90 protein-coding genes, 5 tRNA genes and 3 pseudogenes are annotated in these 115,343 nt (G+C 66.1%); 39 read left to right on the top strand and 59 right to left on the bottom strand.

Annotated elements, in window-relative coordinates; genetic code table 11:
* Positions 1 to 553: 553 nt before the first annotated feature.
* From mobA to clpX, 4 genes are all read right to left on the bottom strand, one after another.
* Positions 554 to 1,171, bottom strand: coding sequence for a molybdenum cofactor guanylyltransferase (gene mobA, locus A5775_RS12620; RefSeq protein ID WP_067252486.1), 618 nt, complete (start codon positions 1,169 to 1,171; stop codon positions 554 to 556).
* Between the two features lies 1 nt (position 1,172).
* On the bottom strand, positions 1,173 to 2,273 hold the full coding sequence (locus A5775_RS12615; protein WP_067252484.1) for a 2-oxoacid:ferredoxin oxidoreductase subunit beta: 1,101 nt from the start codon (positions 2,271 to 2,273) through the stop codon (positions 1,173 to 1,175).
* Between the two features lie 49 nt (positions 2,274 to 2,322).
* Positions 2,323 to 4,278: a 2-oxoacid:acceptor oxidoreductase subunit alpha gene (locus A5775_RS12610; protein ID WP_156660682.1), complete on the bottom strand. Its 1,956-nt coding sequence runs from the start codon at positions 4,276 to 4,278 to the stop codon at positions 2,323 to 2,325.
* A gap of 306 nt (positions 4,279 to 4,584) precedes the next feature.
* Positions 4,585 to 5,865, bottom strand: coding sequence for an ATP-dependent Clp protease ATP-binding subunit ClpX (gene clpX / locus A5775_RS12605; protein WP_067252479.1), 1,281 nt, complete (start codon positions 5,863 to 5,865; stop codon positions 4,585 to 4,587).
* A 341-nt stretch (positions 5,866 to 6,206) separates the two neighbouring features.
* Between clpX and mmuM the strand changes: the two genes are divergently transcribed.
* Positions 6,207 to 7,130, top strand: a complete 924-nt coding sequence (gene mmuM / locus A5775_RS12600; RefSeq protein ID WP_231995169.1) for a homocysteine S-methyltransferase — start codon at positions 6,207 to 6,209, stop codon at positions 7,128 to 7,130.
* A gap of 22 nt (positions 7,131 to 7,152) precedes the next feature.
* On the opposite strand, the gene clpP2 is transcribed toward mmuM, so the two are convergent.
* The 4 genes from clpP2 to A5775_RS12580 all read right to left on the bottom strand — a co-directional run bounded on the left by clpP2 (position 7,153) and on the right by A5775_RS12580 (position 10,025).
* Positions 7,153 to 7,788 carry an ATP-dependent CLP protease proteolytic subunit ClpP2 gene (gene clpP2, locus A5775_RS12595; protein WP_067171181.1) on the bottom strand — a complete coding sequence of 212 codons (636 nt, stop codon included), beginning with the start codon at positions 7,786 to 7,788 and terminating at the stop codon, positions 7,153 to 7,155.
* The gene (gene clpP1, locus A5775_RS12590; protein WP_067252476.1) at positions 7,785 to 8,375 is read right to left on the bottom strand and encodes an ATP-dependent CLP protease proteolytic subunit ClpP1; all 591 of its coding nucleotides are present in this window, start codon (positions 8,373 to 8,375) and stop codon (positions 7,785 to 7,787) included. Before clpP1 ends, clpP2 begins: the two co-directional genes overlap by 4 nt.
* A gap of 126 nt (positions 8,376 to 8,501) precedes the next feature.
* Positions 8,502 to 9,881 carry a trigger factor gene (gene tig, locus A5775_RS12585; RefSeq protein WP_067252472.1) on the bottom strand — a complete coding sequence of 460 codons (1,380 nt, stop codon included), beginning with the start codon at positions 9,879 to 9,881 and terminating at the stop codon, positions 8,502 to 8,504.
* Between the two features lie 67 nt (positions 9,882 to 9,948).
* A tRNA-Pro gene (locus A5775_RS12580) sits at positions 9,949 to 10,025 on the bottom strand.
* 147 nt (positions 10,026 to 10,172) lie between these two features.
* On the opposite strand from A5775_RS12580, the gene A5775_RS12575 reads away from it, so the two are divergent.
* Positions 10,173 to 10,243 (top strand) — tRNA-Gly (locus A5775_RS12575).
* Positions 10,244 to 10,275: 32 nt separating this feature from the next.
* Positions 10,276 to 11,466 carry a serine hydrolase domain-containing protein gene (locus tag A5775_RS12570; protein ID WP_067252470.1) on the top strand — a complete coding sequence of 397 codons (1,191 nt, stop codon included), beginning with the start codon at positions 10,276 to 10,278 and terminating at the stop codon, positions 11,464 to 11,466.
* Between the two features lie 417 nt (positions 11,467 to 11,883).
* Here A5775_RS12570 and A5775_RS12565 read toward each other — a convergent pair whose 3' ends face one another.
* The 3 genes from A5775_RS12565 to A5775_RS12555 are packed head-to-tail and all read right to left on the bottom strand — an operon-like array spanning position 11,884 to position 13,857.
* The gene (locus tag A5775_RS12565; RefSeq protein WP_067252468.1) at positions 11,884 to 12,690 is read right to left on the bottom strand and encodes an Fpg/Nei family DNA glycosylase; all 807 of its coding nucleotides are present in this window, start codon (positions 12,688 to 12,690) and stop codon (positions 11,884 to 11,886) included.
* Between the two features lie 18 nt (positions 12,691 to 12,708).
* Positions 12,709 to 13,188: a ribose-5-phosphate isomerase gene (locus tag A5775_RS12560; protein ID WP_067252466.1), complete on the bottom strand. Its 480-nt coding sequence runs from the start codon at positions 13,186 to 13,188 to the stop codon at positions 12,709 to 12,711.
* Between the two features lie 45 nt (positions 13,189 to 13,233).
* Entirely contained in the window at positions 13,234 to 13,857 is a 624-nt protein-coding gene (locus A5775_RS12555; protein ID WP_067252464.1) for a DsbA family protein, read from the bottom strand.
* A gap of 91 nt (positions 13,858 to 13,948) precedes the next feature.
* Between A5775_RS12555 and pepN the strand changes: the two genes are divergently transcribed.
* Positions 13,949 to 16,534, top strand: coding sequence for an aminopeptidase N (pepN, locus tag A5775_RS12550; RefSeq protein ID WP_067252462.1), 2,586 nt, complete (start codon positions 13,949 to 13,951; stop codon positions 16,532 to 16,534).
* A gap of 71 nt (positions 16,535 to 16,605) precedes the next feature.
* Here the strand turns inward: pepN and A5775_RS12545 are convergent, their stop codons facing one another.
* The 3 genes from A5775_RS12545 to A5775_RS12535 all read right to left on the bottom strand — a co-directional run bounded on the left by A5775_RS12545 (position 16,606) and on the right by A5775_RS12535 (position 18,002).
* On the bottom strand, positions 16,606 to 17,073 hold the full coding sequence (locus A5775_RS12545; protein ID WP_067252460.1) for a DUF5130 domain-containing protein: 468 nt from the start codon (positions 17,071 to 17,073) through the stop codon (positions 16,606 to 16,608).
* Positions 17,060 to 17,287, bottom strand: coding sequence for a hypothetical protein (locus tag A5775_RS12540; RefSeq protein WP_067252458.1), 228 nt, complete (start codon positions 17,285 to 17,287; stop codon positions 17,060 to 17,062). Before A5775_RS12540 ends, A5775_RS12545 begins: the two co-directional genes overlap by 14 nt.
* Before the next feature lie 67 nt (positions 17,288 to 17,354).
* Complete coding sequence (locus A5775_RS12535) at positions 17,355 to 18,002, bottom strand: HNH endonuclease (protein WP_067252509.1); 648 nt, start codon at positions 18,000 to 18,002, stop codon at positions 17,355 to 17,357.
* 144 nt (positions 18,003 to 18,146) lie between these two features.
* Here A5775_RS12535 and A5775_RS12530 point away from each other — a divergent pair, with 144 nt between their 5' ends.
* From A5775_RS12530 to A5775_RS12520, 3 genes are all read left to right on the top strand, one after another.
* Complete coding sequence (locus A5775_RS12530) at positions 18,147 to 18,542, top strand: globin (RefSeq protein ID WP_067252454.1); 396 nt, start codon at positions 18,147 to 18,149, stop codon at positions 18,540 to 18,542.
* Positions 18,542 to 20,134, top strand: coding sequence for a glycoside hydrolase family 13 protein (locus A5775_RS12525; RefSeq protein ID WP_369827827.1), 1,593 nt, complete (start codon positions 18,542 to 18,544; stop codon positions 20,132 to 20,134). Before A5775_RS12530 ends, A5775_RS12525 begins: the two co-directional genes overlap by 1 nt.
* Positions 20,135 to 20,222: 88 nt before the next feature.
* Positions 20,223 to 21,239, top strand: a complete 1,017-nt coding sequence (locus A5775_RS12520) for a pyridine nucleotide-disulfide oxidoreductase (protein ID WP_067252508.1) — start codon at positions 20,223 to 20,225, stop codon at positions 21,237 to 21,239.
* A gap of 82 nt (positions 21,240 to 21,321) precedes the next feature.
* Here the strand turns inward: A5775_RS12520 and A5775_RS12515 are convergent, their stop codons facing one another.
* The 10 genes from A5775_RS12515 to A5775_RS12470 form a co-directional block, all read right to left on the bottom strand.
* Positions 21,322 to 21,993, bottom strand: coding sequence for a hypothetical protein (locus A5775_RS12515; protein WP_067252450.1), 672 nt, complete (start codon positions 21,991 to 21,993; stop codon positions 21,322 to 21,324).
* A complete protein-coding gene (locus A5775_RS12510; RefSeq protein WP_067252448.1) occupies positions 21,981 to 22,394 on the bottom strand; it encodes a thioesterase family protein in 414 nt (137 codons plus the stop codon). The genes A5775_RS12515 and A5775_RS12510 overlap by 13 nt, the downstream gene beginning before the upstream one ends.
* Positions 22,391 to 27,229 (bottom strand): NAD-glutamate dehydrogenase, encoded by a 4,839-nt coding sequence (locus A5775_RS12505; RefSeq protein ID WP_067252446.1) that lies wholly within the window; start codon positions 27,227 to 27,229, stop codon positions 22,391 to 22,393. Before A5775_RS12505 ends, A5775_RS12510 begins: the two co-directional genes overlap by 4 nt.
* Before the next feature lie 78 nt (positions 27,230 to 27,307).
* Positions 27,308 to 28,984 (bottom strand): energy-dependent translational throttle protein EttA, encoded by a 1,677-nt coding sequence (ettA, locus tag A5775_RS12500; protein WP_067252443.1) that lies wholly within the window; start codon positions 28,982 to 28,984, stop codon positions 27,308 to 27,310.
* A gap of 78 nt (positions 28,985 to 29,062) precedes the next feature.
* A complete protein-coding gene (locus tag A5775_RS12495) occupies positions 29,063 to 29,545 on the bottom strand; it encodes a single-stranded DNA-binding protein (RefSeq protein WP_067252441.1) in 483 nt (160 codons plus the stop codon).
* 136 nt (positions 29,546 to 29,681) lie between these two features.
* Positions 29,682 to 31,757, bottom strand: a complete 2,076-nt coding sequence (locus A5775_RS12490) for a cytochrome c oxidase assembly protein (protein WP_067252439.1) — start codon at positions 31,755 to 31,757, stop codon at positions 29,682 to 29,684.
* A 28-nt stretch (positions 31,758 to 31,785) separates the two neighbouring features.
* Positions 31,786 to 34,131, bottom strand: a complete 2,346-nt coding sequence (locus tag A5775_RS12485; protein ID WP_067252437.1) for a glycerol-3-phosphate 1-O-acyltransferase — start codon at positions 34,129 to 34,131, stop codon at positions 31,786 to 31,788.
* Positions 34,128 to 35,822 (bottom strand): HAD-IB family hydrolase, encoded by a 1,695-nt coding sequence (locus A5775_RS12480; RefSeq protein WP_369827828.1) that lies wholly within the window; start codon positions 35,820 to 35,822, stop codon positions 34,128 to 34,130. Before A5775_RS12480 ends, A5775_RS12485 begins: the two co-directional genes overlap by 4 nt.
* Positions 35,823 to 35,869: 47 nt before the next feature.
* The gene (locus A5775_RS12475; RefSeq protein WP_156660678.1) at positions 35,870 to 37,339 is read right to left on the bottom strand and encodes a wax ester/triacylglycerol synthase family O-acyltransferase; all 1,470 of its coding nucleotides are present in this window, start codon (positions 37,337 to 37,339) and stop codon (positions 35,870 to 35,872) included.
* 147 nt (positions 37,340 to 37,486) lie between these two features.
* Complete coding sequence (locus A5775_RS12470) at positions 37,487 to 38,734, bottom strand: alpha/beta hydrolase (RefSeq protein ID WP_067252432.1); 1,248 nt, start codon at positions 38,732 to 38,734, stop codon at positions 37,487 to 37,489.
* Between the two features lie 186 nt (positions 38,735 to 38,920).
* Here A5775_RS12470 and A5775_RS12465 point away from each other — a divergent pair.
* Together A5775_RS12465 and A5775_RS25420 are read left to right on the top strand one after the other, a co-directional pair.
* Positions 38,921 to 38,994 (top strand) — tRNA-Arg (locus tag A5775_RS12465).
* Positions 38,995 to 39,425: 431 nt separating this feature from the next.
* Entirely contained in the window at positions 39,426 to 40,076 is a 651-nt protein-coding gene (locus A5775_RS25420; RefSeq protein ID WP_156660677.1) for a hypothetical protein, read from the top strand.
* Positions 40,077 to 40,637: 561 nt separating this feature from the next.
* On the opposite strand, the gene A5775_RS12460 is transcribed toward A5775_RS25420, so the two are convergent.
* Positions 40,638 to 41,816, bottom strand: coding sequence for a hypothetical protein (locus tag A5775_RS12460; protein ID WP_067252431.1), 1,179 nt, complete (start codon positions 41,814 to 41,816; stop codon positions 40,638 to 40,640).
* Positions 41,817 to 42,067: 251 nt separating this feature from the next.
* Here A5775_RS12460 and A5775_RS12455 point away from each other — a divergent pair, with 251 nt between their 5' ends.
* The 9 genes from A5775_RS12455 to A5775_RS25850 all read left to right on the top strand — a co-directional run bounded on the left by A5775_RS12455 (position 42,068) and on the right by A5775_RS25850 (position 50,626).
* A complete protein-coding gene (locus A5775_RS12455; protein WP_067252430.1) occupies positions 42,068 to 42,271 on the top strand; it encodes a hypothetical protein in 204 nt (67 codons plus the stop codon).
* Between the two features lie 1,051 nt (positions 42,272 to 43,322).
* Positions 43,323 to 43,622 carry a hypothetical protein gene (locus A5775_RS12450; RefSeq protein ID WP_067252427.1) on the top strand — a complete coding sequence of 100 codons (300 nt, stop codon included), beginning with the start codon at positions 43,323 to 43,325 and terminating at the stop codon, positions 43,620 to 43,622.
* 246 nt (positions 43,623 to 43,868) lie between these two features.
* Entirely contained in the window at positions 43,869 to 44,180 is a 312-nt protein-coding gene (locus A5775_RS12445; protein ID WP_156660676.1) for a hypothetical protein, read from the top strand.
* Positions 44,177 to 44,644 (top strand): hypothetical protein, encoded by a 468-nt coding sequence (locus A5775_RS25415; RefSeq protein ID WP_156660675.1) that lies wholly within the window; start codon positions 44,177 to 44,179, stop codon positions 44,642 to 44,644. The genes A5775_RS12445 and A5775_RS25415 overlap by 4 nt, the downstream gene beginning before the upstream one ends.
* Positions 44,641 to 44,895: a hypothetical protein gene (locus tag A5775_RS25410; protein WP_156660674.1), complete on the top strand. Its 255-nt coding sequence runs from the start codon at positions 44,641 to 44,643 to the stop codon at positions 44,893 to 44,895. The genes A5775_RS25415 and A5775_RS25410 overlap by 4 nt, the downstream gene beginning before the upstream one ends.
* The gene (locus A5775_RS12440) at positions 44,895 to 47,165 is read left to right on the top strand and encodes a bifunctional DNA primase/polymerase (protein WP_082952994.1); all 2,271 of its coding nucleotides are present in this window, start codon (positions 44,895 to 44,897) and stop codon (positions 47,163 to 47,165) included. The genes A5775_RS25410 and A5775_RS12440 overlap by 1 nt, the downstream gene beginning before the upstream one ends.
* A 282-nt stretch (positions 47,166 to 47,447) precedes the next feature.
* Complete coding sequence (locus tag A5775_RS24880; protein ID WP_082952993.1) at positions 47,448 to 48,296, top strand: HGGxSTG domain-containing protein; 849 nt, start codon at positions 47,448 to 47,450, stop codon at positions 48,294 to 48,296.
* 124 nt (positions 48,297 to 48,420) lie between these two features.
* The gene (locus A5775_RS12430; protein ID WP_231995168.1) at positions 48,421 to 49,101 is read left to right on the top strand and encodes a recombinase family protein; all 681 of its coding nucleotides are present in this window, start codon (positions 48,421 to 48,423) and stop codon (positions 49,099 to 49,101) included.
* Positions 49,102 to 49,267: 166 nt separating this feature from the next.
* Positions 49,268 to 50,626 (top strand): tyrosine-type recombinase/integrase, encoded by a 1,359-nt coding sequence (locus A5775_RS25850; protein ID WP_231995167.1) that lies wholly within the window; start codon positions 49,268 to 49,270, stop codon positions 50,624 to 50,626.
* A gap of 42 nt (positions 50,627 to 50,668) precedes the next feature.
* Here the strand turns inward: A5775_RS25850 and A5775_RS12420 are convergent, their stop codons facing one another.
* Positions 50,669 to 51,673: a hypothetical protein gene (locus A5775_RS12420; RefSeq protein WP_156660673.1), complete on the bottom strand. Its 1,005-nt coding sequence runs from the start codon at positions 51,671 to 51,673 to the stop codon at positions 50,669 to 50,671.
* 613 nt (positions 51,674 to 52,286) lie between these two features.
* Here A5775_RS12420 and A5775_RS24875 point away from each other — a divergent pair.
* Positions 52,287 to 52,698: pseudogene (locus tag A5775_RS24875) on the top strand (leucine zipper domain-containing protein); the annotation flags it as partial.
* Here A5775_RS24875 and A5775_RS24870 read toward each other — a convergent pair.
* From A5775_RS24870 to A5775_RS24860, 3 genes and pseudogenes are all read right to left on the bottom strand, one after another.
* Positions 52,696 to 53,148, bottom strand: a pseudogene (locus tag A5775_RS24870) (relaxase domain-containing protein); the annotation flags it as partial. The pseudogenes A5775_RS24875 and A5775_RS24870 sit on opposite strands and share 3 nt — an antisense overlap.
* A 285-nt stretch (positions 53,149 to 53,433) precedes the next feature.
* Complete coding sequence (locus tag A5775_RS24865; RefSeq protein WP_082952992.1) at positions 53,434 to 54,189, bottom strand: nucleotidyl transferase AbiEii/AbiGii toxin family protein; 756 nt, start codon at positions 54,187 to 54,189, stop codon at positions 53,434 to 53,436.
* Positions 54,179 to 54,835: a type IV toxin-antitoxin system AbiEi family antitoxin gene (locus tag A5775_RS24860; RefSeq protein WP_082952991.1), complete on the bottom strand. Its 657-nt coding sequence runs from the start codon at positions 54,833 to 54,835 to the stop codon at positions 54,179 to 54,181. Before A5775_RS24860 ends, A5775_RS24865 begins: the two co-directional genes overlap by 11 nt.
* Positions 54,836 to 55,287: 452 nt before the next feature.
* Between A5775_RS24860 and A5775_RS12410 the strand changes: the two genes are divergently transcribed.
* On the top strand, positions 55,288 to 56,259 hold the full coding sequence (locus A5775_RS12410; RefSeq protein ID WP_067252416.1) for a threonine/serine dehydratase: 972 nt from the start codon (positions 55,288 to 55,290) through the stop codon (positions 56,257 to 56,259).
* A 377-nt stretch (positions 56,260 to 56,636) separates the two neighbouring features.
* Here A5775_RS12410 and A5775_RS26060 read toward each other — a convergent pair whose 3' ends face one another.
* Positions 56,637 to 56,762 (bottom strand): hypothetical protein, encoded by a 126-nt coding sequence (locus tag A5775_RS26060; protein ID WP_255362114.1) that lies wholly within the window; start codon positions 56,760 to 56,762, stop codon positions 56,637 to 56,639.
* A gap of 759 nt (positions 56,763 to 57,521) precedes the next feature.
* Between A5775_RS26060 and A5775_RS12405 the strand changes: the two genes are divergently transcribed.
* Positions 57,522 to 57,932 (top strand): hypothetical protein, encoded by a 411-nt coding sequence (locus A5775_RS12405; RefSeq protein ID WP_067252411.1) that lies wholly within the window; start codon positions 57,522 to 57,524, stop codon positions 57,930 to 57,932.
* Positions 57,933 to 58,380: 448 nt separating this feature from the next.
* A complete protein-coding gene (locus A5775_RS12400; RefSeq protein ID WP_067252501.1) occupies positions 58,381 to 59,151 on the top strand; it encodes an enoyl-CoA hydratase in 771 nt (256 codons plus the stop codon).
* A 20-nt stretch (positions 59,152 to 59,171) separates the two neighbouring features.
* Here A5775_RS12400 and A5775_RS12395 read toward each other — a convergent pair whose 3' ends face one another.
* The 8 genes from A5775_RS12395 to A5775_RS12360 all read right to left on the bottom strand — a co-directional run bounded on the left by A5775_RS12395 (position 59,172) and on the right by A5775_RS12360 (position 68,827).
* Positions 59,172 to 60,350 (bottom strand): dihydrolipoamide acetyltransferase family protein, encoded by a 1,179-nt coding sequence (locus tag A5775_RS12395; RefSeq protein ID WP_067252409.1) that lies wholly within the window; start codon positions 60,348 to 60,350, stop codon positions 59,172 to 59,174.
* Positions 60,347 to 61,402 carry a 3-methyl-2-oxobutanoate dehydrogenase subunit beta gene (bkdB, locus tag A5775_RS12390; protein ID WP_067252407.1) on the bottom strand — a complete coding sequence of 352 codons (1,056 nt, stop codon included), beginning with the start codon at positions 61,400 to 61,402 and terminating at the stop codon, positions 60,347 to 60,349. Before bkdB ends, A5775_RS12395 begins: the two co-directional genes overlap by 4 nt.
* A 9-nt stretch (positions 61,403 to 61,411) precedes the next feature.
* A complete protein-coding gene (gene pdhA / locus A5775_RS12385) occupies positions 61,412 to 62,494 on the bottom strand; it encodes a pyruvate dehydrogenase (acetyl-transferring) E1 component subunit alpha (RefSeq protein ID WP_197512537.1) in 1,083 nt (360 codons plus the stop codon).
* A 259-nt stretch (positions 62,495 to 62,753) separates the two neighbouring features.
* A complete protein-coding gene (locus A5775_RS12380; protein WP_067252402.1) occupies positions 62,754 to 63,575 on the bottom strand; it encodes a CoA ester lyase in 822 nt (273 codons plus the stop codon).
* Positions 63,572 to 64,090, bottom strand: a complete 519-nt coding sequence (locus A5775_RS12375) for a MaoC family dehydratase (protein ID WP_231995170.1) — start codon at positions 64,088 to 64,090, stop codon at positions 63,572 to 63,574. Before A5775_RS12375 ends, A5775_RS12380 begins: the two co-directional genes overlap by 4 nt.
* The gene (locus tag A5775_RS12370; RefSeq protein WP_067252397.1) at positions 64,072 to 65,238 is read right to left on the bottom strand and encodes an acyl-CoA dehydrogenase family protein; all 1,167 of its coding nucleotides are present in this window, start codon (positions 65,236 to 65,238) and stop codon (positions 64,072 to 64,074) included. The genes A5775_RS12375 and A5775_RS12370 overlap by 19 nt, the downstream gene beginning before the upstream one ends.
* Positions 65,235 to 67,232, bottom strand: a complete 1,998-nt coding sequence (locus tag A5775_RS12365) for an acetyl/propionyl/methylcrotonyl-CoA carboxylase subunit alpha (RefSeq protein WP_067252498.1) — start codon at positions 67,230 to 67,232, stop codon at positions 65,235 to 65,237. Before A5775_RS12365 ends, A5775_RS12370 begins: the two co-directional genes overlap by 4 nt.
* A 5-nt stretch (positions 67,233 to 67,237) precedes the next feature.
* The gene (locus tag A5775_RS12360) at positions 67,238 to 68,827 is read right to left on the bottom strand and encodes a carboxyl transferase domain-containing protein (RefSeq protein WP_067252497.1); all 1,590 of its coding nucleotides are present in this window, start codon (positions 68,825 to 68,827) and stop codon (positions 67,238 to 67,240) included.
* Between the two features lie 196 nt (positions 68,828 to 69,023).
* Between A5775_RS12360 and A5775_RS12355 the strand changes: the two genes are divergently transcribed.
* Positions 69,024 to 69,680 (top strand): TetR/AcrR family transcriptional regulator, encoded by a 657-nt coding sequence (locus A5775_RS12355; RefSeq protein WP_067252396.1) that lies wholly within the window; start codon positions 69,024 to 69,026, stop codon positions 69,678 to 69,680.
* A 64-nt stretch (positions 69,681 to 69,744) separates the two neighbouring features.
* Positions 69,745 to 70,524 carry an MmpS family transport accessory protein gene (locus A5775_RS12350; protein ID WP_082952990.1) on the top strand — a complete coding sequence of 260 codons (780 nt, stop codon included), beginning with the start codon at positions 69,745 to 69,747 and terminating at the stop codon, positions 70,522 to 70,524.
* A 21-nt stretch (positions 70,525 to 70,545) separates the two neighbouring features.
* Here A5775_RS12350 and A5775_RS12345 read toward each other — a convergent pair whose 3' ends face one another.
* Positions 70,546 to 71,892 carry an MFS transporter gene (locus A5775_RS12345; protein WP_067252395.1) on the bottom strand — a complete coding sequence of 449 codons (1,347 nt, stop codon included), beginning with the start codon at positions 71,890 to 71,892 and terminating at the stop codon, positions 70,546 to 70,548.
* Positions 71,893 to 71,960: 68 nt separating this feature from the next.
* On the opposite strand from A5775_RS12345, the gene cmrA reads away from it, so the two are divergent.
* Positions 71,961 to 72,767 carry a mycolate reductase gene (gene cmrA, locus A5775_RS12340; RefSeq protein ID WP_067252393.1) on the top strand — a complete coding sequence of 269 codons (807 nt, stop codon included), beginning with the start codon at positions 71,961 to 71,963 and terminating at the stop codon, positions 72,765 to 72,767.
* Positions 72,768 to 72,874: 107 nt separating this feature from the next.
* Here the strand turns inward: cmrA and A5775_RS12335 are convergent, their stop codons facing one another.
* A complete protein-coding gene (locus A5775_RS12335; RefSeq protein WP_067252391.1) occupies positions 72,875 to 74,431 on the bottom strand; it encodes a helicase HerA-like domain-containing protein in 1,557 nt (518 codons plus the stop codon).
* A 199-nt stretch (positions 74,432 to 74,630) separates the two neighbouring features.
* Here A5775_RS12335 and orn point away from each other — a divergent pair, with 199 nt between their 5' ends.
* The 3 genes from orn to A5775_RS12320 all read left to right on the top strand — a co-directional run bounded on the left by orn (position 74,631) and on the right by A5775_RS12320 (position 75,900).
* The gene (gene orn, locus A5775_RS12330; protein WP_067252389.1) at positions 74,631 to 75,278 is read left to right on the top strand and encodes an oligoribonuclease; all 648 of its coding nucleotides are present in this window, start codon (positions 74,631 to 74,633) and stop codon (positions 75,276 to 75,278) included.
* 48 nt (positions 75,279 to 75,326) lie between these two features.
* A tRNA-His gene (locus tag A5775_RS12325) sits at positions 75,327 to 75,402 on the top strand.
* 159 nt (positions 75,403 to 75,561) lie between these two features.
* On the top strand, positions 75,562 to 75,900 hold the full coding sequence (locus tag A5775_RS12320) for a hypothetical protein (protein ID WP_067252386.1): 339 nt from the start codon (positions 75,562 to 75,564) through the stop codon (positions 75,898 to 75,900).
* Between the two features lie 9 nt (positions 75,901 to 75,909).
* On the opposite strand, the gene A5775_RS12315 is transcribed toward A5775_RS12320, so the two are convergent.
* From A5775_RS12315 to A5775_RS12305, 3 genes are all read right to left on the bottom strand, one after another.
* Entirely contained in the window at positions 75,910 to 77,121 is a 1,212-nt protein-coding gene (locus tag A5775_RS12315) for an Ig-like domain-containing protein (RefSeq protein WP_067252383.1), read from the bottom strand.
* A 155-nt stretch (positions 77,122 to 77,276) separates the two neighbouring features.
* Positions 77,277 to 78,176: a DMT family transporter gene (locus A5775_RS12310; protein WP_067252381.1), complete on the bottom strand. Its 900-nt coding sequence runs from the start codon at positions 78,174 to 78,176 to the stop codon at positions 77,277 to 77,279.
* A 78-nt stretch (positions 78,177 to 78,254) separates the two neighbouring features.
* On the bottom strand, positions 78,255 to 80,621 hold the full coding sequence (locus A5775_RS12305) for an MMPL family transporter (protein WP_067252378.1): 2,367 nt from the start codon (positions 80,619 to 80,621) through the stop codon (positions 78,255 to 78,257).
* A 207-nt stretch (positions 80,622 to 80,828) separates the two neighbouring features.
* Here A5775_RS12305 and A5775_RS12300 point away from each other — a divergent pair, with 207 nt between their 5' ends.
* The 4 genes from A5775_RS12300 (at position 80,829) to A5775_RS12285 (ending at position 84,651) form a co-directional block, all read left to right on the top strand.
* Positions 80,829 to 82,067 carry a GNAT family N-acetyltransferase gene (locus A5775_RS12300; RefSeq protein ID WP_067252375.1) on the top strand — a complete coding sequence of 413 codons (1,239 nt, stop codon included), beginning with the start codon at positions 80,829 to 80,831 and terminating at the stop codon, positions 82,065 to 82,067.
* A 215-nt stretch (positions 82,068 to 82,282) separates the two neighbouring features.
* A tRNA-Lys gene (locus tag A5775_RS12295) sits at positions 82,283 to 82,355 on the top strand.
* Between the two features lie 143 nt (positions 82,356 to 82,498).
* A complete protein-coding gene (locus A5775_RS12290) occupies positions 82,499 to 82,765 on the top strand; it encodes a hypothetical protein (RefSeq protein WP_067252373.1) in 267 nt (88 codons plus the stop codon).
* 146 nt (positions 82,766 to 82,911) lie between these two features.
* The gene (locus tag A5775_RS12285) at positions 82,912 to 84,651 is read left to right on the top strand and encodes a DUF3556 domain-containing protein (RefSeq protein WP_067252370.1); all 1,740 of its coding nucleotides are present in this window, start codon (positions 82,912 to 82,914) and stop codon (positions 84,649 to 84,651) included.
* Here the strand turns inward: A5775_RS12285 and A5775_RS12280 are convergent.
* Complete coding sequence (locus A5775_RS12280; RefSeq protein ID WP_067252494.1) at positions 84,638 to 84,865, bottom strand: DUF3618 domain-containing protein; 228 nt, start codon at positions 84,863 to 84,865, stop codon at positions 84,638 to 84,640. The two genes, A5775_RS12285 and A5775_RS12280, sit on opposite strands and share 14 nt — an antisense overlap.
* A 104-nt stretch (positions 84,866 to 84,969) precedes the next feature.
* On the opposite strand from A5775_RS12280, the gene bcp reads away from it, so the two are divergent.
* The gene (bcp, locus tag A5775_RS12275) at positions 84,970 to 85,443 is read left to right on the top strand and encodes a thioredoxin-dependent thiol peroxidase (protein WP_067252492.1); all 474 of its coding nucleotides are present in this window, start codon (positions 84,970 to 84,972) and stop codon (positions 85,441 to 85,443) included.
* Here the strand turns inward: bcp and A5775_RS12270 are convergent, their stop codons facing one another.
* The 6 genes from A5775_RS12270 to A5775_RS12245 form a co-directional block, all read right to left on the bottom strand.
* Positions 85,444 to 86,814 (bottom strand): cytochrome P450, encoded by a 1,371-nt coding sequence (locus A5775_RS12270; RefSeq protein ID WP_067252368.1) that lies wholly within the window; start codon positions 86,812 to 86,814, stop codon positions 85,444 to 85,446.
* A gap of 92 nt (positions 86,815 to 86,906) precedes the next feature.
* A complete protein-coding gene (locus A5775_RS12265) occupies positions 86,907 to 88,241 on the bottom strand; it encodes a dipeptidase (RefSeq protein WP_067252365.1) in 1,335 nt (444 codons plus the stop codon).
* A 99-nt stretch (positions 88,242 to 88,340) separates the two neighbouring features.
* Positions 88,341 to 88,733 carry a holo-ACP synthase gene (locus A5775_RS12260; protein WP_067252363.1) on the bottom strand — a complete coding sequence of 131 codons (393 nt, stop codon included), beginning with the start codon at positions 88,731 to 88,733 and terminating at the stop codon, positions 88,341 to 88,343.
* A gap of 9 nt (positions 88,734 to 88,742) precedes the next feature.
* Positions 88,743 to 98,012, bottom strand: a complete 9,270-nt coding sequence (locus A5775_RS12255) for a type I polyketide synthase (protein ID WP_067252360.1) — start codon at positions 98,010 to 98,012, stop codon at positions 88,743 to 88,745.
* Positions 98,013 to 98,561: 549 nt separating this feature from the next.
* Positions 98,562 to 99,284: a DUF1906 domain-containing protein gene (locus A5775_RS12250; protein ID WP_067252358.1), complete on the bottom strand. Its 723-nt coding sequence runs from the start codon at positions 99,282 to 99,284 to the stop codon at positions 98,562 to 98,564.
* Positions 99,285 to 99,352: 68 nt separating this feature from the next.
* Positions 99,353 to 99,790: a hypothetical protein gene (locus A5775_RS12245; protein ID WP_067252355.1), complete on the bottom strand. Its 438-nt coding sequence runs from the start codon at positions 99,788 to 99,790 to the stop codon at positions 99,353 to 99,355.
* 98 nt (positions 99,791 to 99,888) lie between these two features.
* On the opposite strand from A5775_RS12245, the gene A5775_RS12240 reads away from it, so the two are divergent.
* On the top strand, positions 99,889 to 100,722 hold the full coding sequence (locus tag A5775_RS12240; protein WP_082952988.1) for a helix-turn-helix domain-containing protein: 834 nt from the start codon (positions 99,889 to 99,891) through the stop codon (positions 100,720 to 100,722).
* A gap of 75 nt (positions 100,723 to 100,797) precedes the next feature.
* Positions 100,798 to 101,943, top strand: a complete 1,146-nt coding sequence (locus tag A5775_RS12235) for an aromatic ring-hydroxylating dioxygenase subunit alpha (RefSeq protein WP_067252352.1) — start codon at positions 100,798 to 100,800, stop codon at positions 101,941 to 101,943.
* Here A5775_RS12235 and A5775_RS12230 read toward each other — a convergent pair.
* The gene (locus tag A5775_RS12230; RefSeq protein ID WP_067252349.1) at positions 101,932 to 103,287 is read right to left on the bottom strand and encodes a lipocalin-like domain-containing protein; all 1,356 of its coding nucleotides are present in this window, start codon (positions 103,285 to 103,287) and stop codon (positions 101,932 to 101,934) included. The genes A5775_RS12235 and A5775_RS12230 overlap by 12 nt on opposite strands.
* A gap of 138 nt (positions 103,288 to 103,425) precedes the next feature.
* On the opposite strand from A5775_RS12230, the gene A5775_RS12225 reads away from it, so the two are divergent.
* The gene (locus A5775_RS12225; RefSeq protein ID WP_067252347.1) at positions 103,426 to 104,892 is read left to right on the top strand and encodes an aldehyde dehydrogenase; all 1,467 of its coding nucleotides are present in this window, start codon (positions 103,426 to 103,428) and stop codon (positions 104,890 to 104,892) included.
* Here the strand turns inward: A5775_RS12225 and A5775_RS12220 are convergent.
* The 6 genes from A5775_RS12220 to A5775_RS12195 are packed head-to-tail and all read right to left on the bottom strand — an operon-like array spanning position 104,887 to position 109,566.
* Entirely contained in the window at positions 104,887 to 105,417 is a 531-nt protein-coding gene (locus A5775_RS12220; protein WP_067252344.1) for a maleylpyruvate isomerase family mycothiol-dependent enzyme, read from the bottom strand. The genes A5775_RS12225 and A5775_RS12220 overlap by 6 nt on opposite strands.
* Complete coding sequence (locus tag A5775_RS12215; protein WP_067252341.1) at positions 105,410 to 105,871, bottom strand: MaoC/PaaZ C-terminal domain-containing protein; 462 nt, start codon at positions 105,869 to 105,871, stop codon at positions 105,410 to 105,412. The genes A5775_RS12220 and A5775_RS12215 overlap by 8 nt, the downstream gene beginning before the upstream one ends.
* Positions 105,868 to 106,398, bottom strand: coding sequence for a MaoC family dehydratase N-terminal domain-containing protein (locus tag A5775_RS12210; RefSeq protein WP_067252338.1), 531 nt, complete (start codon positions 106,396 to 106,398; stop codon positions 105,868 to 105,870). The genes A5775_RS12215 and A5775_RS12210 overlap by 4 nt, the downstream gene beginning before the upstream one ends.
* Before the next feature lie 13 nt (positions 106,399 to 106,411).
* The gene (locus A5775_RS12205; protein WP_067252336.1) at positions 106,412 to 106,837 is read right to left on the bottom strand and encodes a nuclear transport factor 2 family protein; all 426 of its coding nucleotides are present in this window, start codon (positions 106,835 to 106,837) and stop codon (positions 106,412 to 106,414) included.
* Positions 106,838 to 106,873: 36 nt separating this feature from the next.
* Complete coding sequence (locus A5775_RS12200) at positions 106,874 to 108,439, bottom strand: AMP-binding protein (RefSeq protein ID WP_067252333.1); 1,566 nt, start codon at positions 108,437 to 108,439, stop codon at positions 106,874 to 106,876.
* Complete coding sequence (locus A5775_RS12195) at positions 108,439 to 109,566, bottom strand: aromatic ring-hydroxylating dioxygenase subunit alpha (RefSeq protein WP_156660672.1); 1,128 nt, start codon at positions 109,564 to 109,566, stop codon at positions 108,439 to 108,441. The genes A5775_RS12200 and A5775_RS12195 overlap by 1 nt, the downstream gene beginning before the upstream one ends.
* Before the next feature lie 109 nt (positions 109,567 to 109,675).
* Here A5775_RS12195 and A5775_RS12190 point away from each other — a divergent pair, with 109 nt between their 5' ends.
* Positions 109,676 to 110,926, top strand: a complete 1,251-nt coding sequence (locus tag A5775_RS12190; RefSeq protein WP_067252328.1) for a cytochrome P450 — start codon at positions 109,676 to 109,678, stop codon at positions 110,924 to 110,926.
* A gap of 80 nt (positions 110,927 to 111,006) precedes the next feature.
* On the opposite strand, the gene A5775_RS12185 is transcribed toward A5775_RS12190, so the two are convergent.
* Together A5775_RS12185 and A5775_RS12180 are read right to left on the bottom strand one after the other, a co-directional pair.
* Positions 111,007 to 111,201 carry a ferredoxin gene (locus A5775_RS12185; protein WP_067252325.1) on the bottom strand — a complete coding sequence of 65 codons (195 nt, stop codon included), beginning with the start codon at positions 111,199 to 111,201 and terminating at the stop codon, positions 111,007 to 111,009.
* Positions 111,202 to 111,219: 18 nt separating this feature from the next.
* Positions 111,220 to 113,634 (bottom strand): CoA transferase, encoded by a 2,415-nt coding sequence (locus A5775_RS12180; RefSeq protein WP_067252323.1) that lies wholly within the window; start codon positions 113,632 to 113,634, stop codon positions 111,220 to 111,222.
* A gap of 94 nt (positions 113,635 to 113,728) precedes the next feature.
* Here A5775_RS12180 and A5775_RS12175 point away from each other — a divergent pair, with 94 nt between their 5' ends.
* Both A5775_RS12175 and A5775_RS12170 read left to right on the top strand, forming a co-directional pair.
* Positions 113,729 to 114,550: a FadR/GntR family transcriptional regulator gene (locus A5775_RS12175; protein ID WP_067252321.1), complete on the top strand. Its 822-nt coding sequence runs from the start codon at positions 113,729 to 113,731 to the stop codon at positions 114,548 to 114,550.
* A gap of 19 nt (positions 114,551 to 114,569) precedes the next feature.
* Positions 114,570 to 115,280, top strand: a pseudogene (locus A5775_RS12170) (SDR family oxidoreductase); the annotation flags it as partial.
* Positions 115,281 to 115,343 lie beyond the last annotated feature (63 nt).

Raw genomic sequence — 115,343 nt, 5'->3', positions numbered from 1 at the left:
GGGTCGCCACGGCGGGTAGGCCCCAAGAGGTCCCGTTGCGCTGTATTGCCGTTGTCTCACAGCGCTATTCGCTGGCGACAATCATGCCCAACCGCGTTGATCGAACTGGCCGCACGTATTGCCTTTTCCAGCAATGCCTTTAGATGAACCACGCACTGCGACAAATACTTTGGAGAGGATCAGCCAAGCGCCGACGCCGCAGCTGCGCAGGCGCGTGACCGCGAGCCGATCAATGCTCATCCATACCGACGCGCTCGGCCTTCATGCAGTCGAATTAGCCGGACCGGCCACGAATTTCCTTTGTGGCCGGTTCGCGCAAAAGGCCCAAGGCAGCGAGTGAGAGTTCCGAAAGTGGCCTCAAATCGTTGCTGCCCCAGCACATCACGACGCCCTACCCGATCGGCGGAGTCGACCCGGCCCGAATTGATCACGATGGGAGGGTGACGCGGAATTCGATCGAGATTTATGCATTTACCGCGCCGCCCCTTTTATGGACGTGGGCTTTTAGCCAACGAAAGAATTCCAACCGGTCCGATACGGCGCAGTGTTTGGCTCAGGCCTGCAGTTGCGCCAGAGCGCGCAGGTCGCTCTCCGAGTTGACGTTGGCCAGGAACCGCGATTCCGGCAGCACGATCTGCTGGGCGTCGGAGGCGTCGATCAACGCACGCATCGAGCGGGCGCCGGCGGCGACGAGGCCGTCGATTCGCTCAGCCAGATCGGTCCGGTACACCGCGGCGAGGTAGTGGCTGCGACCGTCCCACGGCAGCACGATTTCGGCATCGGTCTCGGTGGCCAGATGCATCAGGTCGTCGATCAAACCCGCTGACAGCAGCGGCATGTCGACGGCGCAGACGAAGGCGAACCGGGCGCCGGCCGTCGCCGCGGCGCGCAGGCCGCCTCCGGTCGCGGGCAGCGGCCCCTGGCCGCGCACTTCGTCGCGCAGCACGCGCGCCTGCACCTCGGGCAGCGGTTGCCCCGGTGCGGCCATCACGAAGACCGGGTCGCAGCGCTGTGCGACTACCCCGACGACGTATTCGAGAAGCGTGGGCGCCCCGCCGGGCCCCGGCAACGTCGCCTTGTCGCGGCCCATCCGCCGCGATTCGCCACCGGCCAGCACGATCCCTGCCAACGGCCCTGTCAGTCCCACTGTGTCGGGCGCCTGCTCTGCCACGTCAGTCGACGGTCCAGGTGTCGCGGCCACGCAACAGCGATTGCAGCGCGGCCGAGTCGAACGGCTTCGCCGACTGCGCCGCCTGGACTTGCGCGCGTGCCGCGTCGTCGTAGGTGGGGCGGCTGATATTGCGGAAGATGCCCAGCACCGTGTGCTCGAGGTTCTGATCCGACAGCCGTGACAGGGCGAAGGCGTAGGCCGAGTTGTCGCTGTGCGCGTCGTGCACCACGATTTCGTCGACGGACACGTCGGCGGTCTTGGCCACCTCCAGGCCGAACCCGGACTTCACCACGCAGTATTCGCCGTTGCCGCCGAACACAATTGGTTCGCCGTGCCGGACGTTGATGACCCGCTCCTCGGCGCCTTCCTTGCGCAGCGCGTCGAAGGAGCCGTCGTTGAAGATGGGGCAGTCCTGCAGGATTTCGACAACGGCGGCGCCGCGGTGCTCGGTGGCGGCGCGCAGCACCTCGGTGAGGCCGTTGCGGTCGGAGTCCAGCGCGCGGCCGACGAAGGTCGCCTCGGCGCCCAAGGCCAACGACACCGGGTTGAACGGGTGGTCCAACGACCCCATCGGGGTCGACTTCGTGACCTTGCCGACCTCCGAGGTGGGCGAGTACTGCCCCTTGGTCAGCCCGTAGATCCGGTTGTTGAACAGCAGGATCGTGATGTTGACATTGCGGCGCAACGCGTGGATCAGGTGGTTGCCCCCGATCGACAATGCGTCGCCGTCACCCGTGACCACCCACACCGACAGATCCTCGCGGGCCAGCGCCAGGCCGGTGGCGATGGCGGGCGCGCGGCCGTGGATCGAGTGAAACCCGTAGGTCTCGAGGTAGTACGGGAACCGGCTCGAGCAGCCGATACCGCTGATGAACACGATGTTCTCGCGGCGCAACCCGAGGTCCGGCAGGAAGTTGCGGATGGTGTTGAGGATGACGTAGTCCCCGCAGCCCGGGCACCAGCGCACCTCCTGGTCGCTGGTGAAGTCCTTGGACTTCTGGGGCTGGTCCTCAGCAGACAGCGTGGGGACCCCGTCGTTCTTGGTCAACTTCGCGGTCACACCGAGGTCTTTGCCCGCCAAATTGCCGATCAGGTCAGTCACGAGCGCCGCTCCTCCTCATCGCTTCGCTCTGCGTTGACGCCGGCGCGAATCATGCGCTGGCCCCAACCGTTGCCGCCGCCATTCTGGCGACCATCGTCTTGTCATTCTCGACTTCGGCCAACGTCCCGCCCAGCGCGGCGCGGATGACGCGGCCGATCTCGTCGGCCAGGAACGCGACACCCTGCACCTTGCTGACCGATTGCACGTCCACCAGGTACTTGCCGCGCAGCACCAACGCCAGTTGGCCCAAGTTCATTTCGGGCGCCACCACCTGCGGGTAGCGCCGCAGCACCTCACCCAGGTTGGCCGGGAAGGGGTTCAGGTAGCGCAAGTGCGCGTGCGCCACCTTGATGCCCTTGCGCCGCGCGCGCCGGCAGGCCTCACCTATCGGCCCATAGGAGCTGCCCCATCCGATCAGCAACAGCTCGGCGTCGCCGGTCGGATCGTCGACCTCGATATCGGGAACGGAGATGCCGTCGATCTTGGCCTGGCGCAACCGAACCATGAGGTCGTGGTTGACCGGCTCGTAGGAGATGTTGCCCGAGCCGTTCGCCGCTTCCAGACCGCCGATGCGGTGCTCGAGCCCGGGAGTGCCGGGAACAGCGAACTGCCGGGCCAGCGTCTCCGGGTCGCGCGCATAAGGCTGGAACGGTTCGTCCGGCTTGGCGAACACGTGGGTGATGCGCGGCAGCGTGCTGACGTCCGGGATGCGCCACGGCTCTGACCCGTTGGCGATTGCTCCGTCGGACAAGACGATCACCGGGGTGTGGTACGAGACCGCGATGCGCGCCGCCTCGAGCGCGGTTTCAAAGCAGTCGGACGGTGACCGGGGGGCGAGGATCGCCACCGGTGACTCGCCGTTGCGGCCGTACAACGCCTGCAGCAGGTCGGCCTGTTCGGTCTTGGTGGGCAACCCGGTCGAGGGCCCGCCGCGCTGAACGTCGACGACGAGCAGCGGCAGTTCGGTCATGACGGCCAGCCCGAGCGCTTCGGACTTGAGCGAAATGCCCGGCCCGGAGGTGGTGGTGACGCCCAGCGCGCCGCCGTACGAGGCGCCGATCGCCGCGCAGATGCCGCCGATTTCGTCCTCGGCCTGGAAGGTGAGGACGTTGAAGTTCTTGTGCTTGGACAGCTCGTGCAGGATGTCGGAGGCCGGAGTGATGGGGTAGCTGCCGAGCAGAACCGGGATGTCCGCCAGCTGACCGGCCGCGACGATGCCGTACGCCAAGGCGGTGTTGCCCGAGATCTGGCGGTACTCGCCCGTCGGCAGGGTCGCCCGGGACACCTCGTAGGTGGTGCCGAACGCCTCGGTCGTCTCGCCGTAGTTCCAGCCGGCCTTCAGCGCCAGCACGTTGGTCTCCGCGACCTCGGGCTTGCGCGCGAACTTCTCCCGGATGAACTTTTCGCTGGTTTCGATCGGCCGCCCGTACATCCACGACAGCAGGCCGAGCGCGAACATGTTCTTGGCGCGCTGACCGTCCTTCTTCGACGCGCCGATGGTCTCGACGGCCCCGAGCGTCAGCGTGGTCATCGCGACGGAATGCACGACATAGTCGGACAACTCGTCGGTCTCGAGCGGGTTGGTTACGTAACCCACCTTGGTCAGGTTGCGCTTGGTGAACTCGTCGGAGTTCGCGATCACCATGCCGCCGCGGGGCAGGTCACCGAGGTTGGCCTTGAGCGCAGCCGGATTCATCGCGACCAGGACATCGGGCCGGTCGCCGGCGGTCAAGATGTCATAGTCGGCGATCTGAATTTGGAAGGATGAGACGCCGGGCAGAGTGCCTGCGGGGGCGCGGATTTCGGCGGGGTAGTTCGGCTGGGTCGCCAAGTCGTTTCCGAAAAGCGCTGCCTCGGTGGTGAACCTGTCGCCGGTGAGCTGCATGCCGTCGCCGGAGTCCCCGGCGAAGCGAATGACGACCTGTTCGAGGCGCTGACGGGCAGATCCGTTCGGGGAAGCCCCGTTCTGTGAGTCTGATCCGGCTCCGCTGCCGTTCAAATCCACGTCTTTGCCCTCCATTTGTTCACCGGACAGACACCACGCGCAAACTAGATTACGCCCGTGAAAGTGACTTTCCGGCCGTCTCCGTTTGATGTCACTGGAAGTATCAATTATGGCACTGATTTCCAGTCGCCATCGCCGTCGCCGAGCCGTCATCTCGGCCGCATCCGCATCCAAAAGACGACGTCAGCGACGTCCTACTGATGAGTAGCACAGCAAACTGTGGCGTTGGTCACGTCGACGCTCGTGGCACCGGCAGCAAACACGCCGGGCGGTCGGCAATCGGCCCCGCCGGGGAGCTGGACGGACTTAGGCGCTCTTGTCGCGACGCTCGGTGCGCGACGGCTTGCGCGGCACGATCGTCGGCAACACGTTGTCCTGCACGGTCTCCTTGGTCACCACGACCTTGGCGACGTCGTCGCGGCTCGGGATGTCATACATCACCGGCAGCAGGACCTCTTCCATGATGGCGCGCAGGCCACGGGCGCCGGTGCCGCGGTGGATCGCCTGATCGGCGATCGCTTCCAAGGCGTCGTCGGTGAACTCGAGCTCCACGCCGTCCATCTCGAAAAGCCGGAGGTACTGCTTGACCAGCGCGTTCTTCGGCTCGGACAGGATCTTGACCAGCGACTCGCGGTCCAGATTGGTGACGGAGGCGACCACCGGCAACCGGCCGATGAACTCGGGGATCAGGCCGAACTTGATCAAGTCTTCGGGCATCACGTCGGCGAAGTGATCGGTGGTGTCGATCTCGGCCTTCGAGCGGACCTCGGCGCCGAAGCCCAGGCCCCGCTTGCCGACGCGCTCGTAAATGATCTTCTCCAGGCCGGCGAACGCCCCGGCCACGATGAACAGCACGTTGGTGGTGTCGATCTGGATGAACTCTTGGTGCGGGTGCTTGCGGCCGCCCTGCGGGGGAACCGACGCCTGGGTGCCCTCCAGGATCTTCAGCAGGGCCTGCTGCACACCCTCGCCGGAGACGTCGCGGGTGATCGACGGGTTCTCGCTCTTGCGGGCGATCTTGTCTACCTCGTCGATGTAGATGATGCCCGTCTCGGCGCGCTTGACGTCGTAGTCGGCGGCCTGGATGAGCTTGAGCAGGATGTTCTCGACGTCCTCGCCGACGTAGCCGGCTTCGGTCAGGGCGGTGGCGTCGGCGATGGCGAACGGGACGTTGAGCATCTTGGCGAGCGTCTGGGCCAGGTAGGTCTTGCCGCATCCGGTCGGTCCGAGCATCAAGATGTTGGACTTGGTCAGCTCGACGGGCTCGTGCCGCGAGTCCCGCCCCTTTTCCCCGGCCTGGATCCGCTTGTAGTGGTTGTAGACCGCGACCGCCAGCGTCCGCTTGGCGGTGTCCTGCCCGATCACATAGCCCTCGAGGAACTCCCGGATCTCGATCGGCTTGGGAAGTTCATCGAGCTTCACGTCGTCGGCGTCGGCGAGTTCCTCTTCGATGATCTCGTTGCAGAGATCGATGCACTCATCGCAGATGTACACACCGGGGCCAGCAATGAGTTTCTTGACCTGCTTCTGGCTCTTCCCGCAGAACGAGCACTTCAGCAGGTCCCCGCCGTCTCCGATGCGTGCCATGGTGCTTCAGCGCCTACTTCCTATTCGCCGTTTGTCTTCCCTGTCCCCGCATGTAGTCACCGACGCTACCCGCTTGATCGGGCCCGCCGCGACCATAAACGCCGAATCGCGCGCATGGTATTTGCGGGAGTTCATTGCCTCTTCCGTATGGAGGAAAGATATAGCCCGACAGTGCCCGTCCCTCGCGAAAGGCGCGCTTTGCGTGTCTTTGGCGTGTCGCAGTCGTAATGCGACTGAGTCCGGCGGCCGCCTGATTCCGCCTCCGGCGGAGGTGCCGACCCAACCCGAACGGTCACCCGAGGCCTGGGCGAACCCCCAAGCAATCACCCTACAGTGGCCACGTGGGTTTGGCCGTGGGTTTTACCTGGCCCAGCGGAACCGTGCTGCTCGATGGCGGGTTGGCCACCGGGCTCGAGGCGCGCGGTCATGACCTGTCCGACCGGTTGTGGTCGGCCAGGCTGCTCGCGGACGCCCCGGATGAGATCGTCGCCGTCCACGCCGCCTACTTTCGCGCCGGTGCCGCGATCGCGACGACGGCGAGCTACCAGGCGTCATTCGAGGGCTTCGCGGCGCGCGGACTGGATCGACACGAGGCCGCCGGGCTATTGCGGCGCAGCGTCGAACTCGCCAAGGCCGCGCGCGCCGAGGCCGGCGCTGCGGGTCTCCTCGTCGCCGCATCGGTCGGACCGTATGGCGCGGCGCTGGCCGATGGCTCGGAGTACCGCGGACGCTACGGGCTGTCGGTCGCGGGGTTGGCGCGATGGCATCGTCCCCGGCTGGAGACCTTGGCGGCCGCCGGTGCCGACGTGCTCGCATGCGAAACCGTGCCCGACGTCGACGAGGCGCAGGCGCTGGTCGAACTGGTGCGCTCGGTCGGGATGCCGGCGTGGCTGAGCTACACCATCGACGGCGCGCGGACCCGTGCCGGGCAACCGCTGGCCGACGCGTTCGCGGTGGCCGCCGGCGTCGACGAGATCGTGGCCGTCGGGGTCAACTGCTGCGCGCCCGACGACGTGCTGCCCGCAATCGCGAGCGCATCGGCGATCGGCAAGCCCGTCATCGTCTACCCGAACAGCGGGGAGCGCTGGGATGCCTTGCGGCACAGGTGGATCGGTCGGCCGCGCTTCAGCGCGGACCTCGCCTCGCAGTGGATCGCGGCCGGGGCCCGCATCGTCGGCGGCTGCTGCCGCGTCGGCCCCGCCGAGATCGCCGCGTTGCGCCGAGCGTGCAATCAGAGCGAAAAATCAGCCGAAAACTCGCCGTGAGTGCACGTTCGGTGAAAAGGGGCTAGGCGGACTGGGCGGAAAGCTTCCGGTATTCCAGCACGGTGTCGATGATCCCGTAGTCCTTGGCCTCTTCGGCGGTCAGGATCTTGTCCCGATCGGTGTCCTTGCGGACCGTCGCGGCGTCCTTGCCGGTGTGGCGGGCCAACGTGGTCTCCATCAGGGTGCGCATCCGCTCGATTTCGGCGGCCTGGATTTCCAGATCGGAGAACTGTCCCTGGATCACACCCTGCAGCGAGGGCTGGTGGATCAGCACCCGGGCGTTGGGCAGCGCCATCCGCTTGCCCGGGGTTCCGGCGGCCAGCAACACCGCGGCCGCCGAGGCGGCCTGGCCCAGGCACACCGTCTGGATGTCGGCCCGCACGTACTGCATGGTGTCGTAGATCGCCATCAGCGAGGTGAACCCGCCACCGGGCGAGTTGATGTACATGGTGATGTCGCGGTCGGGGTCCAGCGACTCGAGCACCAGCAGCTGCGCCATGATGTCGTTCGCCGACGCGTCGTCCACCTGGACGCCGAGGAAGATGATGCGTTCCTCGAACAGCTTGTTGTAGGGATTGGACTCCTTGATCCCAAAGCTGGAGTGCTCGATGAACGACGGCAGGATGTAGCGCGCCTGAGGCTGGGTTTCGGGGTTCATCGGGCTTCTCCATTGCTGATGTGGGCGGCGCGGGTGATGATGTGGTCGACGAAGCCGTATTCGAGGGCTTCCTGCGCGGTGAACCAACGGTCGCGGTCGGAGTCGGCCTCGATGCGTTCGATCGACTGGCCGGTGAATTCAGCGTTGAGCCGGAACATCTCCTTCTTGATGACGTGGAACTGCTCGGCCTGGATGGCGATGTCGGCCGCGCTGCCGGTCACCCCGCCGAGCGGCTGGTGCATCAGGATGCGGGCGTGCGGCAGCGCGTAGCGCTTGCCCTTGGTGCCCGCCGCCAGCAAAAACTCACCCATCGAGGCGGCCATGCCCATCGCGTACGTGGCGATGTCGCACGGCGCCAGCACCATGGTGTCGTAGATCGCCATCCCGGCACTGATCGATCCGCCGGGCGAGTTGATGTACAGCGAAATGTCCTTGGTGGCGTCCTCGGCGGCGAGCAGCAGAATCTGCGCGCACAGCCGATTGGCGATTTCGTCGCTCACCTCCGAACCCAGGAAAATGATGCGCTCGGACAGCAAGCGCTCATAGACGGAGTCCGTGAGGTTGAGACCCTGCGAGTTTGAACGCATGTCAGTCACGACCGGATTACCTGCTTTCTCGAGATCTGTCTTCACCGACACTAACCAACCGAGCCCGCCGTTTCGCGGCCACGCACCCCCGAAACGGGCGCGTTCGCTCACAGCGTCATCGCGCGGTCACTCCTCGGCGTCGGCCTCTTCCAACTCGCCCGCCGACTCGGCTGAGTCGGCCTCCGCGCGCTTGCCGAAGAACTCATCGGTGTCGACGGTGTTTCCAGCGGTGTCGGTGACCGTCGCCGCGCGGATCACCTCGGCGATGGCCAGCGCGCGGCGCACATCGGCGAACATGGACGGCAGCTGGTTGTTCTCCTGAAGGTAGGCCAACAGCTGCTGGGGCTCGATGCCGTACTGGCGGGAAGTCGCCACCAGCCGCTCGGTCAGGTCGTCCTGGCCGACCTGCACCTGCAGTTCGTCGGCCAGCGCGTCGAGCAGCAACTGCCGTTTGACGTCGGTCTCGGCGGCGGTGCGCGTCTCGGTCTCGAACTCCTCGCGAGACTTCCCCTGCTGGGCGAGCACTTCGTCGAGCTTGGAGTCGTCGTGGTCGAGGCTGTGCAGGGCGTTGTGCAATGCGCTGTCGACCTGCGCCTTCACGATCGCTTCGGGCAGCGGGATGTCGACCTGCTCGAGCAAGGTGTCGATGGCGGCGTCGCGAATGCTTTCGGCTTGCTGAGCGCGCTTGGTCTGGCCGACCTGGTCGCGCAGGTTCGACCGCAGCTCGTCGATGGTGTCGAACTCGCTGGCCAATTGAGCGAACTCGTCGTCGGGCTCAGGCAACTCGCGCTGCTTGACCGACTTGACCGTAACGGTCACCTGCGCGTCCTGGCCCGCGTGCTCGCCGGTGGCCAACTGCGCGGTGAACTCCTTGGATTCGTCGACGGACAAACCGACCAGCGCTTCGTCGAGGCCCGCGATGAGCCGGCCGGAGCCGACCTCGTGGGACAGCCCCTGCGCGGCGGCTCCCGGCACCTCTTCGCCGTTGATGGTGGCCGACAAGTCGATGGAGACGAAGTCACCGTCGGCGACCGGCCGCTGCACTCCGGTCAGGGTGCCGAATCGGCTACGCAGAGACTGCAGTTCGGCGTCGACGTCGTCGTCGCTGACCTCGATGGAGTCCACCGAGATGGTCAGGGAACCCGGGTCCGGCAGGGTGAGCTTGGGGCGGATGTCGACCTCGGCCGTGAACGCCAGCTCCTCGCCGTACTCCTTCTTGGTGACCTCGATCTCGGGCTGGCCCAGCGGGTGTACCTCCGACTCGGCGACCGCCTGGCCGTACCGCGCGGGCAGCGCGTCGGTGACGACCTGATCGAGCATCGCCTCCCGGCCGAAACGGGCCTCCAGCAACTTCGCCGGCGCCTTGCCCGGCCGGAAGCCCGGCAGACGCACCTGCCTCGCCAACTCCTTGTAGGCCCGCTGGAAGTCCGGCTCGAGTTCGGAGAAGGGGACCTCCACATTGATGCGCACCCGGGTGGGGCTCAACTGCTCGACGGTGCTCTTCACGGGTGTGCTCCTCGGTGCTCGTTCCTGGTGGTCGGTGGGCCGTGCGCAGCGCACGGGCCGGTCGTGCTGGTCGGGGTGACAGGATTTGAACCTGCGGCCTTCCGCTCCCAAAGCGGATGCGCTACCAAGCTGCGCTACACCCCGCGCTGACCTCGATGATCCTAAGGCCCCGCGAAGCGCGGTCCGTCACAGGCTTGGCAGCGACCTCGCGGAACTCACGGGGTGATCACAAAGCCGCGTCGATTAGATTTGATCTTCGTCGCCAGCTACAGTCACGCTCGACTAATACATGCGGGCGTAGCTCAATGGTAGAGCCCTAGTCTTCCAAACTAGCTACGCGGGTTCGATTCCCGTCGCCCGCTCGGGCTAACCATCTGCTCGATAGAGAGGCGCCATGAGCGACCTGACGACGGACGCGTCGATTCATGGCTCGTGCGCGCCGGACTTCGTCGGGGTTCGCGACGTGTTCGAGCGAAATTTCACTCTCGGCGACGAAGTCGGCGCGGCCGTCGCGGTGTGGGTGGACGGGTCTCTCGTCGTCAATCTGTGGGGTGGCTGGGCCGACGCCGCCCATACGCGGCCATGGCAGCAGAACACCCTGACCACCGTGCTGTCCGGCACGAAGGGCCTGTCGGCCACCTGCGTGCACCAACTGGCCGACCGCGGCGAGCTGGACCTGCAGGCCCCGGTGGCCCACTACTGGCCCGAGTTCGCCCAGGCCGGCAAACAAGACATCACGCTGGCGATGGTGATGAGCCACCGGTCGGGCGTGATCGGGCCCCGCACCCGGATGCGTTGGGAACAGGTCGCCGACTGGGACTACGTCTGCGAACAGCTGGCCGCGGCCGAGCCCTGGTGGGAGCCGGGCACCGCGCAGGGCTATCACATGACCACCTTCGGTTTCATTATGGGTGAGGTGTTCCGCCGGGTGACGGGCCGCACGATCGGCCACTACCTGCGCACCGAGATCGCCGAACCGTTCGGCGCCGACGTCCACATCGGGCTGCCGCTGGCCGCACAACACCGCTGCGCCGAGCGGATCAACAAGCCGCACGCCCGGGACCTGCTGGCCGACGCGAAGGCCCCCGGGTACCCGACCAGCCTGGCCGAGCACCCCAAGGCGGCGCTGTCCATCTCGATGGGGTTCGCCCCCGACGACGAACTCGGCTCACACGATCTGAGCCTGTGGCGCGAACTCGAGTTCCCTGGGACCAACGGGCAGGTGTCGGCGTTGGGGTTGGCGACGTTCTACAACGCGCTCGCCCAGGAGAAGGTGCTCAGTCGCGAGCACATGGACCTGGTGCGCGTCTGTCAGGGTGGGCTGGACACCGATTTGGTGCTGGGGCCGCGGGTCGCCGACCACGGCTGGGGCCTGGGATACATGCTCAACCAGCGGTGCGTCAACGGGCCCAACCCGCGGATCTTCGGCCACGGAGGGTTGGGTGGCTCGTTCGGATTCGTCGACTTGGAGCACCGCATCGGTTACGCGTACGTGGCGAATCACTTCGACCCCACCAAGGCCAACGCGGATCCGCGCAGCCTGGTCCTCAGTAACGAGGTCTACTCCGTGCTGGGTGTCCTCTAGCGACGGCGTCAGTGGCCGCCGCCACCGCCTCCGCCGCCGTGTCCGCCACCGCCGCCGGGTCCGCCCCCGCCAGGCCCACCCGGTCCGCCGGGCCCACCCGGTCCACCGGGTCCACCCAGTCCACCGGGACCGCCGGGTCCCCCCGGGCCGATGTACGGATTAGGTCCGGGCCCACGCCAGTTGTCATGGCAGTGCCCGTTGTCCCAGTTGTCGCCCCAGCCGGGGTCCCAGAAATCCCCAGGGCACCATTGCGGGAACGGGCCGGGCTGCGCCTGCGCGTCGCTCGCGACGCCCAGCCCTGCCAGCCCGAGACCTGCTATTGCGGAAATCGTTGCAGCTGATCGAGCGAGAGTCTTCATGGAGACAGCAATGCCCGCGCAGATTGAACTCAAACCAGAGAATTGGGCGCTTCCGCCGTCATTTCTGGCATGTCGGGCACCAAAAAACGTTGCGGCCCTCCAGCACGGTCGTGCGTATCAGGTCTCCGCACACCCGGCAGGGATCGCCGCTACGCCGGTAGACGTAGGTGCGCGGCCGGTCGGGCCGATACGACGGCGCCCCGTGATCGTGTTCGGGCCGCACCACGATGATCTTGCCCCGGCGCAAACCCACCTTCATCAGGGCCACCAGATCGGTCCAGGCCGCATCGAACTCTGCCTCGCCGATGTCGCGGCCCGGGCGGAATGGGTCGATGCCGTGGCGGAACAGCAACTCGCTGCGATAGACGTTGCCTACGCCGGCCATGACGGTCTGATCCATCAATAGCGCGCCAATAGGCCTGCGAGACTTGGTAATCCGCTTCCACGCCCACGACGGATCGGCATCGCCGCGCAACGGGTCGGGGCCCAGGCGGGCCACCACGTCACTGACCTGTCCTTCGTCGATGACTTCGCACACCGTCGGGCCGCGCAAGTCCGTGCCGTAGTCGGCGCCGATCATGCGCATCCGCACCTGCCCAACCGCCTCGGGAAGCGACCCGTCGTCGGGACGTTCCCATTCGGTGAAGGCGCCGTACAGGCCGAGATGCACGTGCACGATCGGACCGCCGGCGTAGTGGTGAAACAGGTGTTTGCCCCAGACGCTGGTGCGCTGCAGCACCCGGCCGTCGACCACCGCGGCCGAATCAGCGAAGCGGCCCTGCGGACTGGACACCGACACGGGCGCGCCGGCGTAGCGGCGTTGGTGCAGCCGGGCCAGCCGGTGCAGGGTATGCCCTTCGGGCACGCGCAGACCTTTCCGGCGTCAGCCCGGGGCGCCGGGTACCGGCGGGGCTTGGTGGGTGCGTTCGTATTCGGCGAGGATGTCGATACGCCGTTGGTGGCGTTCGGCTTTCGACCATGGCGTGGTCACGAAGGCGTCGACGATGGCCAGCGCCTCCGCCAGGGTGTGCATGCGACCGCCGATCCCGATCAGCTGTGCGTTGTTGTGTTCGCGGGCCAGGGTCGCGGTTTCGACGCTCCAGGCCAGCGCGCATCGGGCACCGGGAACCTTGTTGGCGGCGATCTGCTCGCCGTTGCCCGACCCGCCCAGCACGATGCCCAAGCTGTCCGGGTCGGCCACCGTGCGCGTCGCGGCGGCGATGCAGAACGCCGGGTAGTCGTCGTCGGCGTCGTAGGTGAAGGCGCCGCAGTCGATCGGCTCGTGGCCGGATTTGCCGAGGTGCTCGATGATCTGCTGCTTGAGCTCGAATCCGGCGTGGTCAGAGCCGAGGTAGACGCGCATGCCCGCAATCCTTACACAGCCGCGCGGCGCGTCCGCCCGAGCGGTCTAGTCGAATTCGGGGTTCTCGGTGCGGCTGCGCTTGAGCTCGAAGAAGTGCGGGTAGGACGCGAAGGTCACCGAGGCGTCCCACAGCTTGCCCGCTTCCTCGCCGCGCGGAATCTTGGACAGCACCGGCCCGAAGAACGCCACATCGTTGACGTGGATGGTCGGCGTGCCGACGTCGTCGCCGACCGCGTCCATGCCGGCGTGGTGGCTCTTGCGCAGCGCCTCGTCGTACTCGTCGCTGTTCGCGGCCTCCGCCAACTCGGCCGGCAGGCCCACGTCGGCGAGCGCCAGCTTGATCACGTCCTCGAGTTCCTTGTTGCCCTCGTTGTGGATCCGCGTTCCCATCGCTGTGTACAGCGGAGACAGCACCTCGGCGCCGTGGGCCTGCTCGGCGGCGATCGCCACCCGCACCGGACCGAAGGCCTTGGCCAACCGTTCGCGGTATTCGTCAGGCAGACCCTCGCGGTTTTCGTTGAGCACCGCCAGGCTCATTACGTGAAAGTTCACCTCGATGTCGCGAACCTTTTCCACCTCGAGGATCCAGCGCGAGGTGATCCACGCCCACGGGCACAGTGGGTCGAACCAGAAATCGGCTTTGTTCTTCGCGGGCGCGTTGTCAGGCATGTCCGGTCCTCTCGTCGGTTGGAAGTCTGATCTGCACAACCGTAGGCCTCTCGCTCCTGTTCCCGGTTTGCCCGACCCGTAGGTTGGACACGTGGCACTCCCCAACCTGACCCGCGAACAAGCTGTCGAGCGCGCCTCCCTGATCACCGTCGCCAGCTACCAGATCGACCTCGATCTCACCGACTCCCACGGCGGTCCCGGCGAACGGACCTTCCGCTCGGTCACCACGGTGGTGTTCGACGCGCTCGCCGGCGCCGACACGGTCATCGACATCGCCGCCGACACGGTGCGCGGCGCCACGCTCAACGGCCGCGATCTGGACGTCTCCGGATACGACGAATCCACCGGCATCGCCTTGCGCGGACTGGCCGACCGCAACGTCGTCGTGGTGGACGCCGACTGCCGCTACTCCAACACCGGTGAGGGTCTGCATCGGTTCGTCGACCCGGTCGACAACGAGACCTACCTGTACTCGCAATTCGAAACCGCCGACGCCAAGCGCATGTTCGCCTGCTTCGATCAGCCCGACCTCAAGGCGACCTTCGACGTGCGGGTGATCGCACCCAAGCACTGGAAGGTGATCTCCAACGGCGCGACGGTGTCGGTGATCGACGGCCTGCACACGTTCGCCACCACCCCGCGGATGAGCACCTACCTGATCGCCCTGATCGCCGGCCCGTACGCCGAGTGGAAGGACACCTACACCGACGAACACGGGGAAATCCCGCTGGGCATCTACTGCCGGGCGTCGCTGGCGCAACACATGGACGCCGAGCGGCTTTTCACCCAGACCAAGCAGGGATTTGGCTTCTACCACAAGAACTTTGGGCTGCCCTACGCGTTCGGGAAATACGATCAGCTGTTCGTCCCCGAATTCAATGCCGGCGCAATGGAAAACGCGGGCGCGGTGACCTTCCTGGAGGACTACGTCTTCCGCAGCAAAGTCACCCGGGCCTCCTACGAGCGGCGCGCCGAGACCGTGCTGCACGAGATGGCGCACATGTGGTTCGGCGATCTGGTCACCATGGCCTGGTGGGACGACCTGTGGCTGAACGAGTCGTTTGCGACCTTCGCCTCGGTGCTGTGTCAAAGCGAGGCAACCGAATTCAGGGAGGCCTGGACGACGTTCGCGACCGTCGAGAAGTCGTGGGCCTACCGCCAGGACCAGTTGCCCTCGACCCATCCGATCGCGGCCGACATTCCGGACCTGGCCGCCGTCGAGGTGAACTTCGACGGCATCACCTACGCCAAGGGCGCGTCGGTGCTCAAGCAGCTGGTCGCCTACGTCGGGCTGGAGCACTTCCTGGCCGGGCTGCGCGACTACTTCCGCACCCACGCGTTCGGCAACGCCACATTCGACGATCTGGTCGCCGCGCTGGAGAAGGCGTCCGGACGCGACCTGTCCGACTGGGGTCAGCAGTGGCTGAAGACGACGGGGCTGAACACGCTGCGGCCCGATTTCGACGTCGACGGCCCGGGCGCCGGCGGCAAGTTCACCCGGTTCGCGGTGACCCAAAGCGGCGCCACCCCGGGAGCCGGTGAGACTCGGGTGCACCGGCTGGCGATCGGCATCTACGACGACAACGGAACCGGAAAGCTGGTCCGCGTCCACCGCGAGGAGCTCGACGTCGAGGGCCCTGTGACGGAAGTTCCTGCACTGATTGGGGTTTCGCGAGGCCAACTGGTTCTGGTCAACGACGACGACCTGACGTATTGCTCGTTGCGGCTGGACGCCGAGTCGCTGCGCACCGCGCTGCAGTGCATCGCCGACATCGCTGAGCCGTTGCCGCGCTCGCTTGTCTGGTCGGCGGCCTGGGAGATGACCCGCGAGGCCGAACTACGGGCCCGCGACTTCGTGGCCCTGGTGGCGGGCGGCGTGCACGCCGAAACCGAGGTGGGGGTGGCGCAGCGGCTGTTGCTGCAGGCGCAGACGGCGCTGGCGTCCTACGCGGAGCCCGGCTGGGCGCGCGAGTACGGCTGGCCGCAGTTCGCCGACCGGTTGCTGGAATTGGCGCGCGCCGCGCAGCCCGGCTCGGATCACCAGCTCGCCTTCGTCAACACGTTGTGCTCGTCGGTCCTGTCGAGTCGCCACGTGGTGACGTTGGCGGACCTGCTCGACCGCGACCCCGCGGAGTTGGGATTGCCCGGCCTCGAGATCGACACGGACCTGCGGTGGCGGATCGTCACGGCGCTGGCCACCGCCGGCGAGGTCGACGCCGACGGACCCGCCACACCGTTCATCGACGCCGAGGTGCAGCGCGACCCGACCGCCGCCGGCAAGCGGCACGGCGCGCAGGCCGCGACGGCGCGGCCCCAGCTGCAGGTCAAGGAGGACGCCTGGACCACGGTGGTCGAGGACGACACCCTGGCGAATATCACGGCCCGCGCGATCATCGCGGGCATCGCCCCGCCGGCGCAGCACGACCTGCTCAAGCCGTTCACGGCGCGCTACTTCGAGGCGATCTCGGGCGTGTGGGCGCGTCGATCCAGCGAAGTGGCCCAAACGGTGGTGATCGGCCTGTATCCGCACTGGGACATCAGCGACGACGGCATCGCCGCGGCGGACAGGTTCCTATCCGACCCCGAGGTGCCGGCCGCGCTGCGCCGCCTGGTGCTCGAGGGCCAGGCCGGGGTGAAGCGTTCGCTGCGGGCACGCCATTTCGACGCCGCTGAATAGGGTGCGAGCGTGCGTGTTTAGGCACCGACACGCCGCAGCTGAGGTACAACTGCGGACGCTCGACGAACGGGTCAGGCCGGGGAAATCCCGGCGCTGAGCACGCGGATCGCGCTGACCAGTCCGTCCACCAGATCGCCCCGCTCGAATGCCGAAGAAGCGGCCGCAACGCCCAGCGGCGCGGCCGACTCGGCGCCGCGACCGCGGACCGCGGAACCGTAGACCACCTCGATGACCTTCTGGTCGGGCGAGACCGCCAGCAACACGGCGTTGTCCGGCGTCGGCACGCCAGCCAGGATTTCGCGGGCTCGCGCCGCCGTGTCGCTGCCCAGGTCGCCCAGGTAGATGGCAAAACGCGTCTTGGAAGCCCGTGACCCGAATTTCAGCGCGTCGTCCACCGCGACGAGGTCTTTGGTGGGAAACGGGAAATGCACCGACAATTCGCCGGGCTCGGTGACCCCGGAGACCCGTCCGCTGGTGGTGATCACCCAGCCGTGGGGCAGCTCGGCGGGTTCCCTCGTCGCTACCTCACCACGTGCCACTGGCGCCACCTCCAACTGAGAATTCCGACCGGCCGTGCCCATCGCCGTGGCCGCCGAGGTCTTCACCGACGGCGGCCCACAGGATCGGCGGATGCGTCCACTTCTCGCCCAGCTTGTAGATCGCCGGGTGCGGGCCCTTGTGGGACCAGATCAGCACCGACAGCGCGACCACCAGCAGCAGTGGTATTCCGACGATGATCAGGTGGAGATGCATAGGACTCACGACGCAAACCGTATCCCACCAAGCGATCTACTGGCGCGCCCGGACACCAGAATGTTGCTCAGGCAGCGCCTTCGCCGAGGTATCGGGCCCAGGCCGGGTCCAGCTCCTTGACCGTCGACAGCAGCCGCCAGTGCTGCCCCGTCGGCGGCATCGGTGGCCGGCGCAATGCCCAGCCGAGCTCGCTGAGCAGCTTGTCGCCCTTGCGGTGGTTGCAGGTCGAGCAGCAGGCGACGCAGTTCTCCCAGGAATGGTCACCGCCGCGGCTGCGTGGCACCACGTGGTCCACGGTGTCCGCCTTCGCCCCGCAGTAGGCGCAGCAGAACCGATCCCGGTGCATCAGCGCGGCGCGGGTCATCGGGACGCGCGCCCGGTAGGGGACGCGGACGTAGGACCGCAGCTGGATCACCGACGGCATCACGATCGAACTGGTTGCGGAGTGGATGACCGGGCCGGTCGGGTCGTGGTGCACCACGTCGGCCTTGCCGCAAATCACCATGACGATCGCGCGCCGCATCGGCAGCGCGGTCAGCGGCTCGTAGGTGGAATTCAGCAGCAGCACCCGCCGACGACTCCAGATGGAAGCGCCCTCCGGGCGGCCGGCCGGATGGATTTCAACACTGTGCAGCGATGACACGGGTGTGGGCCCGGTTAACCCTGCCGCGGCTACCTGACTGCGGTGGCTGCGGCGTCTTTTGCCCTGCGCCATAAATCCTCCGCGAACAGTCCACCATGATTCGTCGCCAATCGCACCCCTATGGCTGGTGAAACGCCGTGTCGAGGCGGTGAACAGCAGGAGCTCGGTCGGGCCGCCTCCGATCGCCACCGCGACGATGCCCCACAATGGACGGCGATGGATGAGGTAGCACAGTCCTTTTACGATGCGGTCGGCGGCGCCGAGACTTTCCACGCGATCGTGTCCCGCTTTTACGCCCAGGTTCCCGAGGACGAGATTCTGAGGGAGCTGTATCCGCTGGACGACCTCGACGGCGCCGAAGAGCGCCTGCGGATGTTCCTCGAGCAGTATTGGGGCGGCCCGCGCACCTACTCTGACCGGCGCGGGCATCCCCGGCTGCGGATGCGTCACGTCCCGTTCCGGATCACTCCCCTGGCGCGCGACGCGTGGCTGCGGTGCATGCACACGGCCGTCGCCTCCATCGATTCGACGACGCTCGACGACGAGCACCGCCGCGAGTTGTTGAGCTATCTGGAGATGGCCGCCGACTCGCTCGTCAACTCGTCGTTCTGATGCCCAGCGAACCGAACGGAGCAGCCATGAGCCCGGCAGCGTGGTGGTCGAGTGCGGTGTTCTACCAGGTGTATCCGCGGTCGTTCGCCGACAGCGACGGCGACGGCGTCGGCGATCTGGATGGGCTGACGGCCCGCCTGGATCACCTCGAGCGACTCGGCGTGGACGCGATCTGGCTCAACCCGGTCACGGTCTCCCCGATGGCCGACCACGGCTACGACGTCGCCGATCCGCGCGACATCGACCCGCTGTTCGGCGGGATGGCCGCCATCGAGCGCCTGATCGCCGCGGCGCACCGGCGGGGCATGAAAATCACCATGGACGTGGTGCCCAACCACACCAGTTCGGCCCATCCGTGGTTTCAGGCGGCGCTGGCCGCCGGCCCGGGCACCGATGCCCGGGAACGGTATTTCTTCCGCGACGGCCGCGGCGCGGGTGGGGAGCTGCCGCCCAACAACTGGACCTCGGTCTTCGGCGGGCCGGCGTGGACCCGGGTGGTCGAACCCGACGGCCATCCCGGCCAGTGGTATCTGCATCTGTTCGACACCGAGCAGCCGGACCTGAACTGGGAGCACCCGGACGCCTTCGACGACTTCGAGAAGACGCTGCGCTTCTGGCTGGAACGCGGCGTGGACGGCTTCCGCATCGACGTGGCGCACGGCATGGCCAAGCCGGCCGGGCTGCCGGATTCGCCGGACGTCGAGTCCAAGGTGTTGCAGCACACCGACGACGACCCGCGGTTCAACAACCCGAGCGTGCACGACATCCACCGCGACATCCGCAGGGTGATCAACGACTATCCAGGGGCGGTGACCGTCGGCGAGGTCTGGGTCACCGACAACGCCCGCTGGGCGCAATATCTGCGGCCCGACGAGCTGCACCTCGGGTTCAACTTCCGGCTGACGCGGATCGACTTCGACGCCGTCGAGATCCATGACGCGATCCAGAACTCATTGGCCGCCACCGCGCTGGAAGACGCCATCCCGACCTGGACGCTGTCCAACCACGATGTCGGCCGGGAAGTCACCCGCTACGGCGGTGGCGATCTGGGGCTGCGCCGGGCCCGCGCGATGGCGATGGTGATGCTCGCCCTGCCGGGCGCGGTGTTCATCTACAACGGTGAGGAACTGGGGTTGCCCGACGTGGAGCTGCCCGACGAGGTGTTGCAGGACCCGACGTGGGAACGCTCGGGGCACACCGAGCGTGGCCGCGACAAATGCCGGGTGCCGATTCCGTGGTCGGGCTCCGACCCCCCGTTCGGATTCTCGTCTTCGCCCGACACCTGGTTACCGATGCCGAAAGAATGGGCGGCGCTGACCGTCGAAAAGCAGGGCGCCGACCCCGACTCGACGCTGTCGTTCTTCCGGCGGGCGATCGAATTGCGCAAGCGGCGAGGGGAATTCGACGGCGACGGTGTCGAGTGGCTGGAGGCGTCCGGCGGTGCGGTGATCTTCCGGCGTCCCGGCGGCTTGGTGTGCGCGCTCAACAGCGGCGAACAACCCGTGCCCCTGCCGGCCGGCGAGCTCATCCTGGCGAGCGCGCCACTGCTCGACGGGAAGCTCCCCCCGGACTGCGCGGCGTGGCTGGCCTAGCTCCGCTCGGGGTTGATGGCGTGAGCCCCGGTAGGCGTTTCGCGGCGCACTGCTCTATATGTTGTGCATGACTTCCTACGAGTGGGCAGTGATCGGTGCCGGACCGGCGGGCATCGCCGGGGTGGGGAGGCTGCTGGATCACGGGATCGCGGCCGAAAGAATCGCCTGGATCGATCCTGCGTTCGCCGGCGGAGACATCGGCCAAAAGTGGCGGTCGGTGTCGAGCAACACCCACGTGGGGCTCTTCCTCGAATATCTCCACGGCTCCAAGTCATTTCGGTTCAACGAGGCGCCCCCCATGCCGCTGCGGGAAGTCGACCCCCAGGAGACCTGCGCACTGGGTCTGGTCGCCGAACCCTTGGTGTGGATCACTGGGCATCTTCGCGAGCGGGTCACCACCTTCACGACGACCGCAACCGCGCTGTACCTGGAAAACCGGCGGTGGCGGATCAAGACGGAGCAGGACGACATCGTCTCCACCAACGTGATCCTGGCAGTCGGGGCGGCCGCCAAAAAGCTCTCCCACCCCGGGCTCGATGAGATTCCGGTGGAGGTCGCCCTCGATCCCGAGAAGCTCGCGCGAGAGCCACTGCAGTTCGCGACGATCGCCGTGTTCGGCTCATCGCACTCGGCCATGATCGTGCTGCCGAATCTGTTGCGCCATCCCGTCAAGCGGGTGATCAACTTTTACCAGAGACCACTGAAATACGCTGTGTACTTTGATGATTGGATTTTGTTTGACGATACCGGCCTGAAGGGCCAAGCGGCGGAGTGGGCGCGGGAGAACATCGACGGGGTGCTTCCGGAACGACTGGAGCGGTGCTGGGTGTCGAGCCCGGAGTTCTCCGAGCGACTGGCCCGGTGTGAGCGGGTGGTCTATACCGTCGGCTTCGAACGCAGAAAGCTGCCCGAGACACCGCAGTGGGGCCAGCTGGACTACAACCGCACCAACGGAATCCTTGCCCCCGGCTTGTTCGGGGTGGGCATCGCGTTTCCCCAATACGCGCAAGACCCCTACGGATACGGGCAATTCCGGGTGGGGCTGAAGAAATTCATGGACTATCTGGATGCCGTTCTCCCGCTGTGGTTGCGCTACGGTCCCTGATGCCCACCACCGCCAGACTGTCGGCAGCCGCGCGTTAAATTCAGCCTGATTTCGTGCGTCGAACCGGGCGCGCCGCCCGAGCTCAGCCCAGCAGCAGCGCGGGGTCGCCGCGGCGGCGATACACCGAACCGAACCGAGCGTCCAGGCGCAGCCATGTCGGCGTGATGCGGACCCGGATCAGTTCGTCGGCGTCGACCGCATCGGGTGACTGCGGCAGGAAACCCATCGCGGTCAGCGCGAACACGCAGCGCATGGGCAACCCCACCCGCACGTCGGCGGCGCTGACCTCAATGACCTCCTGGTCGAGCAACGACACCGGTGGGCCCTGAGAACTGCTGTGCTCCTTGGCAAGTCGCGCGCCACTTTGCGCCAGCCCGAGCACCACCCTGGCCGGTATGTCCTCGAGATGGGTGAAGCCGGAATCCGGCGGCAGTGCGCCCCGCCACGCCGAGTCCATCGCGAAGCCGGGATCGACGTGGCCCGAGTCGTCCATCGCGGACAGGCCGCGCGCCAGCGCGTCCGCACCCACGGACAGATCGCCGGGCCGGACCTCGCCCGGCACCACCCTGCTGGCCAGCACGTCGAAACCCGTTGCGACCCAGGCCGCCAGAAGCCCGTCCGATCGGGTGCGCAAGCGGATGATCGCGGCGTCGTCGAGACGCAGCGCGCGATCGACGAACGCGGCCAGATCCGTGCGGTGGGCGTCCCTGAAGTCGGCGCCCAGCCATAGTCCTCGGTCGGCTACCTGATCCACCGCTGCAGATACTCCCGATGTTGTGGCGAAAGGCGCACCAGTCGCTCCTCTTCGATATGGACGGCGGCCAGTTGCGACTCGGCGATGACGGCGGGCTTCGACTCCTGATCCGCGGAGACTGAGCGCACCTCATAGCCCAGCGTGAAGTCGACGGCCCGCAAGCGCTTGGTCCACATGGTCACCTGCAGCGGCGAATCCACCAGCCGCAGCTGGCCTTTGTAGGTCACCTTGACTTCGGCGATGAGCAACCCGATGGTCAAGATGTCGACCTCGAACGCTTCGCGCAGGAACTGGACCCGCGCCTCTTCGAGGATTGTGACCATGGTGGCGTGGTTGATGTGCTGATACATGTCGATGTCCGACCAGCGCACCAGCACGGGCGCGACGAAGCCGATGCTCAACTCGATGAACCTCTTCCGCTCGTGCGGGTCATGCGCCGGATTTGTCGCGCGGCGACGGACAGCGTCGCGAGATCCTTGTCCCCGTTTTCCTGGATCTCCATCAGCGTTCGGCGGGCCCGCTCGACCCTGGACGCGGACAGGTGTTCCCACTCGGCGATCTTCTCTTCACCGCTTTCGTCGGGCTCACCCACGGCGAGCACATCGAAGCACAGCGACCGCAGCGAGGCGTAGATGTCGTCGCGGATTGCCAAGCGCGCCAACGAGTGCCAGCGGTCCCTTCGGGGCAGTTCGGATACCGCGGTCAGAAGACCGTCGGTGCCGAGGCGGTCCATCAGGGCGAAATAGGTGTCGGCGACCTCGGCGGCGTCGATGTCGTTGATGTCGCCGATGTCGATGATGTCGAGCAGGCTGAAGTGGTAGAGGCCCGCGGCCACCGTGTAGGCCAGGTCTTCGGGCGCACCCTGGGAGGCGAATTCCGCGGCCTCCTTTTCCACGATCGCCTTGTCGTCGCCGCGCAGCCATTCCGACATGCGCGGCGTCAGCGCCTTGACCTTGGCGGCGAACCGGTTGATCTCGGCGCCGACCGCCAACGGCTGCGGACGGTAGTTGAGCAGCCAGCGTCCGGCACGGTCGACCAGCCGCCGGGTGTCCAGCGTGAGCCGATCCGACAGGGGGACCGGCAGATTCGCCGCGCGGATGCGCCGCCAGATCTCCCCCACGCCGAAGATGGCGTCGGTGGCGACGTAGGTGCGCACCGCGTCGACCGACCCGACCCCGACGTCCTCGGCGATCCGGAAGGCGTAGCTGATGCCGGCGGCGTCCACCAGATCGTTGATCAGCATGGTGGTGACGATCTCGCGGCGCAGCTGGTGCGTGCGGATCTCCGGAGTGAACCGTTCCCGCAACGGTTTCGGGAAATACAGGGGCAACCGGGACGCGAACACGTCCTGCTCGGTCAGTTCGGTCTCGAGCATCTCCTCCTTGAGCCCCAGCTTCACGTGTGCCATCAGGGTGCACATCTCCGGCGACGTGAGCCCGATGCCCGCCTCGGAGCGCCGCTGGATCTCCTTCTCCGAGGGCAGCGCTTCCAGCTCCCGGTTGATGTCGCGCTCGTCCACCAGGTACTGGATCAGCCTGGCGTGCACCGGCAACAGGCTGGCCGCGTTCGCGCGGCTGGTGCCGATCAGGTCGTTCTGATCCTCGTTGTCGGTGAGCACCAGTTGGGCGACCTCGTCGGTCATCGACTCCAGCAGCGGTTTGCGCTCCTCGGGCTTGACTTTGCCGGCGGTGACCAGGGAGTCGATCAGGATCTTGATGTTGACCTCGTGGTCCGAGCAGTCCACGCCGGCCGAGTTGTCCATCGCGTCGGTGTTGATCCGGCCGCCCGCCAGATCGAACTCGACGCGACCCAACGCGGTCACCCCGAGGTTGCCGCCTTCACCGATCACCTTGGCGCGCACCGCGGAACCGTTGACCCGCACCGGATCGTTGGCGCGGTCACCGACGTCGGCGTCGGATTCGGACTCGGCCTTGATGTAGGTGCCGATCCCGCCGTTGAACAGCAGATCCACCGGCGCCTGCAGGATGGCCTTGATCAGGTTGGGTGGGGACATTTCGCTGACGTCACCGTCGATGCCCAACACATCGCGGACCTGGGGGCTGACCGGAATGGATTTGTGCTCGCGGCTGTACACGCCGCCGCCCTCGCTGATCAGCGACGTGTCGTAGTCGTCCCAGCTGGACCGCGCCAGGTCGAACATCCGTTGGCGTTCCTCCCACGAGGCCGCCGCGTCGGGGTCGGGGTCGAGGAAGATGTGCCGGTGGTCGAAGGCGGCGAGCAGCCGGATGTGCTTGCTCAGCAGCATGCCGTTGCCGAACACGTCGCCGCTCATGTCACCGATGCCGACCACGGTGAAATCCTCGGTCTGGGTGTCGACGTCCATCTCCCGGAAGTGCCGTTTGACGGCCTCCCACGCCCCCTTGGCGGTGATGCCCATGGCCTTGTGGTCGTAGCCGACCGACCCGCCGGACGCGAACGCGTCACCGAGCCAGAATCCGTAGGACTTGGCGACGTCGTTGGCGATGTCGGAGAAGGTGGCGGTGCCCTTGTCCGCCGCCACCACCAGGTACGCGTCGTCGCCGTCGCGCCGTATCACCTCGGGCGGCGGGCTGACGTTTCCGGTGGCGTGGTCGACGTTGTCGGTGACGTCGAGCAGGCCGGAGATGAACAGCTGATAGCAGGCGACGCCCTCGGCGCGGGAGGCGTCGCGGTCGGCGGCGGCGTCCCCGGTGGGCAGCGGTGGGCGCTTGAGGACGAACCCGCCCTTGGCCCCGACCGGCACGATGACGGCGTTCTTGACGGCTTGCGCCTTGACCAGGCCCAGGATCTCGGTGCGGAAGTCGTCTCGGCGGTCCGACCAGCGCAGGCCGCCGCGGGCCACCGGGCCGAACCTCAGGTGCACGCCTTCGATCCGGGGCGAATAGACGAAGATCTCGTATTTGGGGCGCGGCAGCGGCAGCTCGTCGACCAGCTGGGCGTCCAGCTTGATCGCCAGCACGTTGCGGGCGCGCGCCGAACCCTCGCCCGTCACAAAGTAATTGGTCCGCAGCGTGGCCTGCACCAGTGATGCGAAGGCACGCAGGATGCGGTCGGTGTCCAGGCCCACCAGCGCGTCGATGTCGGCGGCGACCACCGCGGCGGCCGCCTGCGCGTCGCGGCCCGTCGAGGAACTCGACGGGTTGGGGTCGAACAGCGCCTCGAAGAGCGCCACCAGCGACCGCGCGGTCGAGGGGTGTTCGTTGAGCACCGATTCGATGTAGGACTGGCTGTAGGGGAAGTTGGCTTGCCGCAAGTACTTTGCGTATGCGCGCAGGAGTACGACCTGTTGCCACCGCAGCCCGGCACGCATCACCAGTTCGTTGAAGCGGTCGATCTCGAGGCGTCCGTGCCAGATTGCGGTGACCGCGTCGGCGAATCGCTCGGCCATCGCGTCACGGTCGGCCTGCGTCGACGCCAACTGGATGGTCGGGTGCGGAGATATCTTGAACTGATAGATCCACACCGGTAGCCCGTCCGACCGGGTGACGGTGAACGGCCGCTCTTCGAGCACCACGACGCCCATGCTCTGCAGCATCGGCAGCAGCTGGCTCAGCGAGGCGGTGCGGCCGCCCAGGAACCAGGTCAGCTGGGCGGATCCGTCCTCGCTTTCGAGGAACACCAGCTTGACCGAATTGTCTTGCAGCTCTTTGATGATCGCGATGTGATCGATAGCATCGGCCGGCGTCACGCCTTGCTTGTAGACCTCGGGAAAGGCGTCCGCGTAGTACTCCGCGTCGGCGTGCCCGACGGAGCCTTCGGCGGCAGCGGCGATCAGCCGGTCGGTCCAAGTGCGCGCCGCTTCGCTCAGCAACGCCTGGATGCGGACCCGGTTGTCCTCGGAGATGTCGACCGGTGTGGCGCCGGGGTCATCGGAAGGCAGGCGGACCATGAAATGCATGAGGGCCCACGGTGATTCGCTGACGCGCGCGGTGAATTCCAGTCGGGTGCCGCCGAATTCGTGGACCAGGATGTCTTCGATCTGCAGCCGCACCGCGGTGGTGTAGCGGTCGCGGGGCAGATACACCAGGCAGGACACGAAGTATTGGAGGCTGTCGGCGCGGAGGAACAGCAACGCGTTTCGTTGCGGCCCCAGATCCACCACCGCTTTGGCCATCGCCAACAACCGTGCGGCGCTCAGCGTGAACAGCTCGGAGCGGGGAACGGTTTGGATGACGTCGAGCAGCAGCTGACCAGGGTGGATCGGGTCGCTGTCGGCCATCGCCAGCGCCTCGCGGACCCGCCGCGAGATCGTGGGGATTTCCAGCACGTCGGCGTTCATGGCGGCGACCGTGAACAGCCCGACAAAGCGATGCTCGAGCAGCCCGCCGTCGACGTATTCACGAACCGCGATGGCGTACGGGTAGGCGCCGTATCGCAGATAGCTGCCTACCACGGATTGCGCCAGGACCAGCAGCCTGTCGTCATCGGTCAGCCGGGGGCGAGACCCGGTGCGGGTGCGCAGCACGCCGAGGCCGGGGGTCCCGTCGCCGGAGACGCGGCCGTCGTGCACGTGGCAGCGCTGGTAGCCGAGCAGCAAGAAGTTGCCGTTGCCCAGCCAGCGCAACAGGGCCGCGACGTCGTCGCGGTCCGGCGCCGAGAAGTGGTCGTGCTCGTTGGCTTCGACCTGGGCGGCCAGGTCGTCCAGGGTGGCGATCAAGGCCGACGCGTCGCTGGCGACCCGTTGAACGTCCGCCAGAACCCTGGGCAACAGCCGGTCGACCTCGGTGAGCCCCTTGCTGTCGACGGAGGGCAGGAGCTGCACGTGTATCCACGCCTCGCCGGTGTATTGCGATGCGCCCTCGGGCTTCGCCTCGACCCTGAGTAGGTCTCCGGCGGCGTTGCGATGCACGTCGAAGACCGGCGTCATGATCGCCGTGTACGGAACGCCGAGGCGGTGCAGCAGCACGGTGACCGAATCCATCAGCATGCCGCCGTGGTCGGTGACCACCTGCAGCGCCGGGCCGAACCCGGCGGGGTCCTCCGCCGGGTAGACGGCGACGCGGCTTTCGCCGTCGGGACGGTGCTGGCCGAGCCGGTAGTGCGCGCCCAGCATGGCCGGGGTGACGATCGCCGCCGGGACCGTCACGACCGGAAGGGTCTCGCCCGCGGATTGGTCGTTATGCGGACCGCGATAGCTCTCCACATAGGCTTTCGAGATCCACTGGGGAATGTCCTGCGGCTGGGTGAAGGTCGTCCACGGCTCGACATCCTGTTCGGGTCCGGGATCGATCGTCATGCCGACTGCTCCCAACTGGCGACGGTTGTCAATGCGCTCAATCGCCCCGTTCCCGCGCGGCGGGGGGCAGAGCCGACACTAGTCGCGCGTCAGCTTGCGGTGGGTCACTCTGTGCGGCCGCGCCGCTTCGGCACCGAGGCGTTCAATCTTGTTTTCCTCGTATGCGCCGAAGTTGCCCTCGAACCAGAACCACTTGGCCTCGTTGTCGTCGTCGCCCTCCCACGCCAGGATGTGCGTGCAGGTGCGGTCCAGGAACCAGCGGTCGTGCGAAATGACCACCGCGCAACCGGGGAATTGCTCGAGGGCGTTCTCCAGCGAGCTCAGGGTTTCGACGTCGAGGTCGTTGGTGGGCTCGTCGAGCAGGATGAGGTTTCCGCCCTGCTTGAGCGTCAGCGCGAGGTTGAGCCTGTTGCGCTCGCCGCCGGAGAGCACGCCCGCCGGCTTCTGCTGGTCTGGCCCCTTGAACCCGAACGCCGACACGTAGGCGCGCGACGGCACCTCGGTCTGGCCGACGATGATGTGATCCAGCCCGTCGGAGACGACCTCCCAGACGTTCTTTTTGGGATCGATACCGGCGCGGGATTGGTCGACGTAGCTCAGCTTGACGGTCTCGCCGACCTTGACCGTGCCGCTGTCCGGCTGCTCGAGACCCACGATGGTTTTGAACAGCGTGGTCTTACCGACCCCATTGGGTCCGATGACCCCGACGATGCCGTTGCGCGGCAGCGTGAACGACAGGTCCTTGATGAGGGTGCGGCCGTCGTAGCCCTTGTCGAGGTGCTCGACCTCGACCACCACATGGCCCAGCCGCGGACCGACCGGGATCTGGATCTCCTCGAAGTCGAGCTTGCGGGTCTTCTCGGCCTCGGCGGCCATCTCCTCGTAGCGCTGCAGCCGCGCCTTGCTCTTGGCCTGGCGCGCCTTGGCTCCCGAGCGCACCCACGCCAACTCCTCGGTCAACCGCTTCTGCAGCTTGGCGTCCTTGCGCCCCTGCACCGCCAGCCGCTCGGCCTTCTTCTCCAGGTACGTGGAGTAGTTGCCCTCGTACGGATACGCGCGGCCGCGGTCGAGTTCCAGGATCCATTCAGCGACGTTGTCGAGGAAATACCGGTCGTGGGTGACCGCCAGGATCGCGCCCGCGTAGGAGGCGAGGTGCGACTCGAGCCACTGCACGCTCTCGGCGTCCAGGTGGTTGGTGGGCTCGTCGAGCAGCAGCAGGTCGGGTTTGGACAACAGCAGCTTGCACAGCGCGACCCGGCGGCGCTCACCACCGGACAGGTTGGTCACCGGTTCGTCGGGCGGCGGGCAGCGCAGCGCGTCCATCGCCTGCTCCAGCTGCGAATCGAGGTCCCACGCGTCGGCGTGATCGAGCTCCTCCTGCAGCCGGCCCATCTCCTCCATCAACTCATCGGAGTAGTCGGTGGCCATCAACTCCGCGACCTCGTTGAAGCGGTCGAGCTTGACCTTGATCTCGCCCAGGCCTTCTTCGACGTTGCCGCGAACGGTCTTCTCCTCGTTCAGCGGCGGCTCCTGCAGGAGGATGCCGACGGTCGCGTCGTTGGCCAGGAAGGCGTCACCGTTGTTCGGCTTGTCCAGGCCCGCCATGATTCGCAAGACGCTCGACTTGCCGGCGCCGTTGGGCCCGACGACACCGATCTTGGCGCCTGGATAGAAGCTCAACGTGACGTCGTCCAGGATCACCTTGTCGCCGTGCGCCTTGCGGACCTTTTTCATCGTGTAGATGAACTCAGCCATGCCGCAGTTATGCCTTTCTGGTTTGCGAAGTGATCTCGCGACCATCCTAGGCATCGCCCGGTGGGGCCGAGCTCGCAGCTAAGCCGACAGCGTCAGCGGCGCTGCGCCGTCGGGCTCGACGCTGCCCTCGGCACCGGTGTTTTCACCCGCGTCATCGGCCGCATCCGCGTGGGATGCGGTGGCGTCGCCGGTAGTCGGACCGGTGTAGCCCGGCTTCTCGATGCGCACGATCGCGCGGGACACATCCGGCCCGACCGAGGTCGCACGCATCTCCAGCGACGAGCGGCGGTTGCCGTCGCGGTCCTCGTACTCGCTGGTGTACACGTGGCCCACCACGATCACCGGTGCGCCTTTGCCCAACGCGGCGCCCACACCGGTGACCAACCTGCCCCAGCAGTTGACGTTGATGAACAGCGAGTTGCCGGGTTCCCAGCCGCCGTCGGCGGTGCGCCGCCGGGAATTGCTGGCGACGCGAAACTTGATGACCTCCTGCGTGCCGACCTGTCGACGCTCGGGGTTGTTGACGATGTGGCCGACGACGGTAAGCGGTGTTTCAAACATGGGCTGATCCCTTTCGATTGCTTTCTGGCTATGGCCGCCAGTAAGCGCGGCGGTACCGACGGCTCCACGGCGCAACGAGCGCCGGCCCACCCCGCCCTGTGGAAGAAACCGCGACTGTGGATCGATCCGACGGCACCTAGTCGGTTGCGGACTCCTCGTGCGGCGTATCACGCAGCGACCCCGGCGCCTCGCGGTGCGCCAGCTGGGCCAGCATCGCGTTGTAGGCCGCGAGCTCGGCGTCATCGTCGCGGTCGGCGGCGCGGTCCAACCGCTTGGCGGTACGCCGATCGCTGCGCGCCCACTGGATGAGCAACGCGAGCATCACGATCACCAGCGGAAGTTCCCCGGCCGCCCAGGCGATACCGCCGCCCAGTCGCTGATCCCCCAGCAGATCGGTGTGCCAGCTCAGGCCCAGCGAGCGGTAATAGTCGGCGCCGAGCACCTTCTTGGTGCCCATCAGCACCACGCCGAAGAACGCGTGCAGCGGCAACGAGGCGAACACCACGGCCACCTTGGCGAGCGGGGGGATCGGTCGCGGCGTCGGGTCCACCCCGATCACCACCCAATAGAACAGGTAGCCGCTCAACAGGAAGTGCAGGTTCATCGCCAAGTGCCCGGCGTGACTGCTCGCGGTGATGTCGAAAAGATTGGACAGGTACAGCCCGTAGAACCCGGCGACAAACAGCACGGTCGCCACCACCGGGTTGGTGAGGAACCGCGAGAAGCGGCTGTGCAGCGCGGTCAACAGCCACTCCCGCATGCCCGGCGGATCGTCGCGCCCGGCCGCGGGCAGCGCCCGCAACGCCAGGGTGACCGGGGCGCCCAGCACCAACAGGATCGGCACCAGCATCGACAGGCACATGTGGACCACCATGTGCATGCTGAACATCGCCGGAACGTAGCGGCCGACACCCGAGGACGTCACGAACAGCAACGCCAGGCAGCCGAGCAGCCAGGAAAAGCTCCGGCCCGGCGGCCAGTTGTCGCCGCGGCGGCGCAGCCGCACCAGGCCCGCCACATACAACGCGGCCAAGACGATGGCCGCGGAGCCGAAGATCAGGTCGAAGCGCCAATCGAACAGGAGGCGCGCCACGGTCGGGGGCCCGTCGAAGCCGTAACCGATCTCGGCCTCGGCGACCGACGGCAGCCGGGCCGGGGGTGGTGGCGGCGCGGTACGGCTCAGCCCGACGGCGATGCCGAAGGTCAGGCCGAAGAGGGCGGCCTCGGTCAGCGCCAGTCGGATCAGCGCGCCGTGTGCCCGCGCCGGGCTCGGATTTGCTTGCAGCGCAGTCACACTCACGCGCCGCTGGCGCCAGCCGACGCCGCCTAACAGGCACAGCGCGACGAACTTGGCGACCACCAGGCGCCCATAGCCGGTGGTGAGCAGGTCGGCCGGCTGCACGCGCACCAGGGCGTTGACCAGTCCGCTCAACGCCATCGCCACCCAACACCACAGCGCGATCGACGAGAAACGCCGCGCCGCCAGACCCGTGTGGGCACCGCCGCGCAGGGCGTGCGCGAGCAGCGCGAGCAGGCCGCCGGCCCACAGGCTGGCGGCGACCAGGTGGATCAGCAGGCCGTTGGTGGCCAGGTCGTGCGAGCCGCCGGCCGACGAATGCCCGGTCAGGCCGAGCGGGATCAGCGTCAGCACCGACGCGGCGAGCAGCACCGGCGTCCACGACCAGCGCAACACCGACAGGCTCGCCAGCGTGATCACCGCGGCCAGAATCGCGGTCCAGCGCCAGGCCGAGGCGGTGGCGATCAGGCTCGCCAACGACCACAGGCGCGCCGGGCTGATGTCGACGACCGCGCGGCCGGACACGTCGGAGATGGTCAGCGGGACCAGCAGGGCGGCACACACCGCCCACACTCCCGACGCCGCCGTCCCCAACCGAAGTGCCCGATAGCCGTCGGCGTCGAGGACGCCGCTGCGTTGGGGCGGCACCAGGAAAGCGGCGAACAGAAACGACCCCACCGCGAGCACCGCCGCGATCTCCCCCGCCGCCCGAACGAACGGCAAGCCCAAGGTGGTCACCGGACCCGGGTCGGGCAGACCGGTCGCGGTCAACGCGCTTGCCAGCGAGAGCGTCCCGATTCCGGCGGCCGTGCAGCCGGCCAGCACGGCCACGCCGGCCAGCACCGGCCCCACCAACGCGCGGCGCTGGGGTGAGGCCGCGGTCGGGGCCTTGCCTGCCGGCGGGGCGACGGTCATACACCCAGGGTATGGGCGGGCATGCCGGCTAGAGAGTTTGGCTGTCCTGACGCGCCTTGAACTCGCGGGTCACGAACTGATCCCGCGCGATCCGACCGACGTAGTTGGAGTCCTGCAGAATGCCGCGCAGCTCGTGCAGGAACGCGGTCCGCCTGTCGGCCAGGTCCGGGGCGGGCGCGATGAGGTCCTGATCGTCGACAACCTGGCGCGCGGTGGCGAACAGCAACGTCGACACCGATTCGCTGCTACGCACCCGGGTCTGCGCCACATACTGTCGACCGACGCCCAACGCCAAGTCCGTCAATTCCTTGTGCCCGATGGCCGCAGGGGCCTCGCGCAATACGTCGGCGACGATCTCGTAGGCCTCGAAGAACACCCGCAACATCGCGTCGGCCATCAGCGGACGCTTGGCGAACAGCAGCGCGTCGATCTCCTCGCCGCCGGCGGCGACGTGGGCTTCCCAATCGTTGTGCCACGCCATTTCCTCGGCGATGTTGTCCCGGAAGGTCGCCGAGTCCGCGAAGTAGAAGTCGAACTTCAGCAGATCGCGCAGCCGCATCGACTGGGCCCAGAACGCCGCCATGCGGTCGCCCTCGGCGTGCCTGGCGTGCGCCAGCGCGAGCTCGACGATCGAGGTCTCCAGAAAGGCGTGAATCACCGAGTTGCGGTAGAACGCCGCGGCGTGCTGCTCTTCGGCCGCGATCCGCCACACCGGCTCCCGCCCGCCGTCCACCCGTGTGATGGGATGCCCGCCGGACAGCGCGTCGACCGCCGCCCGGACCCCGTCGTGCGAGCGCAGCCGCAACGCGCTGGTCGACATCGGATTCTGTTTGCGCTCCAGGTAATCCAGCGAGTCCTGCAGCGTGTGGTGCAGCTGGCCCAACGTCAACGCCGCGCCGCGCGTGGTCAGCAGCAATGCGCACACCAAACCCGTCGCCGTCACCGGTGTCGCCTGCAGTATCCGCCATGCGACTTCGAACGACATCTTCTGCAGCGCAAGCCGTTTGGCGTCCGGGTCCTGCGTCATCGGGCAGTGCGGGGCGCCGAGGTACTGGCGCATCGACACGGCCTCGGGGAATCGGACGTAGATCTTGCCGTAGTTGCGTTCACCCTGCGCCCTGATGAAGTTGTACAACCAGCCGACGCCTTCGGGGGTCTTCTCCCCACCGCGGGCGTAGGCGGCGTACTCGGCGGTCTCGTGCAGCTGGTCGAAGCTGATCGAAACCGGTTGCAGCAGAATGTCTTCACTGCGGCGATCCAGGTAGGCGTCGGCGACATAGGACAGCAGACCGAGCTTGGGCGGCAGCATCTTTCCGGTGCGCGAACGGGTGCCCTCGATGGACCAGCTCAGGTTGAACCGCTTCTCGACGATGTAGCCGACGTATTCGCGCAGCACGTATTTGTAGAGCTGGTCGTTGCCGATGTTGCGGCGGATGAAGATGACACCGGAGCGTCGCAACAGCGGACCCATCGCCCCGAATGACAGGTTGATGCCGGCGAACACGTGCACGGGCGGTAACCGGTTCTCCTGCATCGCCACCGGCACCACCGCGCCGTCGATGTAGGACCGGTGGGAAAACAACAGCACCGCCGGATGGGCGTCCAGACCGGTGCGCATCGCCGCGACCTGATACTCGTCATAGTCGATCTCGGGATCGAACCCGCGGCTGATCATCCTGCCGAGCACCGAGACCAGGTCTACCGACGCCCTGCTCCACCCGGTGGCGAGTTCGTCGAGCATCTTTCCGGCCTCGTCGAGGGTTGCGCCCGGGATCTTGGCCAGACCGGCACGAAACCTGTTGGACGCCAAGATCTCCGGCTTCACCAGCCGCGGCGACTTGTACTGCGGCCCGAGGATTCGGTACTCGACGCGTTCCATCGCCAAGATTGCGCGGCGGATCACGAACTGGGCGAAGTCACTCTTGTCGTCGCCGACGGTGGTGTCGCGCCACTGCCGGCGGAGCTCGGAGACCGTGGCCGATTCGCCGGCCACCACCCGCGCCCGCTGGGGAGCGCCGCGCAGAATGTGTGCTTGCAGGCGTTGGTTGGGGTGGTAGGGGTCCCGGCCGGGCAGCAGCCCGGCCAGCTTCGCGAGTCGCCCGCGGTCCGGCGGGGGCAGCCAGAACACCCGCACCGGCACGATCGAACGGTCTTCTCCCGACTCGAGTTGCTCGGCCAGCGAGGTCATCTCGTCCGGCGGCGCGTCGAGCGCGGGAAGCGTGACCAAGTCGAATCTCGCGCCCGGGTGCCCGGCACGTTGCTGATCCAGCCACGTCGTGACCAGTTCCATCTCGATCGGAGAGGTCATCGACGCCAGTACCAGCGAGTCAGTTCCGGCAAGGATGGCGCTGGTATCTGCCGACGGTTCGGTCACGGATGTCCTCGGGGCGGCGATTCCGGTGATTGATCGCCGACCGTTCCGTCCGGGGCGGGCTGTTGTACCTCACCGTCCTTGAGAGCAACTTCGGATGCGTTCGGATTCGCCTTGGGCGCAGTCTTTTTCGCGCGAGACTTGCTGGCGGTTTTGGCCGGGGTCTTTTTCGCCGCTGCCTTCTTGGCGGTGGCTTTGGTGGAGCGGCTGCGGGCCTTGGCGGCCGCTTTCTTTTCGGCGTAGAGGTCAACCTTCGGCAGTTCGCCGACGGGCCAGTTGGCGAGCGTGTCCAGATACAGCTGGCGCACCTCGCCGATACGCTCGGGCAGCGTGTCAAGTGTCCAGTGCTGCACCGAGATCGGAGGAAACACCGCGACGTCGACGGTGCCCGGGTTGATGACGGCCGAGTTCCTGGCGGCAACGAGTTCGGCGTTGCGGATCACGATCGGGACGATCGGGATGCCCGCGGCCATCGCGAGGCGGAACGGTCCTTTTTTGAAGGGGCCGACCTCGGTGGTGTCTAGCCGCGTCCCTTCCGGAGCCATCAGAATGGAGAGTCCGTTCTTGGCTCTCTCTTCGACCGTGCGCATCGTCTCCAGCGCCGAGGCCGAATCGTCTCGATCGATGAACACTCCGTCCAGCGCCTTACCGAGCAGGGCCATGACCGGGTTCTTCTGTAGTTCCTTCTTGGCCACGGCAACCCAGTTGTCATTCACCAGTGCACCGGCGATGACCGGGTCAACCTGATTGCGGTGGTTGTAGATAAAGACGGCCGGACGTTGCGCGGTCAGATTCTCTTTCCCGACCACATTGAGATGCACCCCGGTGGTCGCGAGCACCGTTTGGGAGAACACGGAGGTAAAGAAATTGGCGCCCCGCCGCCGGCTACCGGTCAGGACACCCATTGCCACCGCGCCCGCCCCGACGGGGACGATCGAGCCGAGTCCGGCAAGCGTGCGCACCTGCCGCCGCAGACCGACCGGGCCGCGGCTGTTGAATCGCAGGATCGGCCAGCCGCGGCGCTTGGCCACCGCGGCCATCTTGCCTTCGGGATTCGTGGGCCGCGGATTGCCGACCAGGTACATCAGCGCGACGTCCTCGTCACCGTCGGCGTAGAAGTAGCTGTCCTTGAGGTCGATGTTGTGCTCGGCCGCAAAGCGTTGCACCGCAGCGGCTTTGCCCGGCCCCCACAAAATCGGCTTCTCGACACCACCGGTGAGCATGCCGTCTTCGTTGGTCTCGAATTTGTTGGTGAGCGTGTTGGGGATCCCGAGGAACCGCGCGACCGGGTTGACCTGGATGGTCAGCGCCGACGAGCTGAGCACCACGGTGTGGCCGCGGGCCATGTGGGCGCGCACCAGCTCGCGCATCTCAGGGTAGATCCGCGACTCGATCCGCTGGACGAACAGCCGCTCGCCGATCTCGTCCAAATCGTCGAGCAGCCGTCCGGTCAGCGCGACGGCGGCCTTGCCGATGAGGTCCTCGAACTCGATACGCCCCAGGGTGTGGCTGAGGCCGGCCTGGACCATGCCGAGCAACTCCCCCACGCCCATGTCACGGCGCAACAGCCGCTCCTGGGTCAGGATGACCGCGGTGAACCCGGCGACCAAGGTGCCGTCCAGGTCGAAGAACGCACCGATCTTCGCCCCGGCGGGGCTGGCCATGATCTCGGCAACCGAGCCGGGCAGCCGCATCTCGGCCCCGCTTTCCGGGGTGCCGTCGGCCCGCTCTTCCGAGGCGCTCACGAGCCCGACGCCGATCGAGACGACACGGCCGGCTCGGTGAACGAGGCCGGCACCGCTCGCGGCGGCGCGTCACCGGCCAGCGCCAGGATTTCGTCGAAGCCGTCCAGCAGGCATTGGGCGAACAACGCGTCGTTGCGCACCGAGGCCCTGTCGTAGCGCACGGTGATGGTGCACCACCCTCCCCGCGAGATCAGCACCACCATCATCGCAACGCCCGGTAGCGGGCCGATACCGTACTGCCGCAAGACTTTTGCACCGGCGAGATAGGTGTCTCCGGGGAAGACCGGGAGATTGCTGGCCTGCACGTCCGAGCCGATCACCGAGCCGGTGAGTCCTTCCAGCACCGCGGTGGGCAAGACGCTGAGCACCGGCGCCATGGAACCGATGATGTTCATCGCGGGCTCGTCGCGGCGCTGGGTCATCTGCGCGCGGATCTTCTTCATCCGGGAGACCGGATCGACGGTGCCGATCGGCGCCGCCAGGTTGACACCGGTGAACCGGTTGCCGCCGGCGTTATCCGCTTCGGCCCGCAGGTTGACCGGCACCGCCATCGGCAGCGTGCTGACCGGCACGCCGAACGCCTCGTGGTAGCGACGCAAGGCGCCACACAGCCCTGCGAGGTACGCGTCGTTGATCGATCCACCGCCGGCCTTTGCGGCCTTGTGCAGGTCGGAGAGCGGGATGTCGATCGCCTCGCTGCGGGTGGTCAGGCTGCGCCGGCGCAGCAGCGGCGACGGCTCGGCGGCCCGGTTGAGCACCCGCATGCCCGACATGGCGTACCCGACGATCCCCGAAACCGCGGCCGAAGGCTCCAGGACCGCCCGCCCGGCCGCCGACACCGCCCCGGACAGCGCACCCAGGACGCCGCCGACCACCGCAAGGGGTAGATGATTAATGCCTTGGCGCATCAGGTCATTCGGCGACAGGTCCTGCGGGATGGGCAGCGGCAGCGTCGGCTTGGCCGGCGGATCGCGCTCGAGGTCATAGATCTCGGCGAACATCTGGACCCCGCCGACACCGTCGGTGACGGCGTGGCTGACATGCAGCAGGGTCGCCGCTTTCCCGTCGGCCAAGCCCTCGACCAGGGTGGCCGTCCACAGCGGCCGCGAGATGTCCATCGGTGACTGCAGGATGACCTCGGCGAGGTCGAATACGTCACGCAGCGTGCCGGGTTCGGACACGCGCACCCGGCGGACATGAAAGTCCAGATTGAAATCGGGGTCGACCACCCAGCGCGGCGCCGCCGTCGGCAGGGTCGGCACGACCACCTTTTGCCGAAGCCGCAGCACCCGCCGGGAGGCGTTTTCGAACCGGGCCCGAAACTGCTGCCAGTCCGGTGTGGCGTCCAACAGCTCGAGCGCCATGATCCCCGACCGGGTGCGGGGATTCGCTTCCCCCCGATGCATCAGATAGTCGACCGGCCCGAGGTCGTCGGACAATCTGATCGCCTCGACGGACTCAGTCATGGCCATCAACCCGACGAACCAACCTTGTCACCGTCGATCACGCCTCCCGCCTTGGATCCGCGAACCCTGATGGTCACCACAACGCTAGCCGGGTTACCGCGCTGGTGAAAGGAGCGACGAGGACTGGAGCGGGCGCTCAGCTGGCCTTCAGCTGGCAGAAGTGGCCGACAGCGGCAACGAATCCAGGACCGAGCTGACGCGCTGCCCGTAGACGACACCCAGGAAATCGGCGACGGCGTCAGCGGCCAGCCGCGACCGGACAGTCGGGGTGATGTCAAAGGCGTGATGCGCGTTGGCGAGTTCGGCGTGGGCCACCGTGGAGGCACCGGCCGCCCGGAGCGCCGCGCAGAAGGCGCGAGCTTGCCCACTGGGAACCAGTTCGTCTTTCTCGCCGTGCAGCACGAAGAAGGGTGGGGCGTCGGGGTGTACATAGGAGATCGGCGACGCGGCGGTGAAGCGCTCGGGCTCGTCGGCGTAGCGAGCCTTCACCACGAACTGCTCCAGGAACGGCAGCATCAGCTCGTGCATGTTCTCGAAGTCGGTGAAGTCGTAGACGCCGTAATAGGGCGCAACGGCCTGGACGCTTGTGTCGGCGTCCTCGAAACCGGGCTGGAAGTCGGGATCGTTCGGGGTGAGCGCCGCCAGGGAGGCCAGGTGCCCGCCCGCCGACCCGCCGGTGATCGCGATGAAGTCAGGGTCGCCGCCGTAATCGGCGATGTTCTCCCGGACCCACGCGATCGCCCGCTTGACGTCGATGAGATGCGCGGGGAAGGCGCTGCGCGGGCTCTTGCTGTAGTCGATCGACACGCAGATCCAGCCGAGTTGGACCATGCGGCTCATCAGCGTGTAAGCCTGCGGGCGCCTGCCGTTCAGCGCCCACGCCCCGCCCGGCACCTGGATCAACACCGGTGCCCGGCACCCGGGCGCCAGGTCGTCGCGCCGCCAGATATCGAGCAGGTTGTCGCGGCCACGGGGGCCGTAGGAAATGTCGGAAGTCTGTGCCGCATACCGGCGGTGCGGTCCGGGCCTGCCCAGCAGGCCACCGCGCGGGGCGCACATCGCCCCCGCCCCGGTCGGATGGCATACCTGCTCACGAAAGCCGGGCCCGAAGGACTCCTCGAGAGCGGCAGTGAGGGTTTGATCGGCGCGCTGCGCAGCCAACGTCTTGCCGACCCGGCCGATCGACGGATGCGCGACTCTCGACAGCGCGTGACCGGTGACGACGTGCGGCGGAAACTCGGTGAAAAGCCAGCCGGCGAAGAAGCCCAGCGCGAGTGGGCCGCCGCGCATCAACAAGGTGCCGGCCTGATAGGCGCCCCTTGCGTCGGCCGCCAGGCGTGAGGCCTGGGCACCAGCCCACGAATAGCCCGAAGTCAGGTCACTGGCCACGCTCATGACAACGTCACCCCCCGACGTCAGGCACACGCCTCGTTGCGGTTAACGGCCGATTGCCGGCCGGTGTTGTACGTGTGTCGAGGTCCATCACGATAACCGATAAACACGGCGCGGGAAGGCTTTTCACGCGCGTGGCGGCGGGAAATCAGGGCGGCGGGCACAGTTGGCTAGACTGACCTGCACATTGCCTCCGTAGCTCAGGTGGATAGAGCAAGGGCCTTCTAATCCCTAGGTCGCACGTTCGAGTCGTGCCGGGGGCACCGATCGAAGCACCATGTCAGGCCCGTTGCCGCAGGCAGGCCGCAGGTTCGCTCAGGCGTTCGAGCACCGCTCTTGTCACCCACTTGTCACCCAGACCGCTGGCTGGCAGCTGACCAGCAACCCGTAAACCGGCCCCAGACGGTGAGGACGCCAAGGACACCTGGCCCCTCACCAGCCGTGCGGGCAGAGGTTTTTTTGCAGCCCGCCAGCAATGTGACAGTTGTTGCATTTAGGCGTTCTAAACAACTGTCGCCGCAGGTCAGACGATTTAAGCACTTTGATGCAGAAAGTTAACACCAGCCAGCAAACTTTGATAGCGACATTCTATGCAGGTCACGCCATTTTATGTTGCATCTAGCTACTAACGGGGTTACTGTGGGCGGCGAGCGCTCAACTCACTTCCAAGTCCATACGGAAAGAGCTGAGCTAGATGTCCATAGAGGAAGACGCCCGTGCTTTCGGGCAGCATTTCAAGCAGGGTGGCTGGCGTCTGGCGTTCCTGGTTGCCCGATCTTGTGATCCGGAGTCCAAAGGTGGCCGTCCGCCGCTGGACGGAAACCGTTCACCGGTGAACGGCACCGGCAAGGTTTCGTTCCGCTCCTTCGCCGAGATGGCCGGAGTGTCACCCGCCACGGTGCATTACCACTACAACGCATGGAAATTGGCGGCTGAAGAAGGGCATTGCGCTCCACCGGTGCAGCTGCTGCCCGATAGCGAAGACGGCGGCAGGGATGACCTTGCCGAGGGTGACGAAGAAGACCGCAAGCTATGGCTGAAGTTCTACCGCCAAGTTCGGGAATCGGGTAATGGCCCTAAGAGCCATGGTGGTCGCGCTGGCCACAGATCGTCCAGCGGGCGCAAGTCTCGCGCAAAGGCCGACTCGGCGGCAGGCCACAGTCAATCGGACTCAACGTCGCGGAGCAATACCGAGCACCCACTGTACGGACTTCTCCTCGACATCAATCGGCTTGCCGATGAATTGAAGTTTGGCAGCGCTACGACATCGCTAGTGGCCGCGGCAAAGAAAGTTGCAAGCAAAGAGCACCGGGCGGCTCTCTGCCGCGTCACTGGCGCGATATAGCCGCGACTGGCCCAACTTGCCTACTCCGTAGGCTCGCACCTTGACAACTCAACAGCCCCTCCCCAGCATCTGCGTGAGTGCCTGTAACACTTAAGCGCCAGGGCGGTTGGCAGACCCTGACGCCCAAGTGCGGCGCGCTGCGGACAAGGCACTCAAACCGCGCGCGGCCAGCTTATAAAGTTGGTTTAGCGGCGCTTCTTTCGCTGACGTGCAGAGCTTTTCGCGCGCCGCCCGACTTTGCCGGAACCCCTCTTTGCCTGCCGTGCGAACCTACGCCGAGCTGCAGCCTGACGCTTGGTCGTCATAGCTACCTACCCATCCCGATTACGCGTTCGCAGTCGGGCGTAGTGCCCCTATATCTCCCGCCTTCAGCCGGCGGCTTACCGCGCACTGCAGCGGGCTCGATTCCCGCTCCCCAGCTGAACTCTGAGGCATCAGGATCGGCATTCGGGTCCAGTGGATAACGGGTGTCGTAGTCGCCCAGGCCGTTTGTGTTGGCACCTGTGTTACTCATCTTGCGAGCCTTCCTTAGGGTGAGCACTCACTAGCTGCACTAGCTCGTTACATCGGGATTGCCGGGGCAACATAGTTGCCGGTGGCCTTGATCTGCATCACCGCAGCAGCGCCACGGTGGCGGGTTCCCACGCCGATGCAGCGCGCCCAAAAGCTGTCCTGCAGAGGGTAACCGGGCCGCAGACCAGGAATGGTGCGCAAGCCCTGGTAGGCCGCGTTGGTGTGCTGCCGAACGCTCACCGCGTTGTTGGGGCTGTTCGCTCCCGACGTGGCCACAACCGCGAAGTACTTGGCGGGAATGTACTGCGTGCGCACAATCCACAGCGGCCCGTATGAGCCGTCAATCTTCAAGCCTTGGTACTGCGCTGGCGCAACCTCGCCGACGATATTCTCCGGCTGCAGGTACGCAGGCGCACCCTGCGACGGGATGAAGTCGTGCTTGGCGATCACCGTGTTGTTGTTGGTCTCGCCCGCCTTGAAGGAGCTGACTTCGTCAGCTTCCTCAGGGTTCATGAATGCGATCAGGCGGCTTCCGGCGTCCATACCGTAACCGTGCTCAGTCACGGTGTTAATCAAGGCTTCCAGGTCTCCGCTGTCGATATCGTCGGCACCGCTCACCAGGTAGTGATTGTGGCTGGCGTCAAAAGTCTTGCCTAGGTAGGGCGGGGGCACCATGCCGTCGTTGGACCACAGCGGGTAGCAGGTGTGGTTGAACTCGTTGGACTGAGGAGCCGGGTTAAACATGCGGTCCATGACCAGGCCATTGCACAACTTGTTGTCGGCTGCCAACGCGTAATTGGTGACCGCGCGAATCTGCTCAGCTGTAGAGTCCCTAAGGAACTTCCACGTGAAGCGGCCGGCTTTGTCGTAATCGACAAGCGTGTTGCCTAGCAAGATAGCGTTGCTCGGTGCTCGCAGGCTTTCCGGCTCACCGTATTCACTAGCAGGCTCGAAAGACTCGTCAGCAATGGACTGCGGCACCGCGTCAGCGGCATTGATGGTGTAGTAGCTCAACAGGCTAGCTACCGCATTGCGTTCGGAATTCCAGGCCGAAAGAACCTGCTGGACCTCTTGCCACAGCGCGTTAACGTCGACGCCGTCAGCGGTGACGTTAACGAGAACGTCGCCTTCACTGTTGTAGCCCAGGCCCTCACCGCCATACGGCAGCAGCTTCAGAAGCGATTGAAGGTCGGGGTCGAATCGGGGTTGTGTGTAGATTGCACTCACGACGAGAGCCTTTCGTTGTCACTGCCTTTGGCAGTTTCGTTGAAAACACCAAGCCCGCAAACGCGGCTACGGGACTGAAAGCTTTCACCGCGTTCGCGTTAGGTGCCGACAACACATGCCGTGACGGCTCCTCACCGCGTGCATGCGATTATACGCGGCGGCGGACGGGCGGCGTCGGCGAATCATGCTGGTGCGCAGTGTGATTCGGCTATACTCAGCAGCGGGCGGTCAGCCCGGGAAGGCGCAATCTAATGACGGCAGTAAAGACCTACCGCGAATTTCTGGACATCAACCAGGCATCTAAATACCTGCAAGACAAGGGGTTTACGTCCTGCACGGTGCAGACAATTCGGTATCTCGCCTACGAGAAGGGGCTATTGCCGCGCCCGGCAGTTCTTGGCCGCAGAGCCTATTGGCGGCGCAGCGACCTCGACAAGCTAATCGAGAAGCTATGAGAGACAATCGCGTTCCACTTGCAAAGGTTCTGTCTGTATCGCTTGAGGGAGAACAGTTGCCGCCGGGGTGCGTGGCGAAAGTAACCGTTCGTTGCCCGCATTGCCAAACGCTGCACACGCACCGCATCTATAGCCACGATAGCGTCAGACCGTCTCGTACGGCTCCGTGCTCAACCGATTCGCGCGTGTGCCGATACCGAATTGACTTGGGTGCGCCTGCACCGCCGAAACGCAATGTGTCCCAACCGCGTCCTGTGTATGCAGCCGGCGAAGTGGTGACCGGCAGGGAGCAACGGGACGACAACGCAATGCATAACTACGAGCCGAACTGGATCGAATGACCTAGACCGCGTTTGCGGTCGAACAAGACATCAGGCCGGATAAGGCCGGGGACTGAAAGAGCGAACCTGTGAGCGAGAAATGCTCACCGCACGCAGGCTCGCAGACTGAAAGGAAATCCATGGAGTACTACGACAACACCCGGGAACGCTTGGCTGCTGTAGCTAGGGCCGTAGGGTGGCCAGAGCCCGACGATTGGACGGTGGCCGAACGGGACCAGATCAACGCTATGGCAAGGGAAGAAGACCGCAACATCGAGCGTTTCCCGGTTGTCCACGCCTGGCGCACCGATAATGGCTCAGGCCTAACGTTTTGGTGCAAGTACTGCAAGAGCCACCACACCCACGGACGGCATAGCGGCCCGTCGTATGCCGAGGCCATAAAGCGATGGGACGCCGAGGACAACTGGGTGTCCCGTGTGGGTGCCGTACTGCCGTTACTCTTCTGGCGGCGTTACCTGCGCAGGTTCCAACAGTGCACCTTCAACCCCAACAAGCCTGGCGGTCGTGGATTCTGTACGTGTCCTATGGGTTCCGGCGACGGCCACCGCGCCACACACTGCGGCTACCGCGAACGGGGCCGTCCCTACTACGAGCACGGCTACATCCTGCACGAGGTAGAACCTAACGACGCTAGGGCAACCACAAAGCCGAAGCGAACGCAGCGAGCAAGATAGCCGCGCGGGTGCTCACCTGACGGGCAGGTTCGCAAAATGTTCGAGGCCCAAATCCTGCGCCTGCACGAGCAAGGACTGACTAGTGCCGTTATCGCAAACCGCGTCGGCTGCTCACCCGGCTATGTCAGAAGCGTTGCGTGGCATCAAGGCTTCCAGGCCAAGCCGATCTATGACCCTGTTGTCGAGCCTGATCCACAGCAGCACCAGGCCGCACTTGCGGCCGCGAGCAAAGCCCTGGCGAAAGCCAACACAAAGGCTAGGCGTGCCGAAGTCGAGGCCAAACGCGCCAAACTCCTACGGAAGCTAGCAGCGGTCGAAACGCAGCTGAAGAGCTAGCAGCCGCTACTAGATCGACGCGCGGTATAAGAGCGTAGGAAAATTCGCCTCACTACAGCCGGTGGATTGCCGTTCAGGCGCGTTGCGGGTGCTGTATTGCACTGTGCCCCAATAGTTTCCGAGGAACTGGCGGCGCAGGCTGCGCGTTGGTCGGCTAAGCTGGGATTTGCTGGCGCGGGCCAGCCAAACGCCGAATTGGCGTTTGGTACATCAAAGAAAGTGCCGACCATGCCCTACATTCACCCTTTGGACTTGGCGGAGTTTAGTACCGCGCAGGTCCACCGATTCATCGTTGACGAGTGTCATTTCCCGGTCACACCCACAAAGGTAGATCTTGCCGCCAATGCGGGTGAGCTTAAGGCCGTTAAGGTTGCCGGCAAGTACAAGTACTCGCGGCGTATGGCTCTGCAGTGGCTGGAAAGCCTAGGAGTGCAGATCGATTGGAAACTCGCCGCAGAGGCGGCGGGCCGAGATGTTGCACGGCGCAGGCGTATCGAACAAGACTTGGCCAGGTACGAGAAGGACGCGAAGGACGCGGACGTAGAGGTGACCTTGTGACACAGTCAAATACGTCCACAGAGCTAACCACCCTTTACGATCTCGTATCTTGTAGTACCTGTAAGGCAAGGCCTGGTCAACCGTGTCACGGCCGCTTTCCTACAGGTAGGGAGCACCATTTACCACGGCAAGACCGTGCGTACCGCGAGTACCTCAAGCTAACGCTTCCGCTCTTTGACCACACTGACAAGCTGGCCTTTGATTACGCTGCAGCGCACAATGTTTCAGAGGACGACGCACTACACGCCACTGGCCTGCTAAGGGCCGAACTGTACCGGCAGGCGCGCAACTTCATGCGTGAAGGCAAAATGGTGCCCCCGACGTTCGAGCAGGTTCGCCAACTCATTGGCGATGAGATGGTTGCCAAAGCTTTCGCGGCAAGTTCGGTGGACCACTACGCAGCGAGAGAACAGATTAACAGCGGTGTGCCTTTAGGCCAGCTGGTGTTAGCAGGGCTGAAATGAACACGGACAAGGACAGAACCACCATGCCGTATCCCTCGCAGCCGGTGTTGTGGTGGCAGCTGATCAATGAAGCTGAAGCAGTGCGCTCCCGATACAACCTTGGCCTTGCGTCTGTTTGGATGTGGATTCACCGCAACAACTACAAGCGGGCCAGGGCCGCACTGGACGAGGTAGTGGAAGTCCTAGTGCCACTACGCCAGAGCGTTAATACGCCGGATAAGGCGAGAGAAATGAAAGACGCTCGTACGTAATGACAACGACGGCCCCGCTCAATCTTGAAGGGACAGAACGGGAGCCGCCATCGAACCTGAAAGTGACTGCAATGGTAGCAGATTCGGCCGAAACACGCGGCGGCGGGGAGGCTGGCGGACGCGTTGTACCGCAGAGTCTTTCGCTTGAACAGTGGCTACAACAGGCAGACGCTAACGCGTTTAACGGCTGGCTCGGACCTATCCCAATCGGAAAGGAACGCAATGGCCGATATAAAGACCCGTGGGTAGCCCACCGCCACGGTTTCAACGGCATAGACGCCGACCCCGATGAATGGGAAGAGCTAGCAGCCGAAGCCTTACGGCGTAGCGCCAACGTTACCAACGGTATTTTATCGCTCGGCGAACGGCTACCCCCCGGCGTCCTAGGTATCGACGTCGACGCGTACGACGGTAAGAACGGCAAGGCGACACTAGAAGACTGGGAGCGACGGTGGGGTCCGCTGCCCCCGACCTACGTCGTCACCGCTCGACGCGACGGGGTATCGGGGATCGGCTTGTACCGGGTACCGGATGACTACTACCCCAAGGAGATCCCAGACAGCGGCGTGGAGTTCCTAGACCGGCATCACCGATACATCGCCGCGCCGCCCAGCTGGCACCACACAGGGAGGCGCTATGCGCTGTACCTCCCAAATGGGAAACGTAGGAAGTCAGGCGAGTTGCCGCCGATAGGCGAGATTCCCCTATTGCCGCAGAGCTACCTGGACGGTTTACCGGCATTAGCAACCGGGGCGGGTGGGGATGACGCAACCGATAGTGAGATAGCCGAATTCGCGGCCCGGTACGATAGCGGCCCGCAACCGGATGCGGTGCTGTGGATCATCGGCAAGACGATCCAGGCCAAAGACTGTGCCAGCACCCGCAACGCCGTCCGAGACGCGCTGTGCTGGGCAGCTCGAGAAGCCAAGGGCAAGCGCTACGGCTGGGACAACGCCGTGGAGCACATCAGGGCTGCCGCCGAGCAAGCCTATGAGGAACGCGGTATGCATCTGGACGAAGACGAGTTCGGCCGGCTGATCTCCTATGCCGTAGGGCAGGTACGAGATACCAACGAGGACGAGCTACACGCCAAATGGGACAGGCCTGACTGGAAACCCGACAGTCCCACCGAAGAAGATGACCCGTTTGACGACTCGGACGCCAAAGAGCGCCGAATCGGGCGAGAGGTTGAGAAGGAGCTAGAGAGGCAGGAAGTTCGGCGTCGTGTCGCTCTACTGCAGGCGCAAAAGTTACTCGATGCGTGCGCTGACCAAAGCCTAGATGGAGTCGCTTTTCTAGAGTCGGGTATTGACGCAGATCCGCTGTGGGGTCGCGGAAGCGATGCGCTTATGGCGCCGGGCCAAGGCTCCATGGTGTTCGGTACAGACGGCGCAGGCAAGAGCTCGCTACTGCAACAGATCGTTTTTGCGCGCCTGGGCCTGGGAGACGGTGAAGTTCTAGGGTTTCCGGTTGAGCAGAGCGACCAACCTATCCTGTACTTAGCTTTGGACCGTCCCGAGCAGATTCGGCGATCCATCGGCCGTATGGTGGATCTCTCGAATGCCGCAGTACGTGAAAGGCTTAAGCGCAAGCTGATTTTCTGGCGCGGTGCGCTGCCCTTCCAATGTGATTCAGATCCAAAAGCTTTCGCCGACTGGCTGATGCAGATTGGCGGAGACGATTTAGGCCTTGTGATCGCAGACAGCGTAAAGGACATGGTGTCCAGCTGTATTGATGACTCAGCCGGTATGGGGTTCAACGACACGGTGCAGCACATCACTACTCGCGGTGTCGAGTTTGCGTGCTGCCACCACAACCGTAAACCCAACGCTACCAACTCCAAGCCCCGCCAGCTGGCGGATGTCTACGGGTCGCGTTGGCTTACAGCCGGTTTAGGCTCCGTGCTCAACATCTGGAAACCAGACGACCAACGGCGAGAGCTGACGCAGCTTAAGACACCGTACGGCAACCCAATTGACCCCGTTGAGTACATAGACGATTACACGCGCGGCCTGTCAACCATGGCGGACAACTGGACCGATGCGGTAGCGGACGCCTTGGCGGCGGTTGGCGAGCGCGGTCTAACGGACGCCGAAGCGGTGTGGGTTGCGTTCCAAGTCAAGCCCAACCAGGGGGCCTACAACTCCTGCCGAAAGAAAATCCAACGCGTACTAACCAATTGGGTAGACGGCCCGAACAGTGCCTACGAGCGCGGCAACGGCACTAGGAACGGTAAGGATTACAGGGTTTGGAGGGTCAAAAGCGTATGACGTCTACAGACGCATTTGGTCGCAAAACGGCACCAGGGGCATTTGCCCAGGTAGACGGCTTGGTCGCGACCATGGTCGCACAGACTTGGTCGGGTTTGGTCGCCCATGGCCGCCAAAGCCAAAGTGCCAGGTCAGGCAATGGTCGCGGCACTTGGTCGCCATTGGCCGGGGGTCTTGGTCGCGCCCCTCTCCTTAAGGGGCGACCGACCAAAGGGCGGCCAAGCAGCCAGGCGGGAGAGAGAAACTCGAAGCTGTCATACAACACGAGAACGGTGAAGGCCAATGTCTGATGAAGACAACATCATTGACGTTGAAGCAGAAGAGATACCAGACGGCGGGGACAATCTGCCCGCTGTGATACCTAGGCGCAGTACTGAAGAGAACGGAACCCCTCGAATTAGCGGAGCTGATGAGACCCATGAAGGCGCGAAATCCGTTAAGGCACGACAACGTGACGATGGCCGAGACTGGCCACACGGGCCATTGCCGGAGCGCCGCTGCAGAGCACACAGCAGCCGTACCGGCGAGCCTTGCAAGAACGCAGCGATCAAGGGAAGCACCGTTTGTCGGTTCCATGGCGGAGCAGCAAAGCAGGTGAAAGCCAATGCCAGAGCGCGTCTAGAAAACGCCGCCGAGCTCATGGCGAAACAGCTACTGGGCATAGCGCTTACGGCCGAAAGCGAAGCGGTCAAGCTCGCGGCCATCAAGGATGCCCTGGACCGAAGCGGACTAAAGCCGCCTTCGGAAGTTGTACTGTCGCAGGGCGAAACGAAGCCTTATGAGGAGCTGTTCGACGGCATCGCCACCGGCAGCCGTGCTGAATCGCGTAGAGCTCGAGGACTTCCCGATACTGACGAGCGTCCAGCCGGCTTCGAAGTTGTAGAGCACGACACACTTGCGCCTCCCGCCACGGCTGCGCAGGCGCATTCGCAGTCCCACCCGCCACGAGAGGCTGAGCCGGACGAAGCCGACCGCGAGGGTGACGCTGAGAGCGGCCAGCGGCCACCCTCACAGCCACGCGCACGGCACATCACCGGTGAGGACGCCGTCTACGCGGCGAACCGGGCCAACCGCGAGATAGGCGCGCTGAAAGCCATCGAGTCACCACACAGGCGGTACAGAAGGCCATGAGGCGCCTGCAGGCACAGTTTGCCCAGGTCAGGCATTGTAGCCACGGTTGTACCGGTCAGCTAGAACTTAAGGCGTAAGGCGCAACCGCTCGGTTACGCCCCACACCAGCAGGGGAGACACAACAATGCCGACTAAGGCAGACACACGAGAACCGGTGCAACCGTTGATGTTTGGCTACACGCGGGTAAGCACAGACGAACAGGCCGACAGGCGTAACGGGCTAGAGGCACAACGCGAAGCCATCGAGGCGGAGGCACTGCGCCGACAGTGGAGCCTTGAGCACTTCGCAGACGAAGGCGTATCCGGCAAGGCCATCGGCCCAAAGCTTGCGGAAGTGTTGCAACTGTTGGCCTCTGGCCAAGGTGACGGTTTGGTGGTTGCCAAGCTGGACCGCTTGAGTCGATCAATCGTCAACGCAGCCAACATCATCGAAGCTGCACAGGCACAAGGATGGTCGCTGGTCATTTTGGACCTGGGCGTGGACCTGACCACTGCGGCAGGCCGGATGATGGCGATGAACCTTGTCAACTTCGCGCAGTACGAACGCGAGTTGATTAGCGAGCGTACGAAGGCCGCTTTGGCCGCAAAGAAGCGCAGAGGCGAGCGCATCGGAAGACCTAGAGTCGCATCGCCTTCGGTGGTGCGGCGCATAGTGCAAGACCGAAACGCCGGCTGGACATACGACGCTATCGCTTCCGCGCTCACAGCATCCAACGTCCTAAGCCCACTAGGCAAGCCGACGTGGCAGCCGTCCACGGTGCGCCGCATCTACGCCAGCGCCACAGTTGAGCAGGTGTCGGCATGAACCGCGAAGCTCGTGACAAACAGCCAAGAGTGGAGCAGGGGCTGGAGCCGCCCGAGCCGCCAGAAGTCACCTGCAAGGGCTACGGCCCGCCGCCGCCAGAGGACGTGGAAGCCTGGTCCTCGGAGCTCACCGAGGAAGACACTTCGCCCTCAGAGAGGACTCAGTAATGGCCTTCGTAAAGCAGCGCGGCAATGCGTGGCAAGTCGTCTGGAAAGAGCCGAAGCGTGATGCCTATGGCGTTGCCACCGGGCAGTATCGCCAGCGCGGTCAGACCTTCACTACCGAAGCACAGGCTAACGCCCATAAGGCCAAGGTTGAGCAGGCACTAGCCGACATGCGCTTGGACCCCGGCGAAGCTCGCGATTTGGCTGCTAAACCACTGGGACACTATGCAACTGAGTTCTTCGACGGTCTTGCCGGCACTATCGACAAGGCCACCGTGGACAAGTACCGCGCGAATTACCTTCTGTACGTAGCGCCAACCCTTGGTCCCCGCCCGGTTGCAAGTATTCGTGTCGCCGACGTCAAGAAGCTGCGTTCGGAGCTGGCCTCCACCACCAGTAAGCGCACCGGCAGACCCCTGTCGGCAGGCACGATCAAACACGCCATGTCGGTGTTGCGGATGATCCTGGATACCGCCGTAGAGAACGAAGCCATTGCCACCAATCCGGCTGCCGTCAAGCTACCCAGCTTGCGCCGCGTGCGGGATTTCCAGGAAGGCAAGCGCTACACCCGCTTGACCGTGGAACAAGTTGCAACCGTTGCGCACTGGATCGGCAGTGAGCAGACCATCACCGTTACCCCCAAGAACCGGGAAGCCTATATCGCCGTCAAGCCCGCTAATCCGGTCTACGCGCTGGCCGTGCTGTTTAGTGTGGCAACCGGAGTACGAGCTAGCGAGCTACAGGGTCTAGAGATTCAAGACCTCACCCTGTCCCACCACGAAGGCACGAGCGGCCTAGTGTCCGTACGGCGGAAGAAGCAACGAAGCGGGGCAGCCGGTGAGTGGAAAGCGGAGCCGCTGAAGACCGAAAACGCCTACCGGGACATACCGATAGACCCGTGGCTGGCAGATGACCTCAGGGGCTATCTGTCCCAGATGCATCAGGACGCCGATAATCCCCGCGCTCCCCTGTTTCCAGGCCGCTTCTCGAAGGCCGGAGCTAAGGCTAGGGCAAGTGCTGAGGGCCAAGCTTCACCGACAACGTCGGCTCAGCGCTTCGATTGGACCCGTCCGATAGACGAGCAGAACGTGTACAAGCGGTTCTGGCTCCCCGCCCTGGATGCTCTCGGACTCCCCCACTCGCGTTGGCACGATCTGCGCCATGGCTTCTCGGTTGCGGCTCTTGCTGCCGAGAACGTGCGAGACGTGTCCCGCTGGCTTGGCCACGCCAAGATCAGCACCACCATGGACATCTACGCGGCGGTGCTTCGCAGCGAGAACGGCGGGAAGGCTAGTCCCAGTACGAGACCGGTACCGCTGCAGGCGAACAACGTAGTGCCCCTAGAGCGGAAGGCGAACTAGCCTGACGAGACTCCGGAAAGCGGCGGGCCTACGTCCCCTATGTCATTCGGGATTCACTAGTTCCGTCGCGGATAAGGGCCAACCTTCTGCATCCACAGTCTCGATAAGGGTGCGCAACCCCTTCAAGTACTCGCTTGCCGCAATGCCTCGTTGAACATAAAGCGCAAGTTCTTCATCGTCGTTAAAGAACCCGTCGGGACCCTTGGCAGAAGGGTTACTAATCCGATTATCGAGCGCTTCTTTGTCCAGATCCATATACCATTTGGCGGCCGCATAGGCTGCGAACATGCTCGGCACAAGCGGTCGCGAGGTAAGTTTCGATTCATGCATTTCAGAAAACTCATCTAGGGGCTTGGCAGACTTAATCATATGTCTACTGATACCAACGTATAGCTCTTGCGGCATCCAACGGAGCCCCAATTCCAGTCGGCGAAGCCTGACATACTGGTCCAACGTATTCCAGCTGAGGGCCGCCTCGGTCCAGGGCATCTGGAACTGCGACTCCATCAGGCCCAACTCGAGGAAGTAATCTACGACCTCGCTCTTGAAGGACGGAAGCCGTTCCGTAACTTTTACTTTCAGCTGCTCATGTTCCTCTGCCGTCGTGTTCCAACGGAAGGGTGGACCCTTTCGACGATTGTGGCCTTGAACGTAATACTGGCGGAAGCACTCGTAGACTTCGTTATGCACCCGTCGGGCTCGCGGCGGCCCCTCCTTTAGGCCACGAATTCTTTCGTCAGTACACAGTTCGTGCACAGCGTCTCGAAATCGATTCCAAGCGAACTCCGTCGTGCGGATTATGCCTGCGGCAGCTGCTTGTTCTTCACGCTCCAGGGCAAAGCTAGCCAGCAGCACGGCAGCGACAGGAGCACCGATGAGGAAACCCGTGAAACCGGCCAAAATGTTTGGGATATACGAGTGACTACGTAGCCATTCAGCCTGCAGCCAATGCACTTGCATTAGATCGAGCCTGCCGATGCTGAACGTTAGAGCGTTCAAATCCACTGCCCAGAGCAGGACGAGTACGGCGATGCCGAAAACAAACATCGTCAGAAGAAACTTGCGTGTTCCGGGCGAGAAGTCTAGCGCGGTTCTGACCGGACGCCACGCCTTAATGTGTGTTCGCCGACGCAAGATGAGATACAGGGCGATGGCGCATAGTAGGACCGCCGCTAGCCGACTGATGGCGGTTGAGTGATCTCGCCAGAGGGCATCAGCCGGCAACACTCCTCAAAACTACCGGGCATGACTGACAAGCGAAGGTCAAAACCAGACTTGCTCTCCGACCGGATCCACATCAGCTAACCCGGCCTGTACTCACCGTGTCACCCGCGCGGGCAAAGTTGCTGGGGTCTCGCACCACCTGGGCAAATGCCGATTGCTCTCCAGTATCGGTTTGCTGGCCTGTAGCAGCGTAGGAACGCTAGGGCATTAGAGCAGCTCCAACGGACCGGGCGAGCAATACAGCCGTTGCTAGAAGCCCGCCAGCAACGCCTGAAAAGTGCTTCTAATCCCTAGGTCGCAGGTTCGAATCCTGCCGGGGGCACGGGGAGAGGTGTATGACGTCGGTTGATGCTTGACATTTCTACTTCGGGTGATGCCTGACGGTGTTTCGGCTGATGGTTGACAGTTACTTCGGTTGATCCTTGACACTCCTTCGATGAAGGAGTTGAGCGTGGCCGAGCAGCGGTATCAGGCCGTGTTGGCGGTGAATCAGTGATGGGTTGTCGATCTCGCAGGTTGCCCAGAAGGTAGGGGTGTCGCGTCAGACGCTGCACTCGTGGTTAGCCCGCTATGAGGCCTCGGGCCTGGAGGGGCTGGTGGATCGGTCGCATCGGCCGACGTCGTGTCCGCATCAGATGCCGGCGGTGGTGGAGGCCGCGTTGTTGGAATTGCGGCGTTCGCGACCGTATTGGGGGCCGCGGCGGCTGGTGTTCGAGCTGGCCAAGCGCCGAATAGGGCCGGTTCCCTCCGAATCGGCGGCCAATCGGGCCTTGGTGCGCGCGGGCATGATCGACCCAAGTCTGCGGGATCGGCGCTCACGCAAGTGGAAACGCTGGGAACGCGGCGCCGGAGTGCTGGTGCAGGTAGGTCATGGCTGCCCCGATCGCACGCTGATGCGCGGCCTGGATCGCTTTCTCGGCGACGTCGTCGGTCAACGCGCGCAGCAGCGACACGCTTTTGGGCGCAGCGAAAGTCAAATCGAACCCGTGCACACTGCCCTTGGTGAACACCCGACCGGCCTGACCGTTGGGTGCCAGGCCGTTATCGAGCCAACGCTGCACGACATCGGTATCAGCGGCGCCCCCTTGTGCGGCGCGTCCATCCAAGCCCACAAGCTCACAGGTGCGGACGGTGTCGCCGGCGCTCAGCCACGTTGGTTCCCGGGTATTGGCCTCCGAGCAGTACTCCCCCAGTCCGCCGTTGACTCGCCGGCTATCCACGCCGGCACGTGAAGCTAGCCGGGCGGTGTCGTTGTAATAGTTGATTCTCCAACGAGATAGCCGAGAAATCGTTACCACCGGCGACCACCCCACGACGTAGGAAGCTGAAACCAGCCGCAGCGGCTGGGATTTGGGGGCGCGTTAAGCGCATCCCAAATCAGTATTGCACCCTTGTGCCAATGTGCCACGCAGGATTTACAGGCGAGTGAGATCGATGGGTCGAGGCTGGGTAGCCTGAATAAGGTTGGGAAATAATGAGATTAGTAGATGACTAGGTGATACTTGGGGAGAGAGATGGGTTTTGGGTGAGACGCATTCGGATACAGGGCATGAGTGTCGGCGCCAGATTCAGCAGATGCCGTTCTACCCACCTCCGCTAATGCGCGCCCAAGCGTCTCGCACTACCTTGATCGCTTCCGCCGCGGTGACTGTGAGCCTCGTTTGACCGGCGAGTTGCGTCCGCCATGCGGCATCAGATGGCGTGCTGTTAAATATGTGATCACTGGGCGGCCGGTTGGTTGGCCCAAACTTTTTAAAGAGATCCAGCGCGACACGATCGATGGCGCCGATCCCGCTCAGCGCCCAGAGATCCCATAGGTCGCGCGGAGCGCTACGATCGGCCCAAGTTGCTGTTTTCGACGCGACGAACGCCGGCAAGGTGGGGACGACCAGCTCTGCCGTGGGGGCATCGCTGTAGCGCTGCTCGAGCGGTCGGCGCTCGGATGGCCAAACGATCCGGTGGCGCGACGACAATAGCTGTATCTTGACGGCCACACCGTCCGCTGTCCGTGCGGTCACGGGAACCGTGTCCGCTACCCGGGCGAACGAGGGCTCAAGCGCCAATCTCCCGTGACTACGAGCCACCGAACGCGGCAGAGCGGCATCCAGTTCCTCTGCGACAACGCTCCGGCTGTCGATCGAGACAAGGTCGACGTCCTCACTAAGCCGACCACTCGGGAGATGGGTCCGCGCTAGGGCAGTGCCCCCGATGAAGTGAATGCGACGGCCGAATCGCTCGCTGAGAAAACCCAATATGTACGAGATGAGATGGTCGCGTTCAACCTGTTCGGGTGCAACTCCGAACTGGTCGGCCACCCGGGCGCGTTCGTCAAGATCCACCGTGAGCTCCAGCCCACACTTCGGCGCGCCGTAGTGATGCCGTGAGCCGCTGATCGAGTGCGTTCGCCTCCATTCGCTTTTTGTCGCTGCGTCCATAGAGCGCCGCTATCGCGGATGGGACCTCTACTTCCGCGTCGCCAAGTGAGGGCCGGTGCGCCAGATCGAGAATTGTCTGCTCGGGTGTCGTAGTAAGAGCTGGCCCAAGCGGCGTCTGTACGCGCTCCACGTCCAGACGAGTCATGTCACGTTTGACGAAGCGCACAACAGAAAAACGGTCAGTAAGAGCGATGGGCCGGTGCTGCTTCGGCACGGCGACGACAGCCGTCGCCAAGGCACGCGGTATGGCTCCCAGAACGCGGGCAGCGCTGATACCCATGAGCGCCGCGCCGTCGGTGCCATAGATTGCCGAGGCGATCCCGGCCGCGGCGGCTTCTAGGTTCGGCAGCCACGGACGCCCAGCCATCTCCTGCGGAACTACGACGTAATAGCCTTCCGCTACGCGATGAAGGACTCCTCGTTCTACCAACCGAGCAAGCTGGGTTCGCGGGTGCGGATAGGCAATCTCAGCATCGCGCGGACGAAAGGTCCGCATAGGTAAGCTTGCCAGGCTGGCTGGCAAAGGCGTGGTTTCGCGCCGCCTCTTCATATCCCTCCTTAAGTATGCATAGCGTACTCTTTAAGAGTACAAAATGCATACTGATGCAGAAGGTGGCGACGTAATACAATCGGTCCAGCTATCCCGAGGCCAGATGCGCAGACCGGCGAACGCCCTACCCGATCCGCGAGCGCGCCAGCCTTCACCGATCGACGTGTCTTAGCGGCTGGTCAAAGACCACTTTGACCGGGCTGCAAGTTTCGCCGCGCGGTGCACGCATTGACCTGCTGCTAGGCGATGGCCGGGTCGACTTGACCGGTCGCGCGGTCACCATCACTCGCGGCGAGCTAGCCATTTGAGCGACGAAGACTGTTTCAGCGCTACGAATCAAGCCTGCCGTCATCGATGGCGACCTCGCGATGGGTTTCGGTCCGCTCGACGCCGCAGAATGAATCCTTCTGGTCTGCCTCGAGTAGCCGCCGACGGCGCTACGCTGCTGTGTCGTGCAGCAGACGCGCCTCGACACTGCTCGAATCCGGGCGGCTCGCCGGATCATCGAGCCGATTTTTCTCGATACTCCGCTGTACCGCTGCGAGGCTCTGCAGCGAAGCCTCGGGTGCGCGGTGAGCATCAAGCTCGAAACAGCGAACCCGGTCCGCAGCTTCAAGGCGCGCGGCGCAGAGGTCGTCGCGAGCATGCTCGCCCACAATGGCTCGTCCGCAGTGGTGTGTGCCAGCGGAGGCAACCTCGGCCAAGCCCTCGCTTGGTCTGGTCGCACCAGGGGCCTCGACGTCACGGTCGTGGCATCCCGGTTTTCACCCCAGGTCAAGCTTGATCGCATGCGTGCACTGGGCGCCAGATTGGAATTAGTCGACGGCGATCACGAGATGGCCCGTGCGCGAGCGGCGGCCATCGCGCGGCGTGATGGCATTCCACTGCTCGAAGACAGCTTGGACATCGAAACTTGTGAGGGCGCGGCGACCATTGGCCTGGAACTGGTTGATGCGGGGTCGTCGTTCGACGCCGTACTGATCGCTCTGGGCGGCGGAGCCCTCGCTACCGGCGTCGGGCATGTGATGAAGCTCTGTGCTCCCGAGGTGGAGGTGATCTGCGTTCAGCCGGCCGGTGCACCGGCGATGACACATTCGTGGCACCAGCGGCACGTTGTTACCACCGAGTCAACTGACACCATTGCAGATGCTGTCGTCGGCCGGTCTCCAATTCCGACGGTCCTGAACGACCTGCTTCTGGTCGCTGACGATGCCGTCTTGGTCCAGGAAGCATCGATCATCGCCGGTATGCGGATGCTTTTCGAAGTCGCTGGCCTCGTCGTCGAACCGTCGGCCGCGCTCGGCATCGCAGCCATCCTCGAAGACCGCGACCGCTTCGCCGACAGGCACGTCGTCACCATCGTGTGCGGCAGCAATGTCGAGATAGACGCGTATCACCGATGGGTCGGCGGCAACGGGCATTGACCTAGTCAATACTGCTTGATCGACCGAAGAGCTTTCACTCGTCCCCTATGGGGCCGCGATGGCTCCCCAGGCTCTACGCGCGGTACTTTCGCTCACGACCTCGGGAATGTGGTCATCGCTTATGCATCGCCAATGTCCGCGACTCAACAGTAATCGGTGGGTTTTCGGCGATGCCGAATCATCGCCAAACCGGTTGTAGCACAAGCGAAAATGAGCGATGTCAAGCAAGCACGAGGTGCGCCGATCGGTAATCCCTAGGTCGCAGGTTCGAATCCTGCCGGGGGCACGGGGAGAGGCAAATCTGCGGGCGGCGCAGGGATCCCTCTATTACGCAGCACCCGACGACGGGTGGCTCCCGCCCCCTACAGCGCTGGTGATCAGCAGCCGACCGGACCGCCGCCCGCCGGGCAGGTGGGTATGTCGATAGGTATGCAGCTCACCGACGTCATTGAGACGGCGAACGCGAGCGCCAGCGCGAACAAGACCTTCTTCCCCCTGGTCATAGCTGGAAAGCGTAAGCCCGGCCGGCATCCCCCGTGGCAATATCCGCAGAACGCAGACAAGCCCTTCAGCAACCGCGAGCCCGGCCCTCGCGCGTCGACGGGTGGCGACGCTCGTTCGTCCTTGCCCAGACGGACCTCGGAGGAACCGTGGGCATGAGCAAAACCTGTTGCGCCACTTGCCGTTGTGACGTCAGCGCGCCGCGACATATTGCCGGACCGCTTCTCGATACCCAGTCAGCGCCGGATCGCACAACATGGCGAGGCCGGTCCGACAGCTGTCGAATCACTCGGCGCGGAACCTGTTAGCCGACCGCCGATCGCTTGACGTTTTGTCCGCCGCAGTGCGCATGGGGTCTCCTCGGGTCAGTGCCGAATGGCGTTGCTCTCGCGAGCCGAGATGAGCTTGCGGCGGCGGCCTTGCTGGTCCCCATGGACCCTTGGCCCGCGCGGTCTCGCCCGGCCTGCGGCGCCCGCTGCGGCCGACGGATCGACGGTCTGCCGCCACGCGCCCAAATGGCGCAGTGGTGCAGGTCACAGCAATATTTACTGCCGAAATCACGGGCGACAAAGCGCACACATAGGACCGGCGGTAATGGTTATTCGGCCGGTCTGCATACCGTGCGATGCCCGGAAGTAGCCAAAGTGACTATCCAAAGTTTGCGGATTCAGTATTCTGGGAGCAGCGTGTCGTGACGAGCAGTCGACGCCCTCGGGGAGATCATTAGTTAGGGCGTCTTCTCTTCGAGGGGTTGGCGATATATGGCGTCGAATGACTGGCAGCCGGTAGTACGTGTCGGGGAGCCGAGGTTCATAGCCGGCGTGGGTAGTCGAATCAAAGTCGAAGTGAAGACGAGGGGCTGGCTGAGCCGAGATTGGCGATGTTACTTCGGATCTCAGGTATCGCAGCAACAACTTGATGCCCGGTACTCCTCCTATCCTTGCTGGGACGAAGTCCAGCGGATCGAGGGCTCCTGCTCGGAGCATGATGCGGAGCGCTACATCGAAATGATCGATGCGGCAATCCATTACGCCAACATCAAGTTGCGGAGCAATGCCCTGCCGAGGGCCATCCTGCAGGGAGCGGGCCTGGATCGCAGGGGGTGCGCGGTGCGTGAACGTCAGGCCGAACTCGATGAGCTAGCTAAGAAGTTGGCGAAACCGGAGTCCTAGTTTTCCGCAACTCCACCGGGGTCTGGGGCGGGCGGGTGACGGCCGCCGCCCCCATCTGCCCCACGGCGGGCAGGTCGTGCGTTTGCCCAGCTCTTTCCGCAATTGGACGGCGAGTCCCAAAAGTTGCACATAACAATTTCATAAACACAGCATTAGTTGTAGATTTCGACTTCCCTCGCGTGCCCGCAAAGATTATGCTCTTTGCGCGCCGTCGGACTGCAGGAACTCCGGTCGCCCATGAATGGCGTTCAACCCGGCGATGTCCAATACGACCGGTCGCCGATGTTTCTTACGGCCGCCCATTCCTGCCTCCCCTGCTAATCGCGCTCGCACCCGACGATGCCGCGGCAGCGACGCGCAGTACCCTTACCTCGCCCGTCACGCCGCCGCCGACGAACCGGTATGTCACGCGGACCCGCAGCCCAACCCAAAGCCGGAGGTGCCCGACATGGCCCAGTCCGATCTCGTCTTACTCGACGTCGACAATCGCGTCGCGCTCATCACCGTCAATGATCCCGACCGGCGTAACGCGGTGACCGCCAAGATGTCGGGGCTGCTGCGCGAGGCCGTCGAGCGGGCTGAGGCCGATCCCGACGTGCATGCCGTGGTGGTCACGGGGGCGGGCAAGGCGTTTTGCGCGGGCGCCGACCTGAGTGCCCTCGGGGCTGCGGGCGGCGGGGCGGCCGAGGCCGGCTTGCAGCAGCTTTATGACGGATTTATGGCGATCGGCAGTTGCCGACTCCCGACCATCGCCGCAGTCAACGGCGCGGCCGTGGGCGCCGGTCTGAACTTGGCCCTGGCGGCCGACGTGCGCATCGCCGGGCCCGCCGCCCTCTTCGATGCGCGATTCCAGAAGCTGGGGCTGCACCCGGGCGGAGGTGCGACCTGGATGCTGCAGCGCGCGGTCGGTCCGCAGGTTGCCCGCGCGGCCCTGCTGTTCGGCATGCGTTTCGACGCCGAAGCCGCAGTGCGGCATGGCCTGGCGCTGCATGTCGCCGACGATCCGGTGGCCGCGGCGCTGGAATTGGCCGCCGGGCCGGCGGCGGCACCGCGCGAGGTGGTGCTGGCGACGAAGGCCACCATGCGCGCGACCGCCAGCCCGGGGTCGCTGGACCATGAGCAACACCAGCAGGCCATGCGCGCCGAGCTTGGGCCGCAGGCCTCCTCGATCGAGTCACCAGAATTCGCACAGCGATTGGCCGCAGCGCAACGCAAGTAGCCGGGCTGTCGACGCGGGGGTTACAAATCCAGCAGGGCGGTGCCGGGTGACTCGATCAGATCCCTTAACTCGCAGACAAATTGGGCCGCCTGCGCGCCGTCGGCGATACGATGGTCGAACACACAGGTCAGCGACATCGTCGGACGCACCACGACCTCGGCGCCGAGGGCCACCGGCCGCGGCTTGATCGCCCCCATCCCGAGGATGGCCGCTTCGGGGTAATTGATCACCGGTACGCCCTCGTCCACACCCAACGCGCCGAAGTTCGACACGGTGAACGTCGAGCCCCGCAGCTCCCCCGGCGTCAGGGTGCCCGCACGCGCACCGGCGATCAATTCGGCTGCGCGAGCAGCCAGTTCGCGCGTCGTCTTGGTGTGGGCGTCGGCGAGTACCGGGACGAGCAGGCCCCGTTCGGTGGCAGCGGCGATCCCCAGGTGCAACCGGTGGTCGACGCGTAGCTGCGGGCCGTGCGGGGAATCGACCCACGTAGAATTCAGAATTTCGTTGTGGCGCAACGCGATCGCCAGCAGCCGCAGCGTCAGGAGGAAGGGCGTAATATTCTGATCCGTCGCGCCGAGCTGGTCGGACAGCCGCACCAACTCGGTGCAGTCCACCTCGACGGTGATCTTCGCCGCCGGAATCTCCTTGTGCGACAGGGCCATTTTCTCCGCCATCCGGGCCTGCACACCGTGAACGGACCGGACGTCGGCTCCGTTCCCGGTCCCGCCGGCAGCCGACAGCACATCCTCGCGGGTGATGACGGAGCCGCTGTGCGGCAACGAGGCCAGGTCGACCATCAATTCTTTGGCCAGTTTGCGCACCGGGGGGGCGGCCAGCGGACGGCCGGTCCGCCGGCTGCTGTCGACGCCGGCATCGGCGCCATAGCCGACCAGGGTGGGCGGCGCCGCCTCGGCCGCCGGTAGGTCGCCGCTGCGCGGTGCCGTGTCGATCTGTACCAGCACTGCCCCCACCTGGAGCACATCGCCCTCGGCGCCGTTCATTTCGATGATCCGCCCGGCGTGCGGGCTGGGGATCTCCACCTCGGCCTTGGCGGTCTCCACCGTGCACAACACCTGGTTGAGCTCGACGTCGTCGCCCACCGCGACGCTCCAGTGCGTCACCGTCACTTCTTCCAGTCCCTCACCGAGGTCGGGGACTCGAAACGGCTTGATCCTCTCCTTCGCGGACGGGCCGGTCATGGCTGATCCAAAGCGCGCTCGACGCAGTCCAGCAGCCGGTCCGGGCCGGGCAACCACCACTTCTCCAACCGGGCCGGCGGGTAGGGGGTGTCGAACCCGCACGCGCGCAGCACCGGTGCCTCGAGCTCGTAGAACATCTCCTCTTGAATGCGGGCGGCCAGCTCGGCTCCATACCCCAGGCTGCGCGGACCCTCGTGCATCACCACGCAGCGCCCGGTCCGGTGGATCGAGGTGGCGACGGTGTCGAAGTCCAGTGGCACCAATGACCGCAGGTCGATGACCTCCAGGCTCCAACCACGCTGGCGCTGCGCCTCTTGGGCGGCACCGACCGCGGTGCCGACCAAGCTGCCGTAGGTCACGACGGTCACGTCGGTGCCCGGCCGGCGCACCATCGCCCGCCCGATCGGCGGTTCGGGGCGGGTGACATCGACCATGCCGCGCCCCTGGTAGCGCCGCTTCGGCTCCAGGAACATCACCGGATCCGGGGAGGCGATCGCGTGGCGCAGCAGCCAATACGCGTCGGCCGGGCTGGACGGCACCACCACCTTCAATCCGGCGGTATGCGCCCAATATGACTCGGTGGAATCCGAATGATGTTCTGCGGCACCGATTCCCCCGAAGGATGGGATGCGGACCGTCACCGGCATGTTGATCTCGCCGCGGGTACGGGTGCGATACTTCGCCAGGTGGCTGACCACCTGGTCGAAGGCCGCGTAGGAAAACCCGTCGAACTGAATCTCGGGCACGGGAACGAAGCCACGCAATGCCAACCCCACCGCGATCCCGACAATGGCGGACTCCGCCAGCGGCGTGTCAAAGCAACGGCTCACACCGAATACCTCGGCCAGTCCCTCGGTCGCCCGGAACACCCCTCCCGCGACCGAGACGTCTTCACCGAACACCAGCACCCGATCATCGGCGGCCATCGCGTCGTGCAGGGCGCGGTTGAGCGCCTGCACCATGGTCAACGACTGCGCACCCAGCGCGACGGTGTCCACTGCCGCGGTGAGTGTTTCGTCGTGGCCGGCCGGGCGATCAGCGAGCTGTGTCATCGATGCCTCTCAATCGCTTCGGTCGAGTTCGGCGCGCAGCTGCTGGCGCTGCGCCTGTAGTCCCGGCGTGATCTCGGCGTACACCGAGGTGAACACCTCGTCGATGTCGAAATCGGGCGCATCGACCACCGCGTCGCGCAATTCGGTGCGCATTCGCTGTGCGCGGCCAATGACGCGTTCCTCCAAGCGTTCTGACCACAGGCCCTGGGTCGCCAAATAGGTGCGGTACCGCGGGATCGGGTCCAGCGCCGCCCAGTGATCGACTTCGCCTTGCGTCCGGTATCGACTGGGGTCATCGGAGGTGGTGTGCGGACCCAGGCGGTAGGTGATCGCCTCGATCAACGTCGGCCCGGCGCCGGCGCGAGCCCGGGCGGCGGCCTCGGCTGTCACGGCGTAGCACGCCAAGACGTCGTTGCCGTCTACCCGGACTCCGGGCATGCCGTAGCCAATCGCCTTGTGTGCCAGCGAGGGTGCGGCGGTCTGTTTGTGGATCGGCGTCGAGATCGCCCACTGGTTGTTCTGCACGAAGAACACACAGGGCGTGGTGAACACGGCGGCGAAGTTCAGCGCCTCGTGCACGTCTCCCGTGCTGGTGGCGCCGTCACCGAGGAAGGCCAGCGTCACCGAATCTTCGCCCAGCCGTTGGGCGGCCATCGCCGCGCCCACCGCATGCAAGGTCTGGGTGCCGATCGGAATGGAGAGCGGCGCGCAGCATTTTTTGGTGAATTCCAGGCCGCCATGCCAGGTGCCGCGCCACACGGCCCCGACATGCCCGGGCGGGATGCCGCGCACCAAAAAGGCGCCCAGCTCCCGATATTGGGGAAACAGCCAGTCGGTTTTGCGCAGGCATGCCGCCGCGCCGATCTGGGCGGCTTCTTGACCGCGGCAGGACGCGAAGAGTCCCAGCTCACCCTGCCGCTTGAGGTTCACGAATTCGGCATCGAGTTCCCGGGTGATCACCATCAGCTCGTAGAGCCAGCTCAGCGTCTCCGCGGGAAGGTCACGGCCGTAACGGCGTTCGGACGTCGGCGCGCCATCGGCGGCGACGAGTTGCACCGGTTCGAGGTCGACAGCCATGGGCGTCTGAGACATCTGCGCCACACCGCCTCCCTCGCTGGGTGCCGCGTGGCCCCACGAGCCACAGCGGGTCACAGCAAACGGTCAGCCGAGACCTACCGCGAGCGGAAGTCGATCGCCAGCTACACGAAAGGCTTCGCTCGCCGCGACACTGGCGTAGTCACCATTATGCCCTCAAATGAGAAGAGACCGCGTTGATTGCGAAGACTGCGGAGCGTGTCGCGGCCGGCCGAGCGGCGCGCTCGGGCGACAAAGCCGCCGTCCGGCGGAACGGTCAGCCGGGGACCGTCTCCCCCGCCCTGCGCAACGTCATTTGCGCGTGCTTGAGCACCGGCGAGTCGACCATCTGCCCTTCGAACGCGAAGACCCCGCGCTCGGTGCGCGCGGCCGCCAGCACCCGTCGCGCCCAGTCCAGCCTGTCCTCGCTGGGGCGATACGCCTCGCGCACCACCGGGATCTGGCTCGGGTGGATGCACACGGTCCCACCGAACCCCAGCGCGACGGCGTCCTCGGCCTCGGCCCGCAAGCCGTCGAGGTCACGGATGTCCAGGTGGACCGCGTCGAGCGCCACCCGGCCGAAGGCGGACGCGTTGAGCAGCGCCGTCGACCGCACGTGGTGGGCGACATCGCGGTACGTCCCGTCGGCCCAACGGCTGGAGCTACCGCCGAGCGTGGCGACCAGGTCCTCCGCACCCCACATCAGCGCCACCGTGCGTTGCGCCGCCGCGATTTCGGTCGCGAACACCGCGCCGCGCGGGGTCTCCAGCAGCGCGATCACGTCGCGCGAGGCCAGCGCTTCCACCTGCGCCGCCGATTCCGTCTTGGACAGCATCACCGTGGTGTAGGCGGTCCCGGCGAGGGCCTCGAGGTCGCGGGGGTACTCGTCGGTGTCGGCCGCGTTGATCCGCACGACGGTGCGCTCGGGGTCCAGCGGCGTGTCCTGCAACGCCTTGCGGGCGGCGGGCTTGTCCGCCTCGGCCACGCCGTCCTCGAGGTCAAGGATCACCACGTCGGCCGCGGCGGCGGCCTTCGCGAAACGTTCGGGACGGTCGGCCGGGCAGAACAGCCATCCCGGACCGGCGGCGTGCAGGTTCACCTGGCCTCCTGGTTGGACGGGCGCTTCTGGACCAACGTGGTGCGGGCGGCGCGGGCGACGACGTCGCCGTGCTGGTTTCGCCCGGTGTGCTCGAGGGTAACGATGCCCTCCCCGGGCCGACTCTTCGATTCCCGCTTGGCCGTACACACGGTCTCGGCGTACAGGGTGTCGCCGTGGAACACGGGCTTGGGAAAGGACACCTCGGAGAAGCCGAGGTTGGCCACGATGGTGCCGAGCGTCAGCTGCGACACCGAGAGCCCGACCACCGTGGAGAGGGTGAACATGGAGTTCACCAGCCGCTCGCCCCGAAACCCCGGCTGCTCTGCAGCCCAGGCCGCATCGAGGTGCAGCGACTGGGTGTTCATGGTCAGCGTGGTGAACAGGACGTTGTCGGCTTCGGTGACCGTGCGGCCGGGCCGGTGCAGGTAGGTGGTGCCGATCTCGAACTCTTCGAACCACAAGCCCCGCTGGATAACTGACTTGCCGCCCTGGTCGCTCACGACAGTCCCAGCGATCGCGCGATGAGCATCAGCTGCACCTCGGTGGTGCCCTCACCGATTTCGAGGATCTTGCTGTCGCGGTAGTGGCGCGCCACCGGATACTCGTTCATGAAGCCATACCCTCCGTGGATCTGGGTTGCGTCGCGGGCGTTGTCCATCGCCGCTTCCGACGCGATCATCTTCGCGATGGCCGCCTCCTTCTTGAAGGGCTTGCCCGCCAACATCTTTGCAGCGGCATCGTAGTACGCCGTGCGGGCGACGTGGGCACGCGCTTCCATTCGCGCGATCTTGAAGCTGATCGCCTGGTAGGAGCCGATCGGCTGGCCGAACGACTGACGCTCTTTGGAATACTTGACGCTCTCGTCGACGCAGCCCTGCGCCGCCCCGGTCGAAAGTGCGGCGATCGCGATGCGGCCCTCGTCCAGGATCGACAGGAAGTTCGCGTAACCCCGCCCGCGCGCGCCCAGGAGGTTCTCCTCGGGGACCCGCGCGTCGGCGAAGCTCAGCGGGTGGGTGTCCGACGCGTTCCAGCCGACCTTGCTGTAGACCGGTTCGACGGTGAATCCCGGTGTGCCGCTGGGCACGATGATCGTCGAGATCTCTTTTTTGTCCGCCCCGACGGTGCCGGTCACGGCGGTGACGGTGACCAGTGAGGTGATGTCGGTGCCCGAGTTGGTGATGAATTGCTTGCTGCCGTTGATCACCCACTCGCCGTTGTCGAGCCGGGCGGTGGTGCGGGTGCCCCCGGCATCGGAGCCGGCGCCGGGTTCGGTGAGCCCGAACCCGGCCAGCGCCCGGCCGGCGGTCAGATCGGGCAGCCACCGCTGCTTTTGCTCCTCGGTGCCGAACCGGTAGATGGGCATCGCGCCCAAGCCCACCCCGGCCTCCAGCGTGATCGCCACCGACTGGTCGACTTTGCCGAGCTCCTCGAGCGCCAGCGACAGCGCGAAGTAGTCGCCGCCCATGCCGCCGTACTCCTCGGGGAACGGCAGCCCGAACAGGCCCATCTCGCCCATCTTGGCGACGACTTCGTACGGGAAGCTGTGCTCCTCATCGTGCTTGGCCGACACCGGGGCGACGACGGTGCGTGCGAATTCGGCGACGGTGTCGCGAAGGTCTTCGTATTCCTTGGGTAAGGTCCCCGCGGTAATGGATGTGGTCATGTCTCGTCCTTGCTTTCTTCTTCCGGGATCAACCGGGCCAGCACCTGATCCACGGTCACCTGATCACCGACGGAGACCAGCACCTCCACCTGCCCCGAAACCGGTGCGGCCAACGAGTGTTCCATCTTCATCGCTTCGACGACGACTACGACGTCGCCTTCGGAAACGGCGGTGCCGGAGGGGGTTTGGACGGCGATCACGCTGCCCGGCATCGGGCTGACGATCTCGGCCTGCTGCGTGCCCGCGGCACGATGGATTTTGTTCTCCTCGGCCTCACGCAGGTGCCAGGTCCCCCGCTCGTCGGCAATCCACAGGTGCCGGTCGGCTTCGGCCCATCGGTAGTCGCGGCGCAGGCCGTCGATCACCGCGCTCATCCGTGTCCGCTCGACGTGCACAGCGGCCGAACAGGTTTCCCCGTCGCCGACCTGCACCAAGGCGGCCTCGGGGAGCCCCCACACCGACACCGTCTCGGTGCGCAGCGGGGTGCGCATGTCGGTGCGCACCGGTGCCGCGCTGCCGCCGACGCGCCACCCCGTGGGCGCCGCCCAGGGGTTGCCGGCGAAGTGGCGTGCCCGGGAGGCCAGGGCGGATTGCCGGTAGAGGCCGGCCGCCGCGAGCACATCATCGGGGGCCGGCAGCGGGGCGAAGTCCGCCAGCCGCTCATCGAGCAGGGCGGTATCGAGGTCGCCGGCGCGCACCCGGTCGTCGGCGAGCAGGAACCGCAGGAATTCGATGTTGGTTTGCACGCCCAGGATTGCGGTTCGGCTCAGCGCCCGGTCGAGTTTCGCCAGCGCCTCGTCGCGGTCGGCCCCGTGGGCGATCACCTTGCTCAGCATCGGGTCGTAGTCGCTGCCGACCAGCGTGCCGGGCAGCAGCGACGAGTCGACCCGCACGCCGTCACCGGAAGGTTCGACGACCTGCAGCACCCGACCGCCGGTAGGCAGGAATCCGCGCGCCGGATCCTCGGCGTACACCCGGGCCTCGATCGCGTGCCCGCGCAATTCGATGTCGTCCTGGGCGAACGTCAGCTTCTCGCCGGCGGCGACCCGCAACTGCCACTCCACCAGGTCCAGCCCGGTGACCGCCTCGGTGACCGGATGCTCGACCTGCAGGCGGGTGTTCATCTCCATGAAGAAGAACTCGTCGGGCCGGTCGGCGGAGACGATGAACTCGACCGTGCCCGCACCGACGTAGTCGACGCTGCGCGCGGTGCTGCAGGCGGCCGCCCCGATGCGCGCGCGCGTCGCCTCGTCGAGCAACGGCGAGGGCGCCTCCTCGATGACCTTCTGATGGCGCCGCTGCAGGCTGCACTCCCGCTCGGCGAGGTGCACGATGTTGCCGTGCGTGTCGGCGAGGATCTGCACCTCGATGTGCCTGGGGCGCAACACAAACCGTTCCAGAAACAGGGTGTCGTCACCGAACGACGAGGCCGCCTCCCGGCGGGCGCTGACCAGTGCCTCGCGCAGCTTGGCCGGTTCGTCCACCAGGCGCATGCCCTTGCCGCCGCCGCCCGCCGACGGCTTGATCAAGACCGGGTATCCGACCTCGTCGGCGGCGGCGACCAGCTCGTCGTCGCTCAGCCCCGGTTTGGCCACACCGGGGACCACCGGGACGTCGAAGGCAGCGACCGCGTTCTTGGCGGTGATCTTGTCGCCCATCACCTGAATCGCCTGCGCGGGTGGCCCCAGGAACACCACCCCGGCCCGCTCGCAGGCGGAGGCGAAATCGGCGTTCTCGGAGAGGAATCCGTACCCCGGGTGGATTGCTTGAGATCCGGTGCGCGCGGCGGCCTCGACAACCTTGTCGATGTTCAGGTAGCTTTCGCGCGCCGCGGCGGGTCCCAGTCGCACCGCTTCGTCGGCCTCGAGGACGTGCCGGGCGCCGGCGTCGGGATCGCTGTAGACGGCGACCGACCGGATGCCCAGCCGGCGCAGCGTCCGGATCACCCGCACCGCGATCTCGCCGCGGTTGGCCACCAATACTGTCTCGAACACTGCACTCACATCCGGAAGACGCCGTAGGAGACGGGTTCCAACGGTGCTTGGGCGCACACCGAAAGGGCAAGCCCGACAAATGTTCTCGTGTCAGCCGGGTCGATGATCCCGTCATCCCACAGCCGGGCCGTCGAGTAGTACGGGTTGCCCTGTTCCTCGTACTGCCCGCGGATGGGCGCCTTGAACGCCTCTTCCTCGTCGGCCGACCATGGTTTGCCCGCCGCGGTGAGCTGCTCACCGCGCACGGTGGCCAGCACGGAGGCGGCCTGTTCGCCGCCCATCACCGAGATCCGGGCGTTGGGCCACATCCACAAGAAGCGCGGCGAGTACGCGCGGCCGCACATCGAATAGTTGCCCGCCCCATAGGATCCGCCGATCACGACGGTCAGTTTGGGCACCCTGGCGCAGGCGACGGCGGTGACCATCTTGGCGCCGTGCTTGGCGATGCCTCCGGCCTCGTAGTCCCGGCCGACCATGAACCCGGCGATGTTCTGCAAGAACAGCAGCGGGATCTTGCGCTTGTCACACAGCTCGATGAAATGCGCGCCCTTCAAAGCGGATTCGCTGAAGAGCACCCCGTTGTTGGCCACGATCCCCACCGGATGGCCGTGGATGTGGGCGAACGCGGTCACCAGGGTCTTGCCGTAGTTGGCCTTGAATTCGCTGAAGTCGCCGCCGTCGACCAACCGCACGATGACCTCGTGCACGTCGTAGGGCACCCGCGGGTCCGGCGGCACCACGTCGTAGAGCTCGGTCTGTGCGCACCGCGGCGCGATCGGGGATCGCACCTCCCACCGGGTGGGCTCACGCGGGCCGAAGGTCGCCGCGATCGCACGAACGATCCGCAACGCGTGCTCGTCGTCGTCGGCGAGGTGGTCGGTGACACCGGAAACTCGCGAATGCAGGTCGCCGCCGCCGAGGTCCTCGGCCGACACGATCTCGCCGGTCGCCGCCTTGACCAGTGGCGGGCCGCCCAAAAAGATCGTGCCCTGCTCGCGCACGATGACGGCCTCATCGCTCATCGCCGGCACGTAGGCGCCGCCGGCCGTGCACGAACCCAGCACCGCGGCCACTTGCGGAATTCCCTTGGCGCTCATGGTCGCCTGGTTGAAGAAGATGCGACCGAAATGCTCCCTGTCGGGAAAGACCTCGTCCTGGCGCGGCAGGAACGCCCCGCCGGAGTCCACCAGGTAGACGCACGGCAGCCGGTTCTGCAGCGCCACCTCCTGCGCACGCAGGTGCTTTTTGACCGTCATCGGGTAATAGGTGCCGCCCTTGACCGTCGCGTCGTTGGCGACGATCACGCACTCGCGCTCCGACACGCGGCCGATCCCGGTGATGATGCCGGCTCCGGGAGATTCGTCGTCGTACATGCCGTCGGCGGCCAGGGGCGAAAGCTCCAAGAACGGGCTGCCGGGGTCGAGCAGGCGGTCCACCCGTTCGCGGGGCAACAGCTTCCCGCGGCTGACGTGGCGTTCCCGCGCGCGCTCGTTGCCGCCGAGCGCCGCAGCGGCCAGCCTGGTGTTCAGCTCGCTGACGAGCCGGCGGTGCTCGTCGGCGAACGACGCCTCGGGAGCCTTCGCTGGCGAGGTCATCACGTTGTCCATCGCCGCAGCAGCCTCCTTGGCATCGGGCGGTCCAGTTTTTGAGTTAATGTTGATTAACTCAGAGGTCTGAGAATACCATTGCCGGCGTTGCCGGTCTAGGGAGGATCGTGCCGGGCGAATAACGCGAGTTAATTGCGAATAACTCGTGCTACGTTGGTGACGATTGATTACACGGAGGTTCGTCATGACAACGTCTGCCTCCGAAGGACAGGCCGGTTCCCCTGACACCCCAAATCGCCGGAGCCAGTTAAAATTCGACCGCCGCTTGCAGCTGTTGTCGGCCGCCGAGCGCCTGTTCGCCGAGCGCGGATTTCTCGCAGTACGCCTCGAAGACATCGGCGCCGCGGCTGGCGTCAGCGGGCCGGCCATCTACCGGCATTTCCCCAACAAGGAGTCGCTCCTGGTCGAGTTGCTGGTGGGCATCAGCACCCGGCTGCTCGCCGGCGCCCGGCAGGTGCGGACCCGCAGCCCTGATGCCGCCTCCGCGCTGGACGGCCTGATCGACTTTCATCTCGACTTCGCCCTGACCGAACCCGACCTGATCCGCATCCAAGATCGCGACCTGGCGTACCTGCCCGGGGCGGCCGAAAAGCAGGTGCGCAAAGCGCAGCGCCAATACGTCGAGGTCTGGGTGGGGGTGCTGCGCGAGCTGAATCCCAAGCTGGCCGAGGCCGACGCCCGGTTGACCGCGCACGCCGTGTTCGGCCTGCTGAACTCGACGCCGCACAGCATGAAATCCCCTGACGCCTCGCGCAGCAAAAGCGTCCGCGCCGCACGATCGCGCGCCGTCATGCGGGCGATGACGATCGCCGCGCTCGCGGCCGGAAACCAGTGCCCCTGAACCGCCCTTCGTCAGGTGAGTAAGCGCTTCACTGCCCCACCCAGGTACCCTTGCAAGCCATGAGGTGGACATGAACGATTCACGTCCTACCGAGCGGTTTGGTCCATCGCTACCGGGGCCGCAGCAGCCGGGGTACGCCCCGCCCGCCGATCCCGCATATGCCGACCAGACGCCGTACGCCCCCACCTACGGCGGGACGATGTCGCCCTGGGCACCCACCGCCAACGAGAACACGACAAAACGGTTGCCGGCCTATTGGCAGCAGGACCTTCCTCCGTCGGACGAACTGCACTCGCAGGGCATGCCTCCGCCGCCGCCGCCCGGGCGGCCGAAATCGCCGCGCTGGCTGTGGATCGCCGCCGGCTCGGCGGTCCTGCTGGTCGTCGCCTTGGTGATTGCGCTGGCGCTCGCGAACGACGCGATCAAGACCCAGACCGCCGTCCCGCCGTTGCCGGCGATGCCGGAGCCGAGCCCGCAGAGCCCGACCCCGTCGGCGCGGAAATCGCCGACCCTCATCCCGGCGCCCATACCCCCGACCAGCGGCCCCGAGTCGCCCACCCCGACGACCGGTCCGGCGGCCATGCAAGACGTCGTCTACACCGTCACGGGCGAAGGTCGCGCGATCAGCATCATGTACGTCGACGCCGGCGACCTCATCCAGACCGAATTCAACGTCGCGCTGCCGTGGAGCAAGCAGGTCAGCCTGGCGAAGTCGGCCGCCCACCCGGCCAACGTCACGATCGTCAACATCGGGCACAGCGTCACCTGCACGGTCACCGTCAACGGGGTTCAGGTGAGCAAGCGCGTCGGCGGAGGGCTGACGATCTGCGACGCCCGGGGCTGAGGCCCTCTCGCCCAGACCCGCTCATGCCGTCGAGGATTCGGTGACCGGTTCGCCGCGCTGCGGAACGCGGACCACAAGCATCGCCAGCAGCCCGGCGATCAGGACCAGGGAGATCCCGCCGAGGCCGGCGCGCACGGCGCCGAAGACGTCGACGAACACCGAGAACAGCCACGGCGCCAGGAACGCCACCGCCCGCCCGGTCATCGTGTAGAGGCCGAAGGCGACGCCTTCCCTGCCGTACTTGGCCATCTGCAGCAACAGGGCACGCGACGACGACTGCGTCGGCCCGATGAACATGCACAGCAGCAGCCCGCACACCCAGAAGGCCACCGGCCCGGACGAGACCATCAACGTCAGTCCCAGGGTGATGATCGCGGCCAGCGAGGCCAGGATGACGGGTTTCGATCCGACCCGGTGGTCGACGAACCCGCCCAGCACCGCGCCCACCGCGGCGACGACGCAGGCCGCCACCCCGAAAATCAGCACGTCCGCCTGGGAGATGCCGTAGACGTTGACGCCGAGCACCGCGCCGAAGGCGAAGATCGCCGCCAGCCCGTCCCGGAACAGCGCGCTGGCGATCAGGAAGTACACCAGGTTGCGGTCGCGGCGCCATTCCGCGGAGACCTCGGTCCACAGCTTGCGGTAACCGCCCAACATGCTGGTGGGCTGATGCGCCTCGGCCGGGTCGCTCAGTCGTTGCGCCACGAACAGCAATGGCAGCGCGAACACCGCCAGCCAGGCCGCGGCCACCAACATAGCCTCGCGGACGTAGAGCCCGTCCTGCAAGGGAATTCGCAGCAGTCCGCGCGTCGCGCCCGGCCCCGAGCCCGACCCGGAGATGAATCCGGTGTAGATCACCAGCAACAGCAGGACGCTGCCGCCATAGCCCGCCGCCCAGCCGAATCCGGATATCCGGCCGGCCGTCTGTGGCGTCGAAAGCTGGCGCAGCATGGCGTTGTACGGGACGCTGGCCAGGTCCCCGCAGGCCGCCGTCGCCCCCAGCAGCACCAGACCCGCCCACAGGTAGCCGGGCCGATCGCGGATGAAGAACATCAAGCAGGTCAGCGTCACGGCCGCGGCGGTCAGCACGCTCAGGGCCACTCGCCTGCGATGCGGGGACTCCACCCACACGCCGACGGCGGGCGCGAGCACCGCGACGGTCAGCCCCGCGATGGCCGCGGCCCGGCCCAGCCAGCTCGCCGGCGTGGTGCTGCCCCCGATGCCCACGCCGACGCTGCTGGTCAGATACACGGCGAAGACGAAGGTGGCCACGATCGCGTTCAGGCCGGTCGAGCCGCAGTCCCAGAGCGCCCACGCCACCACGCGAGATCGCACGGGGGCGGCGGAACGCAACTCCGGCTGACTCATGCCCGGCACTCTAGCGGCGCCTGCGATCACCCGCGGATTGCGATTCGCCGGCTGTCTACGATTGGCGCATGCCGATACCCGCTCCAAGCCCCGAGGCGCGCGCCGTTGTCACCGGAGCTTCGCAGAACATCGGTGAAGCGCTGGCCACCGAACTTGCCGCCCGCGGACACGATCTGATCGTCACCGCGCGACGCGAGGATCTGCTCAAGGGTCTGGCCGCCCGCCTGACCGAGAAGTATCGCGTCACCGTCGAGGTGCGGCCCGCCGATCTGGCCGACCCGGGCGACCGCGCGAAACTGTGCGACGAGCTGGCCGCCCGCCCGATCTCGATCCTGTGCGCCAACGCGGGTACCGCGACGTTCGGTCCGGTGGCCACGCTCGATCCGGCCGGCGAGAAGGCGCAATTGCAGCTGAATGTCCTAGGGGTGCACGATCTTACGTTGGCGGTGTTACTCGGCATGGTCGAGCGCAAGGCCGGAGGCATCCTGATTTCCGGTTCGGCGGCCGGCAATTCGCCGATCCCCTACAACGCCACCTACGCCGCCACCAAGGCGTTCGTGAATACCTTCACCGAATCACTGCGCGGTGAACTGCGCGGGTCCGGCGTGAACGTGACGCTGCTGGCGCCCGGCCCGGTCCGCACCGACCTGCCCGCCGACACCGAAGCGTCGATCGTCGAGCGGCTGGTGCCCGACTTCCTGTGGATCTCGACGGAACACACCGCTCGAGTGTCGCTGGATGCGTTGGGCCGCAACAAGATGCGCGTCGTTCCAGGCCTGACGTCCAAGGCCATGTCGGTGGCGAGCGGCTACGCCCCGCGCGCCATCGTGTCGCCCATCGTGGGCGCGTTCTACAAAAAGCTCGGCGGCGGGTAAGCGCTGGGGCGGCGGGGGCGAGTGCCCTTCGCTCGCGAGCGTAACGTGGCTGCGAGTTGAGGCCCGGATTTTCGCAGCCCGGTTACACTCGCGACGCACCGCCCGCGCTACTTCCGGCGGCGACGGCCGGTGCCGAAAATGCCTTTCACCGCTTCGCGTATCGCCGTGTTGATGCCGCTTTTCACCGTCGGGTTCTGCAGCACTTCCTCCCACATCGACGGACCCCGCGGCTCCACCGGCTCCGGCATCGGCGGGACCGGGTCGTTTGCGGGGACGGGCGGGTAGTCGGACTGGGCTTGCGGCGGCGAGGCGGGCGGGGCCGGTGGGGCCGACGGTTGTGCCGGTTGTTGGACCGTTTCGCCGTATTTCGCCTGCAGCGGGCTGTCTTTCGCCGCAGCCTCGATCGCGTCGTTGCCGATCGACGCCATCAACGAGCGTGGCACCCGCATCCGTGTCCACGCGACCGGGGTGGGCGAGCCTTTCTCGGACAGCACGGTCACGACGGCCTCACCGATCCCCAGCGACGTCAACGCCGACTCCAGGTCGTAGACATCGGTTTTCGGGTAGGTGCGCACCGTCTTGGACAGCGCCTTCTGGTCGTCGGGAGTGAACGCCCGCAGCGCGTGCTGAATCCGCGCGCCCAACTGGGACAGCACGTCGTTGGGCAGATCGGTGGGCAACTGGGTGCAGAAGAACACCCCGACGCCCTTCGAGCGGATCAGTTTCACGGTCTGCTCGACCTGCTCGAGGAAGGCCTTCGACGCATCGGCGAACAACAGGTGCGCCTCGTCGAAGAAGAAGACCAGCTTCGGCTTGTCCACGTCGCCGACCTCGGGCAGGACGGTGAACAGGTCGGCCAGCAACCACATCAGGAAGGTGGAGAAGATGACCGGGCGCAACGACTGGCCGCCGAACTCCAGCAGCGAGATGATGCCGCGGCCCTGGTCGACGCGCAGCAGGTCCTGCGGGTCGAGCTTCGGCTCACCGAAGAACGTGTCGCCGCCCTCGCCCGCCAGGTTCACCAGCGCGCGCAGGATGACGCCCGCTGTTGTGGACGACACTCCGCCAAGGGATTTCAGATCTTCCTTGCCCTCGTCACTGGCCAGGTGGGTGATGGCAGCACGAAGGTTTTCCAGGGTGACCAGCTGGTAATTCTTTCCCTTGGCCCAGTGGAAGATCAGGCCCAGCGTCGACTCTTGAGTAGCATTGAGCCCCAACACCTTTGATAGCAGGACCGGACCGAAACTGGTGACGGTGGCCCGAACCGGCACACCGAGCCCGCCGACACCCAGCGAGAGGAATTCCACCGGGAATCCCGTCCCGGTCCAATTGTCGCCGGTGTCCTTGGCGCGTGCGGCCGTCCTGTCGTTGCCCTCCCCCGGTTTCGACAGCCCGGACAGGTCGCCCTTCACGTCGGCCATCAGCACCGGTACACCCGCGGCGCTGAGCTGTTCGGCGATCAGCTGCAGCGTCTTGGTCTTGCCGGTACCCGTCGCGCCGGCCACCAGGCCGTGCCTGTTCACGGTCGCCAGCGGAATGCGGATCTGCGCCGTCGGGTCGGCGGCGCCGTCGACCACGACGGTGCCCAATTCCAGTGCCTGGCCGTCGACCGCGTACCCATCCGCGATCCGGCTCGCCGGCGTCGCCGCTGAATCGGTGCTCATCGTGCTGCGCCCCTCTTCCCCAGTGATTCGGCATGCAGTTCGACCACGCTCACCCTACTTCTCGGGCGGATTCGGGGGCGAGGCCCAGGGTTGACGCCCGCGCCCGGCTCCGCCGCACTTGCGATCGCCACTAGTCCGATGGTGGCGACCCGCCGCGCCCGGCTCCGCCGCACTTGCGATCGCCACTAGTCTGAGCGCTGTGCGAGACGAATTGGTGTGGATCGACTGCGAGATGACCGGACTCGATCTCGGTTCGGACAAGCTGATCGAGATCGCGGCGCTGGTCACCGACGCCGATCTGAACATCCTCGGCGACGGCGTGGACGTGGTGATCCACGCCGACGACGCCGCCCTCTCGGCGATGGGTGACGTGGTGACCGAAATGCACTCGCGCTCCGGGCTGATCGACGAGGTGCGGGCATCCACCGTCGACCTGGCAACCGCCGAGGCGATGGTGCTCGACTACATCGGCCAACACGTCAAGCAACCCAAGACGGCGCCGCTGGCCGGAAACTCGATCGCCACCGATCGCGCGTTCATCGTGCGCGACATGTCCGCCCTGGACACGTTTCTGCACTACCGCATGATCGATGTGAGTTCGATCAAAGAGCTCTGCCGGCGCTGGTACCCGCGGATCTACTTCGGCCAGCCGGTGAAGGGACTCGCCCACCGCGCGCTGGCCGACATCCATGAATCTATCCGCGAATTGCAGTTCTATCGGCGCACCGCGTTCGTCTCCCCGCCGGGCCCACCTACCAGCGAAATCGAGGCGGTGGTCGCCGCCCTGGACGGCGGAAAAGACGCACCGGGACCAAGCGATTCGGCCAGCGCGCCGCCGAGCCGCTAGTATCAACAGTCGCTGCTCGTGCGGGCCTGCGGCCGGCACACAGCCGTGGTGGGTGTAGTTCAGTTGGTAGAGCGTCAGGTTGTGATCCTGAATGTCGCGGGTTCGAGTCCCGTCACTCACCCCACTGGTCAGGGAGCATCACCGCTCCCTGACCTTTTACGGTGGTAGCGACTCCGCGCACCGCTGTTGCACCCGTGAGTGGAAAGCCTTGAACAGACAACGCCGCGCCTCGCCCACGACGCGAGCAACCAAAGCCGCCGTCGCAGCGCTGGCGCTGTTGCTGATGGGCTGCGGCGGGTCGAGCCACACGGCGACTACGGTCATATCGACGCGGCCGGCGGAAACCAAAACGGTGACGAAGACCGTCACCCCGCCGCCACCGCCGGGACCGAAGACGTCCATCGAGGCCAACGGCACCTACATCGTCAACAAGGAGATCGCGGCGGGCACCTATCGCACCGACGGCGGCAAATACGGCTGCTATTGGGCGAGACTGCGCAGTTTCGACACCAACGACATCATCGACAACAACGTCGGCGACGGCCCTCAGGTGGTTCGGATCATGCCGACCGACACCGCGTTCATGACCCGAAGTTGCGGGAGCTGGCACAAGATCGACTGACCGATCCGGTCAGGTATTGGCGTTGCCCGCCTTCCACTGTGGCCACGGGATGTTCCAGTCGCCCAGCCCCTCGGTGCCCGGCAGCGTCGGCCCCACGGTGTGCACCACCTCGACGATGTCACCGCTTTTGCTGTGGTCGTAGAACCATTCGGCATTGCTGGGACTGACATTCAGGCATCCGTGGCTGGTGTTGGTGTGGCCTTGGGCGCCGACCGACCACGGCGCGGAGTGCACAAAGACTCCGCTATAGGACATCTGGGTGGCCCAGTCGACTTCGGTGCGATATCCGTTGGGCGAGTTGACCGGAACCCCATAGGTCGAGGAATCCATGATCATGTGTTTGAACCGCGCACCAATGATGTAGACGCCGTTGGCCGTTGGCGTGCTGTCCTTGCCCATCGACGTCGGCATGGTCTTGACGACGTCACCGTTGACCCGCACGGTCACCGTCTTCGTGGTGTCGTCGGCGGTCGAAATCACCTCGTCACCAATGATGAAGTGCGTCTTGACGTTGTCCTCACCGAACATCCCGTCGCCCAGATCCACCCCGTAGGTGTTGACAGCCACGTCGATGGCGGTCCCCGGCTTCCAGAAATGTTCTGGGCGCCAACGCACTTCGCGATTGGTGAGCCAGTAGAACGCACCCTCCACCGGCGGGTTCGTGGTGATGGCGATGGCTTTCTGGGCCGCGGCCCGGTCCGCGATGTTCTCGTCGAAGCGGATCGCCACCGGCTCGCCGATGCCCACCACCTCGCCGTCGACCGGGCTGACGTAGGGCATGGTCAGGTGGGCCGGTGAACTGGTCGCGAAGGTCATCTGCTTGTTGGTCGCGCCGCCCAGCCCGGTCGCCTTGACATTCAGCGTGTAGCGCCTGTTGTAGCCGAGCTGCTCGGTGGTGGACCAGCGCAGCGCGTCGGGGCTCAGCTTCCCGCTGATCGACCTGCCGTTTTCGTTGACCATGGTGACCGACGCAAGCACGCCGTTGGCGACGCTCACCGTCACCGGTGCATCGACCGTCACGCCGACGGCGCCGTCAGTCACCGACGAGGTGAGCTTGGGGACCAGCAGGTCGGCGAACGGGGTGCCCTTGTCGAAGATGACCTTCGCCGGCGCGGCTGTGTGGTCGCCACCGCAGGCGACCGCAAACACAGCAACCGTGACGACCGCGGCTGCCAGCCACGATCGGCGTACCCGCAAAGGCGTCATCCAGCGACCTTCCATTCAATTCTTGAAGTCGGTCACCGCTGACCTAGCTGCAGGCATTCTAAAGGGTTTTGCCGGCTCCACACGCCCACACCGGCCCGGGCGGCCGATCGGTGTCTCCGCCGCAATGAGTTCGTCACTCAGGCAAGGTCAGCGGCGTCACGGTAGGCCCACTACGCAGGCTGGCCGGCTTCCTCGTGACGCCGCGCCTCGACCCTGTCGCGGGTCGCGCCGGCCTCGACGCGGGCGAGTTTGATGATGGCCGCGGTCATCACCACCGCGGCCGCCGCCAACGCGATCAACCCGGCGCGACCGGTGTTCAGCGTCTCGCCCAGGACGACGACGCCCAGCACCGCCGCGACGACCGGCTGTGACATCTGCAGGGTGGGCATGGACGCGGTCAGCGGCCCGGCCCGAAATGCCGCCTGGCTCCACACCACACCACCCAGCGCGACCAGGATGCAGGCATACAGCTCGGGGGTCCGAGTCACCACCGCCACGCCGTCGCCGAGCCGCGCGACGACCTCCCTGGTGAGCGCCGCAAAGACGCCCCACAGCGCCCCCGACACGAAGGCGAACAGCACGGCGGCCACCGCGCCGCCCCGAATGCGGCCGGCCACCACACAGCCGATCAGGAGCGGCCCCAAGACGATGGCCACCAACGCCCAGATTCTCAGCGATGCGCCGCTATGACCGGCTTGCGGATTGCCGACGACGACCACCACTGTCACCGCGGCCGTCAACAGCGCGGCCCACACCCATTCGCCGCCGGTGACGGCGCGGTGCGACAACCTGGCGTCGAGGGGCAACGCGAACAGCACCGAAAACATCAGCAGCGCCTGGACCAGTAACACCGACCCTTCGCCCAGGGCCGCCACTTGCAACGCGATGCTCGCCGCCAACAGCAGCGTGCCCCACCACCACCGCTGGCTGCGAAGCAAATTGGCGAACAATTCGACGGAGCCCACCCGGTCGGTGATGCGCTGCGCCGCGCGTTGCTGCAGCACGTCGCCCGTGGCAATGCACAGCGCGGCACTCAACGCGAGGAGAGCGGCGATATCCGTTCGGCCCATGGGGATTTCTCCGTCCTGTCCGGCACTGGTGACACGGGGCTAATCGAAAGACGACGCCTCACAACGTAAGTCGTCATGTCAACCGCGCCCGGTCGTGGCCTTGGTGGGCCACCTTCTGATCAATGCCCGCCCTGCGTTGGGTGCGTCGCGAACCCAGCGGCCCCGCCCCACCGCGATCTCGCCGTCCTCGCCGGTCGCGGACCGTTCCCGCAACCGGACCAAGGGTCGGGGTGCCCACCACGTCCAGCGGCCCAGCAGGTGGATGAACGCGGGAACCAGAACCATGCGCACCAGGGTGGCGTCGACGAGCACGCCGAGCGTGAGGCCCAAACCCAGCATGCGCATGAACGACACGTGTGCCGGGATCAGCGCGGCGAACGAAATCGACATCACCACTGCGGCGGTCGTGACGACCCGGCCGATGCCGGCGATGCCCAGCGCGGTGCTCTCGGCGGTGGCCGCGCGGGCCTCGGCCGCGGTCGGCGGCGTCTCCCGGATGGCCTGCGAGGCCAGCCAGTACTCGTGGATGCGCGAGACAAGAAACACCTCGTAATCCATGGCCAGCCCGAAGGCGATGCAGAACAGCAGCACGGGGATGTTCGCGTTCAAGGTCCCGTTGGGGGTGGTCCCCAGGGCGCCCAGGTGACCGTCTTGGAAGATCCACACCATCGCGCCGAACGCCGCGGTCAGCGACAACACGTTGCACACCAGCGCCTGCAGCGGCAGCACCGCGCTGCCGGTCAGCAAGAACAGCAGCGCGAACGTGATAACGGTGATCAGACCGAACACGATCGGCAGTCGCTTCGTGATCGCGTCGACGCTGTCGCGGTTGATCTGCGCCAGCCCGGTCATCTCCACCGAACGCCCGGCCGGGCCCGCGACCTGATGCAATCGGTCGAGTTGGGTGTTCGAGGCCTGCGAATACAGCGGCGCGGTGGTGGAGACCGTCAAGAACGCGCTGCCGTTGGCCACGCCAGTGGGCCCGACGGGCGGCCCCAGCCGATTCCCACCGGCGAACGTCCCGGCCGGTGCGCTGACCGCGGACACGTCGGGCACGCGCGACAGCTCGGCGGCGTACCGCTGCAGGTCGGCGGGGGTCACGCCGCGGGCGTCGGGCACGACGACGGACACCCCGGTGCCGAACCCGTTCGCGAAGTCGTTGTCCAGCATGTCGGCGACCTGGCGCGCCGACGCGGATTCGGGGAGCACGCGCTCGTCCGGGAAGCCCCACTTCACGCCCAGGAACGGCGCCCCCAGCAACAGCAGCAGCGCGACGACGCTCAGGCCGACCGGCATGGCGTGGCGCAGCACGTACCGGGTGGACCGGTACCAGAACTGCGCCTCGAGCGGCTGGTGCGCGTAGTCGCGGAACGACCGCTGCCCGTGCAGGATGCGATGCATCACCCGTCGGGCGTCCAGCACATGCAGCCGCGGCCCCAACAGCACGATCGCCGCCGGCGTGACCACCACCGCGGCGATCGCCACGATGATCGCGGTGACCACGATCGTGTAGGCCGACGATTTCAAGAAATACATCGGGAACAGCGCCATCACCGCCATCGACAGCCCGACGGTCGTGGCCGAGAACAGCACGGTCCGCCCGGCGGTGGCCATGGTGCGGTAGAGCGCCCGGTCCCGGTCCTCGGTGCGGGCCAACTCCTCGCGGTAGCGGGTGATGATCAGCAGGTTGTAGTCGATGGCCAGGGCCAGGCCCATGGCGATGCTCAGGTCCAGGGCGTACGTCGACACGTCGGTGGCAAACGTGAGCAACCGCAACACCGACATGGTGCCGACGATGGCCAAGAGGCCAAGGACGATCGGTAGCGTCGCCGCGACCACACCTCCGAGCACCCAGACCAGGACCGCGAAGCTCAGCGGAATCGCGATGGACTCCATCAACAGCAGATCCCGCTGGTTCTGGCCGTTGATCTGCGCGTATGCCACGGCCATGCCCCCGGCCCGCACGGTGACGCCGTCGCGATCGTGCACCAGGTTCTCGGTGAGCGTGCTGGCGTACTTCTGCGCGTCGTTCTCGCCGCCTTTCAGGCCGGCGACGATCATCCCGGATTTGTTGTCCTTGCTGACCAGCTGGGCCGCGGCCTGCTGCCGATCGGGTGGCATGGTCCACGCTGAGGACACATTGAGCACCCACGGCGATCGTTTCAGCTGGTCCACGATGTCGGTGGCGACCCGGCGCGCCTGATCGCTGCGGACGCCGTCGGGAGCCGTCACCACGACCAGCATCTGCTGATCGGTTTGGTTGAACTTGTCGCGCAGGACCTCGGTCGCCCGCGCGGACTCCGACGTCGGGTCCTGGAAGCCGCCGCCGGAAAGGCTGTTGACCACCGGAAGCCCGAAGATCGCCGCCCCCACCAGCACCAGGAAGGCGATCCCGATGATGCGGCGCGGCGCGGCGATGGCAAGCCGGGTGATTACCTGCAGCATGGCGTATCGCCTACCCGAAACGACGCCTTTTGACCCGCCTCAACACCGATTGTCCGGGTGGGGCCGGGTTGCATCGGTGTTCGAATGGCCGGCCCTTGAGGTTTGACCTTCTGGTACCCGGGTATCGGACGTAAAAGCACACTTAGCACGTGGATTCGGTGTGCGCAGTGCCGGTTTGCCTGGGCTACAAGCGGATTGGATGTGCAAATGAACGCGACGGACGACGGCACCAACATTCGGCATCCAACCGAAGAGGACTGGCAGGCTGTCTTTGAAAATCAGGCCCGCACGTTCGGCGATCCGGTGGGCCCGGAGGATCTCGAAGCGTGGAAACGCCGGGTCAGCCTCGACGACATTCTCATCGCCGAGGACGTCTCCGATCCCGAGCGTCCGTTTCTGGTGGGAACGTCGATCATCTACCGCGCGCAGCTCACCGTGCCGGGTGGCGCGAACCTGCGAGCCGCGTGGCTGACGATGATCGCCGTCGCGTCAACGCATCAGGGTAAGGGACTTTGGGCCCAGCTCAGCGCGAAGGGACTCGGAATCCTGTTGGACCGCGGCTATCCCATCGTGTGCGGCGTTCCGACGCAGACAGCGATGTACGACGGCTTCGGCGCCGGGGTGGCCAGCTATAGCCACACCTATTCGATCGACCGCCGCTTCGCGAAGCTGCGGGCCGCGCCGGCCGGCATCCGGGCGCGCGAGGTCAACGCCGCTGAGGCGAAACGTCACCTGCCCGAAATTTACGAACGATGGTGTGCCGCAACCAATGGCGCGATCACCCGGGACGACGCGTGGTGGACCGACTACATGGACGACAGGGAAACCCAGCGGGGCAACGGGTCGGCGCTGCATTACACGATCCATCCCGATGGCTTCCTGACGTATCGGGTCGTCGGGTCGCAACAGCATGCGTTCCGCCCGCCCCTGGGCACGGTGGTCGTCGAGGACTTCTGCCCCGTCACCGATGAAGCTCACAGTGAGCTGCTGCAGACGCTGTTGGTGCTGGAGATGTTCTACCGCATAGAGATCGACGTGCCGGGCGACGACCCGCTTCCGCTCAAACTCACCGATCAACGCGCCGCGGAGGTCAAGGGTGTGAGCGATTTCCTCTGGGTGCGGATCAACGACGTCCCCGAGGTGCTGGGTGCCCGCACCTACACCGCCGATGCCGACATCGTGCTGGAGGTCACCGACCCGCTTCAGCTCGCGGGTGGACGGTTTCAGCTGCAGACTCGCGGTGGCGCCGGGAAGTGCACGCCCCACGACGGGCCGGCGGACATCGAGATCGGGCTGGCCGACCTGGCCACCATCTACATGGGGGCGCACCGGGCTTCCCAGCTTGCTCGGGCCGGCCGCATCACCGAGGTGCGCACCGGCGCGTTGGGTGAGCTGGACGCGGCGTTCGGCACCGACCGGGCACCTTTCTGCGGGACTGTTTTGTGATGATCGCGTAAATCCCTTGTGCGACGGTGTATTTCGTCGGTGTGCGCGACCGCGCGTCGCAAAGTCGACGCCGGCGAGGCGGCGGCCTGGTCCGGCAAGGGCGAACTCTGTGACCCTCGCCCAGGTGCGGGCAAGCTATCCTGGGAGACGGTCGGGATTTCACTCCGCGGCAGAACGCCTGTTATTGTCGCCTACGCGGTCTCGGCCGACCACAAGCGCCGTTAGCTCAGTTGGTAGAGCAGCTGACTCTTAATCAGCGGGTCCGGGGTTCGAAACCCTGACGGCGCACAGCTCACCGAATATGTCATTGTTCGGCGTCGCCTTCGATTCCGCACTGGCCGGCGGATTGCCGCCAGTGTCTTGGGACTCCCTTTCCAATGGCCCCCGACGCCTTTACCATCGCTGCGACGCCGTTTTTCCAAAGGGGACCTGTGAAAACTGAGCTGAAGTGGGTCGAACCCCACGAGGGCCACTTCCACGCCAACATCGATGACCGCAGCGAATACCGCGTCCACGCGGTCTCCACGGGCGGCTTCCGCGCCGAACGGGTCGACGACGGCCTCGTGCACCACGATCTCGGCCGGGCAGCCGACTCCGCCGAGGCGCAGGCGATCTGCCAGGACCTGCACACGCGGGCGATGCGGCGCGCGGCGTGGGAGGCGTACATGGCCGAAAACGACCCGCCCGGGTGGGAGTAGCCGGCGCGGCTGATCAGCCTCGGCAAGCCAGTTGCCGTCGTATCCCCCCGCAAAAGCCTTTCGTACAGGTAATTTCTTGCTGGCACCGATCGGTATGAGAAGCGCCGATGGGTCCCTTTGAGACAAGCTGCGTCGAAGGAGCTGCGATGGGGTTCATCCGGCCCAATCTGCCCGTCGTCGACGTGGCCGAGTGGAGCGCACGACCACGCGCCGAACGGATCGTCCCGATGGCGCGCCACATCGCCCAGCACGGGTTCGGCACCCCGCTGGTGATGCACGTGATGTACGGCGTGAAGATCGCGCTGTACATCCTGGGCGGCTGGCTCTTCGCGTGGTCGACGCGGGGTATCGGAAGCTTCACCCAGGTCGACGCCTGGTGGACGGAGCCGATCGTGTTCCAGAAGGCCGTGCTCTACACGATGCTGTTCGAAGTCGTCGGGCTCGGATGCTGCTTTGGGCCGCTCGCCGGGCGCTACTTCCCGCCGATGGGTTCGATCCTGTACTGGCTGCGACCGGGCACCATCCGGTTGCCGCCCTGGCCTGATCGGGTGCCGCTGACCAAGGGCAGTAACAGAACTCCCTTCGACGCGTTGCTCTACGGCGTCTTGCTGGTGCTGCTCCTGGTCGCGCTGGTGTCCGACGGCACCGGCCCGATTCCCGCCCTGGACGCGGCGATCGGCGTGTTACCGCGGTGGCAGACCGTCGCAATCCTGGCGGTCCTGGCGGCAATCAGCTTGCGCGACAAGGTAATTTTCCTGGCGGCGCGCGGCGAGGTGTATGCACCGTTGGCGCTGACGTTTCTGTTCGCCGGGGCGGACATCGTCGTCGGCGCCAAGGTCGTCTTCATGGTGATCTGGCTAGGCGCGGCGACGTCGAAGCTCAACAAGCACTTCCCGTTCGTGATCTCGACGATGCTGGCGAATAACCCGTTCATCCCGTCGGGGCCGCTCAAACGCTCGATGTTCAAGCGCTATCCCGACGACCTGCGGCCCAGCGCGCTGGCGGGCTTCATCGCCCACTTCTCGACCGCGGTCGAAGGGCTGGTACCGCTGGCGCTGCTGTTCTCCCACGGCGGCTGGCCGACGGCGCTGGCCGCGTTCGTGATGATCGTGTTCCACCTCAACATCCTGCTGGCCTTCCCGATGGGCGTGCCGCTGGAATGGAACGTGTTCATGATCTTCGGGGTGCTGTGGCTGTTCGTCACGCACGCGCAGCTGGGTCTGTCGAGCGTCGCGAACCCGTGGCCGATCGCCATCCTGTTCGTGGTGATCGCCGGGACCGTCGTCGCGGGAAACCTCTACCCGCGCAAGGTCTCCTTCCTGCCCGGCATGCGCTACTACGCCGGCAACTGGGACACCACGCTGTGGTGCGTCCGCCCGTCGGCCGACGAGAAGTTCCGGGTCGGCTCCCGCGCGCTCGGCCCGATGCAGCACCTGCAGCTCGAACGGTTGTATGGCAGCAAAGAGGAAACCCTGGTCCCGCTGCACCTCGCGCTCGCGTTCCGCGGCATGAACACCCACGGACGCGCGCTGCTCACCCTGGCGCACCGCGCGATGGCCGACCACGACGAGGACGACTACAACCTGTGCGAGGGCGAAGTCCTGTGCTCAATGGTGCTCGGCTGGAACTTCGGCGACGGGCACATGCACAACGAGTGCCTCATCGAGGCGCTGCAGCAACGGTGCGGATTCGAACCCGGCGAGGTGCGGGTGGTGATCCTCGACGCCCAGCCCTTCCACCGACAACGGCAGGAATACCGGCTGGTCGACGCGGCGACGGGCGAGTTTGAACGCGGCTACTGCGACGTCGCCGACATGGTCGTGAATCAGCCCTGGGCCGACGACATTCCGGTGTACGTCCAGAGCGACCGCGTCAGCGGTTCCTGACGCGACGCACCGTCACCACCACGACGAGGGCCCCGACCCCGGCCAGCGACGCCAGCACCACAGGTTTCTGCACGAACCCGATCACCCGGGCTCTGAGGTCGTCGGCGAGGCGCCGCGGGTTCGCCCGCTCGGCGAGGGAGTCGACGGTGGTCGCCAGCTGGTCACGGGCGACGTCGATGTCTCGCTTGATGGCTTCGGGGTCGCGGTCCGCCACTGTGTCCTCCAAGTCGCCCACTATCCGGCTCATGCACCTGCCCGAACTACCCTAGATCAGCTGGCGGTAACCCCGACGCTCCGGTGAACAGAAAGGGACCCACCTTGACCGAGACCACGCGGCTTGCACCGGGCGACAAAGCGCCCTCTTTCAGCCTGCCCGACGCCGACGGCAACAAGGTATCGCTGGCCGACTACAAGGGGCGCCGGGTCATCGTGTATTTCTACCCGGCCGCCTCGACTCCCGGGTGCACCAAGCAGGCGTGCGATTTTCGGGACAGCCTGGCCGAGCTCAGCGGTGCCGGCCTCGACGTCATCGGGATCTCCCCCGACAAGCCGGAGAAGCTCGCCAAGTTCCGCGACGCGGAGGGGCTGACGTTCCCGCTGCTGTCCGATCCCGACCGCAAGGTGCTGACGGCGTACGGCGCCTACGGCGAAAAGCAGATGTACGGCAAGACGGTCACGGGCGTCATCCGCTCCACGTTCGTGGTCGACGAGAAATGCAAGATCGCTGTCGCGCAGTACAACGTCAAGGCCACCGGCCACGTCGCCAAACTGCGCCGCGACCTGTCGGTCTAGTCAGTCGCCGATGACGGCGGCCCCGGTGTACTCGGTGATCGGCCGCGCGATCCCCTGTTCGTCGCAAGCCCGCTGCAGCTTCTCCAGCGTCTCGTCGATCCCCGGGCCAAGCCGCCGGCCGGGGGTGAAGGTCGCGGGAAGGTGCTGCATGCCCTGGATCACGCCGATGGTCGGATAGTGCACGGTGCCGTCGGGGTCGCAGCGGTAGTCGGGCATCCGCTCGAGGACCGCCGTGAGCATCGACTTGAACACAATCCGCGCGACATTGGAGCCGATGCAGCGGTGGACGCCGAGCCCAAAGCTGAAGTGCCGGTTGTTCTTACGACCGAGGTCCAATCGATGCGGATCGGGGAACACCGCGGGATCGCGGTTTGCCATCGCCCAGGACAACCACAGTCGATCGCCCTCCTTGAACTGCGTGCCCGCTATTTCGAGATCGGCGGCGATCGTGCGACCGTCCCCTGGAGCGGGCGTGAAGAAACGCAGGAATTCCTCGGTCGCCGAGGCGAGCAACGTTTCCGATTCCCGCCTCAGCAGTTCGCGCTGCTCGGGATTTTCGCCTAGCCATTCGAGTGCGTGCGCGGTCAACGCCGTCGTCGTGTCGAAACCTCCGCCGATGATCAGGCCGAGCATTCCGAGCAATTCGGCGTCGGGGGCGGGTTCGCCGTCGATCTTCAGCCTCGCTAAAGCGTCCACAATTCCGGGTCGCGGGTTCTCGCGAATCTCGAGGAGGTGGTTGAACAGGTCCATCCCCATCGCCATCGTCTGCTCCAAAACCCTTGGGGCGTCCGGGGAATCGGCGGGAGTATAAACATTGGCGTGGGCCGGCTCGCAATAGAGCTGCCACTTCTTCAGCGGAACGCCCATGATCGCCAGTGTCAGGACGGCGGGCACCACGTTCGCGAGATCGTCGACGAAGTCGATCCGCCCGGCTTCGATCTTCTCGTCGATGCTCGCCCGCACGATCTCGTCGACAAACGGCTTCCAGCGCTTGATGGCTGCCGGCGACATGTAGGGGTTGAGGATGCTGCGGTAGGCGGAGTGCTCTGGTTCGTCCATCTCGAGCATTCCGCCGCGGACGCCGGTGCCCTGCGGCAGCGTGGGAATGGTGATGCCTTTGTAGCCGGTGCCTTCGCCGGTCACGTCGTGGTCGTTGGACACGTGCGGGCATCGAGCGAGCTCGAAGACTTCCCGGCTGCCCGCCGCCACCCAATGCCCGTCGTAGGTGTCGGTCCACGCCACCGGGCACCTGGCGTGCATCTCCTCGGTGATCGCGGTGAACCGCTCGCGGTACTCCGGGGTGTGGCGATCGAAGTGGTAACGGTTGTTCTTGGTGTGCGTGGTGCCGGTCAGGGTGTCTTCCGTACTCACGGTGCGTCTCCTGCGGACGAGTGGCTGCCTATAGAAGGAGTATGCGGCGAGACTGTCGGTCTCGTTAAGCATTCCGGCGGGCGAGTTTTCCCCTAGGCCAGGTTGGCCAGCAACAGCGCCTCGCTGATCGCCGCGCGCTCCAGCACCCCCAGGTGCAGGCTCTCGTTGATGCTGTGTGCCTGGGTCCCCGGGTCCTCCACGCCGGTGACCAGGATCTTCGCCTGCGGAAAGGCGGCAGCGAACTCCGCGATGAACGGGATCGAGCCGCCCATGCCCATGTCGATGGGCTCGGCATCCCACGCCCGCCGGAACGCCGCGCGGGCCGCGTCGTAGACATCGCCGCTGGCCTCGATGGCGTACGGCTCGCCGATGTCGCCGCGGGTGACGCTGACGTGCGCGCCCCAGGGGGCGCGGCTTTGCAGGTGGTCGGTCAAGGCGTCCAGGTGCGCGGCGGCGTTGCCGCCGGGTGCCACGCGCATGCTGATCTTGGCCCGCGCCCGCGGGATCAGCGTGTTCGACGCCTTCTCGATGGGGGTGGTGTCGATGCCGATGACCGTCAAAGCGGGTTTGGCCCACAGCCGCTGCGGCACGGAGCCCGAGCCGATCTCGGACACTCCCTCGAGCAGACCGGAGTCGGCGCGGACCCGCTCGGGCGGGTAGTCGGGGTAGTTCAGCGCGGCGATGTCCGTTTCGTGCAGGCCTGCCACGGCCACGTTGCCGTCGTCGTCGTGCAGGCTGGCCAGCAGGCGCACCAGGACGGTGAGCGCGTCGGGCACCACCCCGCCCCATAGTCCAGAGTGCAGCCCGTGGTCGAGGGTCGCGACCTCGACCACGCAGTCGACCAAGCCGCGCAGCGACACGGTCAGCGCCGGGGTGTCGGCGCTCCAGTTGTCCGAGTCGGCGATGACGATCACGTCGGCGGCCAGCGTATCCCGGTGGGCGGCAAGCAATTGGGCAAGCGAGGGCGAACCGGATTCCTCTTCGCCTTCGACGAAAACCGTCACACCGACGGGCGGCCGGCCGCCGTGCGCCCGAAAGGCCGCCAAATGCGTTGCGATACCGGCCTTGTCGTCGGCGCTGCCGCGGCCGTAGAGCCGCCCGTCACGTTCGGTGGGCTCGAACGGTGGCGACGTCCACTGGCCGCGGTCGCCCTCGGGCTGCACATCGTGGTGGGCGTACAGCAGCACGGTCGGCGCGCCGGGCGGTGCGGGATGGCGCGCGATGACCGCGGGCGCTCCGCCCTCGCTGACGATCTGCACATCGCCGAAACCGGCCTGGGACAACAGATCCGCCACCGCCTGGGCGCTGCGGTGCACCTCGGACCGGCGGCCGGGGTCGGCCCACACGGATTCGATGCGCACCAGGTCTTCCAGGTCGCGCCGCACCGACGGCAGCACCGCGCGGACGCGCTCAGCCAGATCGCTCATGTCTTCCTCCTACGCGCACGCCGTCGAGTGTGAGGGCTAGGTACGAAAACCGGCGTGAATTCGTTCATGGGGCCCACACTCGGTGACAGCGGTAGGCGCCTACGTCGTCTCCAGGATGGCCACCGCGGCGGCGGTGCCCCCCTCGTGCGTCAGCGAGACGTGAATGATCACATCGGCCAGGTGTTTGGCGATGTCGCCGCTCAATCGCACCCGGGGCCGCCCCCACATGTCGGTGACCACCTCAATGTCGCGGTGGATGTCCTCGGGCAGCACGGGCCGCTGCGCGAACCGAGACCCCGACCAGGCCTTGATCACCGCCTCCTTGGCGGCCCAGCGGGCCGCGAGGTGACGCGCCGCCGACGAACTCTTGTCCGAGGCGTCGCGGCGCTCACCCGGGGTGAACGTCTCGGCGAAGACAGTTCCCGGCTGGTCGACCTGCTCGGCGAAATCAGGAATGGACACGAGATCGATGCCTACTCCGACGATCGCCACGCACCGACCTTAGCCGACGTAAAGATCGTCTTCGCCCAGGCGGGCGTCGGCGTTGAGCAACATCGTCGCCTCCTGACGCTTCTCCGGCTCGTCGTGGTTGAACCGTCGGTCAGCCGGCTTTTCGTACATCGGACGCCCACCGGCGATCGCGGAAGCCAGCCGGCGCTGACCGGCCAGCATGCGCTGCTCGGCCCGCTTGCGGTAGCCGTCCCGATCCGCCGGGTCCAGCGCGGCGATGAACGCCTCGGGGTGCACCAACGCGATCAAGCCCGACACGTGGCCGAAGCCGAGGCTGGTCACCAGACCGGCCTTGAGCGGGAACTTGCCGCGCAGGTCCAAAGCCTCACGCACCCAGACGAAGTGACCGGCGGTGGCCAGCTCGTCGTCGACGCAATCCAGGCTGCGGTTGGGCGGGATGACGCCGTCACGCAGCATCTGGCACAGGCCCATCAGCTGGAACGCCGCCGCGCCACCCTTGCTGTGACCGGTGAGGGTCTTCTGGCTCACCACGAACAGCGGGTTACCCGGTGACCGGCCCATCGAGTCGGCCAGCCGCTCGTGCAGCTCGGTCTCGTTGGGGTCGTTGGCCAGCGTCGAGGTGTCGTGCTTGGACACGACCGCGATGTCGTCGGCTCCCACGCCCAGCTTGGCCAGCGAGCGGGCCAGCACCGAGTCCTTGCCACCGCGCCCGGCGCCGAGGCCGCCGAGCCCGGGTGCCGGGATCGAGGTGTGCATACCGTCGGCGAAGCTCTGCGCGTAGCCGACCACGGCCAGCACCGGCAATCCCATCTTGGCCGCCAGCGCACCGTTGGCCAGCAGGATGGTGCCACCACCCTGGGCTTCCAGGAACCCGAGGCGCCGCCGGTCGTTGGCGCGCGAGAACTTCGAATCGCTGATGCCCTTGGCCCTCATCATCTCGGTGTCGGCGGTGGCCGCCATGTCACCGAAGCCGATGATGGCCTCCAGGGTCAGATCGTCGAACCCGCCGGCGACCACGAATTCGGCCTTGCCGAGCCGGATCTTGTCCACGCCCTCCTCGACCGACACCGCGACCGTCGCGCAGGCCGCGACCGGGTGCACCATCGCGCCGTAGCCACCGACGTAGGACTGCATGACGTGGGCCGCAACAACATTCGGCAGCACCTCCTGCAGGATGTCGTTCGGCTTGGCGCGGCCCAGCAAGTTGCCGTGGTACATGGTCTGCATCGAGGTCATGCCGCCCATGCCGGTGCCCTGCGTGGAGGCCACCAGGCTCGGGTGCACCCAGCGCAGCAGCTCGGTCGGGGTGAAGCCCGAGGACAGGAACGCATCGACGGTGGCCACAATGTTCCACAGCGCCACCCGGTCAATGGAATTGGCCATGTCCGGGGTGATGCCCCACACCGTCGGGTCGAACCCGGTGGGGATCTGCGCGCCGACGGTCCGGGACAGCTTGGTCTTCCGCGGAACCCGGATCTCGGTGCCGGCCTTGCGGATCACCTCCCAGTCGCCGGAGTCCGGCACCGGCCGGGCCACGGTGTGCTCGGGATCGAACTCGACGAACGCACGCGCGTCGGCCTCGCTGGACACCACGAACGAGAAGTCCTTGTCGAGGAAGACACTGACCAGAAGCGGTGAGGCGTGATCGGGGTCGATCGCACCGTCATCCACGAATTCGCGGATTCCGCACCGCTCGACCACGGCGTCGTGGTAGCGATCGACCAACTCCGACTCGTCGACCAAGTCGCCGGATTCGGTGTCGTACCAACCGGGTTGGGGATCGTCCTCCCACTTGACCAGTCCAGTGGTCCAGGCCAACTCCAGCACACCGGCCGCCGACAGCTCGCCGGCCACTTCCATTTCGAAGCGGGTCCGCGACGAACCGTAGGGTCCGAGCTCCGCACCGCCGACGATCACCACCAGGTCGTTCAGGTCGACGTCGAGGTCAGCCCATTCCGGGGGCGGTGCCGGGCTGAAGCCGCGCGGCGGGGACGGCAACGCGGAAATGGCGCCCTCGCGCTCGAGGGCTTCAGGGTCACCGTCATCACCCGAGATGGCCTGCTCGCGGGCTTTGGCGGCCAGCTCGGCCATGTCGAGGTTGGCCTCACCCAGCCCGCCGGTCAGGTCCGCCTTGATCGGCGCGCCGGCGGCCGCCACCTTCGACTCGATGTCGCAGAGGGCCAACAGCATTGCCGCCATCTCGTCGGTCGAGTAGGTGGTGACACCGGCCTCCTCGACCGCGTCGACGATGGCGTCGTTGTGACCCATCAGTCCGGTGCCGCGGGTCCAGCCGATCAGCGCGTGCGCCAGGCTGACCCTTGCCGCCCACGAGGATTCGGCGTGCCAACGGCTCACCAACGCGTCCAGCGCCGACTTGGCTTCACCGTAGGCGCCGTCCCCGCCGAACATTCCGCGGTTCGGTGAGCCGGGCAGCACGACGTGCAGCCGCGACGCGATGTCGCGCTCGGCGCCGATCTTCGACAGCCCGCCGATCAACCGCTGCACCGCCCACAGCAGGACCTTCATCTCCATCTCGGAGCGAGAGCCGGCCTCCGACAGGTCACCGGCCACGCGCGGTGCGGCGAACGGGAACAGCAGCGTCGGAGTCTGCGCGTCCTTGATGTGAATCGACTGCGGCCCAAGGCTTTCGGACTGCTCGGTGCCAACCCACTCGACCAGCGCGTCGATGTCGGAGTAGGACGCCATGTTGGCGGCGACCACCCACAGCGCCGCGCCGTAGCGGGCATGGTCGCGATACAGGCCCCGATAGAACGCCAGCCGCTCGTCGTCGAGCTTCGACGTCGTGGCGATGACGGTGGCGCCGCCGTCGAGCAGTCGCGCGGCGACCGATGCGGCGATCGAGCCCTTGGAGGCGCCCGTCACCACGGCGACTTCGTTTGCGTAGGGGCCCGGATCCGGATTCTCGGCGCCGGCCGCGATCCGGCCGAACAACGACGCGTGGATCTGCCGGCCCGTGGACAGGGCTCTGCCCTGCCACCAGGTGGCCTGGGTGGCCACGACATGGCCTGCGCCCTCGAACCTTTCGGACAGACTCACCCACCGGGCGTCGATGTCGCCCTCGTCGGTCAGCCACAACTTGACCAAATCTTCGCGGGCGCTGGCCCACCGGTCGTCGAACAGCACAGCCTTCTTCGGCTCGAACACCGGCGCGACCAGACGTGGCCAGTCCGCACCGAGTTCGGCCGTCACCAGGTCGATGAGCTCGGCATCGGTGGCGGCCGGCGACGCGCTGACCGGGTCGTCGAGGCCCAGTTGGTTCAGCACGAGGCGGGCCGCCGAGGCGAGCACGCCGTCGCGGCCGGTGATCTGGGCGGTGAATTCGCCCAGGGCGGCCGCGTCGATGGTCGCACCGCCGCCGCCACCGCCCGACGACGGCAGCGCCACCGCGATGCCGTGACGCGCGGCGACGGAAGCGACCGCGGCATCAATGGCCTTGTCGACGGCCGCGGTGTCGGCCAATGCGCCCTCGTGCAGGTGACCCATGGCGCCGCCACGGACACTGGTGCCCTCGCGGGTTCCCAGCGCGACCTCGACCGTGACGTGCTTGGCCCAGCCCTCGCCCAGCTCCCAGGTCTTCTTGACCCGCTCGGCGATGGCGGCGGGCCGCTTACCGGACGGCCCCAGCACCGTGCGCAGCTGGTCGTTGATCGCGTCGGAAAGCACTGGGCCGTAGGGCTTGTAGGTGCGTGCCAGCTTGCTCACCTGGGCGCGCAGGCCGGCCAGGTCGGCTTCGGCGGCGCCGTCGATGGCACCGAGGTTCAACTCCGAACCCAGATCGACCAGCAGCTGGTTGCGCCGCGACGAAGCACCGTCGGTGATGGATTCGATGGAGTCCAGTTCCTCGATCTGGTCGATGCGCATCTTGGCCGACAGCGCGATCAACGCCAAAGTGGCGTCGGCGGCGTCGAATCCGATGTCGTCGGGGCGCGGAGCACCCGACGGAGCAGCGGCGGGAGCCGCTGCGGCGGCCGGTGCGACATCGGGCGTGAGCGCACCGTCCGATGAGGCCGGAACGGCCGAATCGGAATCCAGCTCGGCCTCGACCTCCGGCTCGGGATCGGTGTCGGTGGCGAACAGCACCGCGGCGTCGCGCTCGGCGTTGAGCACTTCGACTGTGCTGTGCGCATATTCGGGCAGCTTGAGGGTGTTGGTCGCGAGTCCCGCCACCGTCGGTGCGGACTTCACACCGATCTCGACGAACCGCTCCACACCCAGACCGCCGGCGGCCTCCTCGGTGAACAGCAGGTCCTGGGTCTCTATCCAGCGGACCGGGCTGGCGAACTGCCAGGCCAACAGCTCGATCAACACGATGCGCGCCATCTCGATGCGACGCTCGGCCAGCCAGGTGTCGTAGTCGGCGAGGATCGGGTCGAGCGGCTCGGCCGGCACCAGGTCGCGGATCTCCTGGATGAAGTCGCGGTCCAGGGTGAACGGGCGGGGTACCAGGTTGGGGATGTAGCGCCCGATGATGACGTCGGGATCCTTGTCGCGCGGCATGACTCGGTCGAGCGAACGCCGAAATTCGGCCACCCCGACTCGCAACACCCGCGAGTGGAAGGGCACGTCGATGCCGGGCACCAGGATGAAGGACCGCTTGCCGCCGGTGATCTCGCGACGCCGCTCCACCTCTTCTTCCAGCGCCTCGAGCCCGCGCACCGTGCCGGCGATCGCATACTGCGACCCGCGCAGGTTGAAGTTCACGATCTCCAGAAATTCGCCTGTGCTCTCGGCGATTCCGGCGACAAATCCCGGGACCTCGTCATCCGGGAGGTCGATCTGCGAAGGCCGAATCGCCGCCAGCCGGTAGTTGGACCGGCCCATCTCGTCGCGCGGCACGATGTCATGCATCTTCGATCCACGGTGAAATACCGTTTCCAGCAACGCTTCCAGCTCGTAGATGCCCGTCACGCAGGCCAGCGCGGTGTACTCGCCGACGGAGTGCCCGCAGGCGATCGCGTCTTCGACGAAAGCACCCTGCTCGCGCATCTCGGCGACCTGCGCCGCCGCCACCGTGGCCATCGCGACCTGGGTGAACTGCGTCAGGTACAGCACGCCCTCGGGGTGGTTGTAGGGCACACCGCTGGCGACGATGCTGGTCGGATTGTCGCGCACCACGTGCAAGACCGAGAAGCCCAGTGTGTCGCGGGTGAACTTGTCCGCCTTGTCCCACACCTTGCGGGCGGCCTTGGACCGGGCCCGGACGTCCATGCCCATGCCCTTGTGCTGAATTCCCTGGCCGGGGAACGCATAGACGGTGTGCGGGGAAGCCAGGCGCGCCGTTGCCGACATCACCAGGTCCGATCCGATGCGGGCCACGACTTCCAAAACCTCTGCGCCCTGGTCGATTCCGACGCGGTCGACACGGATTGAAACCTCGTCGCCGGGCCGCACCATGCCCAGGAAGCGGGCGGTCCAGCCGATCAGTCGCGCCGGCGGGCGGGCCTGACCGTCGGTGGCCGTCACGGCGTGCTGGGCGGCGGCCGACAGCCACATGCCGTGCACGATGGGCGATTCCAGGCCGGCCAGCAGGGCGGCCGCCCGGTCGGTGTGGATGGGGTTGTGGTCGCCGGACACCACCGCGAACGGACGCATGTCGACCGGTGCGGTGATCGTGACGTCGCGGCGGCGCCGACGCGGAGTGTCGGTCGCGTTCTCCGAGACCGCGCCGCCGGCACGCACCGGGTCGGTCAGTTCGGCCGCACCGGTGCGTCCAAGGATCGCGAAACGCTCGTCGAGGGTGGCGATCACCTGGCCGTCGGTGCCAGCTATGACGACCGAGACCGGGACGACCCGCCCCATGTCGGTGTCAGCGGCCGCCGAAGCCGTTGCGGTGATGCTCAATTGAGCCGGGGCCTTGGGCAGCGCGCCGACCATGTGCGCGGCGTGGTCGAGATGCACCAGGCTGAGCAAGCCCTCCACGACCGGAATGCCGGTGTCGGTGACCGCCGCACCGATCGCCGAGAAGACCGCGGGCCAGCACGGGCCGACCAGGGCGTCGGGGACGGTGGTGAGGCTGGGCGCCAACGGCTCCCCGAACGTGGCCGTGACCCCGGTGTGGTCGGCGACGCGCTCGGGGTCCCAGTCCACCGTGAGGGTGGCCGTCCCGTCGGTGACCGGGGGCATGAACTCCGGTCCGTCGACGCCGGCGGCGATCGCCAGCACCGCACGCATGGCCGTGGCGGCATCGTCGGTGGAGACCACGGGCGTCGCACCGTCAACGGTGTTGGGCGGCAAGGTGAATGGGATATCGACCCACACTCCCGATACCGGGACGCTGAGCACCACACGGTCGTCGTCGACCTCGAGGCGCGACCCGGTGGACGAATGGGTGGCGCGGCGGCTTTCGGGTCCTTCAGAGTCTCCGTGCACCAGCCACTCGGACGGGTCGGCGATCCGATGGACCGGGTTGATCGCGATGCGGCCGGCCCACTGCACGTCGGGGGCGTCCAGCACGACGGCCAGCGGTCCGGTCACATCAGCGCGGCCGGTGCGGCGCGACGTGACGACCGCCGGCTCCATTCCGGCGGCGAGCGCCGCGTGGACGGCAGCCTGCTCGAAGCGGTCCAGCAGTTCACCGACGGGTTCGTCCATTCGGGTGATCCCGGCCACGGCCGCGGTGCCCGGGATGATGCACACCTGGTCGGCGTCGTAGCGAGCGTCATGGGCCTGCCACAGCGAGTCACTTCGCCACCAGCGCCGCACATCCTTGTCGATGACCGGCACGAAGTTGACCGGCTTGCCCAACGTCTTGCACAGGGTGACGAAGAACGGCACGTCGGCGGGGTGCAGTTGGACGGTCTCGGCGTCGGGGTAGCGGTCGACCAGCAGGTCGATTGCCGCCTCGGGGTTCTCCAGCAGGCTTTCGTCGTTGTACAGCGTCTCGATGGGACCGAAATCCTTTGGGTCCAAACGCGCTTCGGCCCGCTGCAGCATCTGCTGGAAACGGTCGCGCCAGGTATCGGCCAGCCAGGGGCTGCCCGGTGCGGCGGTGTCGGCGGTGGAGTCGCCGTCGCCGATGGCCAGCTCGACGTAGCGCTGCAGCCACTGCAGGTAGGTCATCTCGCCGGCGTCGCCGAAGTACGGCTTGGCGGTGGTGGCCATCGCCGCGATGATCTCGTCGCGGCGTTCGGCGACGGCATCGGCGTCCCCGGCAACTTCGTCGAGCAGCCGGCCGCACCGCGAGGCGCTGTTGTCGATCTCGTGAATGTCCGCACCGAGCTGGCTGCGGCTGGATGCCATGCCGCCGGAGGCTTTCCCGGCGCCGATCCACTGGTCGGTGCCCTGGGTTTCCACCAGCATGCGCTTGACCGACGGCGACGTAGTGGCCTCCTTGGCCGCCATCGCCGCGGTGCCGACCAGGATCCCGTCGATCGGCATCAGCGGGAAGCCGTAAGCCTGCGCCCAGCGCCCGGACAGGTATTCGGCCGCCCGCTCGGGCGTGCCGATGCCGCCGCCGACGCAGACGGTGATGTTGGAGCGCGACCGCAATTCCGAGTAGGTCGCCAGCAGCAGGTCGTCGAGGTCTTCCCAGGAGTGGTGGCCGCCGGCGCGGCCGCCCTCGATGTGCACGATCACCGGCTTGGTGGACACCTCGGTCGCGATGCGGATGACCGACCGGATCTGCTCGACGGTGCCCGGCTTGAAGACGACGTGGCTGATACCCACATCGCCGAGCTCCTCGATCAGCTCGACGGCCTCCTCCAGCTCGGGGATGCCGGCGCTGATGACCAGGCCGTCGATGGCAGCGCCGGACTGACGCACCTTTTGCACCAACCGCTTGCCGCCGACCTGCAGCTTCCACAGGTAGGGGTCGAGGAACAGCGCGTTGAACTGGTAGGTGCGGCCGTCCTCCAGCAGCCCGGAGAGCTCCTCGATCCGGTCGGCGAAGATCTCCTCGGTGACCTGCCCGCCACCGGCCAGCTCGGCCCAGTGTCCGGCGTTGGCGGCGGCGGCCACGATCTTGGCGTCGACCGTGGTCGGGGTCATGCCCGCCAGCAGAATCGGCGAGCGGCCGGTTAGCCGGGTGAACTTCGTCGAGAGCTTGACCCTGCCGTCGGGCAGGCGAACCAGCGTCGGGGCGTAGCTCGACCAGGCCCGCGCCACCTCGGGGACGGCTCCGACGGTAAAGAGGTTGCGCTGACCGCCGCGGGTCGCGGCGGGCACGATGCCCACACCGAGGCCGCGGATCACCGGCGCGGTCAGCCGGGTCAGGATGTCGCCGGGGCCCAGGTCGAGGATCCACCGGGCTCCTGCGTCGTTGACACGGGTGATCTCCTCCACCCAGTCGACGGGACGCACCAGAATGGATTCGGTCAGTTCCCGGGCCAGGTCGACGTCCAGGCCCACCTTCTCGGCCCAGTTGCCGACGATGTCGATGCCGTCGGCCAGGCGGGGCGTGTGGAAGCCCACCTCGACTTGCACCGGATCGAACACCGGCGAGAAGACGTCACCGCCGCGCAACTTGTTCTTGCGGTCGGCCTCTTCCTTCTCCGCGATCTGCTGGCAATAGAGCTCGAAGCGGGACAGCTGTTCCGGGGTACCGGTGATGACGACCGAACGGCGGCCGTTGCGGATGGACAGCACGGGCGGCAGCACGGTCCGCACGTCCTGCGCGAACTCGTCGAGCAGCCGGCCGATGCGCTCGGGGTCGGCATTGGTGACCGACACCATCGGCGGGCGGTCGCCCAGCACGGAGATTCCGCGCCGGCGGGCCACCAGCGTCCCGGCCGCACCGATCAGCTGGGCCAACGCCAGCAGCTCGACGTCGCGAGGGCCCCCACCCTTGAGCGCCTCGACGGCGAGCACACCCTGGGAATGCCCGGCGACGGCCACCGGCAGCGTCGCACTCAGATCCATGCCTTGGCGCGCCAGGGCGCGCACGGCCGCGATCTGGGTGAGCAGCACGCCCGGGATCGACACCGCGGCCGAGGTCAGGTGCTTGTTCGACGGGATCGGATCCTCGGCGGCCAGCGCGCGGACCCACGTCAGCGGCTCGAAGCCGATGGGACGCACCACGACCAGCTCTTTTGCCACCGGCTCCAGCAGCAGGTCCACCTCACCGACCAGCGTCGCCAGATCCGATTCGATGCCGGCAGAGGACACCAGTTCTTCGAGGGTCTCCAACCAGGCGCTGCCCTGGCCACCGAAGGCCACGGCATAGGGTTCACCGGCCGCCAGGCGGTCGACGAGAGCATGGGTGTCCCCGGCGGCGTGCTTGCCCCCCTGCGGGCCGTGCCCGTCGCGATCAGCGGACACCCGGTCATGCTCGTGGATCGTCACCTTCTCTGTCTCCCCTGATATGCGTCTTTACGTGTCTTCGTCTGGGCGGTCACCACCAGAGGCTGGGCCTCGCCGGTGCCGGTCGATGCGGCGTGGTTCAGCGTCGAATCACAGCCGGGAAACGGCGGGCCGGTGCGTTGTCGGCGGACCGGCCAGATCGTGCTGAGCGGTGCGACGGACTTCATCGGCTGCACTAAGAGTGTCATAAGATTCGGACCTCGTTTTGCGTGGTGATCGGTTACTGACGAGTTCTACGCATGGGTAACCGTGTTGTGGGTAACGCGCGCTTTGACCGGCGGCGCGCACCCGATTCACAAACCCGCTGCATGCAGGTGGTTACGGTCGAGTAGCTATAACTGCGCAGATCAAAGCAGTTTTGTTATCGAATCGTTATATAAAAATTTCGGGCCGCGGAGCGCCCTCTAAGCGTCATCGGCGGCGCAGGCCGCCGAGCACGCGCGTCCGTCCGGCCCGAAAATGAGCGAACGAGTGTTTGCTGGGCTTTCTAAGAGGCCGAACCCCGGTCGGGACGCACGGCGCTGTGGGTGGCTAAGCCCACTGTCCGAATTGGGGTTTGAGGATTTCGTTGATGTCCACTCCGACCCCGCCGACGCTGCGTTTGTCGATTTCAACTTGGTGCAGATTGGCGGCGGGATGGGCGTACCCCTTCGGTGAGCCCCAGTTGTGCTGCCAGAAGTAGGAGCCCAAACCGTCGTGCAGCGCCCAGTCGATGGTCTTCGAATTGGCGTACACGCCTGTGCGCTGATGGCCGATCACCGACTCCCAGGACCGCAGGTAGGGCGCGATCTGGCTTTTGTACTGCTCATAGGAGGGGTCGTCGTCGATCGAGGCATAGATGGGCGCGGCGGCGGGCCCGCCGGCCGCGGCGTGGAGCTGCATTCCGCGCTGCGCATGCTGCAGGCCGGCGTTGGCGCCGCCCAACCAGTCCGCGGTGTTGCCCTTGCCGTACTGGTAGCAGGACACGATCTTGAGGCCGTTGCTGTGCAGGTCGCGCGCTTCGGCGACCTGGATCGGCTTGCCCAGCATCCACTTGCCGCCGGGGCGCCGATCGGACACGTACCGGATGGACCCGACGGCACCCGCGGCCCGGATCTGGCTGGCCGGAATGACCCCGGCCGCATAGTCCAGCAGGGTGCCCAGCGATGCCGAGGCCGGGGCGGCGCGCAACGACGCACCCGCGACGCCCAGACCCAGGAGGGCCGGCGCCGCGGTCGCGTATTTGAACAGGTCGCGCCGCGAAACGGATGACACAAGCCACAGGGTACGACAGAAACCTCATATACCACATTGATCACACTGGTCACAGGTGTGTCACAGTGTCACAGTGTCACAGTGGCGTATCGGCGCTGCAGCGCGCCCGCCGCGCCCAACATCGCGTAGGGGCCGGTTACCGCCATCAGGCTCAGCAGCGAGCGGACCTTGGGATCGCCGCGTTTGAGGTGTCTGAGCTCCATCCCGGCGTTGAGGTTGTCCAGCGTGTCGACCATCAGGCCGATGTATTGCCACCGCCGGCGGTTGGCTTCGTCGCTGCCGAGATAGCCGACACCCAGGGCCAGGGCGCGGGCCCCGAAAATGCGGATCAGGTACTTGAGCTCCGTGGACAGCAGGTGGTCCGGCACCCCGTTCATCCGTGTCTGGGACGCCGGGTACGCAAACGCGGTGGCGCCCAACAGGATCCGTCCGACGGCGGCCGCGGCAAATGCGCGGCGCAGGCCCGCGGGCTGCGGCGGCAGGGCTGGTTTCAGTGTTGCGGTCATGAATGCAGTCTTCGCCGCACAGGTAAGTATGTCGATTACCTTTGAGGTAGTGGTTTAGGGCTGCGCGATCGCGTTAGGTTTCGAAGATGTCTGGGGAGATGGCGGGTATCGCGGTGCGCGAGTGGCGCACCCGTCGGCGATTGAGCCAGATGGAACTCGCGCATCAGCTTGGCGTCTCGCCGCGCCATCTCAGCTTCGTCGAGACCGGCCGGGCCAACGCCAGCCGCGCCCTGTTGCTGCGCATCGGCGAGTCACTGGATCTCCCGCTGGCCGCGCGCAACCGACTGTTGCTCGACGGCGGCTACGCGCCCGTGTTCGGCGAGCACACATTGGATGCCGAGCGGATGAGGCCGGTGAAGGCGGCCATCGACTCGATATTGGCCGGCCACGCCCCTTACCCAGCCATCGTCACCGATGCCTGCTGGAACCTGATCGCGGGAAATGTGGGTTGCATCGTGCTCGCCGAAGGGGTCGACCCGGAACTGCTGCAGCCACCGATCAACGTCATGAAATTGTGCCTGCACCCGCGGGGATTGGCGCAGCGATTGCTCAACCGCGCCGAGGTGCACTCGGCCATCGTGGGCCGGGTCCGCCGGCACGCGCAGGCCACCGCGGCACCCGACATCCGCCGTCTTTACGAGGAGCTATCGAGTTATCCGGCGCCTCCGGGAGCCGACCGCGGCGAGCGGACCGGCGAGTTGTACGTGCCGTTTCAAATGGTCACCCTGGACGCCACCGAGCTTCGGTTCGTCAGCACCATCGCCACCTTTGGCAGCCCGCTGGACATTTCGGTGGAGAGCCTCATCATCGAGTCGTTCTTTCCCGCGGACCCGGCGACCGCCGACTACCTGCACGGTCTCGATGGTGATCAGCGGCTGCGGGCGATCGCGCAGCAGCAGCCGCAGGTGCTGCCCTACCTCGGCTCACGTTAGCGCTTGGACCTTATTTTGTTATCACTATAAAGTTAGTAGAATTACCGCGAGCGCTTGACTGCAATCGGAGTTCAGATGGACCGCGACCAACTCATCGACCTGACCCGGCGTGCCGTGAAGTTGGCGCGCGACAAGACAACCGACCTCGCGCCGCGCGAGCACAGGGTCGACGCGCGTGACTACACCAGTCTCGAACGCCACCACGTCGACCGCGCCATGCTGCTGGCCAGCCCGCAATTGGTCGGCTACGTGTCCGAACTCCCCACCCCCGGCGCGTATTGCACCAAGACGGTGATGGGTCGGTCCATCCTGTTGACCCGAACCGCCGACGGATCGGTGAAGGCGTTCAACAACGTCTGCCTGCATCGGCAGTCGCAGGTGGTCACCGGATGCGGCACCGCCAAGCGGTTCACCTGCCCCTACCACGCATGGACCTACGACAACACCGGGCGGTTGGTCGGGGTGCCGGGGCGCGAGGGGTTCCCGGACGTGACCCTGCGCTCCGACGGCCTGGCCGAACTGCCGGCGACCGAATTCGCCGGATTCCTGTGGGTCTCACTGGATCCCGGTACGACCATGGACGTGGCCGCGCACCTGGGGCCGCTCGCCGAGGAACTCGATTCCTGGGGTATCGGCCGCTGGTCGCCGTTGGGCGAAAAGGTGCTCGACTCGCCGATCAACTGGAAACTCGCGATCGACACGTTCGCCGAGAACTACCATTTCGCCACCGTCCATCAACAGACCTTCGCCACCATCGCGCGCAGCAACTGCACGGTGTTCGACTCCTATGGCCCGCATCACCGGCTGGTCTTCCCGCTCAACACGATTCTGGAGCTCGACGACGTGCCCGAGGACCAGTGGAATCCGTTCCACAACATGGTCGTGATCTATGCGCTGTTCCCCAACATCGTGCTCTCGGTGACGATCGCCAACGGTGAGCTCTTCCGTGTCTACCCCGGCGATCAGCCCGGCAGGTCGATCACCGTCCACCAGAACGCAACACCGCAGGACCTGTCCGACGAATCGGCCGCGGCCGGCGCTCAAGCGGTCTTCGACTACGCGCACGCGACCGTGCGCGACGAGGACTACCGGTTGGTCGCGGGGCTCCAGGCCAATCTCGAGTCGGGGGCCCGCGACCACCTGCTGTTCGGCCGCAACGAACCGGGATTGCAGCACCGCCACCTCACGTGGGCCGAGGCGCTGGCGGAGTCAGCTACCTGAATCGTCCGCCGACAAGACCGCGACCAGGTCATCCAATAGTGTTGCCAGCACGCCCGTTTGGGCGGGGCGGACCACGGCCAGCAGTTCAACCGCCTCACGCCGACGGCCAGCGGCGATCAACGGCACCAGCTGATCCACAGTCGTCTGCAGGTCGGGATCGGACGGTTCTGTATTGGTGACGGTGGTGGTCAGCACCTCGACCAATTCCCAATCCCGATACAGCGCAAGTGATCGTTCGTTGAAGGCGAACGCGGTCACGGGTTGCCCCCCAAGCGTCCCGCGATAGCGGTACGGCCCTTCCATGTATTCGATCGGCAGACCATGCGCGGGCGCCGGCACAACCGGCTCGCCGACGACGTCGAGACCCAGTGTGGGACAGGTAATCCGGTGGCGATCAGGCATGTATCGGGCCGGGGCGAGCGGGCGCACCAGGGGCCGCACCCCCTCTGGCCACCGGACATAGCTGCGTACCGTGACCTCGACGTCTTCGGCGCATTGCGGCGCCATGGCGGGGTCGGGATAGCTTGCGGTGACGCCGGTAAACGGCTGCAGGACATTGTCGTTCGTGCGATCGAACTGGCGCCAGATGCTCAAGTCGACGCCGTTGTCGAAGTTGATGGTGCGCCATTCGTGAGACCTGGCCCGCGGGTCCCCCGCGCTTCCGCCGCCGCCGGCATACTTCGGGAACCACTGCCGATCGACATGCCCGCTGCTGCCCGAAACCTGGTGAACCTCGTGTCCCCAGCGCAGGGTGCCGGTCATCGCCATACCGGTCTGGAAATAGGAATAGGTGTCGTTTTGGCCGAAGCAGACGATCTTGCCATTGTACGTCGACGCACCCACCGGAGTCGGTGCGCGCGTGGGGGTTACGGCCAGATCAAGCCGCATGGGCCGGCCGGAATGGTCCTCCCCCACCAGGCTGACGCGGTAGGTGTAGGGCAGTAAACCGCCGTCGCCGTTGCGGCAGGTGGCCCATGACGCGGTGCCGGCACCGCTGGCATAGCTGATGTCGAGATGGCCCGTCGCCAGCTCCAGCTTGCGCGACGCTCCCGGTTCGAGGTTGGCCGGCGGCATGTCGTAATCCGTGTAGGTGCCGTAGTCGCCGGTATCGAGGTCGAAAAGTGCCATCGTGTAGAAGTCGGCGACGATCGTCCCGCCGGGCCGGTTCTTGTTGAAGATGGTCAGGAAGGCAAATGACCGGTCGGTCTCGGCGGCTTCGAGCTGGCCGGCGATGAACCAGGTGTCCGACTCCTGGTCGGGGTGTTCGCCCTCGGCGGCGGGAAACTCGAGTTGGCCGTCGCCGGGCACCAACTGGAATGGGTAACTGCGCCAGTCGCTCTTCATATCACGCCCGCCTCGACATCGTCGCTGATGATGCGCTCGCGGCTTCCCGCCTCGCTCTTTCTTCGCTATGTTAGCGTCAATAGCGAATTACGGTCACGGTCTTGACTGCACCCACCACTGCCTCGAGGAGGCGCCCCGATGACAAAAAATTCCGACCATCGTTGTTATGACGAAGTGTTCATCGGAGGACAGTGGCGCAAGCCCGCCAATCCCGAACGGCTCGACGTGATCTCGCCGCACTCCGAAGAGCCGGTCGGCCACGTCCAGGCGGCCGGCCCCGAGGACGTCGAGGCCGCTGTCGTCGCCGCGCGGCGCGCCTTCGATCACGGACCGTGGCCACGGATGAGTCATGCCGATCGGATGGCCAAAGTCGAACAGCTCGCCGCGATCTACGCCGGTCACAGCGACGAGATGGCCGACCTGATCACCGACGAGATGGGATCGCCGCGCAGTTTCAGCCGGATGGGCCAGGGGGCGGCCGCCGCCTCCCTGATTCACCTCTCCCTGGCGGCCGCCCGCGACTTTCCCTGGGCCGAGCGCCGCCAGGGGGTGCTGGGCGAAGTGCACCTGCACCGGGCCCCGGTCGGGGTGGTGGGGGCGATCGTGCCCTGGAACGTGCCGCAATTTCTGATCATGCCCAAGCTGATCCCGGCCCTGATCGCCGGCTGCACGGTGATCGTCAAGCCGGCACCCGAAACGCCTTTGGACGCTTTGTGGTTGGCCGAGATGATCGAGCAGCTGGATCTCCCCGAAGGTGTCGTCTCCGTGCTGCCCGGAGGTACCGACGTCGGCGAGGCGCTGGTGCGCCACCCGGGCGTGGACAAGATCGCGTTCACCGGCTCCAGCGCCGTCGGACGCCGGATCGCCGCCCTGTGCGGGGAGCAGTTGAAACGCGTGAGCCTGGAGCTGGGCGGCAAGTCGGCGGCGATCATTCTCGACGACGCCGACATCGACAAGACGGTGGCCGGCTTGAAGAGCGCCGGCCTGATGAACAACGGTCAGGCCTGCGTCGCCCAGACCCGCATTCTGGTCAGCGACCGGAAGCACGACGAGGTCGTCGACGCGCTGGCCGGCATGATGTCAGCGCTCAATGTCGGCGACCCGGCCCACGAGGCCACGGACATCGGACCGCTTGTGGCCCAACGCCAGCAGCGCCGCGTCCAGGACTACATCAAGTCCGGCCGCAGCGAAGGCGCCCGCGTCGTGCTCGGCGGCGAACACGCCCCGTCCGAGCGCGGCTGGTACGTGCAGCCGACGCTGTTCGCCGACGCCACCAACGACATGCGCATCGCCCGCGAGGAGATTTTCGGGCCGGTGTTGACGGTGCTGCGCTACCGCGACGAGGACGACGCGGTCCGCATCGCCAACGAGACCGACTACGGTCTGGCCGGTTCGGTGTGGACATCCGACGTCGCGCACGGCCTCGAGGTCGCGGCGGCCGTGCGCACGGGGACGTACGGCATCAACATGTACACCCTCGACATCGGCGCCCCGTTCGGCGGGTTCAAGCAATCCGGCATCGGGCGCGAGTTCGGCCCCGAGGGCCTGCACGAGTATGTCGAGCTGCAGACGCTGATCTGCAAAGGCCAGCTGCCGCCGCTATGAGCTAATCGGCCTCCATCGAGGATCGCGGCCCAGCCCTGCGAGAAGCCTTGTCTGCGCGTCGCTTTCGTCGGGCACGACAAGCGGTGCTTTGAACATCACCCCGAAACTCAGCCTCTGACGATCCGCGGGTAAGCCGGCGCAAAACAGTTCGCACCACTCGGGGTCCAAGCTGTCGTCGGCCCCCACCGCACGTGCGAGGTCCCAGGCATGCACCAACACATCACGGGTCAGATTCGGCATCAACGTGTACGCATCAAGCTGAGCCGCGACGCCCGGGGTAAGGGCCTCCGTCAGCGCGTGATACGTCAATCGCCATCGCTCGCGGGGATCTTCGCGCGGCCGGTCGGGCTTGAGTCCCAAGGGACGCAACAGGAGTACGTCATGGAATCCGATGACGTGCTCGAGCACGCCGCGTGCATCCCAGGCATCGCACGGGGACGGACGGTCCCATTTGCCGGTCGCCGCGGCGACCGCCTCACCGAACCGCCGGCACACCGCCAGGTGCAGTTCGGCTTCGTCATCCATCGCCGTGGTGCGGGCCTTCGGGCATCTGCAAGGTCAGCTCCACCGGGCAGCACAGGGCGCCATGCTGATTGGTCACCTGGATTTCGATGTCGACCAGACAGCGCGGCGGTTCCACCGACGTGTCCCGCCGTTTGGCCACCGCCCGTCCCCGGCCGGTAATCGTGTCGCCGGCGTACACCGACCCCGTCAGCCGCATGGAACGACGCACGACGCGGCTACGCGGTCCCGCCCACTCGGCCGCGACCCGGTCGGCGAAACCGGCGAGGTGCATCGTGTTGACATAGATCGTCGGATTGCCTTGAGCGTGAGCATAATCCGGGTCGAAGTGGCCGGGGAAGTAGTCCCAGGTCGCTCCGGTGTTCTCCACCACGCGCTGGTAGCTGATGTGGTCAACCACTTCGGGCAGCTCGACCGGAACCGTGATCCGGTTCCAGTCCAGGCCCTCGCCGGTCACGAGGGCGGCCCGGGGGTAAAGCGGAACAGGGTGTTGCGGGAGGTGGCGACCGTGGTGCCGTCCTGGCGGCGATAGGTCTCCAGCGTCTCGACGAAATGACCGACGCCCAGCCTGGTCCGCTTTTCCGGCGACACCGATACCAGCTCGTCGACGACGGTGAGCACGTCGCCTTCGACGATGGGGTGGGGGAACTCAACCTCGTTGGCCGCGTTGATGAATGTGGTGCCCGGCAGCGGCACCCGCAGGGCGATCAACGAACCGGGCCGCCTGCCGCCGGGCTGCCACGGCGGCGCGATCAACCAGCCCATCAGCAATGCGGGCGGCGCGAGCAGACCTCCCCATTGCCGACGAGCGAACTCGGAATCCCAATAGGAGCGATTCCCGTCGCGGACCATCGCGGCGAACAACTGGATACGCGCGGCACTGACCGCCGTCGCCGCGGTGCGCGGTTCGCTCTTCGCGCCGACCATCCGCAGCGCATCTTCATAGGTTCCGAAGGCCAGCCGCTGACTGAAATCCTGATCCACGTATCGATGCCGCTCACATCACGAGCGGATGCCGACTCGGGACGGAATCCCACTGCAACGTGCGGGAGGTGAAATACCAGCCACCCCGTTCGTAGACCAGTGTGTCGCGGAAGATCCCGGTCGCCCGCAGCGTGGTGTCCTCGAACATTGCGGCGAAAAGCACAGCGACACAACACTGCTCCGCGTTGACCCCGTCGACGCTGATCTCGTGGTCGACCGTGACCAACCGTTGTCCGTCGCCGCCGTCGAATGCGGCACGCAGATCGGTGAACACCTCGCCGCCACGGGCATAGCTGGCGCCGGAATGGCGGAAGGTGCCGATCCAACGCTCGCGGTCGCCCTCCGAATAGGCTCGATTGTGCCGGGCGTTCAGATTCAGGATGGCAGCGCGGCCCGTGACGGCATGAAGCCACTGCTGTTCCTGATAGGTCATGCTCATAGTGCTTCGCAGCCTCCCTCAAAGCGGCGGGCAACGTTACCGGCCAACGATATACCCCTCTTTCTCACGATCCCAGGTGTCCGGATGCACGCCGCGGCGGCGCAAGAGGTCCTTACGGATGCGCCCAATGCCGTTCTTCGGCAGTTCATCAACCGCCTCGACGTATCGCGGCACGCAGAAGTACGGCATCCGGGCCGCGCAGAAGTCGAGCAACTCCGCGCACTCCAGCGTGGCCCCGGGACGCAACGTCACGACCACCAAGATGTCGTCTTCGCCCAAGTCGCTGGGGACACCGACGGCCGCGGCTTCGGCCACGCCGGGGTGGCGCATGACGACGGTCTCCACTTCGACCGAGGAGACGTTTTCGCCGCGCCGGCGCAACGAGTCTTTGACGCGGTCGACGTAGGTCAGGTTCTGATCGGCGTCGAGCCGGCCCAGATCGCCGGTGTGGAACCACTCCGGATGTGGGTCTATCCGCAGGCCCTGGCTCACATAGCCTTCGCTCATCACGTGCGCCCGCTTGGGCCGGCAGACGATCTCCCCGACGGCGCCGGGCGGCAGCGGTTTGCCGCGTTGATCGACGATGCGCACGTCGAAATCGGGATTCGGCCGGCCCGAGGTCCCGGGTAGCCCCTCGTCGGTGACGGCCTTGAGGGCGATCGGGAATGCCTCGGTCAATCCGTACATCGTGACGATGCGGCAGCCGTAGCGCTTTTCGATGTCGCGGGAGGAAGCCGCGTCGATGGGCGCCGCGGAGATGAACCGCAGCGGTAGCTGCGCGTCACGCGGATCCGCCGGCAGGTTCTGCAGCATCGACACCATCGCGCCGGCGCCGGCGAAACCGATGGCGCCGCAGGCTCGTATCTCATCCCACACCTGGCCGGGGTGAAAGGCGTTCGCCAACACGGTGGTTCCACCGACCAGCATCGGTGCCAGCACGCTGGGCGCCGCACTCAGATGGAACAGCGGCATCGCCGTCCACAGCACCTCGCCCGGGCCGAACTGCCACGCCGATGCGGCGGTTGCGGCCACCGAGAACAGGTAATGCCATGTGGTGGCAACGGCTTTCGAGGGACCGGTCGTGCCCGAGGTGTAGAAGAGCACCCCCACGTCTGCCGCCCCCGCGGGGCTGTCGCTTACCGGGTGACGGGGAGTGCTGTGCAACGCCTCGGTGAGCGAATCGTCGAACACCACAACGTCGGTCATCGTGTCCAGCCGGGTGGCGATCTCGTCGACGCGGGGCCGGCGCTCGACGTCGGTGAGGATCACCTTGGCCCGCGACAACCGAAGCGTGTGCAGCAGAAAATCGCCCTTGTTCGCGGCATTGACGGCCGCGCTGACCGCGCCGATGCGCGCCGCGCCCAGCCAGAAGTAAACCCATTCCGGGCAGGTGGCGGTGAACAATGCCACGCAATCGCCGCGGCCGACGCCCAAGCCGGACAGTATGTTTGCCGCCGCGCGGGACCGTCGCCGCATCTGCTCGAAGGTCACGTCCACACCGGCGATCGACATCATCACCCGGTCGGGATGCTGCTCGGCGCGCCGATCCAGCACGGCCGGCACGGTGAAACTGTCGACACCGAAATCGGCGGGACCGGGCATCAGGCTTTCGCGGCCGCCGGGTCGGGCTCGCCGTCGGCGGTGTAGCCGAAATCGGCCGGCGACGGTTGCGTTCCCGGGTAGAAGCGGTGCGCCCAGCGGCGAAGGGCCGCGTAATCGTGCGCCTCTTCGGGAGCCAGATTCGGCTTCTCCAGATATTTCATGTTCTCCCAGGTGAAGAAGTCCTGCTTGATGACTTCTTGCTGCAGGGCGAGGAACCGGGCGGCACGTCCGGTGGGCACGTCACCGGTGTCGCCCGGTTCACGCACGGAGGCCTGGGTGTAGAAGTAGTCCGTGTAGTCCTCGTCGACCGGCGTCTGGCCGGTGACCTGGACGGTGGCCACCAGCTCGCTGGGGAATCGCACCACGCCGAGCCCCAGCGAATAGTTGTCGTAAATGATCTTCGCGTCGACCGGCCCGTTCGGCGTCAGCCACGTCTGCGCCCGTCCCCCGCCGAAATGGGCGTTGACCGTGGCGTGCAGGTGGTAGCCGGCCACCTCGAACGACGCGGTGGTGGCCGGATTGGCGGCCTTGTGCACGTACTGCACGTGGTATGGGTCGGCGGCGTTCTCGATGATCATCTGCGGGTGCACCTTGACCCGGTTGAGCATCTGGGTGTGCGGGTGCAGGGGGTAATACTCGTTGGTCTCCAGCTCGGGCAGCACCGGCGGCTGCCAGTAGGGCGCCCGCCCGTGCCGCTCGTGCCAGGCTAGGACGAAGCCGTACCACTCCATGCTCGGATAGGTCCGGATGCGGACGTTGTTCTTGCAGCCGATCTTGCTGTAGGGAATCAGCGCGTTGCTGCCGTCACCTCGCCATTGCCAACCGTGCCACGGACAGACGATGTTCTCGCCCTCCACGGTGCCGCCGACGCCGAGGTTGGCGCCGAGGTGCTGGCAGTAGGCGTCCATCACGTGGACCTGTCCCGACGCGGTGCGGAACAGCACCAGCTCCTCGCCGAAGTAGTGCGCGCGCTTGACCTGACCGGGAGCCAGGTCGGATCCGAACGCGACGATGAACCAGCCGGTCGGGAAGCGATAGGTCGACAAGGCGATGCCGGCCTGCCCGAACTCGCGCTCCGAGGGGTCCTCGGCCGACTCGGGGGCCGAGTCCGAAACTGTATGCGTCACGAGCACTCCAAGTTCGACGACTAGCTCTATTTTTACTATCTTAAGCATAGAACGTCAACGCGGCGCTCACCGCATCATGGTGCGTGTCAGGGCAGAACGGGGTTCGATGATGACGGCTGCAGCGGTCGATCTGTCCGATCTGTCCTTGTGGTGCAACGGCTTTCCCGACGACCTGTTCGCCGAGCTGCGACGCAGCAGGCCGCTGTTCCGGCACGACCTGACTCCGGGTGTCGCCGCGCTGTTTCCCGGCGGCGTGCCGCGCGAATTCTGGGTGGCCACCAAGCATCGGCATGTGATCCGCCTGCACCGCGACGTCGAGTCGTTCACGGCCATTGACGGTCCGCTCATCCAGCCGGTCGCCATGTTCGCGTCGTTCCCGACGATCATCACGTTGGACCCACCGGACCTGAATAAGCGCCGAAAACTGATCTTCAACGCCTTCAACCCGCGTGCGATCGCCAAGCTGGAGAACGGCATCCGGACGCGTGCGGCGCGGATGATCGACGGCCTGCTCGCACAGGGCGGTGGGGACTGGATCGATGACGTCGCCGACGCGTTGCCGATGTCGGTCATCGGCGACATCATCGGCATCCCGGCGGAGGACCGGCCGCGAATATTCGACATCTTCGACCGCATCTTGAAGGCGCTTGCGCCCGAGGCGGGCCCGAGCGGTCAGGTGGAACTCGAGCTCTTTGGCTCGGTCTTCGAATACGCGACGGAGCTCACCGCCGAAAAGCGCCGCAATCCCACCGACGACATCTGGAGCACGCTCGCGACCGCGGTGATCACCGGTGACGACGGCGAGCGATTCAGCTTGCCCGCCAACGAACTCGAGTTCTTCTTCTTTGTGCTGGCCTTTGCCGGCAGCGACACCACGAAGAACGCGCTGGCCATCGGGCTGCAGGCGTTTGTGCGAAATCCGGAGCAGATCGAGCGGTATCGCGCGCAGGAAGCGCTGCGGGCCGGCGCGGTCGAGGAAGTGTTGCGCTGGGCGTCGCCGGTGGCGTACTGGACGCGCACCGCGAAGGTCGATGTCGAGATGGACGGCCAGCACATCGCCAAGGGCGAACGCGTGGTGTCGATGCTGCGCTCGGCCAACCGCGACGAGGAAGTCTTTGAATCGCCGTTCGCCTTCGACATCGGCCGCCAGCCCAACCCGCAGGTGGCGTTCGGGGGTGGCGGACCACATCACTGCCTGGGCGCCATGCTGGCCCGCGCGGAACTGCGCGCAGTCTTCGACGAACTGCTGCTTCGTTGCGATGACATCGAAATCGGCCCGGCCAAGGTGGCCCATCCCAACCTGACCACCAACATGTCGATCTACGACGCGATGGCGATATCGCTACGCGAGCGGCGGTGAGTCAGCCAATGGGGGCCGAGCCTTCCCAGGCACGCGATATCCAGGGGGCACACCACGACGGCGAGCCCGCCACCGCTGGATCAGTCCTCGACTAGCCGCAGCGCGGCCTTCGGGCACTGATCCACCGCCGCGCGCACGTCGATCTCCAGGCGCGCCGGCACCGGACCGTCCGCGATCTGCACCACGTCGGCGTCCCCCAACTCGAATACTTCCGGCGCCAGCGATTCGCAGAAGCCGTTGGCCTCACACAAGTTCTCGTCGACCGTCACGCGCATCAGATGCCCTCCACTTCTCTAAAGACCCTTGGGTCGGGTCCCGATCACCCCGCTGGTCGCAAGGCGTGTCAGTTCGTCGTCGGTCAGCCCGCACCGTTCGCGCAGGATTTCTTCATTGTGCTCGCCCAGCTTCGGCGGCGGCCGCCGCAGCCATTGGTCCTGGCCATCCAGCAGGGCGAACGGCGGACAGGGGTACAGACCGAGCCCGGTGCTGCCATGATGCAGCGCTTCGAAAAACCCGCGGTCGCGCAGCTGCGGATTGTCGGTGACCAGCGACGGCGACACCACCGGCGCGGCAGGAATTCGCGCGCCCGCCAAGAGTTCCACCGTCGATTCCAGTGGCTGGCGGACGAACCACTCCGCCAGCCGCGCATCGATGTCGTCGGCTCGTTTTTCGCGGCCGGCGATCGTGGACAAAGCCGCATCGCCGGACCAGGCGGGGCGGCCCATCAGGTCGACCAGCGCGCGCCATTGCGCATCGTCGCGAACGGTCACCGCGATCCAGTTGTCGTTGTGGTCGCCGGCGGCGGCGCAGCGGTAGATGTTCTGGATCGCCGCCCCGTGACCGCGGTTGCCCCGCCGGCTCAGCGTGACGCCGAAGACCTCGGACTCGATCGTCTGGATCGCTGTGGCGTTGAGCACCGTTTCCAGCATCGGCAGTTCGATGAGCTGGCCCGACCCGGTGCGTTCGGCGAAGCTCAGCGCGCCCAGCACGGCGAACGCGGCGTGCACACCGGCCAGCGGGTCGCAGGCCCCGCGTGGTGTCACCGGCGGGGTCTCGGGCAGGCCGGTCACCCAGGCCAGGCCCGCGATCTGCTCCATGGTGGGGGCGAAGCCGACCCGATCCCGCCACGGGCCCTCGACGCCGAACGCGGGCATCCGGGCGAACACGAGTTTGGGGTTGACCTCGAGCAGGACGTCGGCGGTGAGGCCGAAGTGCTCCATCACCCGCGGCGAAAAGTTTTCGATCACGACGTCGGCGCCGGCAACCAGTTCGGTGAGCAGGCCGCGCCCCTGCTCGGAGCCCAAATCCAGTGTGACCGAACGCTTGTTGGTGTTCATTGCGTGGAACACCCAGCCGTACTCCCACCAATCGTCCACGTCGTTGCGCATTCCGCCCGAGTAGCGGATTCCGTCGGGGCGCTGGATCGATTCGATCTTGACGACGTCGGCGCCGAACGCGGCCATCAGGTGGGTTGCGGCGGGCCCGGCCCAGAACGCGGTCAGGTCGATGATGCGGACACCGGCCAGTGGTAGCCCGTCCAGCGCCGGCTCGACTTCGGATTCGTCACGGCGCCAAAGGGACTCGTCATCGGCCTCGCCGAGGTCCGGCGTCTCTCGCACGGGGGCCGGCGCGCAGGCCGACATCAGCCACGGTGGGCGCGGTTGGTGAAAACCGGCGGGGTTGTGAGTGAAGGCCTGCCGCTGGCGCACGTATTCCAGATCCCGGATGGTGGAGCCGTTGCCCAGCGCGGCGATCGGCAGCCGGAACAGTTGCCCGAGCTCGACGATTTCCGCGACGGTCCGTTCGGCCAGCCAGGGACGGATCTGTTCGCGGATCAGGTCGCGGTATTGCCACCGGCCGATTTGGAACCGCAGCTGTTCGATCTCCTCCAGCTGCGGGCATTCGACCATCGCGGCGAAGTCGAGCCACTGCTGGCCGGTGACCATGGTGATCCCGACGTAGCCGTCCTTGGCGGGTTCGATCGACGGCACTTCGGTGGTGCGGCGGATCGGGGGAACGCGTAGCAGCTGCGAATGCAGCCACTCGCTGCTCTGCATCGTGGTCAGCGCTTCCAGCATGGACAGGTCCAGGTGCTCGCCGGGCCCGCCGCGCTCGACGCGCCGGCGCACGGCCAACGCACCGAACGCCGCGAAGACGCCGCCCATGTACTCACCGAGGTCGCCACCGATGGATATCGGGGGCCCGTCGGGATCGCCGCGAAAGCCCGGTGAGCCCGCCCACGCTTGCAAGGTGAACTCGCTGGCGGCGCGGTCCGCATAGGGTCCGCTCCAGCCGAAATCGGAGATCGTGACGATCACGGCCCGAGGCGAGTGTTCCAGCAGTTGCTGGGGGTCGATGCCCAGCGCCGCGGCCCGCGCCCGGCCGGCGGTGACGACAACGACGTCGGCCGCGGTCAACGTGGCGCGAAATCGCGCCGAATCATTCGCGCCGGGCACGAACGTCATGCTGCGCTTGCCGGCGTTGAGGTAACTGAAAAACGGCGCGGGGCGGTCTTCGGCAACCGGTGATCTGCTGGCGGAATACCGCCGCAGCCAATCCCCTTGCGGCGGTTCGATTTTGCAGACCTGCGCGCCGGCGTCGAGCAGCAGCTTGCCGCAGTAGCTGCCCGCTATCCGGTCACTGATCTCGACGACACGCAAATCCTGTAGCGGTGTCGGCCGGCTGTCGGACCGCTCGCTCAATTGCACCCGCCCTTCCGATCGACGCGCGATCAGAGAAGCTATTTATATCATTACTGCTAAAATAGCTAAGCCAGCGAGTTGCTCTTGTTTTGAGGATCGGATGACCGCCTTGGGAATTGGCCCCGACGCCCGGCGCCGGTTGTCGGCGCCGCGGATCGCCGAAATCGTAGCCGATGAGTTGCGCCGTCAGATCATCGACGGCGATCTCGCCGATGGCGATCTCCTACCGCGCCAAGAGGTACTCGTCGAACAATTCAACGTGAGTTTGGTGTCGCTACGCGAAGCCTTGCGGATTCTGGAAACCGAGGGGCTGGTTTCGGTGCGTCGGGGCAACCGCGGCGGCGCCGTCGTTCATGCCCCGGCCAAGACCAGCGCCGCCTACATGCTCGGCCTGTTGCTGCAGAGCGAGTCCGTTGAGGTGGCCGATCTCGGCATGGCGTTGCAGGAACTCGAGCCCGCGTGCGCCGCGCTGGCCGCCCGCCGCCCGGACCGGGCCGAGACCCTGGTGCCCGAACTCACGCGGATCAACGAGTCGATGGCCGAACACCTCGAAGACGGCCGCCGGTTCACCGAAATAGGCCGTGAATTCCACGATCTCGTTGTTCGCGGCTGCGGTAACCACACGATCATCGCGGTCGTGGGCAGCTTGGAGACGCTGTGGACCAGTCACGAGCGGCAGTGGGCCGACGAGAGTGCATCGCGTGGCACCTACCCCTCGCTGACTCAGCGCCGCGCGGTGCTCAACACGCATGTCAAGCTGACCGAGACCATCGCGGAGGGCAACGTCGACCGGGCCCGGCGTATCGCCGGGCGCCATCTCGCCGACACGCAGACCTACGTCCTGTCCGGTCAGCACGATCAGCGCATCTATGCGCTTTCCCCCCAGGCCTTGTCGCGGTCGCGGGATATTCGGCACTCCTGAAGGGCGGCCTGCAACGGTCATGCGAACCGCATTGGTCACCGGCGGTAGCGGCGGGATCGGAAAAGGGTGCGCCCGCAAGCTGGTCGAGCGCGGCTACGACGTGGTGCTCACGGCGCGCCGCGAAGACCCGTTGCGCGCGGCCGCCGCGGAGATCGGTGCGCGCCACGTGGTGGCCGACGCCTCCGACCCGATCGGATTCCCCGCCGCGATAAGCGGATTGGAGGAAATCGACCTCGTGGTGCACGCGGCGGGGGCGCTCGGCGGAACCTACGCGCGCAAGCAGACATTCGAGCAGTGGCAGGCCATCATGTCGGCCAACCTGGATTCGTGCTTCGTGGTGACATCTGCGGTACTGCCCAAAATGAAGGCGGGCTCGCGGCTGGTGTTCATCTCGTCCTCGGCGGCGCACGAGCCCATGCCCGCCCGCACGGCGTACTCCGCCTCCAAAGCCGGCATGAACGCGTTCGCGCGGGCCCTGGCGCTCGAAGTCGATCGCGACGGCATCAGCGTGCATGTGGTCACGCCGGGCCCGGTGGCCACCGAGATGCTGCAGGACGTTCCGTTCGAGATGTACGCGATCGCGGTATCCGACGTCGCCGAGGCGGTCGTGTGGCTGGATACCGTTGACCCGTCGGTCGATTTGCCGGAGATCCGCTTGTCCGCGGTGGAGCGCGGCCCCTTCGCGCGACCGCCGGTCGTGCCCACCGAGGCGCGGCGCCGCGCGCAACGGGTCTTCGCGGCGCGCCGTGAGCACCACGTCGTAGCCGCGCTCGACCAGCTTGCGGGCGCACCC

The organism is Mycobacterium sp. 852002-10029_SCH5224772 (genome assembly GCF_001667315.1).
In the GTDB taxonomy this organism is placed as follows: Bacteria; Actinomycetota; Actinomycetes; order Mycobacteriales; family Mycobacteriaceae; genus Mycobacterium.
This window is presented reverse-complemented; position numbering and strand designations above follow the sequence as displayed.

What these genes read in the sequence shown, in the direction of transcription:
- clpX (WP_067252479.1), bottom strand. Translation starts at nt 5,865, where the DNA reads ATGGCACGCATCGGAGACGGCGGGGACCTGCTGAAGTGCTCGTTCTGC.
- A5775_RS12370 (WP_067252397.1), bottom strand. Translation starts at nt 65,238, where the DNA reads ATGACCACATCCATTACCGCGGGGACCTTACCCAAGGAATACGAAGAC.
- A5775_RS12190 (WP_067252328.1), top strand. Translation starts at nt 109,676, where the DNA reads ATGACGGCTGCAGCGGTCGATCTGTCCGATCTGTCCTTGTGGTGCAAC.
- A5775_RS12395 (WP_067252409.1), bottom strand. Translation starts at nt 60,350, where the DNA reads ATGACCGGCCCGTCCGCGAAGGAGAGGATCAAGCCGTTTCGAGTCCCC.
- A5775_RS12240 (WP_082952988.1), top strand. Translation starts at nt 99,889, where the DNA reads ATGGCGGGTATCGCGGTGCGCGAGTGGCGCACCCGTCGGCGATTGAGC.
- A5775_RS12450 (WP_067252427.1), top strand. Translation starts at nt 43,323, where the DNA reads ATGTTCGAGGCCCAAATCCTGCGCCTGCACGAGCAAGGACTGACTAGT.
- A5775_RS12315 (WP_067252383.1), bottom strand. Translation starts at nt 77,121, where the DNA reads ATGGAAGGTCGCTGGATGACGCCTTTGCGGGTACGCCGATCGTGGCTG.
- cmrA (WP_067252393.1), top strand. Translation starts at nt 71,961, where the DNA reads ATGCCGATACCCGCTCCAAGCCCCGAGGCGCGCGCCGTTGTCACCGGA.
- A5775_RS12225 (WP_067252347.1), top strand. Translation starts at nt 103,426, where the DNA reads ATGACAAAAAATTCCGACCATCGTTGTTATGACGAAGTGTTCATCGGA.
- A5775_RS12235 (WP_067252352.1), top strand. Translation starts at nt 100,798, where the DNA reads ATGGACCGCGACCAACTCATCGACCTGACCCGGCGTGCCGTGAAGTTG.
- A5775_RS12455 (WP_067252430.1), top strand. Translation starts at nt 42,068, where the DNA reads ATGACGGCAGTAAAGACCTACCGCGAATTTCTGGACATCAACCAGGCA.
- A5775_RS12525 (WP_369827827.1), top strand. Translation starts at nt 18,542, where the DNA reads ATGCCCAGCGAACCGAACGGAGCAGCCATGAGCCCGGCAGCGTGGTGG.
- A5775_RS12360 (WP_067252497.1), bottom strand. Translation starts at nt 68,827, where the DNA reads ATGACCTCGCCAGCGAAGGCTCCCGAGGCGTCGTTCGCCGACGAGCAC.
- A5775_RS12200 (WP_067252333.1), bottom strand. Translation starts at nt 108,439, where the DNA reads ATGCCCGGTCCCGCCGATTTCGGTGTCGACAGTTTCACCGTGCCGGCC.
- A5775_RS12470 (WP_067252432.1), bottom strand. Translation starts at nt 38,734, where the DNA reads ATGAGCGTGGCCAGTGACCTGACTTCGGGCTATTCGTGGGCTGGTGCC.
- A5775_RS12285 (WP_067252370.1), top strand. Translation starts at nt 82,912, where the DNA reads ATGGGGTTCATCCGGCCCAATCTGCCCGTCGTCGACGTGGCCGAGTGG.
- A5775_RS12305 (WP_067252378.1), bottom strand. Translation starts at nt 80,621, where the DNA reads ATGCTGCAGGTAATCACCCGGCTTGCCATCGCCGCGCCGCGCCGCATC.
- A5775_RS12335 (WP_067252391.1), bottom strand. Translation starts at nt 74,431, where the DNA reads ATGAGCACCGATTCAGCGGCGACGCCGGCGAGCCGGATCGCGGATGGG.
- A5775_RS24860 (WP_082952991.1), bottom strand. Translation starts at nt 54,835, where the DNA reads ATGAAGAGGCGGCGCGAAACCACGCCTTTGCCAGCCAGCCTGGCAAGC.
- A5775_RS12480 (WP_369827828.1), bottom strand. Translation starts at nt 35,822, where the DNA reads ATGCGGCTGCCCGGCTCGGTTGCCGAGATCATGGCCAGCCCCGCCGGG.
- A5775_RS12230 (WP_067252349.1), bottom strand. Translation starts at nt 103,287, where the DNA reads ATGAAGAGCGACTGGCGCAGTTACCCATTCCAGTTGGTGCCCGGCGAC.
- A5775_RS25420 (WP_156660677.1), top strand. Translation starts at nt 39,426, where the DNA reads ATGTCCATAGAGGAAGACGCCCGTGCTTTCGGGCAGCATTTCAAGCAG.
- A5775_RS25850 (WP_231995167.1), top strand. Translation starts at nt 49,268, where the DNA reads ATGGCCTTCGTAAAGCAGCGCGGCAATGCGTGGCAAGTCGTCTGGAAA.
- A5775_RS12540 (WP_067252458.1), bottom strand. Translation starts at nt 17,287, where the DNA reads ATGCATCTCCACCTGATCATCGTCGGAATACCACTGCTGCTGGTGGTC.
- A5775_RS12570 (WP_067252470.1), top strand. Translation starts at nt 10,276, where the DNA reads ATGAGCGACCTGACGACGGACGCGTCGATTCATGGCTCGTGCGCGCCG.
- bkdB (WP_067252407.1), bottom strand. Translation starts at nt 61,402, where the DNA reads ATGACACAGCTCGCTGATCGCCCGGCCGGCCACGACGAAACACTCACC.
- A5775_RS12185 (WP_067252325.1), bottom strand. Translation starts at nt 111,201, where the DNA reads ATGCGCGTGACGGTCGACGAGAACTTGTGTGAGGCCAACGGCTTCTGC.
- A5775_RS12475 (WP_156660678.1), bottom strand. Translation starts at nt 37,339, where the DNA reads ATGACTGAGTCCGTCGAGGCGATCAGATTGTCCGACGACCTCGGGCCG.
- pdhA (WP_197512537.1), bottom strand. Translation starts at nt 62,494, where the DNA reads ATGTCTCAGACGCCCATGGCTGTCGACCTCGAACCGGTGCAACTCGTC.
- A5775_RS12205 (WP_067252336.1), bottom strand. Translation starts at nt 106,837, where the DNA reads ATGAGCATGACCTATCAGGAACAGCAGTGGCTTCATGCCGTCACGGGC.
- A5775_RS25410 (WP_156660674.1), top strand. Translation starts at nt 44,641, where the DNA reads ATGAACACGGACAAGGACAGAACCACCATGCCGTATCCCTCGCAGCCG.
- A5775_RS12440 (WP_082952994.1), top strand. Translation starts at nt 44,895, where the DNA reads ATGACAACGACGGCCCCGCTCAATCTTGAAGGGACAGAACGGGAGCCG.
- clpP2 (WP_067171181.1), bottom strand. Translation starts at nt 7,788, where the DNA reads ATGAACCCCGAAACCCAGCCTCAGGCGCGCTACATCCTGCCGTCGTTC.
- A5775_RS12320 (WP_067252386.1), top strand. Translation starts at nt 75,562, where the DNA reads ATGGGCTGCGGCGGGTCGAGCCACACGGCGACTACGGTCATATCGACG.
- A5775_RS12535 (WP_067252509.1), bottom strand. Translation starts at nt 18,002, where the DNA reads ATGGCGCAGGGCAAAAGACGCCGCAGCCACCGCAGTCAGGTAGCCGCG.
- A5775_RS12265 (WP_067252365.1), bottom strand. Translation starts at nt 88,241, where the DNA reads ATGAGCGATCTGGCTGAGCGCGTCCGCGCGGTGCTGCCGTCGGTGCGG.
- A5775_RS12490 (WP_067252439.1), bottom strand. Translation starts at nt 31,757, where the DNA reads ATGACCGTCGCCCCGCCGGCAGGCAAGGCCCCGACCGCGGCCTCACCC.
- A5775_RS12175 (WP_067252321.1), top strand. Translation starts at nt 113,729, where the DNA reads ATGACCGCCTTGGGAATTGGCCCCGACGCCCGGCGCCGGTTGTCGGCG.
- A5775_RS12345 (WP_067252395.1), bottom strand. Translation starts at nt 71,892, where the DNA reads ATGAGTCAGCCGGAGTTGCGTTCCGCCGCCCCCGTGCGATCTCGCGTG.
- A5775_RS12560 (WP_067252466.1), bottom strand. Translation starts at nt 13,188, where the DNA reads ATGCGCGTCTACCTCGGCTCTGACCACGCCGGATTCGAGCTCAAGCAG.
- A5775_RS12245 (WP_067252355.1), bottom strand. Translation starts at nt 99,790, where the DNA reads ATGACCGCAACACTGAAACCAGCCCTGCCGCCGCAGCCCGCGGGCCTG.
- A5775_RS12555 (WP_067252464.1), bottom strand. Translation starts at nt 13,857, where the DNA reads ATGCCTGACAACGCGCCCGCGAAGAACAAAGCCGATTTCTGGTTCGAC.
- clpP1 (WP_067252476.1), bottom strand. Translation starts at nt 8,375, where the DNA reads ATGCGTTCAAACTCGCAGGGTCTCAACCTCACGGACTCCGTCTATGAG.
- A5775_RS26060 (WP_255362114.1), bottom strand. Translation starts at nt 56,762, where the DNA reads ATGACCAGGGGGAAGAAGGTCTTGTTCGCGCTGGCGCTCGCGTTCGCC.
- A5775_RS12505 (WP_067252446.1), bottom strand. Translation starts at nt 27,229, where the DNA reads ATGACGATCGATCCCGGACCCGAACAGGATGTCGAGCCGTGGACGACC.
- A5775_RS12300 (WP_067252375.1), top strand. Translation starts at nt 80,829, where the DNA reads ATGAACGCGACGGACGACGGCACCAACATTCGGCATCCAACCGAAGAG.
- A5775_RS12400 (WP_067252501.1), top strand. Translation starts at nt 58,381, where the DNA reads ATGGCCCAGTCCGATCTCGTCTTACTCGACGTCGACAATCGCGTCGCG.
- A5775_RS12495 (WP_067252441.1), bottom strand. Translation starts at nt 29,545, where the DNA reads ATGTTTGAAACACCGCTTACCGTCGTCGGCCACATCGTCAACAACCCC.
- A5775_RS12430 (WP_231995168.1), top strand. Translation starts at nt 48,421, where the DNA reads ATGCCGACTAAGGCAGACACACGAGAACCGGTGCAACCGTTGATGTTT.
- A5775_RS12530 (WP_067252454.1), top strand. Translation starts at nt 18,147, where the DNA reads ATGGATGAGGTAGCACAGTCCTTTTACGATGCGGTCGGCGGCGCCGAG.
- A5775_RS12310 (WP_067252381.1), bottom strand. Translation starts at nt 78,176, where the DNA reads ATGGGCCGAACGGATATCGCCGCTCTCCTCGCGTTGAGTGCCGCGCTG.
- A5775_RS24880 (WP_082952993.1), top strand. Translation starts at nt 47,448, where the DNA reads ATGTCTGATGAAGACAACATCATTGACGTTGAAGCAGAAGAGATACCA.
- A5775_RS12405 (WP_067252411.1), top strand. Translation starts at nt 57,522, where the DNA reads ATGGCGTCGAATGACTGGCAGCCGGTAGTACGTGTCGGGGAGCCGAGG.
- A5775_RS12355 (WP_067252396.1), top strand. Translation starts at nt 69,024, where the DNA reads ATGACAACGTCTGCCTCCGAAGGACAGGCCGGTTCCCCTGACACCCCA.
- A5775_RS12220 (WP_067252344.1), bottom strand. Translation starts at nt 105,417, where the DNA reads ATGGATGACGAAGCCGAACTGCACCTGGCGGTGTGCCGGCGGTTCGGT.
- A5775_RS12420 (WP_156660673.1), bottom strand. Translation starts at nt 51,673, where the DNA reads ATGTTTGTTTTCGGCATCGCCGTACTCGTCCTGCTCTGGGCAGTGGAT.
- ettA (WP_067252443.1), bottom strand. Translation starts at nt 28,984, where the DNA reads ATGGCTGAGTTCATCTACACGATGAAAAAGGTCCGCAAGGCGCACGGC.